Genomic DNA, 99,474 nt, shown 5'->3' on the forward strand with positions numbered 1-99,474 from the left:
CGCGCACCCGTTCGATTCGGACAAGGTGCTGCGCCTCGCGATCGCGCTGCGCGCCGATATCGCGACGGTGCTGGAAATGTTCCGCTTCATCTGGCGCGAAGGCAACGATCCGTCGACGCCGGAAGGCTTCGCGGCGCTGTGCGAACGCGTCGGCGTCGGCCACGGCGACGAGCTGATCGAATTCGAGGAAACCGCCGCGCAACTGACCCGCAACACGGCCGACGCGATCGCGCTCGGCGTGTTCGGCGTGCCGACCTTCTGGATGAACCAGCAACTGTTCTGGGGCGAGGACGCGCTGCCGATGGTGCTGTACTGCGCGCGCACGCCGAACTGGCTCGAATCGGGCGAGGTCAAGCGGATCAGCACGCTGCCGAAGGGTCGTGCGTGATGGCGTGCGTGATGGCCGGTATCACGCACGGCAACGCGCGGCTGCGGTAAGGTAACGGGCTGTTTTCATATGAAAACGGCCCCTTGGCGTCCCCCGCATCCCCCACCAATGGAAGACGACGACCGTACCGCCTCGCTCGACATCTGGCTCGTGCGCGTGTTGCGCACGCTGCTGCTCGAGCGCAGCGTCACGCAGGCCGCGCTGCGGCTGAACCAGACCCAGCCCGCGATCAGCACCGCGCTGCGCAAGCTGCGCGAGACGCTGAACGATCCGATCCTCGTGCGCGGCAAATCCGGCATGGTGCCGACCGAATACGGCGCGTCGCTGCTCGAGGCTGCGTCGCGCGCGCTGCGCGAGGTCGATTTCATCGCGACGCCGCACGGCGAGTTCGATCCGTCGTCCGCGCGGCGCACGTTCCGCGTCGCCGCGCCCGACTACCTGAATGATTTCTTCATGCCGACGCTGATCGAGCGCTTTCGCGACGCGGCGCCGCATGCCCGTCTGGAAATCGATTCGCTGAACCCCCGCGCTCGACCACGCGGCCGCGCTCGAGTCGGGCGCGCTCGATCTCGTGATCGGCAACTGGCCGAAGCCCGACCCGCGGTTCGCGCGCCAGGACCTGTTCTCCGACACGATCGTGTGCCTGATGCGCGACGCGCATCCGCTCGCCCGCGAGCCGCTCACGCGCGAAGCGTATGCGTCGGCCGCGCACGTCGCGCCTACCCCGTACACCGGCGACAAGCGCAATGCGATCGAGATCGGCCTGGCACGCGCGCGCCTCGCGCGGCGCGTCGTGACGACGCTGCCGTACTTCGGGATCGTGCCGCAGGTGCTGCTGCAGTCGGACCTGATCTTCACGACGACGCGCCGCTTCGCGACGCACTATGCGCAACTGCTGCCGCTCGTCGTCGTCGCGCCGCCCGTGCCGTTCCCGCGCATCAAGAGCTACCTGCTCACGCACCCGCAGCCCGACCGGCCGACCGACATCGCGTGGCTGTGCGCGCTGATGCAGAGCGTGTCCGACGAGCTGACGGTCGCCCGCACGCGCAAGCGCTGACGCGCGGCCGAAGCGCAGCGCGACGGGTCAGGCAGCGCGGCCGCTCAAACGGTGCAGAAGGTTTCCTGCAGATGGGTCCAGCGTACGACGCCCGCCGCGTCGCGCGCGAACACGGCGGTCGCGCGGCGCGCGGGCAACTCGCCCGCCGCCGCGTGCTGCGCTTCGCGATAGGTGAGCACCGCGTGCGACGCGTCCGCCGCGAGCACGCGGATCTCCGACAGCGCGATGCGCAGCCCCGGCTTCGCGCCGGCCAGCTTCGCGAACAGCGCGCGCATGCCGACGTGGTCGACCATGCGGCCGTCGGTCAGGACCATCGTGAAGTCGGCGGAAAACGCCGCGAGCAGCGCATCGAGCGCCGCCGGCGCGGTATCGACGCCGGACAGCCAGCGCTCGATGGCGACGAGGCTCGCATCGAGCGCGTCGAGATAGACGGAGTGATCGGACATGGGCGCGTGCACGGTAAAGTGAGCGCGGCCCGCTGCCGCGCGTTGCCGTGCAGTGTAGGCAAAATCGCGCGGCCGTGCGCCGGCCGCGCGGCATGACCGTTTTACCGCTGTTTTACCGCTGTCTTACCGCGCGCAGGACACCTCGTCGCGTGCGCGCCCGGCCGCGGCTGCCTTCGCATCGGCCACCGGCATCCCCGAACGCACCTGCAGCAACTCCGCGCAGACGGCCACCGCGATCGCGCCCGGCGCCTTGTCGACGATGCCGGCGACGCCGATCGGGCACACCATCTCGACGAGCCGCGCCGGATCGACGCCGCGCGCGGCGAGCCGGCGCTCGAACTTCACGCGCTTGGTGCGCGAGCCGATCATCCCGAAGTATGCGTAGTCGCGCCGCCGCATGATCCGCGCGGCGAGCGAGAAGTCGAGCGCGTGGTTGTGCGTCATCACGAGGAAATACGCGCCGGGCGGCGCCGCGTCGACGACGGCCTCCGGCGTGTCGGTCGGCTCCGGCTGCACGTTCGGCGGGCACTCGTCCGGGAACAGCTCGTCGCGCGTGTCGACCCACTGCACGACGCACGGCAATGCGCCGAGCAGCGTGACGAGCGCCTGGCCGACGTGGCCCGCGCCGAACAGCACGACGTGCATCGGCGGCGGCGCACCGGTCGCGCGGTTGCGCTGGCCGGTGCCCGGCGCGAACGGCTGCAACGGCGAAGGCGCGCTGCCGCACGCGCCTTCGCACCCCGCGTCGGACGCGGCACGCGGCGAACGAGCGGGGCCGTTCATGCCGGCCTCCGACGGGTCGCCCGAACGAAGCCGATCGCCCCGTCGGAGCCGACGCACGAAGCGAGCGGGCAGACGCCGTTCACGTCAGCCTGCCCGCGCGGCGTTCGCCGCCCGCACCGCCTGCACCGCGCGCAGGATCGACTCGCCGGTGGCCGGCGCGTCGAGCGGCGGGTTCACGCGATAGTCGCCGACCGCGGCGATCGCATCGCGCACCGCGAAGAACACCGAGAACGGCAGCAGCAGCGGCGGCTCGCCGACGGCCTTCGAGCGGTGGATGCTGTCCTCGACGTTGCGGTTCTGGAACAGCCGCACGTTGAACTCGGGCGGCGTGTCGTTCACGGTCGGGATCTTGTAGGTGGACGGCGCGTGCGTCATCAGCTTGCCGCCCTTGTTCCACCACAGCTCCTCGGTCGTCAGCCAGCCCATCCCCTGGATGAACGCGCCTTCGACCTGGCCGATGTCGAGCGCCGGGTTCAGCGACGCGCCCACGTCGTGCAGCGCATCGACGCGCAGCGTGCGCATCTCGCCCGTCAGCGTGTCGATCACGACTTCCGACACCGCCGCGCCGTACGCGTAGTAGTAGAACGGCCGGCCCTGCAGCTTCGATTGATCCCAGTGCAGCTTCGGCGTCGCGTAGAAGCCGTCGGACCACAGCTGCACGCGCGCGAGGTATGCCTTCGCGACCACTTCGCCGAACGGCACGCCATGGCCGCCGACCCACACGACGTCGTTGCCGAACGTCACGTCGGCCGCCTCGACCTTGCCGTCGCCGAACTGCTTCGCCGCGAATGCCGCGAGCCGCTCGCGCAACTGGCGCGCCGCGTCCTGCGCGGCCCTGCCGTTCAGGTCCGAGCCCGTCGACGCGGCCGTCGCGGACGTGTTCGCGACCTTGCTCGTGTCGGTCGCCGTCACGCGGACCCGGCCGAAGCGGATGCCGAGCTCGTGCGCGACCACCTGCGCGACCTTCGTGTTGAGCCCCTGCCCCATCTCCGTGCCGCCGTGGTTCACGAGCACCGAGCCGTCGGTGTAGATGTGCACCAGCGCGCCGGCCTGGTTGAAGTGCGTGACGTTGAACGCGATGCCGAACTTCACCGGCGTGAGTGCGATACCCTTCTTCAGCACCGTGTTGCGTGCGTTGAATGCGCGCACGCCCGCGCGCCGCGCGCGGTAGTCGCTCGTCGCCTCGAGTTCGCCGAGCAGCTCCTGCAGCACGTTGTCCTCGATCGTCTGCCCGTACGGCGTCACGTTGCGTTCGGTCTTGCCGTACAGGTTCGCGTAGCGCACGTCGAGCGGATCGCGGCCGAGCGAACGCGCGATGTCGTCGAGGATGTATTCGATCGCGAACGCGCCCTGCGGGCCGCCGAAGCCGCGGAACGCGGTGTTCGACTGCGTGTTGGTCCTGCCGCAGTAGCCGGCGATGTCGACGTCGCCGAGCCAGTACGCGTTGTCGAAATGGCACACCGCGCGCGTCATCACCGGGCCGGACAGGTCGGCCGAGAAGCCGCAGCGCGACGTCATGTCGAGCGCGACGCCGTCGATGCGGCCGTCGTCGTAGCCGACGTCGAAGCGGTAATGGAAGTCGTGCCGCTTGCCGGTGATCATCATGTCGTCGTCGCGGTCCGGACGCAGTTTCACCGGGCACAGCAGCTTCCATGCGGCGAGCGCCGCGCAGCATGCGAACAGGCCCGACTGCGATTCCTTGCCGCCGAACCCGCCGCCCATCCGGCGGCATTCGACCAGCACGTTGTGCGACGCCACGCCGAGCACGTGCGCGACGAGGTGCTGCATCTCGCTCGGGTGCTGCGTCGAGCAGTACACGTGCATGCCGTCGTCGTCCTTCGGCACCGCGTATGCGATCTGTCCTTCGAGGTAGAACTGCTCCTGCCCGCCGAGCAGCATCTCGCCCGACTCGCGGTGCGGCGCGGCGGCGAGCCGCGCGGCCGCGTCGCCGCGCGCGAGCTTCAGCGGCGGGATCACGTAGGATTCGGCCGCGCGCGCTTCCTGCGCGGTCAGGATCGCGGGCAGCTCCTCGTACTCGACCTGCGCGCGGCGCGCGGCAAGCCGCGCGGTTTCATGCGACGTCGCGACGACGATGAACATCGGCTGGCCGACGAACTGCACGACGCCCTTCGCGAGCACCGGATCGTCGTGGATGATCGGGCCGCAATCGTTGACGCCCGGGATGTCGTCGGCCGTGAATACCGCGACCACGCCCGGCGTCGCACGCACCGCGTCGAAGTTCATCGACACGATCTTCGCGTGCGGCTTCGCCGACAACCCGAGCGCCGCGTGCAGCGTGCCCGCGACGACCGGAATGTCGTCGGTGTAGGTGGCGCGCCCGCTCACGTGCAGGTGGGCCGATTCGTGGGCGCGCGAGACGTGCACCTGCGCGGCGTCGGCCTGCGGGTCGAGGGTGCTCAGGAACGGTTCTGCTTGCTGGTTCATGTTCGGTGTTCTCCGTCGTCAGACGCGCGCCGCGTCGTCGGCCACTTCGGCGCCTGCTTCGGCGGCCACTTCGCGCACGTTCAGCGCCTGCGGCGGCAGCGGGTCGTGCGCACGCGTCTCCAGCCAGAAGCGATAGATCAGGTTCTTCGCGGTATCGAGGCGATACGCGCTCGTCGCGCGCATGTCGGACAGCGGCTGGTAGTCGCGCTCGAGCGCCTGCATCGCCGCCTGCGCGGTGGCTTCGTGCCACTGCGCGCCGTCGAGCACGGCTTCCGTGTGGGTCGCGCGCTTCGGCGTCGCGGCCATCCCGCCGAACGCGATGCGCGGCTCGCGGATCGTGTCGCCGTCCGCGATGAACGCGAACGCCGCGCACACGGCCGAGATGTCCGAGTCGAAGCGCTTCGACAGCTTGTACGTGCGGAACCGCAGCTTGTCGCGCGCGCCGGTGCGGGTCGGCACTTTCAGGCCGACGACGAATTCGTGCGGCGCCATGTCCTTCTGCTGGTAGCCCGTGTAGAGCGCCTCGAGCGGCAGCTCTCGCACCGTGTCGCCGCCGCGCAGCACGACGCGCGCGCCGAGCGCGATCAGGCCCGGCATCGAATCGCCGATCGGCGAGCCGTTCGCGACGTTGCCGCCCATCGTGCCCGCGTTGCGGATCGGCAGCGACGCGAAGCGCTTCCACATCTCGGTCAGCTCCGGATACGTGCCGGCCAGCGCCGCATAGGCCTTCTCGACCGTCACGCCCGCGCCGATCCCGATCCAGTCGTCGCCGTGAACGATCTGCTGCAGCTCGGCGATCTGGCCGACGTAGATCAGGTCGTCGAGGCGGCGCATCTGCTTGGTCACCCACAGGCCGATGTCGGTGCTGCCGGCGAGAATGCGCGCATCGGGACGCTCGGCCTTCAGCGCGGCCAGCGCGTCGAGCGTGCGCGGCGCCGCGAAGCGCGCACCGTCGATCGTCGTGTAGTCGAACGTGTCGTCGCGCTTCAGCGACGCAAGCGTGCGGGCAAGCGCGGCCGTGTCGACGGGCGCGGCGGGCGCCGGTGCGCCTTCGCCGGCCGCACCTTCGCCGGCCGCATCGAACATCCGCACGGCCGCATCGACGATCGGGCGATACCCGGTGCAGCGGCACAGGTTGCCGGTCAGCGCATCGGCGATCTCGGTGCGCGTCGGCACGTCCTTCGCCTTCGCGCATGCACTGCCGCAGCCTTCGTGGCCATGCTTCTCGTACAGCGCCCACATCGACATCACGAAGCCCGGCGTGCAGAACCCGCATTGCGAACCGTGGCAATCGACCATCGCCTGCTGCACCGGATGCAGCGTGCCGTCCGGCCGACGCAGGTCCTCGACCGTGAGCAGCGCCTTGCCGTCGAGCGTCGGCAGGAACTGGATGCATGCGTTGACGGCCTTGAACTCGATCGCGCCGGCGTCGGTCAGCTCGCCGACGACGACCGTGCACGCGCCGCAGTCGCCTTCCGCGCAGCCTTCCTTGGTACCGGTGCAATGCGCATCCTCGCGCAGATATTGCAGCACGGTGCGGGTCACGTCCGCGCCGCTGACTTCGCGGATCGCGTGACGATGGTAGAAGCGAATCGGCTCACTCATGTCTCGGTGTTTCTTCAAATTGGGGGCAAGGCGGCCTGCGCGGAGCGCTCGACCGACGTTTTTCCGACAGTTTGCACGCTATCACCGTCAAATTCCGCAACCCATAGCCCATCACGCATGCGGCTCATATAACTGCCGCGATATGCGCGCACGGCCGGCCGATGCCCTTGCCGCGCGGGGCGCTTCGCCCGCTCCCGGCCGCCGACCATCGCCCTCTTCCTGAATAGGGGCGCAGTTAACTAAACGGTACCTGCGGGAAAACCGGTTCCATGGGAAAATCCCGATTCCCTTTCCCGCCGTTTTCCGTTCGTTTCGCCATTCGTTCCGACCCCATGTCATCCGATTCCGCCACACCGCCGCGCAGCGGGTTCGCGCTCACGCTGCAAATCGTGTCCGTCGTCTGCTTCACGTTCATCTGCTATCTGACCATCGGCCTGCCGCTCGCGGTGCTGCCGGGCTTCGTCCACGACGAGCTCGGCTTTTCCGCGATCGTCGCGGGCGGCGCGATCAGCGTCCAGTACTTCGCGACGCTCGCATCGCGGCCGCTCGCCGGGCGCCTCGCCGATACGCTCGGGCCGAAGCAGACGGTGCTGCGCGGGCTGGTCGGCTGCGGCGTGTCGGGCGTGCTGCTGCTCGTCGCGCTGCTGCTCGCGCACTGGCCGGTCGCGAGCCTGGTGCTGCTGGTCGCGAGCCGGCTCGTGCTCGGCGTCGGCGAAAGCCTGTGCGGCACCGGCGCGATCCTGTGGGGCATCGGCCGGGTCGGCGTCGCGCACAACGCGAAGGTGATCTCGTGGAACGGCATCGCGACCTACGGCGCGCTCGCGCTCGGCGCGCCGGTGGGCGTCGCGATCGCGCATACGCTGAATCCGGCGCTGATCGGCGTGATCGTGATCGCGCTCGCCGCGCTCGGCTTCTACCTCGCCCGCCTGATCGCGCCGGTGCCGCTCGTGCACGGCGAACGGATGTCGTATGCGAGCGTGTTCACGCGCGTGCTGCCGCACGGCCTCGGCCTCGCGCTCGGCTCGGCCGGCTTCGGCTCGATCGCAACCTTCGTCACGCTGTACTACGCGGCGCGCCACTGGCCGAACGCCGCGCTGTCGCTGACCGTGTTCGGCACGCTGTTCATCGGCGCGCGCCTGCTGTTCGCGAACACGATCAAGACGTACGGCGGCTTCCGCGTCGCGATCGTGTCGTTTGCGTTCGAATGCGCGGGCCTCGTGCTGCTGTGGCTCGCGCCGGTGCCGCACGTCGCGCTGGTCGGCGCGGCGCTGACGGGCTTCGGCTTCGCACTGATCTTCCCGGCGCTCGGCGTCGAGGCCGTCGCGCTCGTGCCGGCCGCGAGCCGCGGCGCGGCGCTGTCCGCGTATTCGGTGTTCCTCGACCTGTCGCTCGGCATCACCGGTCCGCTCGCCGGCTATGTCGCGGGCGCGTTCGGCTATCCGCAGGTGTTCCTGTTCGCGGCGGTGGCCGCCGCGGCAGGCGTCGCGCTGTCGATGATGCTGTACCAGCGCCAGGCGCGGGTGGCGGGGAGCGGTGCGGCGGCGTGAGAAGCGGGAGGCGCGTTGCCGCGCCCGCGACGCACATCAACGCAGTAGTACGTTGAAGTCCCGCAATACGCGGGCCGCATCGGGATGACGCCTGAACGGGACGGCGCGCCCGAGCGAGAGCTTCGGTTCGGCACGATCGAAGAGCACGAGCGCTTCCGACGTGTTGAGATGGCGCGACATGTACAAAAACCCGTCGACGCGGCGGGGATGCCGGTGGAGGGCAAGCGACCACCGTTGCGGAACGTCGTACGGTGCGATGGTCGACAACGCACCATCGCCGCCCAGGTTTTTTAACGGCAACCCATGCAGGACGGCCACGGTCAGCGGCGCGCCATCGAACGACAGGACATAGCGGTCAAGTTCGGTCGTCACGAGTGGAAAGCCACCCAGCACCAGATCGGCGACTTCGTCGTGCAGCACCGTCTCGGCGAACGCGCAATGCAGATCGAAACCGAAGTAGCTGGTGCCGTACCGCCGCCGTTTGCGCGGATCGTCGAAGCGGTTGCCGCCCGACTTGCCGAAATACGGCTCGCCCGTCGCGAATCGCGAGATGCGCACGAGCGCCGTCGGCGCCACCTCGCGCGTCACCAGTGTCGCGCTCGCGAAATGTTCCCCCGGCGCCGTCAGCAAACGGGCCGCCTAGCGCTCGGCGAACGCCGTGGCGGCGCGCTCGACTTCGTCCACCTTCCCGCGCGACAGCGCGACGAGCGGCGTAACGTTGCCCAGCGACGCCTTCGGCGTCGTGAAGAACTGCCATTTGCTCCATCCCGGCAAACCGCCCAGACATTGCGTCACCCTGCCCAACGTCTTCCGATCGATATCTCCCGTCAGGTAGAAGGCCGGATAGTACTGTGCGGCGCCGACATCGACCGTGAAGATCCGGCCGGACGCCACGGCCTTGCTGAGCGCCTGCCGCGTCATGCCCAGGCCGGCCCATGTCTGCGCGGCAGGCAGCAGCTTGCCGTCGGCGACCAGCATGCGCCGTTCCGCCTGCACCTGCCGCTCCGGATCGGCGGCGACGCCCGCCGCCCGCTTCTTCCCGCCGGTCGGCTTCCTGTCGCGCGTCGCGGCAGCAGCGATGCCGAACGTGATCGTGCCGGCCAGATCGATGACCTGCGCGATGCCGGCCTTGAACAGATGCCCCAATTGCTCGTCGGACAAGCTGAGCAGCGCCCGCGCGCGATCGGGGCCGAGCATGGTCGCGGCGCCGACAGCGCTGCGCAGCGCTTCCTCCGCCTCGACATCAAGAACGACGGCCGTCCCTTCCAGCGTATGCGCTCGCGCAATCATCATCACCTCCCGTCACGTCCGGAATGATCGAGCGTAGCCCCGAATCGAAACCAAGTCAACCGCGTCAACCAAGTCGACCGTTCGCCGGTTTCCTCGAACGCGGGTTCACGCAGCGGCGAACTTCATCAGGCCGTCCGCAGAAACAACCGCCGCGTGAGGTCGAACGCGACGAGATTGCCGGCCACCACGAGCAGCAGCCCGATCACCGCGAGCAGCGACCACTGGTAGCCCTCGAACACCGTCGACACGGCCAGCGCGACGATCGGGAACAGCACCGTGCAGTACGCGGCCCGCTCCGGCCCGATGCGGCCGACGAGCGTGAGGTATGCGGTGAAGCCGATCACCGAGCCCGGCACGGCCAGGTACACGAGGGCGCCGAGATAGCGCGGGCTCATGTCGAGCGTGAACGGCATTCCGGCCGCGGCGCTGCCGACGGTCAGGATCGCCGCGCCGATCAGCATCGCCCAGCCGTTGGTCGCGAGCGGGTGCAGCCCCATCGACTGCATCCGGCTCGACAGCAGGTTGCCCGCCGAGAAGCACATCGTGCCGGCGAACGCGATCGCGAGCCCCGCCCAGGTCGCGTGGTCGTCGAGATGGCCGGCCATCTGCTGCCAGAACAGGCACGCGATGCCGGTCAGCCCGAGCAGCGCGCCGGCGATCGCCGACGGCCGCAGCGGGCGGCCCATGAACAGCCGGCCGTTGATCGAGTTCAGCAGCGGCGCGGTCGAGAAGATCACCGCGACGAGCCCGCTCGGCACGACCTGCTCCGCGTAGTAGAAGCACAGGAAATTCAGGCAGAACAGCGCGAAGCCCTGCGCGACGAGAAAGCGCCACGCTTCGCGCGGCGGACGCACCGGGCGGCGCATCACGCGCAGCAGCGCGAACAGCACGGCGGCCGCGAGCCAGAAGCGCCACGCGATCGACACGGGCGGCGGCACCGAGCCGAGCTGCCATTTGATCGCGATCCAGGTGGTGCCCCAGATCAGCACGGTGACGAAATAAAGCGACAGGTTCATGGCGGCAATCCGGACAATCGGGTGAATCGGGATTCCGACTATGCCGCCGCACGACGCGTGCCGATTGTCCGGAATTGCGGTCTTTTTCGGCGCGCCGCACGCGGCGCCGCGCGCCCGCTTATACTCGGCGCATCATGAGTCTCTCCCTCTGCGCCCCGCCCATCGACCGCGCCGCCGCCCTGGCCGGCGGCGATCTGCCGTTCGGCCTGCAGTCGGTGTGCCGCACGCTCGCCGACGCGAACGCGACGCTCGAGCGCTTCGCGTGGCTCGGCGACCATCTCGCGATCGCCGAATGGACGCGAATCACCGACGAAAGCGAGACGGTCTACGAGCAGCCCGGCCACCACACGCTGTCGTGCTACCTCGACGGCGGCTACCGGACCGAGCGCCAGCGCGTGCCGCGCTACGGCGCGCCGAGCCTGCTGTGTGCGTTGCCGGGCGATCACGAATCACGCTGGTGGGTGCGCGGCGAAATGCATTTCATCCACTTGTATTTCCTGCCCGAGCACTTCACGCAACGCGCGATCCGCGAGCTCGATCGCGAGCCACGCGAGCTGAAGCTCGCCGATCGCACCTATTTCGAGGATGCGCGCGTCGCCGCGCTGCTGCGCTCGCTCGCGCTGGACGGCTGGGACGATGCCGACGAGCGGCTGCGCGTGAACGAGACCGCGCACGAAGTACTGAGCCTGCTGCTGCGCGGGCAGAGCACGATGCGCACCGACACGTCGTTCCGCGGCGGGCTCGCGCCGGCCGTGCGCCGCCGCGTGCGCGACTACATCGACACGTACCTGACGCAGCCGCTGACGCTCGGCGAACTCGCGGAGGTCGCCGCGCTGTCCGAATATCACTTCTCGCGGATGTTCCGGCTGTCGTTCGGCCGCGCGCCGCACGCGTGGGTGGCCGAGCAACGGCTCGCCCGGGCCCGCGAGCTGCTGCGCACGACCGCGCTGCCGCTCGCGCAGATCGCGGCCGACTGCGGCTACGCAAATGCCGGCCACTTCAGCCATCGCTTTCGCGACGCGCACGGCACGACGCCGAATACGTACCGGCGCGCGATGCAGCGCCGCTGAGCGCGGCCCGTGCCGCGCCTCCCGGCTTACGCGCCGCGCCGCGACAGTTCCTGTTCGAGCGCCGCGACGCCGGCCGGCAGGTCGACCGGCACCTTCAGGTCGACCATCGTGCGGCCGAACGCATGCAGCGTGCGGAACAGGTTGTGTTCGCGGCACTGCTCGCCCATCTGGCCGATCCGCACGATCGGCAACCCGAACGAACCCGAGATCTCGACCTGGTACTGCTTCGAGATATGGCCGCACACCATCCCGGGCGTGAGCCCTTCCGGCGTCTCGATCCCGACCACCGAATTGAGCCGGCAGTCCTTCGGCGCATACAGCTTGAGCCCCATCGATTCGACGCCCGCCTGCAGCGCCAGCGAGCAGCGCAGGTGGCGCGCGAAGCGGCTCTCGAGCGTCTCCGCGCACACGAGCCGCAGCGCCTCGTGCAGCGCGAGCACGCCCGACACGGGCGCCGTGTAGTGATAGCCGGCGTTGTGCCAGAAGTTCTCCGCGAGCGCCATGTCGAGGCACCAGTGCGCATTCGGCTCGGAACGGTGTTTCATGCGTTCCCACGCGGCGTCGGAGAACGCGATCAGCGACACGCCCGGGATCGACGACAGCCCTTTCTGGCCGCCGGTGATCACCGCGTCGATGCCCCACGCGTCCATCTCGAGCGGCATCGTCGACAGCGTGCATACCGCATCGACGACGACCAGCGCGCCGGCCGCCTTCGCGAGCGCGGCGATGTCGCGCAGGTCGCGATTCCACACGGTGTTCGACGTCTCGCCCTGCACGATCGTGACGATCTCGGGCCGCTCGCGCGCGATCGCGTCGGCGATCTCGTCGATGCTCGCGACCGCGCGGTCGGCCACTTCGAGCGTCGCGACGTCGGCGCCGACGCGCGTGGCCATCTCGGCCATCCGCGCGCTGAAGAACCCGTTGCGGATCGACAGCACGCGCGTGCCGCGCCACGCGAGGTTCGAGATCGCCATTTCCATCGCGGCCGAGCCGGGGCCCGCGACGCCGAGCACCCATTTCGTGCGGGTCTGGAACACGTAGCGCGCCATCTCCTTCACCTGCTCGATGATCTTCGCCATCGTCGCGCCGAGGTGATTGATCACGATCGTGTTCGCCTTGGCGACGGCGGCCGGGATCGGGACCGGGCCGGCCCCCATCATCAGCAGCGGTTCTTCGGGCAGGATCGCGTCGAGCGGCACGACGACGGGACAGGGAATCGGTGAATGATCGATGGACATGGCTGGAAAAGTGAGGAAAGGAAGCGCGCGAACGCCCGCGGGACGGCGCACGTATGCACGGCGCCCGTTGCACGCGCAGCGAACTGAACGATCATTCCGTGTTCCGCCGCCTTGCGCAAGAGGCACCCCCGTTCGGACAGCACGACGGTGGCCCGGTCGCCGGACCGGGCCAGCCGGCCGCGCACCACGCGCGCGACGGCCGTCCGGATTGAAAAGGGCGGGCCGCCGGTTGCGAAACGGTTCCATTCGCGTTCCGCAGGCGCGATTTTCTCCGCCAATATCGAGACTATTCGTCGAAACCGACAGTTCAGCCCCATTGGCGGGATCGGAACGAATAGACCGGTACCTGATACAAATCGCGGAACGAATTCGATACACAAAATCCGAACGTGGAAAAAACATCTATTATTGTGGCATGTATTGGGGAGCGACTCCGAAAGGCGCTGTCCCGGCGCGCAAGAATTTCATACAAGTAATTGATTTATTTTGAAATATTCGCCAACCCGACGAATCCACCAATACCGCTCTGGTTTTACGCCGCACCTCCTTGCTGCACCGCAGCGTTAAACCGTTACTCGCGATTTCGATTTTACGCAACCCGCCCGTTTTCGCAGGTTGACGGATATCGGTTCTTTATTGAACAATCGTCTGCGGAATCGAAATTCCATTTTCGATACGAGGGAGCGCTAGGGGCCGCGCGATGCGCTTTCGGCGTTGCGCGGCGATAAATCACAACCAAAATCAATCAACCGGGCCAGAAATACGCAAGCCATGAACCAGATTCAGACCATGCGTGTATTCGTCTGCGTCGCCGAGCAGCAAAGCTTCCGGCGCGCGGCGCACCATCTCGGCGTGTCCAATGCGCTCGTCACGCGTTCCATCGCGATGCTCGAGGGCCACCTGAACACCCGGCTGATCCATCGCACCACGCGCAACCTGTCGCTCACCGAGGCCGGCGTGCGCTACCTCGACGGTTGCCGCGCGCTGCTCGAGGAATTCGACCACCTCGAATCGTCCGTCGCGCATGCCGTGCGCGAACCGGCCGGCACGCTGCGCGTCGTCGCGTCGGGGCTGCTGTCGCCGCTCGCGCTGACGCCGCTCGTCAGCAGCTTCCGGCACCGCTATCCCGAGCTGCGGGTGCAGCTGACCGTCGCCGAAGGGCCGCTCGACGTGCTCGATTCAGGCTACGACGTCGGCATCGTCACGGGCACCCGGCTCGACGGCAACCCGTCGCTGATCGGCCACACCCTCGCGCCGAACCCGTTCGTCGCGTGCGCGGCGCCCGCCTATCTCGACCGCCGCGGCGAGCCGCGCGTGCCCGACGACCTGCCGGGCCACGACTGGGTCACGCTCGCGCCGCACCAGCACGCGCCGACGTGGCAACTGATCGGCCACGACGGCGTCGTCCATTCGGTCACGGTACGCCCGGCCTGCACGGTCAACCAGCTCGCGCTCGTCCAGGCGGCGGCGGTGGCCGGCGCCGGCATCGCGGTGCTGCCCGAGCCGTGCGTGGCCGACGCGCTCAACCACGGCACGCTCGTGCGGCTGATGGCCGGCTACCGGATCGACGATCCCGACGCGCAGTTGTCGCTCGTCTATCCGAACCGCCAGTACGTGCCGGCCCGCACGCGCAGCTTCGTCGAGCACGCGCTCGAGCACTTCGGCGCGCCGTCCGGTCGCGAGCGGACGGACTACGGCTTCCTGCGGCCGGTGCGCGGCCCCGACCGCTCCGACATCGTCACGGGCCTGCAGTAAACTGCGCGCGTCAGCCCTCGGAGGTGCAGCGTGCGCGTGATCCTGTTCAGCAGCCGGCAGTACGACGACGATTCGTTTACCGCCGCCAACCGGCAGTTCGGCTATCGGCTGCACTTCCAGCCGTCGCACCTCGACGCGGAAACCGCGATCCTCGCGCACGGCTATGACGTCGTCTGCCCGTTCGTCAACGACACCGTCGACGCGGCCGTGCTCGAACGGCTCGCCGACGGCGGCACGCGGCTGATCGCGCTGCGCTCGGCAGGCTTCAACCATGTCGACCTGGCCGCCGCCGAACGGCTCGGCGTCACGGTCGTGCGCGTGCCCGCGTATTCGCCGCACGCGGTCGCCGAGCATGCGGTCGCGCTGATCCTCGCGCTCAACCGCCGCCTGCCGCGCGCCGTCGCCCGCACCCGCGAAGGCGACTTCTCGCTGAACGGGCTGCTCGGCTTCGACCTGCACGGCAAGACCGTCGGCGTGATCGGCACCGGCATCATCGGCAGCGTGTTCGCGAAGATCATGATGGGCTTCGGGATGCACGTGCTCGCGCACTCCGTGCCGCCGTACAACGACGAACTGATCGCGTTCGGCGCGCGCTACGTCGAGCTCGACGAGCTGCTGCATCGCGCCGACATCGTCAGCCTGCATTGCCCGCTGCTGCCGTCGACCCACCACCTGATCAACGAACGGACGCTCGCGCGGATGAAGCATGGCGCGATGCTGATCAACACCGGGCGCGGCGGGCTCGTCGACGCGCAGGCGCTGGTCGACGCGCTCAAGAGCGGCCAGCTCGGTCATCTCGGGCTCGACGTGTACGAGGAGGAAAGCGGGCTCTTCTTCGAGGATCACTCCGACCTGCCGCTGCAGGACGACGTGCTCGCGCGCCTGCTGACGTTCCCGAACGTGATCGTCACGTCGCACCAGGCGTTCTTCACGCGCGAGGCGCTGGCCGAGATCGCGCACACGACGCTGCTGAACATCGAGGCGTGGCGTGCGGGCGCGCCGCGGAACGTCGTGACGGCAAACCGCTGAGAAACCACGAAAAACGGCCCGTTTGACGGCCGGCAGCGCATTCGCAATCGTTTGCTTGCGCCGGTTGCCGCACACCGCACTCGCCATCATCCACAATTCCGCGCATTGTTTCAGGTGACGTAACGATTCCCGCGCGCGCCGTCTGCTATCGTTGCGTCGACGTCATCCCTGCCTTTGCCGCTCATGCGTTTCGACGATTCCGACATCGCCGCCGTCTACCGCGCCATCTTCGAACGGCGCGACATGCGCCATTTCACGCCGGCGCCCGTCGATCCGGCCGTGCTCGCGCGCCTGCTGCGCGCGGCGCACCACGCACCCAGCGTCGGCTTCATGCAGCCGTGGCGCTTCATCCGCATCACCGATCCCGCATTGCGCACGTCGATCCACGCACTGGTCGAGGCCGAGCGCCGCGCGACCGCCGACGCGCTCGGCGAACGCCAGGACGAATTCATGCGGCTGAAGGTCGAAGGCGTGCGCGAATGCGGCGAGTTGCTGATCGTCGCGCTCGCCGACGGCCGCGAGCGCCACGTGTTCGGCCGCCGCACGCTGCCGGAGATGGACCTGGCGTCCGCCGCGTGCGCGATCCAGAACATGTGGCTCGCGGCGCGCGCGGAAGGGCTCGGGATGGGCTGGGTGTCGTTGTTCGACGTCGATGCGCTGCGCACGCTGCTGCGGATGCCCGACGGCGCGAAGCCGATCGCCGTGCTGTGCATCGGGCACGTCGATGCGTTCTATGCGAAGCCGATGCTGGAACAAGAACGCTGGGCCGCGCGGATGCCGATCGAAGCCTGCCTGTTCGAGAACGGCTGGGACGATCCGGCGGCGACCGACGGGGCCGGATCGGCTGCGTCGTCAATAGAGACCGAAATGGAAGAAACGTCGGCCACGATGCCCGGTGGATTGTCCGAACCCATCGCCTGATCCACGGTCCGGCAACCGCCATCGCCTCGCGACCGAATCGCCGAAAATCCCACAGTATGAACTTCCCGCTTGCCGCCCCGTCGCACGCCGGCAACACCCGTTTTGACCCCAAACATAAGGGTTTTCACTGAAGTAGAATCGCGGCTGACGTTCGCCTCACCGACCGCCCGCCCCGCGTCTCCCGCGCTTGGGCTCGAGCGGCCTCTTTTCCCGAGCCTACCGCGATGCCCCTGCCTCTTTTCGCCCTTGCCGTCGCCGCATTTGGAATCGGTACCACCGAATTCGTGATCATGGGGCTGCTGCCCAATGTCGCGCGCGATCTCGGCGTGTCGATCCCGGCCGCCGGGATGCTCGTGTCCGGCTACGCGCTCGGCGTGACGATCGGCGCGCCGATCCTCGCGATCGTCACCGCGAAGATGCCGCGCAAGCGCGCGCTGATGGGCCTGATCGGCCTGTTCATCGCCGGCAACCTGTTTTGCGCGATCGCGCCCGGCTATGCGGTGCTGATGGCCGCGCGCGTCGTCACCGCGTTCTGCCACGGTGCATTCTTCGGCATCGGCTCGGTGGTCGCGAGCAACCTCGTCGCGCCGAACCGCCGCGCGCAGGCGATCGCGCTGATGTTCACCGGCCTCACGCTCGCGAACGTGCTCGGCGTGCCGCTCGGCACCGCGCTCGGCCAGGCGTTCGGCTGGCGCGCGACGTTCTGGGCCGTCACCGGCATTGGCATCGCCGCGGCCGCCGCGCTCGCGGTGTGTCTGCCGAAGCACCTCGCGATGCCCGACACCAGCATCACGCGCGAATTCAGCGTGCTGAAGCACCCGCAGGTGCTGATGGTGCTCGGCATCAGCGTGCTCGCGTCCGCGAGCCTGTTCAGCGTGTTCACGTACATCACGCCGATCCTCGAGGACGTGACGGGCTTCTCGCCGCATCAGGTGACCTACGTGCTGCTGCTGTTCGGCCTCGGCCTGACGGTCGGCGGCACGCTCGGCGGCAAGCTCGCCGACTGGCGCCGGATGCCGTCGCTGATCGCGACGCTCGCGCTGATCGGCATCGTTCTCGCGCTGTTCGCAGGCACGATGCATCTGCCGTTCGCCGCGCTCACGACGATCTTCGTGTGGGGCATCCTCGCGTTCGCGATCGTGCCGCCGCTGCAGATCATGATCGTCGATCGCGCGAGCGACGCGCCGAACCTCGCGTCGACGCTGAACCAGGGCGCGTTCAACCTCGGCAACGCGACCGGCGCGTGGCTCGGCGGGATGGCGATCGGCTCGGGCGTATCGCTCGTGAACCTGCCGTGGGTCGGCGTCGCGATGGCCGTCGCGGCGCTCGCGCTCACGCTGTGGTCGGCGGCGCTCGAACGCCGGCCCGTGGTCGTGCCGACCGAGTACGTATGACGCAACCCTGCGGTAATCGTTGCGTGCGCAACGCCATTCAAACGTGACGGCCTTCATGGACCTTTGAAGGGCCGCGGTGTAGCATCCCGGCCGATGAAAGCCATTCTCAATCGCGATTTCCTCGCGCTGATCCTGAGCGTCGCGGTCGTCGGCCTCGGCACCGGCGCCACGCTTCCCCTCACCGCGCTCGCGCTGACCGAAGCCGGACACGGCACCAACGTCGTCGGCATGCTGACGGCCGCGCAGGCCCTCGGCGGCCTCGCGATCGTGCCGTTCGTCACCGCGCTCGCGCGGCACATCGGTGCGCGCCGCGCGATCGTCGTGTCGGTCGTGCTGCTCGCGGCTGCCACCGCGCTGATGCAGTTCACGTCGAACCTGATCCTGTGGGGCGTGCTGCGCGTGCTGTGCGGCGCCGCGCTGATGCTGCTGTTCACGATCGGCGAAGCATGGGTCAACCAGCTCGCCGACGATTCGACGCGCGGCCGCGTCGTCGCGATCTATGCGACCAATTTCACGCTGTTCCAGATGGCCGGCCCCGTGCTGGTCAGCCAGATCGCCGGCGCGACGAGCATTCGCTTCGCGCTGTGCGGCGCGCTGTTCCTGCTCGCGCTGCCGACGCTCGCGACGATCCGCCGCGCGCCGCTCGCCGGCGACGACGCGCATCACGAAGCGCACGGCCGCTGGCTCGACGTGCTGCCGCGCATGCCCGCGCTGATCATCGGCACCGGCTTCTTCGCGCTGTTCGACACGCTCGCGCTGTCGCTGCTGCCGCTCTACGCGATGGATCACGGCGTCGCGAGCGCGACCGCCGTGCTGCTCGCGTCGATCATGCTGTTCGGCGATACCGCGATGCAGTTCCCGATCGGCTGGCTCGCGGACAAGCTCGGCCGCGAACGCGTACACCTCGGCGCGGGCTGGATCGTGCTGGGCGGCCTGCCGCTGCTGCCGTTCGTCATCGCCAATCCGTGGCTGTGCTGGCCGCTGCTGTTCGTGCTCGGCGCGGCGGCCGGCAGCATCTATACGCTGTCGCTCGTCGCGTGCGGCGAACGTTTCCGCGGCGCCGCGCTCGTCACCGCGAGCTCGCTCGTGTCGGCGTCGTGGAGCGCCGCGAGCTTCGGCGGGCCGCTGGTTGCCGGCGCGTTGATGGAGCAGTTGGGCAGCCATGCGCTGGTCGGCGTGCTGGTCGCCTGTGTCGCCGCGTTCGTCGGGGCCGCGTTGTGGGAACGACGCGCCGCGGTGCAACGCGCGATCTGATGCAGATTGGCGTTGGCGTTGGCGTTGGCGCGCAGCATCATGCACCGGTACGCATCGGCCCGCTCGCGCCCACTCTCCGGTAAACGGAAACGGCCCGCGCAATGCGGGCCGCCCTGTCCTTCCTGACTACGCGTGATCTACACGTGACCTACGCGTGACGTTCCGCGCTGCGATCCGTCACGCGCTCCGCGCCGGCAAGATCTTGCCCGCACACGTGCCGAAGCCGACGCGATAGCCGTCGCCCTGGCACCAGCCGGCGAGCGTCAGCTCGTCGCCGTCCTCGATGAACGTACGGCTGCCGCCGCCGTTCAGCGCGAGCGGCTCCTTGCCGTTCCACGTCAGTTCGAGCAGGCTGCCGAACGAATCCTTCGTCGGCCCGCTGATCGTGCCCGAGCCCATCAGGTCGCCCACGCGCGTGTTGCAGCCGGCAACCGTGTGATGCGCGAGCTGCTGCGCCATCGTCCAGTACATGTGCCTGAAGTTCGTGCGGCAGATCGACGTGGCCTCGGCCGCACCTTCGGCGCGCAGCGTCACTTCCAGCGCGATGTCGAACGCGTGCTTGCCCGCATGCCGCAGATACGCGAGCGGCTGCGGCGACTGCTCGGGCTGCGCGACGCGAAACGGTTCAAGCGCGTCGAGCGTGACGATCCACGGCGAGATCGTCGTCGCGAAGCCCTTCGAATTGAACGGGCCGAGCGGCACGTACTCCCACTGCTGGATGTCGCGCGCGCTCCAGTCGTTCAGCAGCACCATCCCGAAGATATGCGCTTCCGCGTCCTCGCACGCGATCGGCTCGCCGAGCGCGTTGCCGCGGCCGACGATGAAGCCCGTCTCCAGTTCGATATCGAGCTTGCGGCACGCGCCGAACACCGGACGCTCCTGGTCGGGCAGCTTCAGCTGTCCGTTCGGGCGCCGCACCGGCGTCCCGCTCACGACCACCGACGACGCGCGGCCGTTGTAGCCGATCGGCATTTCCGACCAGTTCGGCAGCAGCGCGTTCTTCGGATCGCGAAACATCGAGCCGACGTTGGTCGCGTGCTCCTTCGACGAATAGAAATCGGTGTAGCCGGGAATCTCGACCGGCAGATGCAGCGTCGCGTCGCGCCGCGGCACCAGCACCTTCGCGCGCAGCGCCGCGTCGTCGCGCAGCCGTGCGTTGTCGCGCGAGAACAGGTCGGACAGTTGCACGCGCACGCTGCGCCATGCATCGCGGCCAAGCGCGATGAAATCGTTCAGCGTCGGCTGCTCGAACGCGCGATCGCGCATCTCGAAAAAATCCTCGGGGCTCGGCAGCGGCAACGTCAGCAGCCCGGCCCGCTTCAATTCGGCCAGGTCGACGATCTGGTCGCCAAGCGCGACGCCCGCGCGGCGCGCCGTCTGCTTCGCATCGCTGAAGATTCCGAACGGCAGGTTCTGGATCGGGAAATCGCAGGCGGGATCGTTCGCGGTATCGACCCAGCTCTTGCGAGCCGGGTCGAGCGTCGCGCGCCAGTCTTGGGTATCGCTCACTTTTGCTCCGGATTGAAGTGTTTCTTGATGCCTTGCCAGCATTCGAAGTAATCGGCCTGCAGCTGTGCGGTATCGAGCGCGTAGCGCGTCGGCCGGATCAGCGTGCGGGTTTCGAACATGAACGCCATCGTCGCGTCGACCTTGTGCGGCTTCGTCGTGTCGCTCGCGGACGCCTTCTCGAACGTGTCCGCGTCGGGCCCGTGGCCCGACATGCAGTTGTGCAGGCTCGCGCCGCCCGGCACGAAGCCTTCGGCCTTCGCGTCGTACGCGCCGTGCACGAGCCCCATGAACTCGCTCGCGACGTTGCGGTGGAACCACGGCGGGCGGAACGTATCCTCGGCCGCGAGCCAGCGCGGCGGGAAGATCACGAAGTCGATCGTATCGACGCCCGGCGTGTCGCTCTGCGCCTGCAGCACGAGGAAGATCGACGGATCGGGATGGTCGAAGCTGATCGAGCCGATCGTGTTGAACAGACGCAGATCGTATTTGTACGGCGCGTAGTTGCCGTGCCACGCGACGACGTCGAGCGGCGAATGGCCGATGTCCGCGCGCCACAGGCGCCCGTTCAGTTTCGCGATCAGCTCGAACGCGCCTTCGCGGTCTTCGTATGCGGCCTGCGGCGTCAGGAAGTCGCGCGGGTTCGCGAGCCCGTTCGAGCCGATCGGGCCGAGATCCGGCAGCCGCAGCAGCGCGCCGAAGTTTTCGCAGATGTAGCCGCGCGCGTCGCCGTCCGGCAGCGCGACCGAAAAACGCACGCCGCGCGGGATCACCGCGATCTCGAACGGCTCGACGTCGAGCCGGCCCAATTCCGTCGCGATGAACAGGCGCCCCTGCTGCGGCACGATCAGCAGTTCACCGTCCGCGCTGTAGAAGAAGCGGTCCTGCATCGACCGGTTCGCCGCATACAGATGGATCGCGCAGCCGTTCATCGCGGCGGCCGAACCGTTGCCGGCCATCGTCACGAGGCCGTCGACGAAATCGGTCGGCTCGACCGGCATCGGCAGCGGATCCCAGCGCAACTGGTTCGGCGGCGTCGGCGGCACGTCGGCCGAATCGCCGAACTCCGACACGAGCCGCTGCGCGCCCGCATACGGCTCGAACGGCCGGTGCACGGCGGCGGGGCGAATCCGGTACAGCCACGAGCGGCGGTTGTGGCCGCGCGGTGCGGTAAACGCGGTGCCCGACAACTGCTCCGCGTACAGCCCGTACGGCGCACGCTGCGGCGAGTTGCGGCCGTGCGGCAGCGCGCCGGGCAGCGCCTCGGTCGCGAACTCGTTCGCGAAACCGCTCAGGTAGCCGGCGCTCGCCGGTTTCGACAGGTCAAGCGTCATCGTTTCCTTTCTCCATCAATTCAAGGCGGCGTTCGGCGCCTGCGCGCCGCCGCGCCGCGTCACACCGGCCAGGCCCAGCACGAATAGCGCCGAGCAGAGCACGGGCACCGCGGCCGCGTGGAACAGCGCGCCGTTCGACCAGTTCAGCGCAATCAGTTGCCCGCCGACGAGCGGCCCGAGCACCGAGCCGATCCGGCCGATGCCGAGGCTCCAGCCGATGCCCGTCGAGCGCAGCGACGTCGGGTAATACTGGCCCGCGAGCGCGTTCACGGCCGGCTGTCCGCCGACCACGCAGAACCCGCCCGCGAACACGACGACCAGCAGCCACGGCAGCGCATGCGCGACCGAGCCGATCAGTCCCACCGACACGGCCGCGCACGCGAAACACGCGAACAGCACGCGCACGAAGCCGTAACGCTCGATGAACCAGCCGAGCGACAGCGTGCCGATCACGCCGCCCGTCTGCAGCACCGTGCCGACGATCACCGCCGTGCCCGGCGAATAGCCGGCATCGCGCATCACGGTCGGCAGCCAGTTCGACAGGAAGTACAGGTCGATCAGGTTCATGAAGCTGATGGCCCACAGCAGCAGCGTGACCGGCAGGCGGCCATGGCGGAACAACTCGGCGACCGGCGCGCCGCTCGCCGCGCGTTCGCGCACGACGAGCCGCGTGTTCGCATCGATGCCGGCGGCCGGCGCGAAGCGCGCGAGCCAGTCGCGCGCCTGCGCGACACGCCCTTTCAGCACCAGGAACTGCAGCGACTCCGGCAGCCGCGCGACCATCGCGATCGTCAGCACGAGCGGCACCGCGCCGCCGACGAAGAACACCGAGCGCCAGCCGAGCGCCGGAATCAGCGCCGCGCTGATGAAGCCGCCGAGCGCCGCGCCGAGCGTGAAGCCGCACGACACGATCATCATCCGCTTCACGCGATGCGCGGCCGGGCTGAATTCGCCGACCAGCGCCATCGCGTTCGGCATGATGCAGCCGAGGCCCAGGCCCGTGACGAAGCGCAGCGCCATCAGCACGGGGATCGAACTCGCGAACGGCGTCGCGAGCATCGTCACCGAGAAGAACAGCGTCGAGCCGATCAGCACCGGACGCCGGCCGATCCGGTCGGCCAGCACCGACAGCCCGAGCGCGCCGAGCAGCATCCCGAACAGGCTCGCGCTGAACACCGGCCCGAGCGCCTGCTTCGGCACGCCCCATTCGGCGATCACGCTCGGCGCGACGTAGCCCATCGCCTGCGCATCGAAACCGTCGATCACGAGGCACAGCCCGCACAGCGCGAGCAGCATCCAGTGAAAACCCGGGCGATGGGTCTCGTCGATCACGCGCTCGACTTCGAGCACGCGCGTATCGGCCGGCGCCGCGCTCATCGCGCCACCTCGGCGGACGGATGCACGGGCGGCGTCACGCCCTGGCGCGCGAGCGCCATCGCTTCGCGCAGTACGTCGGCGTCGCCGACCTGGTTCGCGAGCAGCAGGATCAGCTTCGCGTTGACGAGCTGGCTGTCGGCGTCCGACAGGTCGCGATGCATGTCGATCAGCGCTTCGTAGAACGCGTCGGGGTCGGCCAGGCGCGGGCGGGTATCGAGTGAGGGCATGACGGTGTCTCCGGTGTCTTTATCGTAGTCAGCGTGCGCAGGTCGCGCGCGCCAGTGCGTCGGCGATCGCCTGACGCTCGAGCGTGCGCGTGCGTGCGCACACGCGCTGGTCGGGACGCAGCAGGTAGAACGTGCCGGGCTGCGCGTCGTAGCGCTGCGCCGCGAGGCCGTCGACGTCCTCCACGACGTCGACGCCGGCTGCCGGCCGCGCGTGCCCGGCCGGCACGACGAGCACCGGCCGCACCGTCGGCGCGAGACCACTGACGGCCTGCGCGAGCGCTGCCGCGTCGCCCGGCAATCCGAACAGCACGCCGGTGAAGCCGCCACGCAGATGCTGCAGCAGCCAGCCCGACGCACCATGCGCACGTACCGGCGCATCGGCCGCCGCCGCGCCTGGGCGCATCGCGCATGCGAATGCGTCGCCGCCGCGGTCCGGTGTGTTCAGCGGCGAATCGGCCAGCACGGCCGGCACCGACAGGCGCCCGCTGTTCACCAGCCTGCGCGCGAATTCGCAGTCGCGCGCGAGCTTCAGCGTCGCATCGCGGAACACGCGCGACACCGCGCTCTTCGGCGTGATGAAATCGGTCGAGCGCGTCGAGTGGCGGATGTTCTCGTCGGCCGCGAACTCGCGCTCGCTCGCATAGGTGTCGAGCAGGCGGTCGTGCGCGTGGCCGTCGAGCACCAGCTTCAGCTTCCACGCGAGATTGTCCGCGTCCTGCACGCCGCTGTTCGCGCCGCGCGCGCCGAACGGCGACACGCCGTGCGCGGAATCGCCAGCGAACAGCACGCGGCCGTGCCGGAACGTGTCCATCCGCTGGCAGCGGAACGTATAGACGCTCACCCACTCGAGCTCGAACTCGACGTCCGGCCCGAGCAGTGCGCGCACGCGCGGGATCACGCGCTCCGGCTGCTTCTCGGCGACGGGATCGGCATCCCAGCCGAGCTGGAAGTCGATGCGCCACACGTTGTCGGGCTGGCGGTGCAGCAGCACCGACTGGTTGCGATGAAACGGCGGATCGAACCAGAACCAGCGCTCGGTCGGAAACTCCGCCTTCATCTTCACATCGGCGATCAGGAAGCGATCCTTGAACGTGCGGCCGCGGCTCTCCAGGCCCATCATCGTGCGCATCGAGCTGCGCGAGCCGTCGGCCGCGATCACGTACTGCGCGCGCAGCGTCGCGACGCCGTCCGGCGTCTCGATCGTCAGCACCGCGTGTTCGGCCGACTGCGCGACGCCCGTCACCTTGTGCTTCCAGCGGATGTCGATGTTCGGCAGCTCGAACGCGCGATCGGCCAGATAGCCTTCGACGTAGTACTGCTGCAGGTTGATGAACGCGGGGCGCGCATGCCCTTCCTCGGGCAGCAGGTCGAACGCGTACAGTTGCTCGTCCTGCAGGAACACCTTGCCGACGTGCCAGCTCACGCCCTTGTCGACGAAGCGCTCGCCGCAGCCGAGCCGGTCGAAGATCTCGAGCGTGCGCTTCGCGAAGCAGATCGCGCGCGAGCCGGTCGACAGCGTGTCGTCGTCGTCGAGCAGCACGACCGGCACGCCCTGCTGCGCGAGGTCGATCGCGGCCGCGAGGCCCACCGGCCCGGCGCCGACGACGATCACCGGGTGGACGGCCGCGTCGTGCGCGCGGGCGCGGTACTCGAACTTCAGCGTCTGGTAATCGATGCTCATGGTCGCCATCCGCTCCTCAATCCCGCCGCGCGCGCACCGCCGCGCCCGTCGTCGCGTCCGTCTCCTGCCGGCGCGTGTGCCCGCCTGTCCTGTCAACCGCCACGTCTCGCTCCTTGCTTCCTGTTGATTCGTGAACGGCGCCGTTTCGCGACGCCTGCCTGCCGCATTTCTTGATCGGCGACAAATCTTTGGATTTACGAATAGTAAAACCAATTACGAATAGTGAAAACAACGTAAACCCTAATCGTTCGCTCGGAGACGGGATAACCATATGAGCGAAACGCCGAGCCGAGCGCGGCGCGCGCTGCTAATATCAAGACAACGAGGCGGCCCTTTCGGCCGCCATTTTTCCTTTTCACGCCGATGATTCCGCCTACCATCCCCGAGCTGGTCGCCCGTGCCGGGCAACTGCCGTATTTGCGGGAACACCTCGCGCTTGCCGAAGGCGGCACCGCGTGCGCGAATCTGCCCGAGCGCACGCTCGCCAGTGCGTACGAGCCGATCTACGACGTGACGATGCCCGGCGCGCCGCAATCGACGTCGTTCGCCGACGCGATCGAGCGCTACGGCGACGAGCTCGGCTTCCAGGCCGTCACGCTGGTCACGGGCGCGCAGCACGATCCGGTCGACGCGGCCGTCGACGACCAGACGCTCGTCGCGATCGACCGCCTGTCGCGCGCGCTGCACGCGATCAATTTCTTCGGTGCGCAGCGTCACGGGCTGCTGTTCCTGCGCGTGCACGAGCGGCTGCTCAAGAGCGTGAAGTACGACCACGGCAAGCATTTCTCGTCGGTGCTGCAGCGCTTCGGGCTGCCGCCCGAGCGGATCGTGATCGAGCTGCCGGCGGTCGCGGTCGCCCACAAGACGTTCCTCGGCTACCTGACGCGCAGCTACCAGCATCACGGCTTCAAGGTCGCGGACAAGCTGCCCGACCCGGGCCGCATCCTCGCGGTCGAATCGGACATGGCGCGCCCCGACTACATCAAGATGGATGCGGGCATCGCGCTGCGCGACGGGATGGTCAAGGCGCTCGTCGCCTATGCGCAGCGCGTGCGGATTCCGCTGATCTTCGACGGTGTGGTCGACGAGACGCAGTGCGAGCTGCTGCGCCAGCACGACGTGCGGTTCATGCAGGGGCCGGTGTTCGCGAAGGTCGTGACGGCCTGAGCGGCGCGGCGGAAGGTGCGCGCCGCGCGCGGGGCGTCGCACGCCGAATGACGGCGTGTCGTGCCGCTTCGGGTTTCAGGTTTCAGGTTTCAGCACGCGGCGTCGCTCGACGCCGGCCGGTTTCTCGTTCGTTACGCGCAAAGGTCGGACCTGCTTGCGCGCGAGATCCACACCGGCGCGTCGGCGTGAACCAGCCGCCTATTCTTATTCTCTTCCACCGTCGTCGTACTTCGGCAGATCGTCGTCGATCTCGATGCCCGGGAAACGATCTCCGTACCAGACATGCCACGCCGGACGCAGCCGCGACGGCTCGTCGAGCGTCGCGTAATTGATCTCGACCGTCCGCGGCGCCACGGAGCGCCGGTATTCGAGCTGCGCGCCGCAGCGGCCGCAGAAACGCCGCTCGCCCCACGCGCTCGACGCATAGACGGTCGGTTCGCCCTGCAGGTATTCGAATGCGTCGATCGGCACCGATGCCGATGCGACGACCGCCGCGCCCGTCGTACGCTGGCAGAGCCGGCAGTGGCAGAAGCCGGCATCGGCCGGCAGGCCGGCGATCCGGTAGCGAATCGCGCCGCATGCGCATCCGCCTTCCATCGTTTCGGGGTGCGGCATCGCGAACCTCGTGATCGTCAGGACACAGGCGAACGATGATGAGCGCGGTTCGCCCGTCGCACAATACGCAACCGCGCCGCCCCTTCCGCTTCCGCCCCCGCGACCAACGAACCCGTTGCCGGGCGACGGCGACCTGCGCGCGCGCTCGTTGCTCAGACCGTCTGCCCGAGCCGTTGCGCGAGCGCCTTCAGCTTCGGCCCGACTTGCGTGCGGAACACGCCCTCGTCCATCGACGATGCGGGGCCGCTGCAGCTCAGGATCAGCCAGCGCCCCTCGCGCGGCTCGCGAAACGGCACGGCTGCCGCATTCACGTCCGTGTGCCACGCGCGGAACGAATAGCAGCAACCGCTCGCCGAGAACTCGGCCACCGCGTGCTGCGCGGCGGTGACGAGCGCATCGGCATCGGCCGCGCCGCCGGCCGCGCGGTGCAGCTCGGCATAGAGCGCGCCGCGCACGTCCTCCGGCTGCACGGCCAGGTACGCGCGCCCCATCGAGCTCGTCAGCATCGACAGCCGCGAACCGGGCGCGAGCCCGAGCGTCAGCGCCGTCTCGCTGCGGATCGTCTCCAGATAGATCATGTCGAGCCCGTCGCGGCAGCCGAGCGACACGGCCGCGCCAATCTCGCGCGCGAGCGCCTGCATGTGCGGCCGCGCGAGATCGATCGTCCCCGAGCCCGACAGCAACGCGTAGCCGAGCGACAGCACGCCGGCGTCCAGCGCATACTTGCCGAGCGTCTCGTCGTAGCGCAGATAGCCGAGCACGGTCAGCGTATAGGCGAGCCGGTTCACCGTCGCCTTAGGCAGGCCGGTGCGTTCAGCGAAATCGCGATTGCCGAGCATCGTCTCGCCGGGCCGAAAGGCGCGCAGCAGGTCGAGCCCGCGTGCGAGCGCGACGACGAACTTGCGCTCGTCGATCGTGGTGTCGTCGATGGTTGAAAGCGTCATCCGGTGCTACACTGAGTTCAATTTGCAAAACATTGTTCCGCACAGCGGAACCATAGTCAAGCGAACTTTGGCATGGGGCCGGCTGGAAGACCGGACCAACAGGAGATGAGACGATGAGTGCTGCAACTTTTCATTGGGACGATCCGCTGCTGCTCGATCAGCAACTGACCGAGGACGAGCGGATGGTGCGCGACGCCGCGCAGGCCTACGCACAGGACAAGCTCGCGCCGCGCGTCACCGAAGCGTTCCGCCACGAACGCACCGACGCGGCCATCTTTCGCGAGATGGGCGAACTCGGCCTGCTCGGCCCGACGATTCCCGAGGAATATGGCGGCCCCGGCCTCAACTACGTGAGCTACGGGCTGATCGCGCGCGAAGTCGAGCGCGTCGATTCGGGCTACCGGTCGATGATGTCCGTGCAGTCGTCGCTCGTGATGGTGCCGATCTTCGAATTCGGCTCCGACGCGCAGAAGCGGAAATACCTGCCGAAGCTCGCGACCGGCGAATGGATCGGCTGCTTCGGGCTGACCGAGCCGAACCACGGCTCCGACCCGGGCAGCATGGTCACGCGCGCGAAGAAGGTGCCGGGCGGCTACGCGCTGTCCGGCGCGAAGATGTGGATCACCAACTCGCCGATCGCCGACGTGTTCGTCGTGTGGGCGAAACTGGAAGAAAACGGCAAGGACGCGATCCGCGGCTTCATCCTCGAGAAGGGCTGGAAGGGCCTGTCGGCGCCGGCGATCCACGGCAAGGTCGGGCTGCGCGCGTCGATCACCGGCGAGATCGTGCTCGACGAGGTGTTCGTGCCCGAAGAGAACCTGATGCCGAACGTGAGCGGCCTGCGCGGCCCGTTCACCTGCCTGAACTCGGCGCGCTACGGGATCGCGTGGGGCGCGCTCGGCGCCGCCGAGTCGTGCTGGCACACCGCACGCCAGTACGTGCTCGACCGCCAGCAGTTCGGCCGGCCGCTCGCCGCGAACCAGTTGATCCAGAAGAAGCTCGCCGACATGCAGACCGAAATCACGCTCGGCCTGCAAGGCGTGCTGCGCCTCGGCCGGATGAAGGACGAAGGCACGGCCGCCGTCGAGATCACGTCGATCATGAAGCGCAACTCGTGCGGCAAGGCGCTCGACATCGCGCGCCTCGCGCGCGACATGCTCGGCGGCAACGGCATCTCCGACGAATTCGGCGTCGCGCGCCATCTCGTGAATCTCGAAGTGGTCAACACGTACGAAGGCACGCACGACATCCACGCGCTGATCCTCGGCCGTGCGCAGACGGGCATCCAGGCGTTCTTCTGATGATTCGGCCATGACGCACGCGGCGGCGGCGATGCCGCGCCTGCGAGCGCCGCCACGTAAAAGGCCCGCCCGGCATCGCTGCCGGACGGGCCTTCGTCATCGCAGCCGCGGGCAGGAGCTGCGTCGATGCTTACTTGTTCGGCTGCGGCGTCAGGCGCAGATACGGACGCACCGCGTTGAAGCCCTTCGGGAAGCGCTTTTTCAGTTCTTCCGGATCCTGCAGCGACGGCACGATCACGACGTCGTCGCCGTCCTTCCAGTTGCCGGGCGTCGCGACCTTGTAATTGTCGGTCAACTGCAGCGAATCGATCACGCGCAGCACTTCGTCGAAATTGCGCCCCGTGCTGGCCGGATAGGTGATCGTGAGCCGCACCTTCTTGTTCGGGTCGATCACGAACAGCGAACGCACCGTCAGCGTTTCGTTCGCGTTCGGATGAATCATGTCGTACAGCTGCGACACCTTGCGGTCCGCGTCGGCGATGATCGGGAAGCCCACGACCGTCGACTGCGTCTCGTTGATGTCGTTGATCCAGCCCTTGTGCGATTCGACGCCGTCGACCGACAGCGCGATCACCTTCACGTTGCGTTTCTCGAATTCGCCCTTCAGCTTCGAGGTCAGCCCGAGTTCGGTCGTGCACACCGGCGTGTAGTCGGCCGGATGCGAGAACAGGACACCCCAGCTGTTGCCGAGCCACTCGTGAAACTTGATGGTGCCCAGGCTCGATTCCTGCTCGAAATCCGGTGCGATGTCGCCAAGACGCAGACTCATGATGTTCCCTCCTCGAACGATGCTGGTTGAAACCGCGCGCCGGACAGCGCGGGGCAGTCCATCAGCTTACGGGAAGCAATGGGCCGTGCGAACGATTATTCCGTTTGATATTCATACTTTTTTGTCATTTTTACCCGGCGTCGTGGGAGAACGGACGGCAGCGGGGAAACTTTTCAATCCGTTTGCCGCTCTGTTCATCATTACAAGTCGTTTACCATGCAGTCTTGCGCTGCCGCCGTGCGTCTTCCCGGCTCGCCAGCAGGCACGGGTTTCGCTACGATGTGAACCTGCAGCATGACAGCACGAAGGGAGTTGCAATGTCGGAAATCAACAAGGAGAAACTGATGTCGGATATCAAAACCGTTCTCTCGGACGCCGAAGACCTGCTCAAGCAAGCTGCGAGCAGCACGGGCGACCGTGCGGCCGAGTTGCGCGAGAAAGCCATGTCGCGCCTGAAGCAGGCCAAGGAAAAGGCAGCCGACGTCCAGGTCGTGGTGGTCGAGAAAGGCAAGAAGGCCGCGCGCGCGACCGACGACTACGTGCATGAGCATCCGTGGACGTCGATCGGCGTGGCTGCCGGCGTTGGCGTGCTGATCGGCCTGCTGATCAACCGCAAGTAACGCGCTTTGCGCCGGTTCGTCCCGCGGGCCGCATGATGACGCGGCGCGCGGGCGTCGAAGCCGGCCGGCCTGCGCCGGCGGCTTTGTCCTAGCTGCTCACTGTACGCGCAAGCACCGCATCCATGACGACAGACACCCCCTCGCAGCCGTCCGGTCAAGGACCGCTGCGCCGCCTCGTCGGCTCGGCCATCGGCCTCCTGCAAACGCGCCTCGAACTGGCGGGCATCGAGCTTGCCGAGGAGAAGGAGCGCCTGATGGGCGTGCTGTTCCTCGGCCTCGCCGCGATGATGCTCGCGACGATGGCACTCATCAGCCTGACCGTGCTGATCGCGATCGCGTTCTGGGATACCTACCGCTGGCAGTCGCTCGCCGCGATCACCGCGCTGTATGCCGTTGGCGGCATCGTATGCGGGCTGAAGGCGCGCTCGGGCCTGCGGGGCGCGCCAACCGTGTTCGAGGCGACGCTCGCCGAACTCGAGAAAGACCGCGACCTGTTCCGCGGCAAGCCGTGAACGCCCTCGCGCTCATCCCTTCCACCTACTTCGCCGACGCGCCATGAGCCAGAACATCACGGGCAATCCATCCCGCTCCCATTCGTCGCGATCGAACTGGAGCGCGTCGCAGCACCGCGCGCTGCGCAAGGAACTGCTGATCCTGCGATCCGAAGTCGAGCGGCTCGAACTCGCGGAAGCCGCCGCCGAAATGCGCCAGGCCGTCACGCGCTTCAGCTGGCTCAAGGTGTTCATCCCCGGGCTGTCGACCGGCAAGTTCGGCCAGTCGGCCAGGAACCTGAACGCAAGCCTCGGCCACCTCGTCAACCAGTATCCGATGCTGAGTTCGCTCGCATCGCTCGTGCTGGCGAAACCCGTTCGCTCGCTGCTGCGCGCAAGCGCGGGCCCCGCGTTGAAGTGGGGCACGCTCGGCTTCGCCGCATGGGAGGTCTACCGGATCTGGAAGCAGTCCCGCGACGAGCGCGGGCTCGACGCACGCGACGACTGACTGCGGGCCTCCTGCGCGCACGGCCATGCGCGGCCGCGCGCGTTCGTTGCGCGCGTTCGTTGCGAACTCAGCGCACGCCCCAGCAGGCAGCGCCTGGTTCGTCGGCGCCCCCACTTCCCGCATTGCCTTTCGTCCCGTCCGAGCGCAGCGTGAACATGCCGCATGCATCGTCGCGCATCGGCCCCGTGTCGAGCGGCGTCGCTACCAGTTCATAGCTCACCGGCGACTCGTCGCCGTCCGGCCGCCCGAGCGTCAATCGATACACGGCCGGCCCGTCCGGCGGCGCCTGCGCGAGCGCGTCCGGCAATGCCGCCGGCGGTGCACCGTCGAGCGTTTCGAGATACTGGGCCGCACGGTACAGCGCGGACACCGCCGACGCGCGGTGAACCCGCACGACATGCTCGCGATACGACGGGATACCCCACCCGGCCAGCACCGCGACGATCGCGAGCACGATCATCAGTTCGATCAGCGTGAACCCCGCCGCTCGAACCCTGAACAGGCGGCCGTTCATCGAAGCACCGCCGCGACACGACGCCAGCGCAGCACGACGATATGGCCGTCCCGCATCGCAACCTGGTGCTGCAACCATACGGCACTCGACGCGTGCGCGCCGACACCGCGCGCGGTCACAAGATAAGCGCGGTCGCGTGCCTGCCCTGCCGGACGCCGCCACGCCTCGATCAGGCATCGCGGCGGCTGCTCGGCCATCGGCCATTCGGCGAATGGCGTGAACGCTTCGGCAGCCGCCAGCGGCGGCATGCGTCGCCATGCGTCGGGCTCCGCATGCGATTCGCTTTCGTACACATACGGCGCCGAGCCGCGCAGCAATCGCGCGGTACACGCAGCAAGCGCGGCATCGGCCGCGTGGAATGCAATCAGCCGATCGGACAATGCGCGTGTGCGGCGCGACTCCGTCAGCGCGGCGTCGAACCATGTACCGGTCAGTGCCGCGACCGCTGCGCCGATGGCGATCACCGCAGGCAACGCAAGGCCCGCATCGCGCCGCCACGCACGGCGACCGGGCCAGAAACGCATGTTCGGCTCGCGCGGAGTCGCCGCTGGAACGCGAGCACGTACGGCGTGCTGCCGATCGCCGCCGCTCGCGACGCCGCGCTCGTGCGCGTGGCCAGCCTCGCCGCGTCGCAAGATGCCATCCCGCGCGTATCGCGATGCTCCGCTCATCGCGCCACCTCGCTTGCTCGAATGGCATCATGCGACGCAGCGTCGGCGGCGAGCGCGACGTTGCGCAACGCGACGATGCGATCGAGCGTCAAACGGGCGCGGCCGTCCGACGCCACGGCAACGCGGCCGTGGCAGTCGACCTGACGCGCCGGTTCGCGTATCGGCTCGCCGCGCGCCCTGACGCAGACATGCACGGCCACGACCTCGCGCCAGTCGTCGGCACGCATCGCGTCGGCGTCGACGAACCGCATGGCGCCGCGACGCAAATAACGGATGCGCAACTGATCGATCCCCGCCACGACGGGCTGCGGCGTGCCCGGACGGCCGCTTCCTTCGCAATACAGTTCGGGCTCGCCCGTCGACGGGCTGACATGCGCATCGAAGCGATTCTCCACCGGCGCCGGCTCGCCCGGCTCGCCGACACCCTGCCCGAGGCAATCCGACGCCTGGCCGCTCACCGTCGTCCACGTGGACACGGCATCGCCGACATACCGGACCAGCAACGCGTCCGACGCCGAACGCGCGGGCTCGCAGCGCACCTGTGCGCCGCTACCGCGCACGCGTGCCGTCGAACAGCCGAACACCGGCGGCAACGGCGATGCCGCTTCGGCATCGAGCGGCCGGAAACCCGCCATCTGGATCTGCTGACCGATCAGCATCAGCGCGGCCGCCGCCGCGTCGCGCATCCTGAACCCGTCTTCCGCGCGACGCTGCGCAATGCGCTGCGCGTGGTACAGCGCACCGGCCGCCGCGAGCACGAGCAGCCCGACGGTCATCGCAATCAGCACTTCGAGCAGCGTATGGCCACACGTACGGCGATCAGCGCTCATCGCGTGCCCTCTCCCGAAACGGTATCCGGACACACGATCGCGGCTGCGCTGACGACGCCCCTGCCGCATCGCAGCGCGGCGACGCGCCCCCGTTGCCGCGCCGCCAGCCGACGACCGCGTAGCGGACGCCGCCCGGCCCGCCGTCGAGCGCCATCGCGCCACCGGGCAACGACGTCGCCGCCGACGCCTCGAGGCCGTCGTCGACCGCCGCGGCGGCATGCAGCCGCTCGATACGTGCATCGGCCAGCCACAGCGCGCGTTCGCGCCAGATCGTCGCGCGCTGCGCACGCGCCATCGCGAGCTGGCTGCCGGCGACCGCCAACATCACGGTGGCGAGCAGCGCGATGGCGAGCGTCGCCTCGAGCAACGACGTACCGCGCATGGCATGGCGCATGGCGATCATGCCGCGTCGCAGCGACCGGCGACCATCCGCGCGCGGCCGCCGGCCGCGATGCGCACGCAACGCGATGCGCGCGCGTCGTCGGCATCGGACACGCCGCGCCTCGGACGCAACTCGAAACGCCGAATCCCGCCGATCGACTGGCCGGCCGGCGGCGCAAACGCGAGCTCATGTGCCGCGCCCACGACGGCCACTTCCGCATCGCGCGGGTAGCGTCGCAGCACACGCGAGTGCCCGTCGACCTGCCCGCTGACGATCCAGTCGCACGACCATTCGGCCGGATCGCACCGCTCTCCGGCACGCAGGCAGGCGCCGTCGCGCCCGGCGCGGCACAGCGTGACGCGCGTACCGAGGCGCGTTGCCTCGGTACGCGCAAACGACAGCGCACCGAGCAGCGCGCGCGAGCGGGCATCCACGCGTTCACGCATGCGCCACTGGTCGAACGTGGGCACCGCATAGAGCGCGAGCCCCGCCGCCAGCGACAGGGCGACCATCAGCTCGACGAGCGTGAATCCGCCCGATCGTTGCACCACATTCTTCAAGGATTGAGCGCCCGGTTCCATCGCAATCGTCCTCCGCCACGGTGATGCGACGACTGTAGCGGCGCGTGCGGACGCACGCCATTGGCCGAACGGCCGACTGGCGACATGCGATCGCGACCGACACAATCGGCGCGAATCGAACCAACGGAGCAGACGATGAACGAACGCAGCGCGTCAGCGCTTACGCGGGGTCTTGGCGGGAGAGGCGCGACGGAACTCTTCGATCACGTCGGCAAATTCGGAGACATCCTCGAACTGGCGATACACCGATGCGAAGCGCACATAGGCAATCGTATCGAGGCCGCGCAACTCGTTCATCACGAGCTCGCCCAGCTTCTCGCTACGCACTTCACGCTCGCCAGTCGCGAGCAGTTGATATTCGATGCGGGCGACCGCCGCATCGATCGCGTCGGCGGCAACCGGCCGCTTGCGCAGCGCGAGTTGCATGCTGGCGACGATCTTGCGACGGTCGAATTCCGTGCGGCTGCCGTCCTTCTTCACGACGAACGGCAGCGACAACTCGACCCGCTCGTACGTCGTGAAGCGCTTGTCGCAAGCCGAGCAGCGGCGGCGCCGCCGAATCGCGGCGCCATCTTCGGACACGCGCGAGTCGACGACCTGCGTGTCGTCATGCCGGCAGAACGGGCAGCGCATCGGCGATCAGCGATAGACCGGGAAACGCTTGGTCAGCTCGGCGACCTGCGCGCGCACGCGCTCGATCGTCGCCGCATCTTCCGGGTTCTCCAGCACGTCGGCGATCAGGTTGCCGACCTGCTCGGCTTCCGCCGGCCCGAAGCCGCGCGTCGTCATCGCCGGCGAGCCGAGACGGATGCCGCTCGTCACGAACGGCTTTTCCGGGTCGTTCGGGATCGCGTTCTTGTTCACCGTGATGTGCGCCGCGCCGAGTGCCGCTTCCGCTGCCTTGCCGGTGATGTTCTTCGCACGCAGGTCCACCAGCATCACGTGGCTTTCCGTGCGGCCCGACACGATCCGCAGCCCGCGCTTGACCAGCGTTTCGGCCAGCACGCGCGCGTTCTCGACCACCTTCTGCTGATATGCCTTGAACTCCGGCGACAGCGCTTCCTTGAACGCCACGGCCTTCGCCGCGATCACGTGCATCAGCGGGCCGCCCTGGATCCCCGGGAAGATCGCCGAGTTGATCGGCTTCTCGTACTCGGCCTTCATCAGGATCACGCCGCCGCGCGGGCCGCGCAGGCTCTTGTGCGTCGTGGTCGTGACGAAATCCGCGTGCGGCACCGGGTTCGGGTACACGCCCGCGGCGATGAGGCCCGCGTAGTGCGCCATGTCGACCATCAGGTACGCGCCGACCGACTTCGCGATCTTCGCCAGACGCTCGAAATCGATCTTCAGCGCGAACGCCGACGCACCCGCGACGATCAGCTTCGGCTTGTGTTCGTTCGCCAGCTTCTCGGCCGCGTCGTAGTCGATGTCTTCGTTTTCGTTCAGGCCGTAGCTCACCACGTTGAACCACTTGCCCGACATGTTCACCGGCGAGCCGTGCGTCAGGTGGCCGCCATGCGCGAGGCTCATGCCCATGATCGTGTCGCCCGGCTTGAGCATCGCGAAGAACACGCCCTGGTTCGCCTGCGAACCCGAGTTAGGCTGCACGTTCGCGGCTTCCGCGCCGAACAGCTGCTTCACACGGTCGATCGCCAGCTGCTCGACCACGTCGACGTACTCGCAACCGCCGTAGTAGCGCTTGCCCGGGTACCCTTCCGCGTACTTGTTCGTGAGCTGCGAGCCCTGCGCGGCCATCACGGCCGGGCTCGTGTAGTTTTCCGACGCGATCAGCTCGATGTGATCTTCCTGGCGGCGGTTTTCCTGCTCGATCGCTGCGAAGATTTCGGGATCGACGTTCGCGATGGTGCTTTGGGCTCTGTCAAACATACGGTTTCCGTTAAGTGTGTACAGGTTGACCGGAGTGGCCGAGTACGGTGCGCTGCTGGCGAGACCAGCTCGACGTGGCGGAAGAATCCGTATGACGCGAGGCAGGACAGCCACCGGCGATGCACGCGACGGCGCACAACGGCTGCCCAGGCGAACGGCAAAAACGGCGCCCCGCGCTTCACGGTGGGATGCTCCACCTTGAACCCGAAGGGTTCTATCGCCAGTCACGCAGGGGTGATGAGCGCATTAGTGTATTGGATGCGTCATGAATAGGCAACCGCGCGGCAGGGCGCCCGAATCAATTGGGGCCGGACTCTACGCGCCCGTGCCGACACGCTTTGCCGCCTTGCCGCGGTGCGGCATTCTCAGTAGGCTTGCGGGATTCCACCCGCTATTCCGTTACCGACCAGGAGCAGCAATGATCGTGTTCGTCACAGGCGCGTCCGCCGGCTTCGGCGCCGCCATCTCCCGTGCCTTCGTCAAGGGCGGCCATCGCGTCGTCGCGACCGCACGCCGCAAGGACCGTCTCGACGCGCTCGCCGCCGAACTCGGCGACGCCCTGCTGCCGCTCGAGCTCGACGTGCGCGACCGCGCCGCCGTCGAGGCCGTGCCGGCCGCCCTTCCCGCCGAATTCGCGGCGCTCGACGTACTCGTCAACAATGCCGGCCTCGCACTCGGCGTCGAGCCGGCCCAGAAGGCGAGCCTCGACGAGTGGCAGACCATGATCGACACGAATTGCTCGGGTCTCGTGACCGTCACGCACGCATTGCTGCCCGGCATGATCGCGCGCGGTCGCGGCCATATCTTCAACCTGGGCTCGGTGGCCGGCACCTATCCGTATCCGGGCGGGAACGTGTATGGCGCGACCAAGGCGTTCGTCAGACAATTCAGCCTGAACCTGCGCACCGACCTGATCGGCACGCCGTTGCGCGTCACCGACATCGAGCCGGGCCTGTGCGGCGGCACGGAGTTCTCGAACGTCCGCTTCCGCGGCGACGATGCAAAGGCGGCGAACGTCTACCAGAACGTCCAGCCGCTCACCGCCGAGGACATCGCCGACACGATCTACTGGATTGCGACGCGCCCCGCGCACGTCAACATCAACACGATCGAAATGATGCCGGTCGCGCAAGCCCCGGCCGGCCTCACCGTCCATCGCGGCTGACACGTCGCCCGCAGCCGCGGGCCCGCCTCCGGCCGGCCCGCGGTGTGCCATGACGGTGTGCCACGACGCACTACATTCCGTTACGAATCGGTTACGAATCCGGTCTTTGCCTTCCGGTAGAATGCGCGCCATGACTCAGCCCACCCGCTCCCCGGAAGCGCCGTCCGGCTTTACCTGGCCGGTGCGCGTGTACTACGAGGATACCGACGCAGGCGGCATCGTCTTCTATGCCAACTACCTGAAGTTCTTCGAACGCGCCCGAACCGAGTGGCTTCGCGCCTGCGGCGTCGACCAGCGTCGGCTCGCCGACGATACCGGTGCGATCTTCATCGTGCGCAACACGTCGCTCGACTACCGCGCGCCGGCGCGACTCGACGACACGTTGACGATCACGAGCCGGCCCGGACGCATCGGCCGCGCGTCGGTGGAATTCACGCAGGAAGCCTGGTGTGGCGACACGCTGCTCGTGGTCGGGCACATCCGCCTCGGCTGCGTCGACCGTCACGGCATCCGGCCCGCGGCCATCCCGCCGGCCGTGCTCGACGCGCTGCAACGCGGGCCCGTCATCGACGCCGGGCAGACTGGTTTGTCAACGAAGCTCGCATGAGCGCCGTTTAGACACAGCCTATGAACTTGCCGTTCTGATTCGATACTAAGCAAGGTTCGGCGTCAGGCATGGCCGGCGCGCCGCGCCGCACGCACGCCGGACGCCCTTGCCGGGCACCCCCGAAGGGACGTTACTCAAACCTCTATGAATACTGTTCAAGACCTGTCGATCATTTCCCTCGTCCTCAACGCGAGCGTGCTGGCCCAGGCCGTGATGGGGCTGCTGCTGCTGCTGTCGCTGATGTCGTGGACCTTCATCTTCCGCAAATGGTTTGCCATCCGCCGCGCGCGCGCGCAGACCGAACGCTTCGAAAAGGACTTCTGGTCGGGCGGCGACCTGCAGGCGCTGTATCAGAGCGCAGCCAACAACCGCCATACGATCGGCGCACTCGAGCGGATCTTCGAATCGGGGATGCGCGAATTCCTGAAGGGAAAGGAAAAGCGCCTGAGCGACCCGGGCCTCGTGCTCGACGGTGCGCGCCGCGCGATGCGCGCGTCGTTCCAGCGTGAAATGGACGTGCTCGAGGCGAACCTCGCGTTCCTCGCGTCGGTCGGCTCGGTCAGCCCGTACATCGGTCTGTTCGGCACGGTCTGGGGGATCATGAACTCGTTCCGCGGCCTCGCGAACGTGCAGCAGGCCACGCTCGCGAACGTCGCGCCGGGCATCGCCGAGGCGCTCGTCGCCACCGCGATCGGCCTGTTCGCCGCGATTCCGGCGGTGGTCGCGTACAACCGCTACGCGCACGACATCGATCGCCTCGCGATCCGCTTCGAGACCTTCATCGAAGAGTTCTCGAACATCCTGCAGCGTCAGGCCCAGTAAGGAGCGCGCCATGGCAGGAAGCCCCATCCGATCCAGCATGCGCGGCGGCCGCTCGCGCCGCGCAATGGCCGACATCAACGTCGTGCCGTACATCGACGTGATGCTGGTGCTGCTCGTGATCTTCATGGTCACCGCACCGCTCGTCGCCCCGTCGATCATCAACCTGCCCACCGTCGGCAATGCCGCGCCGCAAGAGCAGACGCCGCCCGTCGTCGTCAACATCAAGGCCGACCGCACGATGAGCGTCAAGTACAAGGGCGACTCGGGCGCGACCCAGGAAGACACGATGACGAAGGCCGAGCTCGACAGCTTCATCTCGGCCCGGCAGGCCGATCACCCCGACCAGCCGGTCGTGATCGCAGCCGACAAGACCGTGCAGTACGATGCCGTCATGACCGTGATGTCCGATCTGAAGGCGCGCGGCGTCAAGCGCGTCGGCCTCCTCGTCAAATCGCAATGAACCGGCAGCAATCCACGCGCAGATCCGCGTACCCGCTCCAGCCTCCCCGCGAGCGCGGGACATGGCGCGCGTTCGCGCTCGCCGCGCTGATGCACGTGCTGCTCGCGCTGTTCCTCTATCACGGCGTGCAGTGGCAGAACAGCACGCCGGCCGGCGCCGAGGCCGAGCTGTGGACCGAAGTGCCCGACGTCCCCGCGCCGCGGCCGGTGGTCACGCCCGCGCCGCCCGCGAAGGTCGCGCCGCCCCCTGCCCCGGTGCGCGACGAACAGGCCGACATCGCGCTGCAGCAGAAGAAGCGTCAGCAGGAAGCGGCCGCGCGCGAAGCGCAACTCGAGCAGCAGCGCCGCGCCCAGCAACTGAAGGCCCAGCAGGAAGAGGAAGCCCGGCGTGCGCAGCTCGCCGCGCAGCAGGCGGCCGCCCTCGCCGCCCAGAAGGCCGCGGAACGCGACAAACAGAAGCAGGCCGAGAAGCTCAGGCAACAGCAGCTCGCCGAGCAGCAGAAACTCGAACAACAGAAGCTCCAGCAGCAAAAGCAGGCGCAACTCGAAGCGCAGCAGGCGGCGAAGGCGAAGGCCGACGCAGCCGCGAAGGCCAAGGCGGAAGCCCAGGCCAAGGCGAAGGCCGAAGCCGCGGCGCGCGCGAAGGCCAATGCGGCGGCGAACGCGAAGCTCGACCGCGAGCGCAGCGCGCGACTCGCGCAACTGCAAGGCCTGTCCGGCGCCGGCGAAGGCGGCGGCGACGGCCTGGCGAAAGGCGGCACCGGCACGGGCTCCGGCGGCAATGCCGCGACGCCCGGCTATGCCGACAAGGTGCGCCGCCGCGTCAAGCCGAACATCGTTTGGGGCGGCGAGCGGGCAGGCCTGACCACCGTCGTCAAGATTCGGTGCACGCCGTCCGGTGACGTATTGAACGCATCGGTCTCCCGCTCGAGCGGGAATTCGGGGTGGGATCAAGCCGTGGTGAATGCGATCCACGCGTCGGTCCCGTTGCCGCCCGATTCCAACGGCCGTACCCCGTCCGACATTACGATTACCTTCAAGGCGGCGGAGTGAAGCGAAATGCGCTTACACTCCGGGCGTCGCTGTCGGATGGGAACGAATCGGGTATTTTTACTGTCTCTGCGGTTGCGCAGCGATCCAAGCCATACGGGAAGCAAGAAGCATGAGTTTGATGACAAAGCTAGGTTTCAGGGCACTCGTGGCCTCGTGTCTGATTACGGCGGGCAGCGCCGCTAACGCCCAGGTCAACGTGCTGATCACCGGTGTCGGGTCGACCCAGTTCCCCATCGCCACCGCGAATTTCACGAACGAGGCGAACCTGCCGCAGCAGGTTACGTCGATCGTGCGCGCCGACCTCGCCCGCAGCGGCAAGTTCACCAACATCGACGCAGGCAGCACGCCCGTGCCCGAGACCGCCTCGGTCGATCTCGGCGCATGGAAGGCCAAGGGCGCGAACGCGTTCGTCGCCGGCAGCGTGAACCGCGACGCGAACGGCCAGTACAAGGTCAATTTCATCCTGTACGACACCGTGAAGCAGCAAAGCCTTGGCGGCCTGTCGCTGACGGCCACCGACACCACGCTGCGCACGGCCGGCCACAAGATCGCCGACTACATCTACCAGAAGCTGCTCGGCGTGCGCGGCGTGTTCGCCACGCGCCTGTCGTACGTGATCAAGACGGGCAATCGCTACCAGCTGCAGATTTCGGATTCGGACGGCCAGAACGCGCGCATCGCGCTGTCGAGCACCGAACCGATCATCTCGCCGGCGTGGTCGCCGAGCGGCACGAAGGTCGCGTACGTATCGTTCGAGCGCAAGAAGCCGATCGTCTACATCCACGACCTGCCCACCGGCCGCCGCTACATGGTGTCCGACCAGAAGGGCAACAACAGCGCGCCGGCGTGGTCGCCGGACAGCAACACGCTCGCCGTCGCGCTGTCGCTGACGGGCAATACGCAAATCTATACGGTCAACGCGAACGGGGGCGGCCTGCGCCGTCTCACGCAGAGCAGTTCGATCGATACCGAGCCGTTCTACTCGCCGGACGGCCGCTGGATCTACTTTACGAGCGATCGGGGCGGTGCGCCGCAGATCTACCGGATGCCCGCACAGGGTGAAAGCGCCGGTGCCGCGCAGCGCGTGACCTTCACCGGCAGCTACAACACGAGCCCGCGCGTGAGCCCGGACGGCAAGCTGCTCGCTTACATCTCCCGCACGGGTGGGGGCTTCAAGCTGTACGTTCAGGATCTGCAGACTGGCGCGGCGAACGCCATCACGAATACCAATCGCGACGAATCGCCGAGCTTCGCGGCAAACGGCCAGTACCTTCTGTACGCTACCCAGTCGGGTGGCCGCAACGTTCTGGCCGCCGTGCCTTCCGACGGCAGCGCGCCGCCGCAGATCCTGTCCGTCCAGGGCGGCTCCGTTCGCGAGCCGTCGTGGGGGCCCTTCATGCAATGACCACAAGGAGAGTAACCATGATGTCGAATAAAGCTCGTCTGGCCCTGGCCGTGATGATGATCAGCGCGCTCGCCGCGTGCAAGTCGGGCGTGAAGCTCGACGACAAGGCAAACAACGCGGGCGCAGTCAGCACGCAGCCGAGCGCCGACAACGTCGCGCAAGTGAACGTCGACCCGCTGAACGATCCGAACAGCCCGCTCGCGAAGCGCAGCATCTACTTCGACTTCGACAGCTATTCGGTGAAGGACGAGTACCAGCCGCTGATGCAGCAGCACGCGCAGTACCTGAAGAGCCATCCGCAGCGTCACGTGCTGATCCAGGGCAACACCGACGAACGCGGCACGAGCGAGTACAACCTCGCGCTGGGCCAGAAGCGTGCGGAAGCCGTCCGCCGTGCGATGGCGCTGCTCGGCGTGAACGACTCGCAAATGGAAGCCGTGAGCCTCGGCAAGGAAAAGCCGCAGGCAACGGGCCACGACGAAGCATCGTGGGCGCAGAACCGTCGCGCCGACCTCGTCTACCAACAGTAAGTAACGGAAGAATCGCCGTATGACGCACCGTTCAACCTGGCTGCGCGTTGCCGCAGCATTCTGCGTCGCGGGCGCGGCGTGGTCGGCCGCGCCGGCGCACGCCGGCATGTTCGACGACAACGAGGCGCGCCGCGCCGTGCTCGATCTGCGCAGCAAGAGCGACAATCTGTCGAGCCAGTTGTCGGCCGCCCAGCGTACGATCCTCGATCAATCCGGCCGTATCGACCAGCTGAACCAGCAGGTCGCGACGCTGCGCGGCGAGAACGAGGATCTGACGAACCGGCTGACGACGCTCGAGCGGCAGCAGAAGGAGTACTACCAGGATCTCGACACGCGGCTCAAGAAGTTCGAGCCGCAGCAGGCGACGATCGATGGTGTCGAAGGCACCGTGCAGCCGGGTGAAACGGATGCGCTCAGCGCGGCGCAGCAGCAGTTCCGCAACGGCAACTTCAAGGCGGCGGCGGCTTCGTTCCGCGCGTTCATCGCGAAGTATCCGCAGAGCCCCTATCAGCCGACCGCGCAGTACTGGTACGGCAACGCGCAATACGCGCTGCGCGACTACCGTGGTTCGACCGCGACGTGGCAAGGGATCGTCAGCAAGTTCCCGCAACATCCGCGCGCGGCCGACGCTCTCGTGGCGATCGGCACGAACCAGCTCGAACAAGGCCAGAAGGCGGCCGCGAAGAAGACGTTCGAGCAGGTCGTGTCGCAGTACGCCGGGTCGAACGCGGCGCAGACGGCGCAGGGCAAGCTCGAAACGATCAAATAATTATCGTGGCGCGTTGTTGACAGTCCATCAACCCGTCGCTATAATCTTTTGCTCTTTAGGTCGCTGCCCAAGTTGTCGAGGCAACGAACCAGCAGGTTTCAAGAACGTGGGGTGGTAACTCAGTTGGTTAGAGTATCTGACTTTTAATCAGAGAGTCGAGGGTTCGAGTCCCTCCCACCCTACCAACTATCTTCGATAGTGCAAAAAAGCCTCCCTCGCGGAGGCTTTTTTGCGTCTGTCGCCTTTGCCGCGTTGGACGCCCTTCGCTGAGACCCGCGAGCGCGCCGATGAAGCCCCCCCGCAAACCTCGATCGCGCTGCCCCTCACGGCTGCCGCAAGTTTGCCTCCACGGCCCCTTCGGACGTCGCCGCCGCAACCGGCACCTGCGCCACGGCGCGCCCGACGCGCGCCATCGCACGATTCCGTCGTCACCGACTTCGACCAGCAGATCGCCGTTCGGCGCGACGGCCATCCCCGCCGGACGATTCAGCGCATCCCGCAACGCGCCCGGCCGATTGCCGCGTGAATCGAGCCGTCCAGCGACCACCGCCGCATCGCCCCGGGCGTCGCTCCACAACACGGTATGGTTGCCGCGGTCGATCGCGTACACGTTGGGTGCATGGCCGGTCTGCCCCGCCACCGCGACAGGGTGATCGCGTCGCGCGCGAACGGCGCGAGCAGGTGCTCGAGCCAGTCGCGGGCCGGCCGGCAATCGGCATCGCAGAATCCGACGATGTCGCAACGCGACGCGTCGACGCGATCGAAGCCGTCGTTCCTCGCTTCGTCGTAGCCGGTGTTCGCGCCGATCTCGACGAAGTCGATCCGGCGCCCGCCGCGCGCGCCGTTATTCCTGAATCGACGGCGCGGAATCCGCGTCGGTATAGCGCGGCTTCGCGTTCTGCAAGTCGCGCGTGTTCTTCTGCACGGCCACCGAGCCGAACAGCGCGAGCACGAACGACATCGCGTAGAAGCCCTTCTCGCTCAATTGCAGCGTCGCGTTGAAGAGGCCGACGATCAGCAGCGCGATCGACAGCAGCAGCGCGATCCAGCTGAGGCCGTAGTAGATGCCGGTGACGGGAATGCCTTCCGCGCGGTCGCGCACGCTCTTCTGCAGCGAGATCGCCGCATAGAGGCCGAACACCAGCACGGTGAAGTAGTAGCCCTTCTCGTTGAGCTGCATGCCGGCGTTCCAGAGCCCGATCAGGAATGCCGCGAAACCGGCGAGCAGCGCGGCCCACGACGCGGCCACGAATGCGAACGACGGTTGCTGGATGGTGGTCTGGTTCATTGCTTTGCCCTCTCTTTCTTGTTGTTCGAAATCGTTGTCGTTGAACTGCGTTTTGCGCATGGTAGCAGCTTCGGCGCGCGACATCGCGGCCGCGGCGCCGAGCGATTCGACCGTCCACGGTTGCGCCGGCGCCTGCAGCACGGCCTGGCCCGGCGGGCCGAGCCGCGCATCGGCACGCGAGCATGAACACGTCGTCCGCGCCGGGAAACAGCACGAAATCGCCGTCAGAGCGTTGCAGCGTGCGTGCGTCGGCGACACGCAGCCGGCAGGTTCCAGCCGGCGCCAGGTGGAACGCCGCCTCGCCGGGCGGCAGCGGGCCGTGCGGCATCGCGAACCAGGCCGTCGAGCAGGCAGCGCATGTCGAGCTCGACATGGCTGCGACCCAGCGACAGCAGTTGACTCAATGCATCCATGAGACGATTGCGCTAAAAATCGACACTCCCGCCTATCGAAACCCTCATCGAGAGCGATCAGAATAGCCTTGCATCGCCCGAGATCGCGGCAGCCGCCGCGCTCGTCACTCTTCTCGAAAAAGGACGCATCATGCTGAACTGGAACGAATACCGGAAGGAGCTCTCGACGCGTATCGGCGACATCGCCAAGCTGTCGCCCGACACGCTGGCCGGCTACCAGGCGCTGTCCGGCGCCGGGGCCAAAACCGGCCATCTCGACGCGAAAACGCGCGAGCTGATCGCGCTCGCGGTGGCCGTCACGACGCGCTGCGACGGCTGCATCGCCGTGCACACGGCCGAAGCGGCCAAGCATGGCGCGACCCGGGAGGAAGTGGCGGAAGCGCTCGGCGTCGCGATTGCGTTGAATGCCGGCGCGGCGCTCGTCTATTCGGCGCGTGTGATGGACGCGCTCGGCGACTGAGCCGACGCGGTGCGGCACTGCCGTCGTGCCGCACCGCAGCGTCGAACGGCTGCGTTGCGTCACGCCGGCAGTGCGGCCGCACGGTGGTCCATCGCGCGTATGCGGCCGCCATGTATGACGATTGCCGGTGACGCGCCTCGATGCGGCATCGCCGCTCAGTCGGCTACCATGCGCGAACGATACATCGTGAAGGAGCGTTCCATGTGCCGCTGGCTCGCCTATACGGGTAATCCGATCCATCTGGAAACCGTGTTGTTCCGCGCGAAGCATTCGCTGATCGACCAGAGCCTGCATTCGGAGCTGGGCGCCACGACCACCAACGGCGACGGCTTCGGCATCGGCTGGTACGGGCATCCCGACGAACTCCCGTTCCGCTATCGCTCCGTGCATCCCGCATGGAACGATCGCAACCTGCGCGAAGCCGCGCGTGCGATCCGCTCGCGGATGTTCATCGCGCACATTCGCGCGGCGACCGATACGCCCGTGCAGGAAACCAACTGCCATCCGTTCCGTCACGGCCGCTGGCTGTTCGCGCACAACGGGCTGATCCGCGACTTCCACAAGTTGCGCCGCGACCTGACGATGAAGGTCGATCCCGCGCTGTTCCCGACGCTCGAAGGCTCGACCGACTCCGAGCTGATGTTCCGCCTCGCGCTCACGTACGGTCTCGAGCAGGCGCCGCTGCCGGCGCTCGAACGGATGGTCGGCGTGGTCGAGGAAACCGCCGCGCGGCATCGCGTCACCGACCCGCTGAACATGACGATCTGCGCGACCGACGGCGAACGGATCGTCGCGGTGCGCTATTCGAGCGAACGGCAATCGCGCTCGCTGTTCCACAGCACGTCGTTCAAGCATCTGCACGAGCTGTATCCACATAACCCGCGCATCGCCGAAGCCGGCGACGACGCGTTCATGGTCGTGTCGGAACCGCTCGTCGACCTGCGCGGCGCGTGGGAGGAAGTGCCGGAGGGGATGGCGATCGTCGCGCACGGCGCCGACGTGCAGCAGCGGCCGTTCGGGCCGCGGCACAAGTGACATGCCGCAGTTCTGACGAATCGAGCGCGTCCAGGTGGCGAGTACTTCGGTGCGATACGGCCGTTTCGCCGATCCGGTTGCGCCGGGCCGACGCCCGGTACTGCCAGATCAATCGAAAGCGATACGAATCGTCGCTCGACGAATACGATCGGGCAAACGCCTCGGATAATTCCCCAATTCGATAATGAGCGACGGAGTCGCATGGCGAAAGCGGATGCTGCGCACTAGCACAGTTTTCGCTGAATAAAAAAATCGATACCCTTGCAATTCATCCCGACCGGGAACCACGGCAATAATCGACACACGGTCGAGAACCCTGTCAGCGACACGCATTCATTTCGAATTATTACGGCGGATCGGCAATCATTACCGTGCGGGCGATGCTCGCACGCCGTCACGCCGACTGAAGGCGAACGTTTATTCCTGATTAAAATATTCAAGTTACCAATTTTGAAAAGCACCGCTACAATTCGCCGACGGATGAATCCGCTTCACAATTAAAGTACGAGGCCGTTACCGGCACATCGAATCCGAGATGGCTCAAGATCTCCCCCGTTCTCCCCCTGTCACGCTCACGCGCGATCCATCCGTGCTTTCCAGCATGAAGCAGGACCATGCCTTCGTGGTATGGCTCACCGGTATCTCCGGCGCCGGCAAATCGACCCTCTCGAACCTGCTGAAGCAGCAACTCGATGCGCGCGGTCTGCGGACTTTTCTGCTGGACGGCGATCGGCTTCGCGAAGGATTGAATCAGGACCTCGGATTCAGCGACGCAGACCGCCACGAGAACATTCGTCGGACAGCCGAGGTCGCGCGCCTGATGGTGGATGCCGGGCTCGTCGTCATCGTTGCCCAGATCTCGCCGTTTCGCGAGGCACGCGCCAAAGCGCGCGCACGTTTTCCGCAGGGCATGTTCTTCGAAGTCTTCGTCGACGTCGCGCTGGACGTGGCGGAAGCGCGCGACCCCAAAGGGCTCTACGCGCGGGCAAGGCAAGGGACCCTTCGGCAGTTCACCGGCATCGAATCGATCTACGAGCAGCCGGTATCGCCCGACGTGCATGTGCGCACGGGCGAGGCAGGTCCGCTGGAATGCGTGCACGCGATCATGCGGAAATTGCCGTTGAACGGCTGATGCCCATCGTCGAACGTCGTCCGCCGCCCGTCGTGCATCGCCCTCACCGCGAGCACCGTGCCATCGTCGGCCACCGCGGCGCGATCTGACTGAAAACCAGCCGACCGACATCCCGCTCGGCACGACGCACCGTCCGGCGAACCCCGGCAAGATTCGGCTCGAACCGATCGAAGTGCAGTCGGGCACGCATCTCGGCGAGGACGACACCGCCCGCCTCGACGGCACCTACGGCCGCGCGGCGCAGCAAGCGACTCGACGCCCGCCGCGCGCCGCGCGCCACGACAGGCCGTCCTCAAACGGGCCGCACGCATCCACGTCCCGCCCGTTTTTCACTACGTCAAGCAATGTCAGCCCGGTTGCCGGCCGCTCGCCGGTCAGGTTATAAAAGCGCACCCATTCCGGTGCATGCGCCGCCCTTTTACCCTTGACTTCGGAGAACGCATGATCGATCTCGCCACCGCCCAGCAATTCCTGATGACCCGTGGCCTCGACTTCGGCCTCAACCTCCTCGCCGCGATCGTCCTATGGTTCGTCGGCCGCTGGGCCATCCGCATCGGCACGCGCGTGCTCGGCAAGGTCGTGCGCCGCAGCGGCAAGGTCGACCCGACGCTCACCGACTACCTGACCTCCGTCGTCGGCGTGTTGCTGACGATCCTGCTGATCCTCGCGATCCTGCAGATCTTCGGCGTGCAGACGACCTCGTTCGCCGCGCTGCTCGCCGGCCTCGGCCTCGCGATCGGCACGGCCTGGGGCGGCCTGCTCGCGCATTTCGCCGCCGGCGTGTTCATGCAGGTGCTGCGCCCGTTCAAGATCGGCGACGTGATCAGCGCGGGCGGCGTCACGGGCACGGTGAAGGAGCTCGGCCTGTTCGGCACGACGATCATCACCGCCGACAACATCGTGACGATCGTCGGCAACAACAAGATCTTCTCGGACAACATCGCGAACTACAGCGCGACGCCGCACCGCCGCGTCGACCTGACCGCGAAGATCGCGAACAGCGTCGATGCGGCCGATGCGATCAACCGCCTGAAGACGCAGATCCAGCTGGTGCCGAACGTGCTGAAAGTGCCGGCGCCGGATGTCGGCGTGCTGCAGTTCACGCCGGAAGGCCCGCTGCTGTTCGTGCGCCCGTCGACTCAACCGGAGAACTACTGGCAGGTGTACTGCGACACCAACCGCGTGATCCTCGAGACGTTCCGCGAAGCCGGCTATCCGACGCCCGAAACGCCGGTCTCGCAACGCAACGCGTGACGGCAGCAGCCGAACCGCACGGCGAACCGCGCGGACGAAAAAAAGCGTGGCCGCCGCCACGCTTTTTTATTGCGTCGAAGCGCGTCGCGTCAGCGCCCGCCCGCCTTCGGCGCCCCGTTCGAGCGCCGCCCGCGCACGAGCTTCCACACCGCGCCGAGCGCGACCGGCACGATCGCCGCGCCGATCCCGACCAGCACGATCACGTTCAGGTACTGGCGGACGAACGGGATGTTGCCGAAGAAATAGCCGAGCAGCACGAGCAGCAGCACCCACACCAGCGCGCCGATCACGTTGAACAACTGAAAGCGCGCGACGCTCATCGACGACGCCCCCGCGACGAACGGCGCGAACGTGCGCACGACCGGAATGAAGCGCGCGAGCACGATCGTCTTGCCGCCGTGCTTGTCGTAGAACGAGTGGGTCTTCTGCAGCGCGGCGCGATCGAGGAAGCGCTCGAGCACCGGGATATGCGTATTGAACACCTTCGGGCCGACCCAGCGGCCGATCAGGTAGTTCACGGTGTTGCCGGTAATCGCCGCGACGAGCAGCAGCACGATCAGCAGGCCGACGTTCATTTCACCCGTCGCCGCGAACGCGCCGCCGATGAACAGCAGCGAATCGCCGGGCAGGAACGGGAAGACGACGAGCCCCGTCTCGCAGAACACGATCAGGAACAGGACGAGATAGACCCACGCGCCGTATTGCCGAATGAAATCGCCGAGGAAAGCGTCGATATGCAGGACAAGGTTGACGAAATGAAGCAGCGTATCCAAATGCGATTCCTCGAAGGCGATGGGGCCGGAACGGCCGGGACAGGCCAGAGATGGCCGACGCGCCTGCCGGCCAGGGCGGCGCGTGCAACGGGGTGATGATACCGAAACTCCCTTGAGGCTCCGTGAAAAAACGTAACGGCCGCTCGCGCCGGCACGCGTTCGCCGCCTCGCTATAATTCGGCCATGTCCGATATCACCGAAACGGCCGCGGGCGCCGCGCCCGCCCCCGCCGCGCGCCCGCTGCGCGCGATCCAGCCCCTGCCCGACCAGCTGATCAGCCAGATCGCCGCCGGCGAGGTCGTCGAACGCCCGGCGTCGGTCGTCAAGGAGCTGCTCGAGAACGCGATGGACGCCGGCGCGACGACGCTGCGCATCGTGCTGGAGGAAGGCGGCGTCAAGCGCATCTCGATCACCGACGACGGCTGCGGCATTCCGCCGGACGAACTGGCGCTCGCGTTGATGCGTCACGCGACCAGCAAGATCCGCTCGCTCGAGGAGCTCGAGGCGGTCGCGACGCTGGGTTTTCGCGGCGAAGCGCTCGCATCGATCGCATCGGTCGCCGAGATGTCGATCACGAGCCGCACGGCCGATGCCGCGCACGCGATGAAGATCGATGCGCAGACGGGCGTGCTGTCGCCCGCCGCCGGCTCGATCGGCACGACGATCGAGGTGCGCGAGCTGTACTTCAACACGCCCGCGCGGCGCAAGTTCCTGAAGAGCGAGCAGACCGAATTCGGCCACTGCCTCGAAATGATCCGCCGCGCGGCGCTCGCGCGGCCGGACGTCGCGATCTCGGTGCTGCACAACGGCAAGGCCGTCGAACACTGGAACGCGACCGAGCCCGCGCAGCGCGTCGCGAAGATCCTCGGCGACGGCTTCGCGACCGCGCACCTGCCGCTCGACGAGCGGGCGGGCCCGCTCGCCGTGTACGGTTGCGCCGGCCTGCCGACCGCGAGCCGCGGGCGCGCCGACCAGCAGTATTTCTTCGTGAACGGCCGTTTCGTGCGCGACAAGCTGCTGACGCACGCGGTGCGGGCGGCCTACGAGGACGTGCTGCACGGCGACCGCTACCCGTCGTACGTGCTGTTCCTCGACCTGCCGCCCGAAGCCGTCGACGTGAACGTGCATCCGTCGAAGATCGAGGTGCGGTTCCGCGATTCGCGCTCGATCCACCAGTACGTGTTCCATGCGGTGCAGCGTGCGCTTGCCCGCCATGCGGGCGCGTCGCCGGAAACCACCGCGGGCGGCCATGCCGCGCAACTCTCCCCGGCGCCGCGCGGGCCGGCGTCGTTCGTCGACACGCCGCTCGGCCAAAGCCAGGGCCACGCGGCAGGCGGCAGCGGCTTCTCGTCGCCGTCGTCTTCATCGTCGGCGGGCAATACCTGGATGCGCCAGGCGCGGATGACGCAGGGCACGCTGCCCGTCGCGCAGCCGCTCGCGCTCTACGATGCGCTGTTCGGCCGCAAGGACAGCGGCGCGGGCACGCCGGACGGCACGACGAGCAGCCGCTCGGCTTCGCGCTCGGCCAGATCCACGGCATCTACGTGCTCGCGCAGAATGCGTACGGCCTCGTGATCGTCGACATGCACGCGGCGCACGAGCGAATCCTGTACGAGCAGTTCAAGAACGCGCTCGCCGATCGCTCGGTCGCCGTGCAGTCGCTGCTGCTGCCGATCTCGATGACGGCCACGCCGGTCGAAATCGGCACGGTCGAGGAAGAGCGCGACACGCTCGAATCGCTCGGCTTCGACCTCGCGGTGCTGTCGCCGACGACGCTCGCGATCCGGGCGGTGCCGGCGCTGCTGAAGGATGCCGACCTGCAATCGCTCGCGCGCGCGGTGCTCGCCGACCTGCACGCGTTCGGCGGCTCCCGTGTGCTCACCGAGCGCCAGCACGAGCTGCTCGGCACGCTCGCGTGCCATCACGCGGTGCGCGCGAACCGGCGCCTGACGCTCGACGAGATGAACGCGCTGCTGCGCCAGATGGAGGCGACCGAGCGCGCGGACCAGTGCAATCACGGCCGGCCGACCTGGTACCAGCTCACGCTGAACGATCTCGACCGTCTCTTCATGCGCGGGCAATGAGCGCTTCCTCGCAGCCCACTCCGACGACGATCGCCTGCCTGCTCGGCCCCACCGCCTCGGGCAAGACCGCCGCGGCGCTGGCGCTCGCCGCGCGCCGCCCGATCGAGATCGTCAGCGTCGATTCGGCGCTCGTCTACCGCGACATGGATATCGGCACCGCGAAACCGTCGCGCGACGAGCGCGCGAGCGTGCCGCATCACCTGATCGACATCATCGACCCGGCCGATGCGTATTCGGCCGCGGAATTCCGCACGGACACGCTGCGGCTGATCGGCGAGATCGTCGCGCGCGGCCGCACGCCGTTGCTTGCCGGCGGCACGATGCTGTACTACAAGGCGTTGACGCAAGGGCTCAACGACCTGCCGGGAGCCGACCCGGAGATCCGCGCGACACTCGACGCCGACGCCGCGCGCGACGGCTGGCCCGCGCTGCACGCGCGGCTCGCGCAGGTCGATCCCGACACGGCCGCGCGGCTCGCGCCGAACGATTCGCAGCGGATCCAGCGGGCGCTCGAAGTCTTCATGCTGAGCGGGCAGCCGATGTCGGCGCTGCTCGCCGCGCCGCGCCGCACGGATGATGCGGCCGCCGCGTACCGCTTCGTGCCGGTCGCGCTCGAGCCGTCGGATCGCGCGGTGCTGCACGCACGGATCGCGCAGCGCTTCGACGCGATGCTCGATGCGGGTTTCATCGACGAAGTCGAGCGGCTGCGGCGCCGCGACGATCTCCATCCCGATCTGCCGTCGATGCGTTGCGTCGGCTATCGGCAGGCGTGGGAATTCCTCGACGGCGATACCGACTACCGGACGATGCGCGACAAGGGCATCTTCGCGACACGTCAGCTGTGCAAGCGCCAGATCACGTGGCTGCGCGCGATGCCGGAACGGATCGTCGTCGACTGCATCGCGCCGGATTCGACGGCTCGCGCGCTCGACGCGCTCGAACGCGTGCTCGACGGCCGCACGCCGCGCTGACCGCTCAATCCGCCCGACGCGCCGCCAGGCGCGCGCGGGCGCCGTCGACGATCCATGCGATGCCGCGCTCGAACGCTTCGTCGCCGCCGCGCTCGCGCAGCACGGCCCAGCCTTTCGCGAACAACGGATAGTCGGCCGCGTCCGGCAGCGACGCATCGGCGTCCGCGTCCGGCGCCGCCTGCTCTTCCAGCACCCATCCGACCACGAAGCGGCCGATCGCGACCATCACGTCGACCGCTTCGTCCGGCGTGAACCCCGCGTCGCCGAGCAGCGCGATCTTGCGTTCGATCGAGCTGAAATGCAGCGCGCGCGGCCGCGTGCCGGCGTGCAGGCGCGCCCCGTCGCGATAAGCCAGCAGCGCACGGCGGAAACTGCGCGCATTCTCCGCGAGCCACGCATCCCACACGTCGCCGGGTTTCGGCAGCGACGCGCCGTGGCGCTCGAGCATGATCGCCTCGGCCATCGCGTCGAGCAGCTCGGCCTTGTTCCTGAAATGCCAGTACAGCGTCGGCGATTGCACGCCGAGCCGTTCGGCGAGCCGCCGCGTCGACAGCGCGTCGATGCCCACTTCGTTCAGCAGTTCGAGCGCCGCGCGCAATACCGTATCGCGCGTCAGCCGCGCGCCTGTGTCCTTCATCTCTATCACCGATAGGGAAACTATGGAATAATCCTCACTCTATCATCGATAGAGTAATGCCCTTGAATCCGTCCCTGATTGCCATTCTTGCCACGGTCCTGCTCGACGCGATCGGCGTCGGGATCGTGATGCCGATCCTGCCGGGGCTACTGCGCGCGCTCGCCACTGCGGGCAGCACCGACACCCACTACGGCATCCTGCTCGCGCTGTACGCGTTCGCGCAGTTCCTCTGCGCGCCGCTGCTCGGCGCGCTGAGCGACCGTCTCGGCCGCCGGCCGGTGCTGCTCGCGTCGCTCGCGGGCGCCGCGCTCGACTATCTGCTGATGGCGCTCACGCCCACGCTCACGTGGCTTTACGTCGGGCGGCTGATCGCCGGCATCACCGGCGCGAACGTCGCGGTCGCGACCGCGTACGTGACCGACGTGACGGCCGAACCCGACCGTGCGCGGCGCTTCGGCCAGCTCGGCGCGATGATGGGCATCGGCTTCATCGCCGGCCCGCTGATCGGCGGGCTGCTCGGTGTGCTGCACCTGCGTGCGCCGTTCGTCGCGGCCGCGTTGCTCAACGCGCTGAATCTCGTGCTCGTGTGGCGTGCGTTGCCGGAATCGCGGCCGTGCGCGGCCCGGGAAGGCCGGACGGCCGGCACGCTCAACCCGTTCGCGAGCCTGCGCCGGCTGAGCGGCGCGCCCGCGCTCGCGCCGCTGGTCGGCATCTACGTGATCGTGGCACTCGTGTCGCAGGCGCCCGCGACGCTGTGGATCCTGTACGGCCAGGAGCATTTCGGCTGGTCGACGCCGGTTGCCGGACTGTCGCTCGCCGGCTACGGCGCATGCCACGCGCTCGCGCAGGCGTTCGCGATCGGGCCGCTGATCGCGCGGCTCGGCGAGCGGCGCGCGCTCGCACTGGGGCTGGCAGGCGATGCGCTCGGGCTTGTGGTCATCGCGTTCGCCACGGCCTCATGGGTGCCGTTTGCACTGCTGCCGCTGTTCGCGGCCGGCGGCATGACGCTGCCGGCGTTGCAGGCGATGCTCGCGCGGCAGGTGGACGATACGCGCCAGGGCGAACTGCAAGGCACGCTGGCGAGCGTGGCGAGCCTGATCGGCGTCGCGGGGCCGCTGGTCGTTACCGCAACCTACGCGGCGACGCGCACGACGTGGCCGGGGCTCGTGTGGGCTGGCGCCGCGCTGCTGTACCTGCTCGTGCCGCCGCTGCTGGCCGGCGCGCGCCCGGCGAACGCACCGCGAGCGTCCGCTTGAGCGTCGGCGTGCGCCGGCCATACTGAGCGCTCGAGCGGCCGAAAAAAAAGCCGCCCGGATCCATCCCGGGCGGCTTTCCTTGCTGCATCTGCTGCGGCAATGCGTCAGACCACGACCGTCTGCGCCTCGCCTTCGCGGGTCGCACGCACGGTGCCGATCTTCCACACCTGTTCGCCGGCGGCGGTCAGGTCGGCGAGCGCTGCGTCGGCATCGGCCGCCGAGACGATCACGGCCATGCCGATCCCGCAGTTGAACACGCGGTGCATTTCCGCATCGGCGACGCCGCCGTGCTCCTGCAGCCACTTGAACAGCGGCGGCAGCGGCCATGCCTTCTGGTCGAGCTCCGCGGTGAGACCTTCGCGCAGCACGCGCGGAATATTCTCGACGAGGCCGCCGCCGGTGATGTGCGCCATGCCCTTCACCGTCAGCTTCTGCATCAGCGCGAGCAGCGGCTTCACGTAGATGCGCGTCGGCGCCATCAGCGCGTCGGCGAGCGAGCGGCCGTGGAAATCGGCGGACAGATCCGGGTTCGCGCGCTCGATGATCTTGCGCACGAGCGAGAAGCCGTTCGAGTGAATGCCGCTCGATGCGAGGCCGAGCACGACGTCGCCTTCGGCGATCGTGCTGCCGTCGATGATCTTGCTCTTCTCGACCGCGCCGACCGCGAAGCCGGCCAGGTCGTATTCGCCGTCCGGGTACATGCCCGGCATTTCGGCCGTTTCACCGCCGATCAGCGCGCAGCCCGACAGTTCGCAGCCCTGCGCGATGCCCTTGACGACGGTGGCGGCCGTGTCGACGTCGAGCTTGCCGCACGCGAAGTAGTCGAGGAAGAACAGCGGCTCGGCGCCCTGCACGAGGATGTCGTTCACGCTCATCGCGACGAGGTCCTGGCCGACGGTGTCGTGCTTGTTCAGATGAAAGGCCAGCTTGAGCTTGGTGCCCACCCCGTCGGTGCCCGACACGAGCACGGGCTCCTTGTACTTCTTCGGCACTTCGAACAGCGCGCCGAACCCGCCGATGCCGCCGAGCACGCCGTCGCGCAGGGTTTTCTTCGCAAAAGGCTTGATCTTGTCGATGAGCGCGTCGCCGGCGTCGATGTCGACACCTGCGTCGCGATAGGACAGACCCTGAGCGTCGGGAGCGGATTTCGGAGGATTCATGGGGGAATGCGAGAAGGTCGGTAAAATGCGATTTTACCCGAAGCCGGCCCGTTGGCCGGAATTCCGAGCACCGAATCGTCAGGGATTGCATCTTGGTCAACACGTCCCCGTTTTCATCGCCGGGCGAAGCGCGCCGAAGCCCGCGCCGCGCCGCCGTGCGTACGGTCGCGCGTGAAGCCGGCCGAGGCGCCTTCCCGCGCGCGCGCCCGGCGTACGGCACGCGTTTTTTCAACCGATCCGCACTGTGACTGCTGTGTCCCGTCAACTGACGCTCGATCTCGGCACGCCGCCGCCCGCCACGTTCGACAACTTCATCATGAGCGACGAGAACGACGAGCTCGTCACGCGCCTGCAGAAGCTCGATCTCGCGCTCGCGGCCGGCCCCGTGCCGGACCGGTCGTTCTATATCTGGGGCGAGCCCGGCAGCGGCCGCACCCACCTGCTGCAGGCGCTCGTGAGCGATGCGTCGTACGGCTATGCGCGCTACCTGAGCCCGCAGAGCCCGCTCGGCGCGTTCACGTTCGACCCGCGCATCGGCATCTACGCGATCGACGACTGCGACCGGATGAGCGACACGCAGCAGGTCGCGCTGTTCAACCTGTTCAACGAAGTGCGCGCGCACCCGTCGAGCGCGTTCGTCGCGGCGGGCCCGGCGGCGCCGCTCGCGCTCGACGTGCGCGAGGATCTGCGCACGCGCCTCGGCTGGGGGCTCGTGTTCCACCTGTCGCCGCCGTCCGACGCCGGCAAGATCGCCGTGCTCAAGCTCGCGGCGAAGGAGCGCGGGATCGCGCTCACCGACGACATCGCCGCGTACCTGCTGACCCATTTCCGCCGCGACATGCCGAGCCTGATGGCCTTGCTCGACGCGCTCGACCGCTTCTCGCTCGAGCAGAAACGCGCGGTCACGCTGCCGCTGCTACGCCGGATGCTCGCGCGTCCCGGCGACGACATCACACCACCGGGCACGGGCCCGAACCGCTTCGAGTAAAATGCGCTTCCATGACTAATCTGGCACTCTTTGACCTCGATCACACGCTGATCCCCACCGATAGCGACCACGAATGGGGTCGCTTCATGGTGAAGCTCGGCATCGTCGACGCGGAAAGCTTCTCGCGTCAGAACGACCAGTTCTTCGCCGACTACAAGGCCGGCAAGCTCGACATCCACGCGTACCTGTGCGCGATGCTCACGCCGCTCGCGAAGTATTCGCGCGCGCAACTGGCCGAATGGCACGAGCAGTACATGCACGAGGTGATCCGCCCCGCGATGACGCCCGCCGCGCTCGAACTCGTGCGCAAGCACGTCGATGCCGGCGACCTGTGCTGCGTCGTGACGGCCACCAACGAATTCATCACGCGTCCGATCGCGACCGCGTTCGGCGTCGACACGCTGATCGCGTGCGAGGTCGAAACGACCGACGGGCATCCCGACTCGCCGTACACGGGCCGGCCGACCGGCACGCCGAGCTATCGCGAAGGCAAGATCGTGCGCACCGAAGCATGGCTCGCATCGCTCGGCAAGCAGTGGGACGACTTCGAACATAGCTACTTCTACAGCGACTCGCACAACGACATCCCGCTGCTCGAGAAAGTCACCGACCCGATCGCGACCAACCCTGACGACACGCTGCGCGCGCATGCAAGCAACCGCGGCTGGCGTATCCTCGATCTCTTCTGAACGTCGTGATCAAAAAATTCATCCGCAAGCTGCTCGGCCAGGACGAAACCGAGCAAACGCCTCCCGCCGCGGCCCCGGCCGACGAAGCGGCCCCAGCCGCCCCGCGCGCCCCGAAGGGCGCCCGCGGCAGCGCGAAGAAACCGCGCAGCAACCATGAGCCGACCGTCGTGCCGGCCAGCGTGCACGGCATCAACCCGGCGCTGATCTCGAAGAACGCGGTGCGCGTGACCGACACGCTGCAGCAGGCGGGCTTTCGTGCATTCATCGTCGGCGGCGCGGTGCGCGACCTGCTGCTCGGCATCGCGCCGAAGGACTTCGACGTCGCGACCGACGCGACGCCGACCGAGGTGCAGCGCCTGTTCCGCCGCGCGCGCCTGATCGGCCGCCGCTTCCAGATCGTGCACGTGCAGTTCGGCCAGGAGCTGATCGAGGTGTCGACGTTCCGCGCGCTGGTCGACGCGCCGCCCGAGGCGGCCGCGGCTGCGGCCGAGCCGCCGAGGCGCCTGAAGCGCGACGAACTCGATCGCCGCACGCACGCGGTCGACGCGAGCGGCCGCGTACTGCGCGACAACGTGTGGGGCGAGCAGCACGAGGACGCCGCGCGCCGCGACTTCACGATCAACGCGATGTACTACGACCCGTCGACGCAGACGGTGCTCGACTACCACGACGGGATGGCCGACGTACGCGCCCGCCTGCTGCGGATGATCGGCGATCCGGCCACGCGCTTTCGCGAGGATCCGGTGCGAATGCTGCGCGTCGTGCGCTTCGCGGCGAAGCTCGATTTCGAGATCGAGCCGCATACGCGCGAGCCGATCCACGCGCTCGCCGACCTGATCAACAACGTGCCGGCCGCACGCCTGTTCGACGAAATGCTGAAGCTGCTGCTGTCGGGCCACGCACTCGCGTGCCTGAAGAAGCTGCGCAAGGAAGGCCTGCATCACGGGCTGCTGCCGCTGCTCGACGTCGTGCTCGAACAGCCGCAGGGCGAGAAGTTCATCACGCTCGCGCTGAACAACACCGACGCGCGCGTGCGCGCCGGCAAGCCGGTGTCGCCGGGCTTCCTGTTCGCGACGCTGCTGTGGCACGACATGCGCCAGCGCTTCGAGCAATACACGGCCGACGGCGAAATCCCGGTGCCGGCGCTGCATCGCGCGATGGACGACGTGCTCGACATGCAGACCGAGAAACTCGCGATCCACAAGCGCTACTCGGCCGACATGCGCGAGATCTGGGGCCTGCAACTGCGCCTCGAGAAACGCTCGGGCCGCAGCGCGATGCGGCTGCTGGAACACCAAAGGTTTAGAGCGGGGTATGATTTCCTCCTGTTACGCTGCGAATCCGGCGAGCTCGATGCGGAAGTCGGACAGTGGTGGACGGATTTCATCGAAGGCGACGCGGCCGCTCGCGAGGCATTGCTCACGCAGGGCGGCTCGAAGGAAAAATCGCCCCGCAAGCGGCGCCGCCGCGGCGGTGCGCGAAACCGCAAGCCGGGTGAAGGTGCCGCCGAGCAGGCGCCGGATACCGCGGGCGGGTCCGACGACTGACGCGCCCGCCGGCGAACGACGTAGGAAGTGATGCCATGACGGTTGCATATATCGGACTGGGGGCGAATCTCGGCGATGCGCGCCAGACCTTGAAGGACGCGGTGGTGTGCCTCGCGCAGCAGCGCACCATCTCGATCCTCGGCAAATCGAGCCTGTATCGCACGGCGCCGTTCGAAGCGGGCGGCGACGACTACTACAACTGCGTCGTCAAGCTCGACACGACGCTGTCGGCCCGCGAGCTGCTCGCGCTTTGCCAGAAGATCGAACATCACTTCGGCCGCGAGCGTCCGTATCGCAATGCGCCGCGCACGCTCGACCTCGACATCCTGCTGTTCGGCGCCGATTCGATCGACGAACCCGACCTGATCGTCCCCCACCCGCGCCTTACCGACCGCGCGTTCGCGCTCGTGCCGCTCGTCGAGATCGAGCCGGCGCTCGACATCCCCGCGCGCGGCCGTGCCGATGCCTTTCTCGCCGCCGTCGCCGATCAGCGCGTCGAAAAGGTGCAGACCTGCCAGTGCCCGATGCAGAAGGCGCTCGCGGCCGACGCAGACGCCGACAAGACCCGCTGCCGATGAACTCGACTCCGCTGACCGTCACCGCGCCCGACCTGCGCGCCCCGCACCGCTATCTCGTGATCGAAGGCCCGATCGGCGTCGGCAAGACGACGCTCGCGCGCCTGCTCGGCGAGCGCTGGTCGATGCAGGCGCTGCTCGAGCGCCCGCAGGACAACCCGTTCCTCGAACGCTTCTACCGCGACACCGCGCGCTACGCGCTGCCCGTCCAGTTGTCGTTCGCGCTGCAGCGCGCGCAGCAGGCGCGCGAGCTGATCGGCGCGCTCGACACGGGCCGCCCGGTCATCGCCGATTTCATGCCGCAGAAGAACGACATCTTCGCGCGGCTGAACCTGCCGGAAGACGAATGGCAACTGTATCGCTCGGTCGCCACGCACGTCGACGTGCCGCAGGCGCCGTCGCCCGACCTCGTCGTCTATCTGCAGGCCAGCCCCGAAGTGCTGTTCTCGCGCATCCAGAAGCGCGGGCTGCCGATGGAGCTGCAGATCAGCGATGCGTACCTGCGCTCGCTCGTCGACGCGTACAACGAATTCTTCTACCACTACGACCGCACGCCGGTGCTGACGGTCGCAGCCGAGCACCTGAACCCGCTGGATTCCCCCGAAGACCTTGCCCTGCTGGTCGAGCGCATCGAGACGATGCGCGGCCGCAAGGAATTCTTCGTCAAGGGCGAGACGACGCGCTGACGCGTCCCCGCCTGTCGTTCTTCCCCACCGACCCGGATTTCCCATGACCTATCTCCAGGAATCGAGCCGGCCTGCCGTGACCGTACCCAAGCTGCAGGCAATGCGCGACGCCGGCGAGAAGATCGCGATGCTGACCTGCTACGACGCGAGCTTTTCCGCGTTGCTCGATCGCGCCGGCACCGACGTGCTGCTGATCGGCGATTCGCTCGGCAACGTGCTGCAGGGCCACACGACCACGCTGCCCGTGTCGCCCGACGACATCGCGTACCACACCGCCTGTGTCGCGCGGGCTCAACCGCGCGCGCTGGTCGTCGCCGATCTGCCGTTCGGCACGTACGGAACGCCGGCCGACGCGTTCGCGAACGCGGTCAAGCTGATGCGCGCGGGCGCGCAGATGGTGAAGCTCGAAGGCGGCGAATGGCTCGCCGATACGATCCGCTTCCTCGTCGAACGCTCGGTGCCCGTGTGCGCGCACCTCGGCCTCACGCCGCAATCGGTGCATGCGTTCGGCGGCTTCAAGGTCCAGGGCAAGACGGAAGCCGGCGCCGCGCAACTGCTGCGCGACGCGCGCGCGATCGAGGATGCCGGCGCGCAGCTCGTCGTGCTCGAAGCCGTGCCGACGCTCGTCGCGGCCGAAGTCACGCACATGCTGAAGATTCCGACGATCGGCATCGGCGCGGGCGTCGACTGCTCGGGGCAGGTGCTCGTGCTGCACGACATGCTCGGCGTGTTCCCCGGCAAGCGGCCGCGTTTCGTGAAGGATTTCATGCAGGGGCAGCCGAACATTCAGGCGGCCGTCGAAGCGTACGTGCACGCCGTGAAGGACGGCACGTTCCCGGGCCCGGAGCATTCGTTCTGATTTCGGACGAGATGGCGGCTCGATGCGAAGGCAAAGGCCGCCACCTGCTCGACGACACCCGTCGTTCGATTTGGCAGCACTGCATTTTCAAACACGTCCTATATCCGTAGGCCTTCGTTGCGGAGACCATTGCGCTTCCATCATTCCACGGAGGCGAAATGTCCCACGTATACGAACGCGCAGCCGAATTGGCCGGCGAACCACTACAAGGCGATGGTGAGTGCGTTGCGCTCGTGAAGGTCCATACCAAAGTGGGCGCGACCTCGGGCTGGCGACCGGAAAAGACGGTAAAGGGCGATTCGACCATTCGTCCGGGCACGGTCATCGCGACCTTCGAAAGCGAACAATATCGAAACAGGTCGTACGGCAACCATGCGGCGTTTTATCTGAGTCAGGATTCGAAAGGCATCTACGTCATCGAACAATGGCGCAGTCTGTCGAAAATCCGGAAACGGCACATCCGGTTCCAGGGCAAGGACAGAAACGGTCGCTATATCGATCCGAGCAACAACGCCGATGCGTTCTCGGTGGTGCGATGACGATGGCACTCGCCTGTTTTCCAGCCAATGCGGCGCTCGCCGCGTTGCTGACAGCTAGTTGCATCTCGTCGGCGTACGCCACTTCGGCGCCTGTTCAGTGTCCGGCCCGCCTGGCGGTTTCACAGACGGTCACAGGTCCCGCGCCCGACGGCTGGCGCCCTTACGACTCACAGAAGGCACATCCGCTGATCGGTGTGTCGTTTTGGTCCGGGCCGCCCGATCAACTCGCCATGCTCGCCCCATCGAGCGGCGTCAAACGGCGCGATATGCTCGTCAACACGTGGCCACTCGCGGCAGCCGAAACCGATTACTGGGTGAGTTGCGAGTATTTCGACACGGCCGCGATCATTGCCCGTCCGCTGGGCACTGCCGCGCGAACCTGCACGGTCCGCTACGACGCGAAGCGGACGCCGCCGAAGATGATCGACTGGCACTGCGTGTGAGGGTGCAGCGGAAGGTGAAGACAATGTCGACGCCCGCTCGAGAACATCTATCACGCGTCGTACACATCGCAATTCCATACGCGTCCCATATTCGCACGGCAATCAAGAGACGATGTATTCCATTCAAGGGCAAGGACAAAAATGGCCGTTACATCGATCCGAGCAACAATGCCGATGCATTTTCGGTGGTGAAATGATGACGTTCATCCGCCAAACGCCGTACCGGCTGCTCACCATTACCGCGTTCGCATTCAGTTCGCTCACTGCCTTACCGGTGTCCGCTGCCACGTCAGATTGCCCCGCACGCATTGCCGTCACCCAGCAGCTCGACGGTCAACCACCCGATGGCTGGAAAAACTTCGACACGCAACGCACCTATCCGCTTGCCGGTGTCACCTTCTGGTCGGGGCCGCCGGACCGGATAATGTCATTGCTGCCCAATCGCTCGCGCACCGAGCCCAAAAGCGATGTGTACACCTGGTCGCTGGCCGAAGCCCGTGAAGACTACTGGGTCTCGTGTGACTACGGCAATACGAGCGTCGTGATCGCACGGCCACTCGGCAAACATGCGCAAACTTGCGTCGCGCGCTATAAACGAGGGCACGCCATCGTACAAACCTGGCAATGTACGCCACGAAAGTAATCCGTTCAGGCCGATGCGCAGTCGCGAATCAGCCGCGCCGTCATCGGCCCGCGCAACGCATTGCAGATCATCAACGCGTCTGCGTTCAGCACATCGTCGAGCGTCAGCGCGCGCTCCGTTGCGTTTAGCGCCGGATCGTCCAGCAGCACGCCGCGCATCACGCCCGGCAGCACGCCGCTCGCGAGCGGCGGCGTCACCCATTGCCCGTCGAGCTTCACGAACAGGTTCGAGCGCCCGCCTTCCGTCACCTCGCCGCGCTCGTTGACGAACAGCATGTCGAATCCGCCGAGTGCTTCGGCCGCCTGCCACGCGCGGTCGTATTCGGCACGGCGCGTGGTCTTGTGCAGCAGCAGCGCGTCGCTCGCGCAGGTCGGCGCAAAGCCGTGCTCGGACGCGAGCATCACGCTAACCGGCCCGGTGGGCAGCGCCTTCAGCGGTGCGGCCGTGATGTCGAACGCGCCGTCCTTCGCGAGCGCGAGCTTCATCCGGTATGGACTGTCACCGTCGAGCGCCGCGCAGCGTGCATCGATCTCGCGATGCAACGTGTCGGCGTCGAAGCGGAAGCCGAACGCATCGGCACTGCGCTGCAGCCGCGCGAGATGGCGCTCCAGATGCCGGATGCCGCCCGCGCGCGTCGCGGCGGTCGTTTCGAACAACTGGAAGCCGGGGTCGGCATCGGTCAGGAATCGCGCTTTCAATTCGCACTCCGCATATTCGTCGGCCGCGACGCTGTCGAGCACGATACCCGCGCCCACGCCCATCGTGCCGCGCCGCCGGCCGGCCGCGGCGATGCCCGTGCCGTCCGCGTCATTATCGACGCCAGCCGCATCGAGCGTCAGCGTCCGGATCGCGACCGACAGGCAGAAATCGCCGCAGGACGCCGCACGGCCCGGCGACGCACCGGCCCCGTCAACCTGTCGCGCGGCGCCGTGGCTCGCCGACGGAACGTCTTGCGCGACGTCCTCCACGGCGCCGTCCCGCGGCGCATCGAGCCACCCGATCGCGCCCGTATAGAGCCCGCGCGGCGTCGACTCGATCGCGTCGATCAATTCCATCGTCTTGTACTTCGGCGCACCGGTGATCGACCCGCACGGAAACAGCGCGCGCAGCATCTGCGCGAACGTCGTTCCATCACGCCAGCCGGCTTCGACCGTCGACGTCATCTGCCACACCGACGCATACGGCTCGACGGAGAACAGTGCCGGCACCTTGACGCTGCCCGTGCGCGCGATCCGCGACACGTCATTGCGCAGCAGGTCGACGATCATCACGTTTTCCGCGCGGTTCTTCGGATCGCTCGCGAGGAACGCGGCGGCCGCCGCATCGTCGCGCGGATCGGCCGAACGCGGCGCGGTGCCCTTCATCGGCCGCGCGCGCAGCACGTCGCCCTGCTTCTGGACGAACAACTCGGGCGAGCACGATACGACCCACGCGCCGCCGGGCAGCGCGATCAGCGCGCCGTACCGCACGGGCTGGCGCGCGCGCAGCCGCCGGTACAGCGCGAGCGGCGTGCCGAACACGTCGAAATTCAGCCGGTACGTGTAGTTGACCTGATACGAATCGCCTGCGCGCAGCGCGTCCTGCACCGCGCCGATCGCCGCGTCGAACGCGTCGCGCGACACGCTCTTCGCGACGTGCGCGACACCGGCGATCGACGGCGGGCCGCCGCCATCATGCTGTGCGAGCCACGCGTCGACTTCGTCGCGCGACAGCCGCTCGCAGCGCGCATATAGCAAAAAGCGCAGCGGGGCATCGCCCGGCTGCGCCTTTTGCAGGTTGCGTCCGAATTCGTAATCGCCGACGACGACCGCATGCAGCCCGTCGCGCAGATCCCGCGCGAGCGCCGCATCGATGGCGTCGAGCTGCGCCGGGTCCGTGCACACGCGTTCGCGCACGAAGCCCGAATACAAACGACTCGACCGCGCGGACGCGGTCGAGTCGCAATCGTCCAAGAGCGCGAACGACGCGCTCTCGTTGCCTTCAGTCATGCCCGTTACTCGAAGAAGCTCTTCACCCGATCGAACCAGCTCTTGCTCTGCGGGCTGTGACGCGCGCCGCCTTCGGCCAGCGACTTCTCGAACTGCTTGAGCAGGTCGCGCTGCTGGTCGGTCAGCTTCACGGGCGTCTCGACCTGCACGTGCACGTACAGATCGCCCGCGATGCTCGAACGCAGCCCCTTGATGCCCTTGCCGCGCAGGCGGAACGTCTTGCCCGACTGCGTGCCTTCCGGCACCGGGAACGATGCACGGCCGGCCAGCGTCGGCACCTCGATCTCGCCGCCGAGTGCGGCGGTCGTGAACGGAATCGGCATCTGGCAGTGGAGATCGTCGCCGTCGCGCTCGAACACCGAGTGCGGCTTGATGTGGATCTCGACGTACAGGTCGCCCGGCGGCCCGCCGTTGATGCCCGGCTCGCCGTTGCCGGCCGAGCGGATCCGCATCCCGTCGTCGATCCCGGCCGGAATCTTCACTTCGAGCGTCTTGGTTTCCTTCACCTTGCCCGACCCGTGGCAATGCGCGCACGGCTCGGGGATGTAGGTGCCGGTGCCATGACACTTCGGGCAGGTCTGCTGGATGCTGAAGAAGCCCTGCGACATGCGCACCGTGCCCTGGCCGTGACAGGTCGGGCAGGTTTCCGGCTTCGTGCCGGGCTTCGCACCCGAGCCGTGGCAGACTTCGCACGACACCCAGCTCGGCACGCGGATCTGCGTGTCGTAGCCGTGCGCGGCCTGCTCGAGCGTGATTTCCATGCTGTAGCGCAGGTCGGCGCCGCGATACACCTGCGGGCCGCCGCGGCCGCCGCGCGCGGCGCCGCCCGCGGCCTGGCCGAAGATGTCGCCGAAGATGTCGCCGAACGCATCCGCGAAGCCGCCGAAGCCCTGCGCGCCCGCACCGCCCATGTTCGGATCGACGCCCGCGTGGCCGTACTGGTCGTACGCGGCCCGCTTCTGGCCGTCCGACAGCATTTCATAGGCCTCCTTCGCCTCCTTGAAATGCTCTTCCGCATCCTTGCTGTCCGGATTGCGGTCAGGGTGATACTTCATCGCAAGCTTGCGATATGCCTTCTTGATTTCGTCGTCGCTCGCATTCTTCGCGACGCCCAGAACCTCGTAGTAATCCCGTTTCGCCATATCGATTCACTGTGCCGCCACGCATCGCGCACGCGGCGGCTCCTTTCGCCCGCAGTAAAGTCTCTCGACTCGTCTGGCGCTGCACCGTCCGCGGACGGCTCGCGCAGCACCCGCCAAAAAACAAATGTGCCCGGAGGGCCGCAAGGCCCGCCAGGCGTGGAGTCGATCCGGCCATCCGGAAGGAAAGACAGACCGCTTTTCAGCCGCTGGTCAGTCGCGCCGCGCGCGTTTTTGCGCGCGCGGCATGCGGTGCCATTGCAACCTGGCTTAGTCCTTCTTCACTTCCTTGAACTCGGCGTCGACGACGTCGTCGGCAGCCTGTTGCGCACCGCCTGCGTGGGCCGCGCCTTCCGCCGCACCGGCCGCGCCGGCCGCACCAGCCTGCTGGGCCTGCATGTCGGCGTACATCTTCTCGCCGAGCTTCTGCGAGACCTTGCCGAGCTCCTCGACCTTCGCGTCGATCGCGGCCTTGTCGGCCGACGTGTCCTTCAGCACGTCCTCGAGCGACTTCAGCGCCGCTTCGATCGCTTCCTTCTCGCCCGCGTCCAGCTTGTCGCCGTACTCGGTCAGCGCCTTCTTCGTGCTGTGAACCAGCGCGTCGCCCTGGTTGCGCGAATCGGCCAGCTCGCGCAGCTTGTGGTCTTCCGCTGCGTTCGCTTCCGCGTCCTTGATCATCTGATCGATTTCAGCCTCGGACAGGCCCGAGTTCGCCTTGATCGTGATCTTGTTTTCCTTGCCGGTCGCCTTGTCCTTCGCGCCGACGTGCAGGATGCCGTTCGCGTCGATGTCGAAGGTCACTTCGATCTGCGGCACGCCGCGCGGGGCCGGCGGAATGCCTTCGAGGTTGAACTCGCCGAGCAGCTTGTTGCCCGCCGCCATTTCGCGTTCGCCCTGGAACACCTTGATCGTCACGGCCGACTGGTTGTCGTCCGCCGTCGAATACACCTGTGCGTGCTTCGTCGGGATCGTCGTGTTCTTGTTGATCATCTTCGTCATCACGCCGCCGAGCGTCTCGATACCGAGCGACAGCGGGGTCACGTCGAGCAGCAGCACGTCCTTGCGGTCGCCCGACAGCACCTGGCCCTGGATCGCCGCGCCAACCGCGACGGCTTCGTCCGGGTTCACGTCACGGCGCGGGTCCTTGCCGAAGAACTCCTTCACCTTCTCCTGCACCTTCGGCATGCGGGTCTGGCCGCCGACCAGGATCACGTCGTCGATGTCCGACACCTTGACGCCTGCGTCCTTGATCGCGATGCGGCACGGTTCGATCGTGCGCTCGACGAGGTCTTCCACCAGCGCTTCCAGCTTCGCGCGGGTGATCTTCAGGTTCAAGTGCTTCGGGCCCGACGCGTCCGCCGTGATGTACGGCAGGTTGATTTCGGTCTGCTGGCTCGACGACAGCTCGATCTTCGCCTTTTCGGCGGCTTCCTTCAGGCGCTGCAGCGCGAGCACGTCCTTCGACAGGTCGACGCCCTGCTCCTTCTTGAACTCGCCGATGATGTAATCAATGATGCGCTGGTCGAAGTCTTCGCCGCCGAGGAACGTGTCGCCGTTGGTCGACAGCACTTCGAACTGCATTTCGCCGTCGACGTCCGCGATCTCGATGATCGACACGTCGAACGTGCCGCCGCCGAGGTCATACACGGCGATCTTGCGGTCGCCCTTCTCGGCCTTGTCGAGGCCGAACGCGAGCGCGGCCGCGGTCGGCTCGTTGATGATCCGCTTGACTTCGAGGCCCGCGATGCGGCCGGCGTCCTTGGTCGCCTGGCGCTGGCTGTCGTTGAAGTATGCCGGCACCGTGATCACGGCTTCCGTGACCGGCTCGCCGAGGTAGTCTTCGGCCGTCTTCTTCATCTTGCGCAGCACTTCGGCCGACACCTGCGGCGGCGCGAGCTTTTCGCCGTGCGCTTCGACCCATGCGTCGCCGTTGTCGGCCTTGATGATCGCATACGGCATCAGGCCGATGTCCTTCTGGACTTCCTTCTCTTCGAAGCGGCGGCCGATCAGGCGCTTCACCGCGAACAGCGTGTTCTTCGGGTTGGTCACCGACTGGCGCTTGGCCGGCGCGCCGACGAGCACTTCGTTGTCGTCCATGTACGCGATGATCGACGGCGTGGTGCGAGCGCCTTCCGAGTTCTCGATGACCTTGACCTGGTTGCCTTCCATGATGGCGACGCACGAGTTCGTGGTGCCGAGGTCAATACCGATGATCTTTCCCATTTTTTCCTAATCTCCAGAAATGCTTGTTTGCTGCGCGAAACGCCACGTTTTTGGGCGGTTTCGCACGCCAGAATTCAACTCTGTTCCCGAAATGCGTCCGCCCGATCCGTTTTCAAGACCCGACGAGCGATGCGGATATTAAATTTTTTCAATCGCCGCCAGCCAGCGGATCGTGTGGGCCGGTGCCCTCGCGGGACGGGGCACCGGCCGCCGCGGCACCGGCCGCCGCGCCGATCTTCGCGCGTGCCGCCGCAATCGCTGCCTGGAACTGCGCGAGACCATGCCAGCCCGTCGCGCGGCCCAGCCGCTTGCCGCGGTGGAAGAAGAACCACGTCGGCACGCCGTGCAGCCCGAAGCGGCGCCCCAGCTGATGGTGCTCGTACACGTTGCAATGGAACCACTTCAGGCCCAGCGCGCGGATCGCGTCGGGCTGGGCGAGCATCGCCTTCTTCGCGATCTCGCAGTTGAAGCAGTCGACGCCCCAGAAGAACACCACGGCCAGCGCATCGCCCGCGCCGTCGATGGCCGCGTCGAACGTGCCGGCGTCGAGCGCCTGCATGTCGAACGCGTCGAACGCGGCCGGATCGACGCCGGCGGGCACCATGTCGGCCGCCTTACTTCGGCTGCGCGACGGTGACGAGCGCCGGGCGCAGCACGCGGTCGGCGATCATGTAGCCCTTTTGCAGCACCGCGACGACGGTGTTCGGCTCCTGCTCGGCCGGCACCATCGAAATGGCCTGGTGCTGGTGCGGATCGAACTTCTCGCCGACCGGATTGATCGCGACGACGCGGCCCTTCTCGAGCGCGCTCGTCAACTGGCGCAGCGTGAGCTCGACGCCCTCGCGCACCTTCGCGATGTCGCCGGAGGTATCGTTGACGGCCGCTTCCAGGCTGTCCAGCACGGGCAGCAGGTGCTCCGCGAAGCTCTCGATCGCGAACTTGTGCGCCTTCGACACGTCGTCCTGCGCGCGGCGGCGCACGTTCTCGGTTTCGGCCTTCGCCCGCAGGAAGCTTTCCTGGAGCTCGGCGACCTTGGCTTGAGCCTCCGCGAGCGCCGCGTCGGCGGCTTCGGCGGCGGGTGCGGCGCCTTGCTCCGCCTGCTTCTCGCTGCCGATGTCTTCGGCCGATTGGGTAGCCGGGTTCTCTTGCGTGTTTTCCATGTCGCTGAAAGTCGATTAGAGGTTGAAGCCAAATCGGCAACCGCCGGACGTATACCCGGCGGCACCGCACATTACTGGTGCAAATAAGGGCGAAAACTGCGGTTTCAAGAGGGTTATTCGCCGGCATTCTCCAATGCCGCGAAACAACCGCGCGTCTGCCGGGGCAGGCGCCGCATCGTCCGCCGCCTCGGGCGAAACGGCCTGTAACAACGCTTACCCGGCAAGTACTAGCTGCACACAGGCCGGCTGCACTACACTCCACTCAAGCGTCGGAAAAGCGTGTTTACCCTAGCTGACCGCCGCGTGACCTTCCACCTGGCGCCGTTTTCACCCTTGTTCTCGAGGGGAGTACCGTGAAACTGACCTTTGCGATATCGGTGGTCGCGCTGGTACTCATTGCCGGCACCACCACCATCTGCCTGTCGGGGGCAGTCACCGACCGCACGACCGAATACGGCAGCGCGCGGGCGACGTTCGACCAGATGTTCAGCTCCCACCAGAAAATCTGTCGATAATGCGCCGGTCGCGCTTCGTCGGCCGGCCGTGCAATTCGGCCGCCGGCTCGCGATACGTCCGGCGCCGCTCCAGTTCGGCGAGCCGCGCGGCTCGCCCCGCAGCCGTTTCCTCGTAGAGCGTCTGCGCGACGCTCGCGGGCCCGCGCACGTCGCACACGCCCAGCACGGCAATGTGCCAGACGATGCCGTCGATCGCAATCTCGACCTCGTCGCCCACCCGTACGTCCTTCGCCGGCTTGACCGCCGCGCCGCCGATCTTCACGTGCCCCTTGTCGACCGCATCGGTCGCGAGCGAGCGCGTCTTGAAGAATCGGGCTGCCCACAGCCATTTGTCGATGCGCAGCTTCGCGCCCGGCTCCGTGGAAATCCTGTAGTTCATGCAAGCCTCCGCCGGGCCGCCGTGTGAAGGCTGACCGCCGCCCCGGGGAACGGCGAACAACGCGCGCGTGGGAATCGTTTCATCTCAATTGACCGGTTCAGGCTGCGCGGCCTTGACGGGCCAGCCCTGCAGATTTTCCGCGACGATCTCGCCGAGCGCGCCGATCCATGCGGAGGCACCGTTCAGGCACGGAATGCGGTGAAAGGTCTTGCCGCCGCCGGCGAGAAACTCGTCGCGCACTTCCATGCCGATTTCCTCGATCGTCTCGAGGCAATCGGCCGTGAAGCCGGGACAGAACACGTCGGCCCGCCGCACGCCGGCCTCGCCGAATTCGCGCAGGGTCGGCGCGGTATACGGCTGGAGCCATTCGGCCTTGCCGAAGCGCGACTGGAACGTGACGCGGCATTCGGTGGCCGACAGCCCGAGCGCGGCCATCAGCAACGCGCCCGTCTGCTGGCACTGGTCGTGATAGGGATCGCCGAGGTCGAGCGTGCGCTTCGGCACGCCGTGGAAACTCAGCACGAGCTTGTCGCCGGCCGCGAAATCGGGCCGGCCGTGCTGCGCCCAGTACTGGCGCACCTGCTCGGCCAGCGCGTGGATATAGGCCGGATGGTCGGCGTAGTGCCGCACCGTGCGCACTTCCGGCTGATTGCGCATGCGCGCGAGCGCGCCGAACGCGGCATCGAACGCGGTGGCGGTGGTCGACGCCGAGTATTGCGGATACATCGGCATCAGCAGCACGCGCTCGACGCCCGCGCGCTTGAACTGCGCGAGCGCGTGCGCAATGTTCGGACTGCCGTAGCGCATCGCGTAGTCGACCATCACGTGATAGCCGTTCGACGCGAGCAGGTGCCGCACGCTGTCGGTCTGGCGCTCGGTGTAGACACGCAGCGGCGAGCCCTCGGGCATCCAGACGGCCGCGTATTTCTTCGCGGACGCGCGGCCGCGCAGCGGCAGGATCAGCGTGCGCAGCAGCACCTGCCAGACGGCCTGCGGAATTTCGACGACCCGCGGATCCGACAGGAATTCGGCCAGGTAGCGCCGCACCGCGCGCGGGGTGGGCGCGTCGGGCGTGCCGAGATTGATCAGCAGCACACCGATGCGATGGGCAGCCGCGACGCTCGATGGCGGCTCAAGATCGAAACGCATGGGCAGGAACGTGCTCGGGGCACGCAGTCGGACGGCCCTCAATTATAGCGGGCCGCAGCGCTCGGGTCGGCTGGCCGTTCGGCCGACTGGCGGCGCACGCGACGCCGCGGCACGATGGCGGGACGGCGTCGGGGGCGGCTGCTACTGCTGGCTCAGCGTGAGCGACAGCAGGCGCGCGGTGATGTCGACGATCGGTATCACGCGGTTGTACGCCATGCGGGTCGGGCCGATCACGCCGAGCGTGCCGACGATCTTGCCGTTCACCTCGTAAGGCGCGGTCACGACGCTCATTTCCTCGATCGGCACGAGCGTCGATTCGCCGCCGATGAAGATCTGCACGCCCTGGGCGTGGCTCGACACGTCGAGCAGTTGCAGGAGGCCCGTCTTTTGGTCGAATACGTCGAACAGCTTGCGCAGCCGCGCCATGTCGGACGACAGGTCCGCCACCTCGAGCAGGTTGCGCTCGCCGGAAATCAGCACGGTGTCCTCGGTGTCGGGCACCTCGGTGCTGGCCGTCACGGCCGCGTGCATCAGCGTCGTCATGTCGCCGCGCAACTGGTCGATCTCGTCGCGCAGGCGGCGGCGAACCTCGTCGAACGACAGGCCGGCGAAATGCGCGTTGATGTAGTTGGACGCCTCCGTCAGCTGCGACGGCGAATAGTCGCGCGGCGTCGCGAGCATGCGGTTCTGCACGTCGCCCTCGGGCGTGACGATGATCAGCAGGATGCGCTTGTCGGACAGGCGCATGAATTCGATCTGCTTGAACACGTGGCTGCGACGCGGCGTCAGCACGACGCCCGCGAACTGCGACAGGTTCGACAGCACGCTCGCGGCGGCCGCCACCACCCGCTGCTGCGGCTCGCCGGCCTGCAGCGTGTTCTGCACCTGACGCGCGACGGCCTCCGCGTCGATCGGCGCCTCGACCGTCAGCATCGTGTCGACGAACAGCCGGTAGCCGCGCGGCGTCGGCACGCGGCCGGCCGACGTGTGCGGGCTCGACACGAGGCCGAGCTCCTCCAGGTCGGACATCACGTTGCGGATCGTCGCCGGGCTCAGCTCGAGCCCGGAGTAACGGGACAACGTGCGCGATCCGACTGGCTGACCGTCGGCGATATACCGTTCGATCAGGGTTTTCAGGAGGGTTCGTGCGCGAGGATCTAGCATGGTGGAAAATTTTAGCGCAACCGCGCAAGCACGGCGAGTGGCGTCGACCACCATTGCGCGGGCCGGCCCGATCCGGCCCCGTCGGCGCACGGGCGGTTCTTTTCGTCAACGAGCTATGGTGTAATGCCGGCATGAAAACCGGTAATCAGTTCAACACTGTCGCGCTCGTCGGCCGGAGCAACACGCCCGGCATCGCCGAGCCGCTCGCCACGCTGGCGGACAGCATTGCCACGCTCGGCTTCGAGGTCGTGTTCGAAGGCGATACCGCGCGGGAAATCGGCATCGCCGGCTACCCGGCGCTCACTCCGGCCGAAATCGGGGCACGAGCGGACGTGGCAATCGTGCTCGGCGGCGACGGCACGATGCTCGGCATCGGCCGCCAGCTTGCGCCGTACCGGACACCGCTGATCGGGATCAACCACGGGCGGCTCGGCTTCATCACCGACATCGCGGCCTCCGACATGCAGGCGCTCGTGCCCGTGATGCTGGCCGGCAAGTTCGAGCGCGAGGAGCGCTCGCTGCTCGAGGCGCGGATCGTACGCGACGGCGAACCGATCTACCACGCGCTCGCGTTCAACGACGTCGTCGTGAACCGCAGCGGCTTCTCCGGGATGGTCGAGCTGCGTGCGTCGGTCGACGGCCGCTACATGTACAACCAGCGCTCGGACGGCCTGATCGTCGCGACGCCCACCGGCTCGACCGCGTATGCGCTGTCGTCGGCCGGCCCGATCCTCCATCCGCAGCTGGCGGGCATCGTGCTCGTGCCGATCGCGCCGCACGCGCTGTCGAACCGGCCGATCGTGCTGCCCGACGATTCGAAGATCGCGATCCAGATCGTCGGCGGCCGCGACGTCAACGTGAACTTCGACATGCAGTCGTTCACGTCGCTCGAGCTGAACGACACGATCGAGGTGCGCCGCTCGAAGCACACGGTGCCGTTCCTGCACCCGATCGGCTACAGCTACTACACGACGCTGCGCAAGAAGCTGCACTGGAACGAACACGCATCGAACGAAGACGACAAGGCGTCCTGACGCCGCTCCGCCCGACACCATGCTCCGCCACCTCTCGATCCGCGACTTCGTCATCGTCGCCGCGCTCGATCTCGAATTCGACAGCGGCTTTTCCGTCTTTTCAGGCGAAACCGGGGCCGGCAAGTCGATCCTGATCGACGCCCTCGCCCTCGCGCTCGGCGAACGCGCCGACGCGAGCGTCGTGCGCACCGGCTGCGGCCGCGCCGACATCACGGCCGAGTTCACGCCGCACGACCGTGTCGCGCGCTGGCTCGACGACCACGCGTTCGACGCCGAGGACACCGTGATGCTGCGCCGCGTGATCGACGCGAACGGCCGGTCGCGTGCGTTCATCAACGGCACCAGCGCGACGCTCGCCCAACTGCGCGAACTCGGCGAGATGCTCGTCGACATCCACGGCCAGCACGCGCACCAGTTGCTGATGCGGCCCGACGCGCAGCGCGAGCTGTTCGACACGCACGCGGGGCTCGTCGCCGATGCCGCGAACGTCGCGCGCGCGTGGCGCGTGTGGCGCGACGCGACGCAGGCGATCGACGCCGCGAAGGCGCACGAGCGCGAATTGCAACTCGAGCGCGAAAAGCTCGCGTGGCAGCTCGCCGAACTCGACAAGCTCGCGCCGCAAGCCGGCGAATGGGACGAAGTCAGCAACGAACACAAGCGCCTGTCGCATTCGGCGAACCTGATCGAAGGCGTGCGCGGCGCGCTCAACGCGCTGTCCGAGTCCGACGACGCGATGCTCGCACAGCTCGGCGCGATCGTGTCGAAGCTGCGCAGCCTGGCCGACTACGACACCGCGCTCGGCGATGCGCTGGCATCGCTGGAGCCGGCCGAGATCCAGTTGCAGGAAGCCGTGTATTCGCTGTCGCACTATGCCCAGCGCGTCGATCTCGACCCGGAGCGGCTCGCGCAGGTCGAAACGCGGCTCGACGCGCTGCACTCGACCGCCCGCAAGTTCCGGCTGCCGCCCGACACGCTGCACGAGGAGCATGCGGCGCGCCGCGCGCAACTCGCCGCGCTCGACGCCGCCGCCGATCTCGGCGCGCTCGAAGCTGCGCAGGCCAAGGCGCGGGAAGCCTATCTCGCCGATGCGAAACGCCTGTCGAAGGCGCGCGCGCAGGCCGCGAAGGCGCTCGGCACGGCCGTCACGGCCGGCATGCAGGAACTGTCGATGGCAGGCGGCAGCTTCGAAGTCGCGCTCGTGCCGCTCGCCGACGGCGGCCCGCACGGGCTGGAACAGGTCGAATTCCGCGTGGCCGGGCACCCGGGCGTGCCGCTGCGGCCGCTCGCGAAGGTTGCGTCGGGCGGCGAGCTCGCACGGATCAGCCTCGCGCTCGCGGTCATCGCCAGCGCCGCGAGCCCGACGCCGACGCTGATCTTCGACGAAGTCGATACGGGAATCGGCGGCGGCGTCGCCGAAGTGGTCGGCCGCCTGCTGCACCAGCTCGGGCGCGACCGCCAGGTGCTGTGCGTGACCCACCTGCCGCAGGTCGCCGCGCGCGGCGACCATCATTTCCAGGTGGCGAAGGGCGCCGACGAGCGCGGTGGCACGGTATCGACCGTTGTCGCGCTCGACCGCGCCAGCCGGATCGAGGAAGTCGCGCGGATGCTCGGCGGGCTCGAAATCACCGCGACCACACGCAAGCACGCGAAGGAAATGCTGGCGGCCTGACGCCGGCTCCACGTTGGTCCGGATGCGGAAAGACCGGCGCATGCGCCGGTCTTTTTTGTTACGGCAGGCCAGCCGCTCGATCGCGGCCGGCCTGCGCCGCCGATTCGTACGCCGGATTCGAACGGGCGACTCAAACGCCCGTTTCGACCGCCCCGAACACGCGCGCCCACAGCGCCGTCACGGCCGCCCGCTCGTCGGCCACGAGGGCCGGATCGACGCGCGCCTTCTCCATCCCGTCGAGCCGCAGCTTGTGCTGCAGCTTGCGGTACTTGCGATACGCCGCGCCGACGCGCTCGGCCTCGTCCGCGCCCATCAGCCCGAAGCGCGCGACCTCGCGCAGCAGCGCGATATTGCCGGTATTGCGGATCAGCTCGGCGTCGCTCGACGCGTGCAGCAGCACCCAGTACTGGACGATGAACTCGATGTCGACCATCCCGCCGCGATCGTGCTTCAGGTCGAACAGCCCGGTCTGGTTCGGGTGGCCGGCAAACACCTTCCCGCGCATGTCGACGATCTCCTTCGCGAGGATCGCCCCGTCGCGCGGCGTCGTCAGCACCTGCTGGCGGATCGCCTCGAAAGCCGCGCCGATCCGCGCGTCGCCCGCGCTGTAGCGGGCGCGCGTCAGCGCCTGGTGCTCCCACACCCACGCGGTGTTCGCGGCGTCGCCCTCGCGCAGTTGATAGCGGCGGAATGCGTCGAGATCGGTGACGAGCAACCCGGCCTCGCCGTTCGGCCGCAGCCGCAGGTCGATGTCGAACAGCGCGCCCGCGCCGGTCGCCGTCGTGAGCCACGTGATCAGGCGCCGCGTGAAGGTCGTGTAGACGTCCGCCGAACGCTCGTCCGGATCGTCGTACAGGAAGATCAGGTCGAGATCGGACGCATAGCCGAGCTCCTTGCCGCCCAGCTTGCCGTACGCGATCACCGCGAACATCGGCACGTCGCGATGGCGCTTCGCGAGCTGCGACCAGACGACTTCGATCGTCACGTCGAGCACCGCGTCGGCCAGCTCGGACAGCCGGTCGCTCACGTGCTCGACCGACAGTTGCCCGGCCAGGTCGATCAGCAGGATCCGGAACACCTCCGCGTGCTGCGCATGGCGCAGCAGGTCCATCTGCTGCTCGGGGCCGTCGGCCGCGGCGAGCCGCGCGCGCAGCGCCTCCTTGAACGCGGGCCAGTCGAACGGGCTCGCGATCGCCTCGTCGTCGAGCAGCTCGTCGAGCAGCTGCGGGTGGCGGATCAGGTAGCCGCCACCCCAGCGCGTCGCGCCGAGCACCGACAGCACGCGGTCGAGCGCGGCCGGGTATTCGGTCAGCAGCGCGAGATAGACGCCGCGCCGGCTGACCGTCTCGAGCAGGTCGAACAGGCGCACGATCGTCTCGTCGCGGCGCGCGGCGTCGATCGTCGGCGCGGCGTCGAGCGCGCGCTGCGCGACGCTGTCGAAGCGCTGCCGGCTCTTTTCCGGCAGCCCGGTATAGCGCGACGATTGCCAGATCGCGCGCAGCCGCGCGAGCACGGCGGCCGGATCGGCGAAGCCCAGGCCGTCGAGGCGCGCGACCAGCGCGTCGTCCTCGCCGTCGTCGGCCAGCGCGCCGCTCCAGATCCACGCGGCGGCCGTATCGTCGCCGGCCGTGCAAGGGCCGCCGCCCTTCACCTTGTCCGCGAAGATCTGGTCGAACTGCGCCTCGACGAAGTTCCGGTGCTCGTCCAGCACCGTCATCAGCGCCGCGTAGTCGGCAAACCCGAGCGACGCGGCCAGCGCCGCGCGCTCGTCGGGCTCGACCGGCATCGCGTGCGTCTGCGCGTCGTTGCGGTATTGCAGCCGGTGCTCGAGCGTGCGCAGGAAACGGTAGGCGTCGGTCAGGCGCGCGCATACGTCGTCGCCGATCAGCCCGCGCGCCTGCGCATGCCGCAGCACCGCGAGCGTCGGCCGCACGCGGAACTCCGCATCCTGGCCGCCGCGGATCAACTGGAACACCTGCGCGCTGAACTCGATCTCGCGGATCCCGCCGCGCCCGAGCTTGATGTCGTCGGCCTTGTCGGGCCGCATCGACGCCCGCCGCGCGGCTTCTTGCCGGATCTGCTGGTGCAGCGAACGGATCGCGCCGATCACGCCGAAATCGAGATAGCGACGGTACACGAACGGCTTGACGATCGACTCGAGCTGCGCCGCGAGCCGCCGCGCCGCGTCGCTGTCGCCTTCCGACACGAGCCGCCCCTTGATCCACGCATAGCGCTCCCACTCGCGCCCCTGCACGTAGAAATATTCCTCGAGCATGCCGATGCTGCAGACGAGCGGCCCCGAATCGCCGTTCGGGCGCAGCCGCATGTCGACGCGAAACACGTAGCCGTCGGCCGTGACCTCGGACAGCACGCCGATCAGGCGCCGGCCGAGCCGCGTGAAGTATTCCTGCGTGGACAGCGGCGAACGCGTGCCGCCCGTCGTCTCGCCGTCGTCCTCGTAGACGAAGATCAGGTCGATGTCCGACGACACGTTCAGCTCGCGGCCGCCGAGCTTGCCCATCCCGACCACGCCGAGCACGACGCGCTGGCCGTCGGCGCCGCGCGGCTCGCCGTACAGCGCCTCGAGTTCGGCCGACAGCAGCGCGAGCGAACGCTGCACGGCCACTTCGGCGAGATCGGTCATCGCGCCCGTCACTTCGGCGACGTCCGCCAGCCCGCGCAGGTCGCGCTCCGCGACCGCGCCGAACGCCTCGGCCCGCAGTTGCCGCAGCGCGCGCTTCAGTTGCTCCTCGTCCGGCGCGGACGTGCCGGCCGGCGTCGCGAGCAGCTCGGTGAGGCGCGCGTCGAGCCGCGCGCGGCCGAGCGGCGCGGCCGCCCACGCGGCGATCTGCGCGGCCAGCGCGGGCCGGGCGGCCGCCGCGCGGGCAAGGTAGCGGGAATAGGACGTGCTGAGCAGGGCGGAAGCGTCGGTCATCGAGAAGCGGGCCTGGCGGAAAGACCGGCGGGCAGCGGGCCGGCACGTGCGCGCCCCGCTGCCGACCGGCCCGAATGGACTCGGCGCGGCCGCGCCGGACGCGCGTGCGCCCGTCGCGACGCCGCGCGCCGGAAAGCCCGTGCCGTACGGCCCCCAACGGCCGCCGACACGAACCCGTGTGATACATTTCAACGTCAGCCTGCAAAACTACCATATCGCCGCCCGTCCGCCGCATGTCCGACCGTCAGGAATCCGCCGTAGCAGCGCCCGAAGCGGGACCTCCGAAGCACGATCATCCGGTCCTGCGTCGCGTGTTCAGGGTGACGCTGGCAGTCGGGATCGGCACCTACTTCGTCGCGTCCGGCGCGTTCCTCGGGCTGCGCTACGTGCTGCTGCCGCGCATCGACGAATACCGCCCGCGCATCGAGCGCGCCGTGTCCGACAAGCTCCACGCGCAGCTTTCGATCGGCAAGCTTTCCCCGAACTGGTCCGGCATGCAGCCGGGCGTCGAACTCACGAACCTGACGATCCGCGGCCGCGACGGCAAGGTTGCGCTGTCGGTGCCGCACGCGACGGCCGCGCTGTCGTGGATGTCGCTGCTGCGGCTGTCGCCCGCGCTGTCGAGCCTGATCGTCGACCAGCCCGACCTCGTCGTCGCGCGTGCGGCCGACGGCTCGCTGAGCGTCGCGGGCGTCGGCGTGGCCACCACCCACGGCGGCAACGACACGTTCGGCACGTGGCTGCTGAAACAGGAGGCGATCGTGCTGCGCGGCGGCACGCTGCGCTGGCGCGACGCGCAGCACGATGCACCGGAGCTCGTGCTGTCGGGCATCCGGCTCGCGGTGCTCAACGACGGCCGCGTGCACAAGGCCGCGCTGCAGGCGCCCGCGAACGGCACGCTGCTGCTCGGCCCGCTCGATTTCCGCGCGCGCTTCAAGCACAAGCCGCTCGCGCCGATCGGCAAGCCGTCGAACTGGACCGGCGACGCGTACCTGTCGACCGGCCCGGTCGACCTGCAGACGCTCGCGCGCTACCTCGACATGCCGCTCACGATCCACGCGGGCCGGATCGACAACGCGATCTGGGCGACCTTCGGCGACGGCCACCTGCGCTCGGCGGGCGGCGATCTGCAAGGCGCCGACGTCGCGCTGCGCGTGCGCCCGACGCAGCCGCGGCTCGACGTGCCGACGGTCCGCTTCGGCTGGGACATGGCGCTCGATGCGGGCCAGGACTACACGCTGCACCTGACGCGCTTCAATGCGGAGCTCGGCCAGCCGCCGCTGCCGGACGGCACGCCGCTCGCCCGCTCGCTCGCGCTGTCGACGCTGACGGCACGCTACCGCGTGCCGACCGCGACCCAGGGACAACTGCTCAGCGTGGTCGGCGACCGCGTCGATCTCGGCATCCTCAGCGAATTCATCCGCGGGCTGCCGCTGCCGGCGCGCCTGCGCAACGAGCTGATCAAGATCGACCCGCGCGGGATGGTGTCGAACTATCACATCGAGGTCGAGCGCGCGAAACCCGCGCACGCCGATCTCGCCGACGAGGACGGGCGCATGGGCGCCGCGCCGATCGTCCGCTACCGCTTCCTCGGCGATCTGCAAGGCATCAGCTTCGCGGCGCAGGAGCCGCCGCCCGGGCTCTCGCCGCGCGGCCACCCGCGCGCCGGCTGGCCGGGCGTCGAGAATCTGTGGGGCCGCGTCGATGCGAACGAGACCGGCGGCTCCGCGCATATCGACACGGTCAACGCGGCGGTCACCGTGCCCGGCGAATTCGACGAGCCGCGCCTGACGCTCGACCGGCTGCGCGGCAACGCCAAATGGACGATCACGCCCGCGCCCGGCGACAAGCACGCGCGCGTCGACGTGTCGCTGCCCGATCTGCTCGTGTCGAACCCCGATGCCGAAATCGCGGTGTCCGGCTCGTACACGAACCCCGGCCACGGCCGCGGCTCGCTCGACCTGCGCGCCGATTTCGCGCGCGCGTCGGTCGCGCGCATTCCGCGCTACCTGCCGACCGGGATGTCCGAGCACCTGCGCGACTATCTCGGCCATGCGCTGCAGGACGGCAAGGTGACCAAGGGCGCGTCGATCGTCGCACGCGGCCCGCTCGAGAAATTCCCGTTCGAACACGAGCCGGACGCCGGCGTGTTCCACATCGTCGCGCCGTTCACCGGCGGCCGCTTCGAGCCGACACCGTACCCGCCGCGCAAGCTCGCGAACGGCACGCCGAGCGTCTGGCCGGCGCTCGACGGGATCGACGGCGTGTTCGAACTCGCGCAGAACAAGCTGCGGTTCGACATCGAGCGCGCGCGCTACAAGCGCGTCACGCTGACGAAGGTCGCGGGCCGCATCGACGATCTCGGCAATCCGTCGCACTCGCCGCTGATCATCGACGGCCATGCGCAGGGCCCGCTCGCCGACCTGATCGACTACGCGGACAACAGCTCGCTCGGCACGATGAGCGGCCACATCGGCCAGCGGATCGATGCGCAGGGCCCCGCGTCGCTCGCGCTCAAGATCACGATTCCGCAGCACGTCCCCCATCCGCACACGCACGTCGAAGGCGCGCTCGCGTTCGGCGGCAACACGCTGTCGACGAGCGGCGTGCCGCCGCTGTCGGCCCTGCGCGGCAGCGTCCGCTTCACCGAGGCCGGCGCGTCGCTGCACGGCCTGTCGGGGCGCTTCCTCGGCGGCCCGGTGCGCGCGAACGGCACGTTCCGGTCGCACGGCCCGTACGCGGTGGACGTCGACGGCCGGCTCGCGCTCGACGCCGCGCGCGGCCTGAACCTGCACGGCGCGGCCGCTGCGCTGCTCGAACACGTGGTCGGCGACGCACCGTACCAGGTCGCCGTGCGCGGCGCGCCGGGCCGCCTGCCCGACGTCAGCGCGCAATCCGACCTGACGGGCGTCGCGCTGAACTTCCCGGCGCCGTTCGCGAAACCGGCCGGCACGCCGATGCCGTTCCGCTTCACGCTCCAGCCGGCGCCGCAGGCGGACGGCAAACGCCTCGAACACGCCGACCTGACGCTCGGCCCGGTGTCCGCGACCTACCTGCTCGACGCGACGCGCGGCCAGCCGCTGCGCGCGGTACGCGGCGCGATGGGCATCCACCGGATGCCCGACATGCCGCAGGACGGCGTGAGCGCGGCCGTCGACGTCGCCGAGCTGGACGCCGACGCGTGGCTCGCGCTCGCCCACACGCTGCGGCCCGACACGCCGCGCGCGCCCGCGCCGCCGGCCGCGCCGCGCGTCGATTTCGCGAGCTTCGCGCCGAAGCGCTTCGCGTTCCATTTCGGCACGCTGAAGCTGCTCAAGCGCAACTGGGAGAACGTGATCGTCGGCGCGTCGCACGTCGACGATCTCTGGCAGGCGAACATCGCGTCGAACCAGGTATCGGGCTACCTGTCGTGGGCGCCGGGCGGCGGCCACAACGGCGCGGGCGTGCTCAACGCGCGGCTCGCGAAGCTCGTCGTGCCGCAGAGTGCGCAGCACGATCTCGTCGGCCGCGCGATGAACCTGCCAACGCCGACCGACCGCCCGATGCCGTCGATCGACCTGATCGTCGACCAGGTCGTCGCGCGCGATCACGACATCGGCCGGCTCGTCGTGAACGCGCGCAACATCGACGAAGACGGCACGCCCGTGTGGCAGCTCGACAAGCTCGAACTGTCGAACCCGGCCGCGAAGCTCACGGCCACCGGCAACTGGCGCACGTCGCGCCGCGCGCTGGCCCGCGGCGCCGACGAAAACGACGCGCCGCGCCGCACCGTGTTCGACTTCAAGCTCGACATCGACAACGCGGGCGCGCTGCTCGACCGCGTCGGCCTGCCGCGCACGCTCGCGGACGGTCACGGCTCGGTCACGGGCAAGGTCGGCTGGCGCGGCGGCCCGACCGCGCTGGACTTCCCGTCGCTCGGCGGCCAGGTCGCGGTCGACCTCGAACACGGGAAGATCCTGAAGGTCGACCCGGGCGCGGCGAAACTGCTCGGCGTGCTGAGCCTGCAGAGCCTCGCGCGCTTCCTGACGCTGAACTTCCGCGACGTGGTCGGCAAGGGGCTGCCGTTCGACAAGATCACCGGCACCGGCCGGATTTCGAACGGGATCGCGCGCACCGACGACTTCTCGATGATGACGGGCCCCGCGAACGTCACCGTGCGCGGCGCGGTCGACCTCGGCACCGAGACGCAGGACCTGCATGCGCACGTCGCGCCGAAGATCAGCGCGGGCGCGGCCGCGATCGGGGCAGCCATCATCAACCCGCTGCTCGGCGTCGGCGTGCTGGCCGCGAACTACGCGCTGTCCGAAACGCTGTCGCACGCGTTCGCGCTCGACTACGCGATCACCGGCTCGTGGGCGCACCCGCACATCGAGCGGGTGCGGAGCGATCAGGGTAAGATGAATCACGGTCCGGCCGATGCATCGAGCCATTGAGCGCATATCGCGCCGCAGGGTGCCGGGCCGCACCCCATTTATGACGCAAGCGATTCCGCGATGACCGACCACGCCCGTTCCGCCACGCCCTTCCAGGTCGCCGCGCTGCAGATGGTGAGCGCGCCGGACGTCACCCGCAATCTCGCCGAAGCGCGGCGCCTGATCGCGGAGGCCGCCGGCGAAGGCGCGCAGCTCGTGCTGCTGCCCGAGTATTTCTGCTTCATGGGCCACCGCGACACCGACAAGCTCGCGCTCGCCGAACCGTACCGGGACGGCCCGATCCAGCAATTCCTCGCCGACGCCGCGCGCGACCACGGCATCTGGGTGATCGGCGGCACGCTGCCGCTGAAGGCGCCGCAGCCCGACCGCGTGCTGAACACGACGCTCGTGTTCGATCCGTCCGGCAACGAGGCCGCGCGCTACGACAAGATCCACCTGTTCAACTTCGAGAAAGGCGACGAATCGTTCGACGAGGCGCGCACGATCCGCGCGGGCGACACGGTCGTCGCGTTCGACGCGCCGTTCGGGCGGGTCGGCCTGTCGGTCTGTTACGATCTGCGCTTTCCGGAGCTGTATCGCCGCATGGGCGACTGCGCGCTGATGGTCGTGCCGTCGGCGTTTACGTATACGACGGGCCGCGCGCACTGGGAAACGCTGCTGCGCGCGCGGGCCGTCGAGAATCAGTGCTACGTGCTCGCGGCCGCGCAGGGCGGCAAGCACGAGAACGGCCGGCGCACGTGGGGCCACAGCATGCTGATCGACCCGTGGGGCGAGATCGTCGCGGTGCGCGACGAGGGTGCGAGCGTCGTGCTCGGCACGCTCGATCCGCAACGCATCGCCGACGTACGCCAGAGCCTGCCCGCGTGGCGGCACCGCGTGCTGACCTGAATCCGCCGCACCGCTTGAAACGCCGCGCGGCCCACCCATCTGCCCGGCAGCACCCGACAACTTTTTTGAGAACTCCCGATATCCGCATGAACATCATCGAACCCGGCATCCGCAACCTCGCGCTGGCGAAGGACATCCTGCTCACGCCGTACGGCCTCGACGAAAGCCTGCTCACGCGCACGATCGCCGACATCTTCACGCATCGCGTCGATTACGCGGACCTGTATTTCCAGGCGACCCGCAGCGAGGCATGGAGCCTCGAGGAAGGCATCGTCAAATCGGGCAGCTTCAGCATCGACCAGGGCGTCGGCGTACGCGCGGTCGCGGGCGACCGCACCGCGTTCGCGTACTCGGACGACCTGTCGCCCGAAGCGATCGCGCAAGCCGCCGCCGCCACCAAGGCGATCGCGGCGGCCGGCGGCGGCCGCCAGAAGATCAAGGCAGCCACGTCGCTGACGGGCATCTCGGGCCGCGACCTGTACCTGCCGTCCGACCCGCTCGCGTCGCTCGACGCGACGGCCAAGGTCAAGCTGCTCGAACGCATCGAACAGATGGCGCGCGGGCGCGACCCGCGCGTCACGCAGGTGATGGCCGGCCTCGCCGGCGAATACGACGTCGTGCTCGTCGCGCGCAGCGACGGCGCGCTCGCGGCCGACATCCGCCCGCTCGTGCGCGTGTCGGTCACGGTGATCGCCGAGCAGAACGGCCGCCGCGAGATCGGCTCGGGCGGCGGCGGCGGCCGCTTCGACTACGGCTACTTCACCGACGAAGTCCTGTCGCGCTACGTCGACGACGCCGTGCACGCGGCGCTCGTCAACCTCGACGCCCGCCCCGCGCCGGCCGGCGCGATGACGGTCGTGCTCGGCCCGGGCTGGCCGGGCGTGCTGCTGCACGAGGCGATCGGCCATGGCCTCGAGGGCGACTTCAACCGCAAGGGCTCGTCCGCGTTCGCGGGACGGATCGGCGAACAGGTGGCCGCGAAGGGTGTGACGGTGGTCGACGACGGCACGCTGCCGAACCGCCGCGGCTCGCTGAACATCGACGACGAAGGCAATCCGACGCAGTGCACGACGCTGATCGAGGACGGCATCCTGAAGGGCTACATCCAGGACACGCTGAACGCGCGCCTGATGAAGATGCCGGTCACGGGCAACGCGCGGCGCGAGTCGTACGCGGCGCTGCCGATGCCGCGCATGACGAACACGTACATGCTCAACGGCGACAAGGATCCGCAGGAAATCATCGCGTCGGTGAAGAACGGCCTGTACGCGGTGAACTTCGGCGGCGGCCAGGTCGACATCACGAACGGCAAGTTCGTGTTCTCGGCGTCCGAGGCGTACATGATCGAGAACGGCAAGGTCACCTACCCGGTGAAGGGCGCGACGCTGATCGGCAGCGGCCCGGAATCGCTGAAGTACGTGAGCATGATCGGCAACGACATGTCGCTCGACACGGGCGTCGGCGTGTGCGGCAAGGAAGGCCAGAGCGTGCCGGTCGGCGTCGGCCAGCCGACCCTGCGGATCGACAAGATGACGGTCGGCGGTACGGCATAACCGCATCGCGGCGCAGACAACCCGCGCATTTCGATGAAAACGCGCGGATTGTCCGCATTTTCGAGCACCCCCGGTTGCCAGCCGCGCGCTGACCGGGTATAAATTCCGAATCAACTTTTTTGACGAGCCGAATTTCCGTCATGTCCGCCAAGTTTTACTTTTACTTTTTTTGGTATCTCAGACCGCTGGCGGATCGAGAGGGTTGATGGCGCGTGAAGCGCAACCGAAATTCCCGAAAAAACCGCCGGCGAACCCGGCGGTTTTTTTTCGCCCTTCGCCAGCCGGTCGCCGCCGCAGCGGCCCGCAGCCCCGACCGGCACCACTGAATTGCCTGAATTGATGAATCTGCCGCACGCGCACTGACCGAACGGCGCCCGGAACCAAGGAGAAACAGCATGCCCCCGCACAACACCGACGACGTCCGCATTCGCGAACTCAAGGAACTGACGCCGCCCGCCCACCTGATCCGCGAATTCGCGTGCTCCGAAGCCGCGTCCGAGCTGATCTACCACGCGCGCCAGTCGATGCACCGCATCCTGCACGGAATGGACGACCGGCTGATCGTCGTGATCGGGCCGTGCTCGATCCACGACACGAAGGCGGCGATCGAATACGCGGGCCGGCTCGTGAAGGAGCGCGAGCGCTTCAAGGGCGAACTGGAAATCGTGATGCGCGTGTACTTCGAGAAGCCGCGTACGACGGTCGGCTGGAAGGGGCTCATCAACGATCCGCATCTGGACAACAGCTTCAAGATCAACGAAGGGCTGCGTACCGCGCGCGAGCTGCTGCTGCAGATCAACGAAATGGGGCTGCCGGCCGCGACCGAATACCTCGACATGATCAGCCCGCAGTACATCGCCGACCTGATCTCGTGGGGCGCGATCGGCGCGCGCACGACCGAGTCGCAGGTGCACCGCGAGCTCGCGTCGGGGCTGTCGTGCCCGGTCGGCTTCAAGAACGGCACCGACGGCAACGTGAAGATCGCGGTGGACGCGATCAAGGCCGCGTCGCAGCCGCACCATTTCCTGTCGGTGACGAAGGGCGGCCATTCGGCGATCGTGTCGACGGCCGGCAACGAGGACTGCCACGTGATCCTGCGCGGCGGCAAGACGCCGAACTACGACGCGGACAGCGTGAACGCCGCGTGCGCGGACATCGGCAAGGCCGGCCTCGCCGCGCGCCTGATGATCGACGCGAGCCACGCGAACAGCTCGAAGAAGCACGAGAATCAGATTCCCGTGTGCGCGGACATCGGCCGCCAGATCGCGGCCGGCGACGAGCGCATCGTCGGCGTGATGATCGAGTCGCACCTCGTCGAGGGGCGCCAGGACCTGAAGGAAGGCTGCGTGCTGACCTACGGCCAGAGCATCACCGACGCGTGCATCGCGTGGGACGACAGCGTGAAGGTGCTCGAAGGCCTCGCGGAATCGGTGAAGGCGCGGCGCGTCGCGCGCGGCAGCGGGAACTGAAGAAACGCCGCCAGGCTGACCGTATGGCCCCCGCCTGGCGGCGAATTGGCCATACGGCCGGCCTGCGGCCGACGTGTTGCTCTGCTAGACTAGCTAACATCATCTAGCTAACCAGAGGATCGATCATGTCGACCGTCAACATGCACGATGCCAAGTCGCGGCTTTCCAGCCTCGTGGAAGCGCTTGAATCGGGGCGCGAAGCCGAAGTCGTGATCGCCCGCAATGGTCGTCCGGTCGCCCGGCTCGTTCCGTACACCGCGCCGAAGCGGATCGGCGCAGCCCGTCAGTTGCTTGCCGGACTGAACATTCCGACAAGCGTCGAGGCATTCAATGCCGGCGATGAATCGATCGCCGCCGACTTCGATGCCAGCTCGGACCAAGGGCTTGCACCGTGAAGCTGCTGCTCGATACGCACATCGCGCTCTGGGCGGCTGAAGGCGCACCGCAACTTTCGGCAACCGCGGCCGCATTGATCGAACATCCCCAAAACACGCTGTACGTCAGCGCCGCGTCGATTTGGGAAATCGCGATCAAGTACCGCAAAGGCAATCTGCCCGTCCATCCGAGAGATGCGCGTTCGGCATTTCGGCTGGCAGGTTTTGCGGAGTTGCCGATCAGCAGCGATCACGCCGAGGCAGTCGCCGCGTTGCCGGATTTCCCGGACCATGCCGATCCGTTCGACCGCGTGATGGTCGCGCAGGCGCTCCATGAAGGCATGCCGCTCGTCAGTGCCGATCCGAAGATGTGGCGCTACCACGCAACGCTGATGTTGCGCGCCTGAAGTCGCCCCAAGGCGCCGCAAGTAAAAAGCCCGGCTCGCGCCGGGCTTCGTCATTGCATCGTTGCATTGGCCGAAACCGGCCGCCGGACCCTCACTCGAGCGCGCCCGACCCGAAGATTTCCGTGTTCACGCGTTCCGGCGCGACTCCGAGGGCGAACAGCGCGTCGCGTTGCGCCTTCATGAACGCGATCGGGCCGCAGATGTAGTAATCGGCATCCGGCACCAGCGCGTACTGCTTCACACGCTCCTGCGTGAGGCGGCCTTCGAGGTCGTGATCGACACCCGCGCGATCGTTCGGGCCGACCAGCTCGTACAGCACCGTGCGCTTGACGTTCGCATGCTCGCGCACCGCGTCGTTCAGCCAGTCGCGGAATGCGTGCACCGCGCCCGAACGGCATGCGTGGATGAAGCGCACGTCGCGCTTGCTGCCTTCGGCGATCAGCGTCGACGCCATCGACATCATCGGCGTGATGCCGACGCCGCCGGAAATCAGCACGACCGGCGTATCGGCCTCGCGCTTCAGCGAGAAGTCCCCCATCGGCGCGGTCGCCTCGACGATCGCGCCCTCTTCCACGCCGTCGTGCATCAGCGTCGACACCTTGCCGGCCGGGATCGCTTCCGGCTTGCCGGCCTCGCGCTTCACCGAGATGCGCAGCCACTTGCCATGCGGCGCGTCGGACAGGCTGTACTGGCGCGGCTGGTCGACGCCGAGATCGCCGACGAAGCGCTTCACCGTGATGTACTGGCCCGGCTCGAACGTCGGCGCTTCGCCGCCGTCGGCGGGCGTCAGATAGAACGACGTGATCTCGTCGCTTTCACGCACCTTGCGCGCGACCTTGAACGGGCGGAAGCCGCTCCACGCGGCATTCGCGTACAGGTCGGCCTCGGCGCCGATCAGGATCTGCGCGAGCTGGCCGTATGCGACGCGCCACGCTTCGAGCGTGCCGGCATCGACCGCGTCGCCGAGCACTTCGACGATCGCCGCGAGCAGGTTCTCGCCGACGATCGGGTAATGCTCGGGACGGATGTTCAGGCTCGCATGCTTGTGCGAGATGCGCGACACCGCGCCGCCCAGCGCGCCCAGATTGTCGATGTTCGCCGCATACGCGTAGACGGCCTTCGCGAGCGTCTCGGGCTGGCTGCCGGTCTTCTGGTGCGTCTGGTTGAACAGGTTCTTCAGTTCCGGATGACGCGCGAACATGCGCTGGTAGAAGTGCTTCGTGATCGTCGCGCCGTGCTCGGCGAGGACGGGGGCGGTGGCCTTCACACGGGCCATCTGGTCGGCGGTGAGGTGGGTCATGTTCGTTCTCCGTTAAACATGCATATACGATACTTGTTTAAAAACGAACGCCCCTCGGGCAAATTGTCGCAGCGCGCAACAAGCGTGACGGTTGGCTAGCGGACGCGCCCGCGCTCCCACAGCACGTCGGCGCCACCGTCGACGCGGTTCAGCACGCGCGCCAGCACGAACAGCAGGTCGGACAGCCGGTTCACGTACCGCCGCGGCGCATCATTGAGCGTGTCGCCGCGCCCGAGGGCGACGATCGAGCGCTCCGCGCGGCGGCACACGGTTCGGCAGACGTGCGCGAGCGACGCCGCGCGCGAGCCGGCCGGCAGGATGAATTCCTTCAGCGGCGGCAGCGTCGCGTTGTAGTCGGCGAGCCACTGGTCGAGGCGCGCGAGATGCGTATCGTCGAGCACTGCGTGGCCGGGGATGCACAGCTCGCCACCGAGATCGAACAGGTCGTGCTGGATCGTGACGAGGGCGGTGCGCACGTCGTCCGGCAGCGCCTCGGCCAGCAGCACGCCGAGATTTGAGTTCAGTTCGTCGACGTCGCCGATCGCGGCGATCCGCGCGTCGTCCTTGCCGATGCGCCGTCCGTCGCCGAGGCCGGTGGTGCCGTCGTCGCCCGTGCGCGTCGCGATCTTGCTCAAGCGGTTGCCCATGCGAATGTCCTCTCGTGCGCGGCCGCCACGCGGCCCGGTTGGCTGGAACGCGATTATCGCAGCCCGCGGCGCGAGGCGCGAGGCGCGAGGCGCGAGGCGCAGCGGACGTTACGGCGTAGAATGAGCCGACAGTACGACAAGCAGTCAGGAGACATTCGTGAATCACCCTGCCCCGCCGGCCGCCACGCGCCGCCCGCTGCCCCCCGCCATGCTCGATGCGCTGCGCGCCGCCTTCGGCGAGCGCGTGTCGACCGCCGACGCGGTCCGCGCCCATCACGGCCGCGACGAATCCCCGTTCGACCCGCAACTGCCCGACGCCGTCGTGTTCGCGCGCAGCACCGACGACGTGCGCGAAGTCGTGTCGCTGTGCTCGCTCTACGGCGTGCCGCTGATCCCGTACGGCGCCGGCTCGTCGCTCGAAGGCCACCTGCTCGCGGTACGCGGCGGCGTGTCGCTCGACATGTCGGAAATGAACCGCGTACTGTCGATCAACGCCGAAGACCTGACCGTGACCGTCGAGCCGGGCATCACGCGCAAGGCGCTCAACGACGCGCTGCGCGACACCGGCCTGTTCTTCCCGATCGATCCGGGCGCCGACGCCAGCATCGGCGGGATGACCGCGACCCGCGCCTCCGGCACCAACGCCGTGCGCTACGGCACGATGCGCGAGAACGTGCTCGGCCTCACCGCGGTGCTCGCTGACGGCCGCGTGGTGAAAACCGGCTCGCGCGCGCGCAAGTCGTCGGCCGGCTACGACCTCACGCGCCTGTTCGTCGGGTCCGAAGGCACGCTCGGCGTGATCACCGAGATCACGCTGCGCCTGCACCCGCTGCCCGAGGCCGTGTCGGCCGCGATCTGCACGTTCCCGACCATGGGCGACGCGGTGCGCACGGTGATCGAGACGATCCAGATCGGCGTGCCGATCGCGCGCGTCGAATTCGTCGATGCACTCGCGGTGCGCTCGATCAACCGTCACTCGAACCTGACGCTCGCCGAAGCGCCGACGCTGTTCTTCGAATTCCACGGCACCGAGGCCGGCGTGAAGGAACAGGCCGAACTCGTGCAGGCGCTCGCCGGCCAGAACGCCGGCCAGGGCTTCGAATGGGCGACGCGCCCCGAGGATCGCACGCGGCTCTGGTCCGCGCGCCACAACGCGTATTTCGCGATGCTTCAGCTGAAGCCCGGCTGCCGCGCGGTGACGACCGACGTATGCGTGCCGATCTCGCAGCTCGCCGCGTGCGTCGAGGAAACCGAGGTCGACCTGCGTGCGTCGTCGCTGCCCTGCCCGATCGTCGGCCACGTCGGCGACGGCAATTTCCACGTCGCGATCCTGATCGATCCCGACAAGCCCGAGGAGCTCGCCGAAGCCGAACACATCAACGACCGGATCGTCGAGCGTGCGCTGCGCCTGGGCGGCACCTGCACCGGCGAGCACGGCGTCGGGCTGCACAAGATGCGCTTCCTGCCGAAGGAGCACGGCGACAACGCGATCGACACGATGCGCGCGATCAAGCTCGCGCTCGATCCGCGCAACCTGATGAATCCGGGCAAGATTTTCACGTGCTGACACGGCGGCGCGACGTCGCGCCCCACGCAGGAGACCCCATGAACGCTCCCGTCGAACTGTCGAGCGCCGCCCGCGCGCAGCGCCAGCGCGAAATCGTGCAGGCGCTGATGGCCGTGCTGCCGACTCACTGCCTGCTGTACCGCGACGAGGATACGGCGCCGTACGAATGCGACGGCCTGTCCGCCTACCGCCGGCTGCCGCTCGCGGTCGCGCTGCCGGAGACGGAGTCGCAGGTGCAGCGGATCGTGCAGATCTGCCGCCGCATGGAAGTGCCGATCGTGCCGCGCGGCGCCGGCACGAGCCTGTCGGGCGGCGCGCTGCCGATCGCGCTCGGCGTCGTGCTGTCGCTCGCGCGCTTCACGCGTATCGTCGAAGTCGACCCGTACGCGCGCACGGCGATCGTGCAGCCGGGCGTGCGCAATCTCGCGATCTCGGAAGCGGCCGCGCCGTACGGCCTGTATTACGCGCCCGATCCGTCGTCGCAGATCGCCTGCACGATCGGCGGCAACGTCGCGGAAAATTCCGGCGGCGTCCATTGCCTGAAATACGGGCTGACCGTGCACAACGTGATGCGCGTGCGCGCCGTGACGATCGACGGCGAGATCGTCGAATTCGGTTCGCTCGCGCTCGACATGCCGGGCCTCGATCTGCTCGCGGTGATGATCGGCAGCGAAGGGATGTTCGCGATCGTCACCGAGGTGACGGTGCGGCTGATCCCGAAGCCGCAGACCGCGCAGCTCGTGATGGCGAGCTTCGACGACGTGGTGAAAGGCGGCGAGGCAGTGGCTGCGATCATCGCGTCGGGCATCATCCCGGCCGGGCTCGAGATGATGGACAAGCCGGCCACGCAGGCCGTCGAGGCGTTCACGCACGCGGGCTACGACCTCGACGCGAAGGCGATCCTGCTGTGCGAATCGGACGGCACGCCGGAAGAAGTCGCCGAGGAAATCGTGCGGATGACGGCCGTGCTGCGCGAGCACGGCGCGACGCGCATCCAGGTGTCGCGCAACGAACACGAGCGGCTGCGCTTCTGGTCCGGCCGCAAGAACGCGTTCCCGGCCGCCGGCCGCATTTCCCCCGATTACTACTGCATGGACGGCACCGTGCCGCGCCGCGCGATCGGCCCGCTGCTCGCGCGCATCGAGCAGCTCGAGACGCGCTACGGGCTGCGCTGCATCAACGTGTTCCATGCCGGCGACGGCAACATGCATCCGCTGATCCTGTACAACGCGAACGATCCGGACGAACTGCACCGCGCCGAGCAGTTCGGCGCGGAAATCCTCGAATGCTGCGTGGAATTCGGCGGCAGCGTGACGGGCGAGCACGGTGTCGGCATCGAAAAACTCAATTCGATGTGCGTGCAGTTCTCGCCGCAGGAGCGCGACGCGTTCTTCGCGATCAAGCGCGCGTTCGATCCGGCCGGGCTGCTGAACCCGGACAAGGGCATCCCCACCCGCGCGCGCTGCGCCGAATATGGCCGCCAGCACGTGCGCGGCGGGCTGCTGCCGCACCCCGACCTGCCGCGCTTCTGAGCGGCAGGCGCGGGTCGCGCCCCCGCACCGGCGGCCGCGGTACGGGGCTCTGCCGTACCCGCTCGGCGCGTTCGCGCGCCGGCGCCGGCGTGCCGCAACCGCGATCGGGCTTAGGGATAGTCGCGATGTGCAATCGCGCCACCCCGGTACAATCGACCGGACAACGAGACGAGAAAGCAACGGAACATGGAAGAGGACGACATCGTCGCCGGATGGGCCGAGCGCATCCGCGCCGCCAGTGCCGACGGCCGGCCGCTGCGGATTCGCGGCGGCGGCACCAAGGACTGGTACGGCCAGGCGCTCGAGGGCGAAATACTCGACACGCGTGCGTTTCAGGGCATCGTGTCGTACGACCCGGCCGAACTCGTCGTCACGGTCCGCGCCGGCACGCCGCTCGCGCAGCTTGAAACCGTCCTCGCCGAGTGCGGCCAGATGCTGCCGTTCGAGCCGCCGCATTTCGGCCGCGCGGCCACCGTCGGCGGCTGCGTCGCCGCCGGGCTCGCGGGCCCGCGCCGCGCCACCTGCGGCGCCCCGCGCGATTTCGTGCTCGGCGTCACGCTGATGAACGGCCGCGGCGACATGCTGCGCTTCGGCGGGCAGGTCGTGAAGAACGTCGCCGGCTACGACGTGTCGCGGCTGATGGCCGGCGCGCTCGGCACACTCGGGCTGATGCTCGACCTGTCGATCAAGGTGCTGCCGATGCCCGTCGCCGAAGTCACGCTGAAGTTCGAGATGACCGCGACCGACGCGGTGCGCAAGCTCAACGAATGGGGCGGCCATCCGCTGCCCGTGAGCGCGAGCGCGTGGCGCAACGGCACGCTCGTGCTGCGCCTGTCGGGCGCGGAAGCCGCGGTGAAATCCGCGAAAACGCTGCTCGGCGGCGAGGTCGTCGACGCGGTCGAGGCCGAGCGCTTCTGGTCCGGCGTGCGCGAACACACCGATCCGTTCTTCAACGGCATCCCGCCCGGCTATGCGCTGTGGCGCCTGTCGCTGCCGTCGATCACCGAACCGATGCACCTGCCCGGCACCCAGTTGATGGAATGGGGCGGCGCGCAGCGCTGGTGGATCACCGACGCCGACGCGCAAACCGTGCGCATGAGCGCGAAGCAGGCCGGCGGCCATGCGACGCTGTTCCGCGCGGGCGACACCTACGACCGCAGCGCGGGCGTGTTCACGCCGCTGCCCGCGCCGATGATGAAGATCCACCGCGGGCTGAAGAGCGCGTTCGATCCCGCGCGCATCTTCAATCGCGGCCGGCTTTACCCTGAACTCTGAGGGCTGGATGCAAACGAACCTCGCCGATTTCATCCGCAACACGCCCGACGGCGACGAGGCCGACGCGATCCTGCGCAAGTGCGTGCACTGCGGGTTCTGCACCGCGACCTGCCCGACCTATCAACTGCTCGGCGACGAACTCGACGGCCCGCGGGGCCGCATCTACCTGATCAAGCAGATGGTCGAGGGCGCGGCCGTCACGCGCAGCACGCAACAGCATCTCGACCGCTGCCTCACGTGCCGCAGTTGCGAGACGACCTGCCCGTCCGGCGTTCAGTACGGCCGGCTCGTCGAGATCGGGCGCAAGCACGTCGAGGCGCAGGTGCAGCGCCCCGCGCAGCAGCGACTGATGCGCCGCGTGCTCGCGAGCGTCGTGCCGAACGCGGCGCTGTTCTCGCCGGTGATGCGGCTCGGCCAGCACGTGCGGCCGCTGCTGCCGAAGCGGCTGCGCGACAAGGTGCCGCCGCGCACGCGGCTGCTCGAATGGCCGCACCGCACGCATACGCGCAAGATGCTGATGCTCGGCGGCTGCGTGCAGCCGTCGATGCTGCCGAACATCAACATCGCGACCGCACGCGTGCTCGACGCGCTCGGCATCGAGACGGTCGTCGCGCCCGACGCGGGCTGCTGCGGCGCGATTCGCCTGCACCTGAACTATCACGACGAGGCGCTCGACGATGCGCGCCGCAACATCGACGCGTGGTGGCCGCACGTCGAACAGGGCGTCGAGGCGATCGTGATGAACGCGTCGGGCTGCGGCGCGACGGTGCTCGAATACGCGCACCTGCTGCGCGACGATCCGGCCTACGCGGAGAAGGCCCGGCGCATCGTGTCGCTGACCCGCGACATCTCCGACGTGCTGCTCGCGTTCGAGGCCGAGCTCGCGACGATCGCGCGGCGCCGCGCGATCCATACGGTCGCCTACCACCCGCCATGCACGCTGCAGCACGGCCAGCAGTCGCGCGGCAAGGTCGAGCGCCTGCTGGAGACGCTCGGCATCGACGTGCGGCTGCCGGCCGACAGCCACCTGTGCTGCGGCTCGGCCGGCACCTACTCGCTGACGCAGCCGACGCTGTCGTACCGGTTGCGCAAGCAGAAGCTGCTGAAGCTGCAAGCGCTCGAGCCGCAGATGATCGTGTCCGGCAACATCGGCTGCATCGCGCATCTGCAAAGCGGCACGCAGGTGCCGGTCGCCCACTGGGTCCAGCTCGTCGAGCATCTGCTGTACGGTTAGGGCCTGTTCACGCGCGCGACGTGCCGGCGCGCGCCGTCCGTATAATGAGCGGATCGATGCGCGGCGCGTCGCCGCGCATCGGCTTCATACCCGCTTCCGTGCTGCCTCCGTGCCCGCTTTCGTGCCCGTCATGTCCGATCTCGCCGCCCGTCTCGACTCCGTTCACCGCCGCATCGCCGACGCCGCCCGCGCGGCCGCCCGCGACCCCGCCACCGTCTCGCTGCTCGCCGTGTCGAAGACGTTTCCGGCCGACGACGTGCGCGCCGCGCATGCGGCCGGGCAACGCGCGTTCGGCGAAAACTACGTGCAGGAGTCGATCGACAAGATCGACGCGCTCGCCGACCTGCGCGCGAGCCTCGAATGGCATTTCATCGGGCCGCTGCAATCGAACAAGACGCGCCCCGTCGCCGAGCGCTTCGACTGGGTCCATTCGGTCGACCGGCTGAAGATCGCCCAGCGCCTGTCGGAACAGCGCCCCGCCCACCTGCCGCCGCTCAACGTGTGCGTGCAGGTGAACATCAGCGGCGAGGCGTCGAAAAGCGGCGTCGCGCCGGCCGACGTGGCCGAGGTCGCGCGGGCGGTCGCCGCGCTGCCGTCGCTGCGGCTGCGCGGGCTGATGGCGATTCCCGAACCGGCCGGCGACACCGACGCGCAACGCGCGCCGCATCGCGCGCTGCGTGCGCTGTTCGACGCGTTGCGCGCCGACGGCCTGCCGCTCGACACGCTGTCGATGGGCATGTCCGCCGATATCGAGGCGGCTGTGCTCGAGGGCGCGACGATCGTGCGCATCGGCACCGCGATCTTTGGCGCGCGCGATTACGCGCACTGAACGCCGCGCCCTTTTCCGCCTTTCCGTTCATTCACTCGCTCATTCCCGACATCATGAAAATCGCATTCATCGGCGGCGGCAACATGGCCGCGGCCCTGATCGGCGGCCTGATCAAGCGCGGCGTCGCCGCGGACGGCCTGTATGCCATCGACGTCAACGAAGAAGTCCGTGCGCGCGCGGCGCAGCAATTCGGCGTGCGCACCGGCGCGACCGTCGACGCGACGCTCGCCGATTACGACGCGATCGTGCTCGCGGTGAAGCCGCAGGTGCTGCACGACGTCGCGCAGGCGCTCGCGCCGCACCTGAAATCGCAGCTCGTGATCAGCATCGCGGCCGGCATCCGCGGCACGGATCTCGCCCGCTGGCTCGGCGGCTACGCGCGCGTCGTGCGCACGATGCCGAACACGCCCGCGCTGGTCGGCATGGGCGTGACGGGCCTGGCCGCGCTGCCGGGCGTCGACGCCGCGGGCCGCGAACTCGCGTCGAGCGTGCTCGGCGCGGTCGGCGAGATCGTATGGTTCGACGACGAATCGCAGCTCGACGCGGTCACCGCGATTTCGGGCAGCGGCCCCGCGTACGTGTTCTATTTCATCGAAGCGCTGCAGGAAGCCGCGCGCCGCCTCGGCATGAACGACGAGCAGGGCCGCGCGCTCGCGGTCGCGACGTTCACCGGCGCCGCGCAACTCGCCGCGCAGTCGGGCGAACCGGCGAGCGTGCTGCGCGAACGCGTGACGTCGAAAGGCGGCACGACGGCCGCCGCGCTCGCGGCGTTCGACGCGCAGGGCGTGAAGGAAGCGATCGTGCGCGGCGCGCTCGCGGCCGAAGCGCGCGCGAAGGAAATGGGCGACGAGCTCGGTCGCGCGTAGCCGTAGCCGATTGCAATCGGCGGACACGCCCCAACCGTCGCCACCCAATACGTGGTTCTCAACGGATCAAACAAAAGCGGCCTTGTTGGGCCGCTTCTCTTCATCGTCGAGATGTATCGCTAGACCGCCGCCAGCGCGTACTGCACGGCAATGCCCGCGAACAACACGCCGCCGAGCCAGTTGTTGTGGCGGAACGCCGCGAAGCACGGCATCCGTTCGCGATCCTTGATCAGCGTGTAGTGATACAGCGCGCAGCCGACCGCCGCCGCCCAGCCCGCCCAGTACGCGAGGCCGAAACCCAGCGTCACGCCGATCCACACGTAGATGCCGAGCGTCACCGCGTAACACAGCATGACTGCCGCGACGTCGAAGCGGCCGAACGTCAGCGCCGACGTGCGGATGCCGATCTTGATGTCGTCGTCGCGATCGACCATCGCATATTCGGTGTCGTACGCGACCGACCAGAAGATGTTCGCGACCAGCATCACCCAGGCCAGTACCGGCACCGTGTCCTGCACGGCCGCGAACGCCATCGGGATGCCGAAGCCGAACGCGATGCCCAGATACGCCTGCGGAATCGCGAAGAAGCGTTTCATGAACGGATAGGAACCGGCGACGAACAGCGCGACGACCGACAGTTCCTTCGTCAGCGTATTGAGCGGCTGGATCAGCAGGAACGCGATGAACGACAGCCCGACCGCGATCGCGACGGCTTCCCACGCCCGGATCTTGCCCGACGTCAGCGGCCGGTCGGCCGTGCGCTTCACGTGGCGGTCGAAATCGCGGTCGGCGTAGTCATTCATCGCGCAGCCGGCGGAGCGCATCAGCAGCGTGCCGAGCACGAAGATCACGAGCAGCGGCCAGCGCGGGTGGCCGTCCGATGCGATCCACAGCGCGTTGAGCGTCGGCCACAGCAGCAGCAGGCTGCCGATCGGCTTGTCCATCCGGACGAGCCGCAGATACAGGGGGAAGCGGGCAAGCATGGTCAAGCACCGGGAAGGGAATCCCGGCATTTTAGAGCCGAGCGGAGCTCCGCGTCATGTCGGCGCGACGCGCGGCCGGCGGCCGAGGCGGGCCGGCTGGCCGCCGCGGCCCGCTAAGCGTGGCCGCACGGTCGCACGCATCGATCCGGGGACAGATTCGAGACCGGCCGGCATCGGGCCGGCCTGAAGTCCGCGGCAGCGCGAAGCTTACGCGAGCAGCGACCGCAGCATCCATGCGGTCTTTTCATGCGTCTGCAGACGCTGGGTCAGCAGGTCGGCGGTCGGCTCGTCGCTCGCCGCGTCGGCGATCGGGAAGATCTCGCGCGCGGTGCGCACGACCGCCTCGTGCCCTTCGACGAGCTGGCGGATCATGTCCTCGGCGGCCGGCACGCCCTTCGCTTCGGGCACCGACGACAGTTTCGCGAAATCGGCGAACGTGCCGGGCGCGACGACGCCCAGCGTGCGAATGCGCTCGGCAACGGAATCGACCGCGAGCCACAGTTCGTTGTACTGCTCCTCGAACATCAGGTGCAGCGTGTTGAACATCGGTCCGGTCACGTTCCAGTGGAAATTGTGGGTCTTCAGGTACAGCGTAAACGTATCGGCAAGCAGGCGCGACAGGCCGTCCGCGATGTTCTTGCGGTCCTTGTCGCTGATACCGATGTTGATTTGCGTGGCGTTGCCTTTCTTGGCCATCTTCGAGACTCCTCATTCGAAATGTTGAACCGGCGAAAATGCGTCGAGCAAGCCGCATGCCGCGTCGCGCGGCATCCGTTCGCGACTCGCCAGTTTAACGTCGCGAAGGCGTCGCCGCACTCAACCGCCGGCGATCGACATGAACGGCCCGAGCACGTGCAGCGCCTGCGAGACCAGTTCCGCCGCCCCGCCGACGACGATCGCGAAGCCAACGGTGTAACGCGCCAGCTCGACCGGCGATCGCAGAATGGGCGACGCCGCGGCGCGCACGTTGAGCATCATCTGGGTCATGGTCGTCACTCCTTCGACAAGACATCGTTCAGAGAAGAAACGGCCGGTCGTTCGACCGGCCGCGTCACGTTACTGCGTGACTGCATCACCGCATCAGGATGCGGTCGGGTTCACGCGAGATCGAAGCGGTCGAGGTTCATCACCTTGTTCCAGGCGGCCACGAAGTCGCGCACGAACTTCTCCTTCGCATCCGCGCTGCCGTACACCTCGGCCAGCGCGCGCAACTGCGAGTGCGAGCCGAAGATCAGGTCGACGCGCGTGCCCGTCCACTTGACCGCGCCCGTCGCGCGGTCGCGCCCCTCGAACACGTCGTTCGCGCCCGACACCGGCTTCCACTCCGTACCCATGTCGAGCAGGTTCGCGAAGAAGTCGTTCGTCAGCGTGCCCGGACGATCGGTGAACACGCCGTGCTTCGAGTCGCCGACGTTCGCGCCGAGCACGCGCAGGCCGCCGACCAGCACGGTCATCTCCGGCGCCGTCAACGTCAGCAGCTGCGCCTTGTCGACCAGCAGCGCCTCGGCCGGCGTCTTGTACGCGTGCTTCAGGTAGTTGCGGAACCCGTCCGCCACCGGCTCGAGCACCGCCATCGCGTCGACGTCGGTTTCTTCCTGCGACGCATCCATCCGGCCCGGCGCGAACGGCACCGTGATCGCGACACCCGCGTTCTTCGCCGCCTGCTCGACGCCGGCCGCGCCGGCCAGCACGATCAGGTCGGCCAGCGACACCTTCTTGCCGTCCGTCTGCGCATCGTTGAACGCCTTCCGCACGCCTTCGAGCGTTTCGAGCACCGCCGCGAGCGCCGCCGGCTGGTTCACTTCCCAGTCCTTCTGCGGCGCGAGACGAATGCGCGCGCCGTTCGCGCCGCCGCGCTTGTCCGAGCCGCGGAACGT

General features: G+C 68.0%; 95 protein-coding genes, 1 tRNA gene, 4 pseudogenes and 1 riboswitch (1 of these 101 only partly in view). Of the genes and pseudogenes, 56 read left to right on the top strand and 44 right to left on the bottom strand.

Annotated elements, in window-relative coordinates; genetic code table 11:
• Positions 1 to 388: the 3' portion of a 2-hydroxychromene-2-carboxylate isomerase gene (locus tag LGN10_RS15520; RefSeq protein WP_059574337.1), read on the top strand. It extends 251 nt beyond the left edge of the window; the window shows 388 of its 639 coding nt (coding positions 252-639); the start codon falls outside the window, past its left edge; its stop codon occupies positions 386 to 388.
• A 108-nt stretch (positions 389 to 496) separates the two neighbouring features.
• A pseudogene (locus LGN10_RS15525) lies at positions 497 to 1,445 on the top strand (LysR family transcriptional regulator).
• Between the two features lie 44 nt (positions 1,446 to 1,489).
• On the opposite strand, the gene LGN10_RS15530 reads toward LGN10_RS15525, so the two are convergent.
• From LGN10_RS15530 to xdhA, 4 genes are all read right to left on the bottom strand, one after another.
• Positions 1,490 to 1,891: a polyketide cyclase gene (locus tag LGN10_RS15530; RefSeq protein WP_226224161.1), complete on the bottom strand. Its 402-nt coding sequence runs from the start codon at positions 1,889 to 1,891 to the stop codon at positions 1,490 to 1,492.
• Between the two features lie 123 nt (positions 1,892 to 2,014).
• Positions 2,015 to 2,674, bottom strand: coding sequence for a xanthine dehydrogenase accessory protein XdhC (gene xdhC, locus LGN10_RS15535; RefSeq protein ID WP_226224163.1), 660 nt, complete (start codon positions 2,672 to 2,674; stop codon positions 2,015 to 2,017).
• An 84-nt stretch (positions 2,675 to 2,758) separates the two neighbouring features.
• Entirely contained in the window at positions 2,759 to 5,119 is a 2,361-nt protein-coding gene (xdhB, locus tag LGN10_RS15540; RefSeq protein WP_226224165.1) for a xanthine dehydrogenase molybdopterin binding subunit, read from the bottom strand.
• Positions 5,120 to 5,137: 18 nt separating this feature from the next.
• Positions 5,138 to 6,724 (bottom strand): xanthine dehydrogenase small subunit, encoded by a 1,587-nt coding sequence (xdhA, locus tag LGN10_RS15545; RefSeq protein WP_226224166.1) that lies wholly within the window; start codon positions 6,722 to 6,724, stop codon positions 5,138 to 5,140.
• A 332-nt stretch (positions 6,725 to 7,056) separates the two neighbouring features.
• Here xdhA and LGN10_RS15550 point away from each other — a divergent pair, with 332 nt between their 5' ends.
• Positions 7,057 to 8,271, top strand: coding sequence for an MFS transporter (locus LGN10_RS15550; RefSeq protein WP_059574233.1), 1,215 nt, complete (start codon positions 7,057 to 7,059; stop codon positions 8,269 to 8,271).
• 36 nt (positions 8,272 to 8,307) lie between these two features.
• Here LGN10_RS15550 and LGN10_RS15555 read toward each other — a convergent pair whose 3' ends face one another.
• From LGN10_RS15555 to LGN10_RS15565, 3 genes are all read right to left on the bottom strand, one after another.
• Positions 8,308 to 8,901 (bottom strand): RES family NAD+ phosphorylase, encoded by a 594-nt coding sequence (locus LGN10_RS15555; protein ID WP_059574234.1) that lies wholly within the window; start codon positions 8,899 to 8,901, stop codon positions 8,308 to 8,310.
• Positions 8,902 to 8,910: 9 nt separating this feature from the next.
• Positions 8,911 to 9,564: a hypothetical protein gene (locus LGN10_RS15560; protein ID WP_226224168.1), complete on the bottom strand. Its 654-nt coding sequence runs from the start codon at positions 9,562 to 9,564 to the stop codon at positions 8,911 to 8,913.
• A gap of 122 nt (positions 9,565 to 9,686) precedes the next feature.
• Entirely contained in the window at positions 9,687 to 10,577 is an 891-nt protein-coding gene (locus tag LGN10_RS15565; protein ID WP_060312770.1) for a DMT family transporter, read from the bottom strand.
• A gap of 134 nt (positions 10,578 to 10,711) precedes the next feature.
• On the opposite strand from LGN10_RS15565, the gene LGN10_RS15570 reads away from it, so the two are divergent.
• Positions 10,712 to 11,647: an AraC family transcriptional regulator gene (locus LGN10_RS15570; RefSeq protein ID WP_060965628.1), complete on the top strand. Its 936-nt coding sequence runs from the start codon at positions 10,712 to 10,714 to the stop codon at positions 11,645 to 11,647.
• A gap of 26 nt (positions 11,648 to 11,673) precedes the next feature.
• Here LGN10_RS15570 and LGN10_RS15575 read toward each other — a convergent pair whose 3' ends face one another.
• Positions 11,674 to 12,885: a pyridoxal-phosphate-dependent aminotransferase family protein gene (locus LGN10_RS15575; RefSeq protein ID WP_226224169.1), complete on the bottom strand. Its 1,212-nt coding sequence runs from the start codon at positions 12,883 to 12,885 to the stop codon at positions 11,674 to 11,676.
• 771 nt (positions 12,886 to 13,656) lie between these two features.
• On the opposite strand from LGN10_RS15575, the gene LGN10_RS15580 reads away from it, so the two are divergent.
• From LGN10_RS15580 to LGN10_RS15600, 5 genes are all read left to right on the top strand, one after another.
• Positions 13,657 to 14,640 (top strand): LysR family transcriptional regulator, encoded by a 984-nt coding sequence (locus LGN10_RS15580; protein ID WP_226224171.1) that lies wholly within the window; start codon positions 13,657 to 13,659, stop codon positions 14,638 to 14,640.
• 30 nt (positions 14,641 to 14,670) lie between these two features.
• Positions 14,671 to 15,669 (top strand): 2-hydroxyacid dehydrogenase, encoded by a 999-nt coding sequence (locus LGN10_RS15585; protein ID WP_226224173.1) that lies wholly within the window; start codon positions 14,671 to 14,673, stop codon positions 15,667 to 15,669.
• Positions 15,670 to 15,852: 183 nt separating this feature from the next.
• A complete protein-coding gene (gene bluB / locus LGN10_RS15590; protein ID WP_226224175.1) occupies positions 15,853 to 16,590 on the top strand; it encodes a 5,6-dimethylbenzimidazole synthase in 738 nt (245 codons plus the stop codon).
• 224 nt (positions 16,591 to 16,814) lie between these two features.
• The gene (locus tag LGN10_RS15595; RefSeq protein ID WP_226224176.1) at positions 16,815 to 17,984 is read left to right on the top strand and encodes an MFS transporter; all 1,170 of its coding nucleotides are present in this window, start codon (positions 16,815 to 16,817) and stop codon (positions 17,982 to 17,984) included.
• 93 nt (positions 17,985 to 18,077) lie between these two features.
• Positions 18,078 to 19,238, top strand: a complete 1,161-nt coding sequence (locus LGN10_RS15600; protein WP_226224178.1) for an MFS transporter — start codon at positions 18,078 to 18,080, stop codon at positions 19,236 to 19,238.
• A 177-nt stretch (positions 19,239 to 19,415) separates the two neighbouring features.
• On the opposite strand, the gene fahA is transcribed toward LGN10_RS15600, so the two are convergent.
• Genes fahA through LGN10_RS15625 form a run of 5 tightly spaced genes read right to left on the bottom strand, consistent with a single transcriptional unit; the run spans position 19,416 to position 25,372 of the window.
• The gene (fahA, locus tag LGN10_RS15605; protein WP_226224179.1) at positions 19,416 to 20,747 is read right to left on the bottom strand and encodes a fumarylacetoacetase; all 1,332 of its coding nucleotides are present in this window, start codon (positions 20,745 to 20,747) and stop codon (positions 19,416 to 19,418) included.
• Positions 20,744 to 22,078 (bottom strand): homogentisate 1,2-dioxygenase, encoded by a 1,335-nt coding sequence (gene hmgA / locus LGN10_RS15610; protein ID WP_059642069.1) that lies wholly within the window; start codon positions 22,076 to 22,078, stop codon positions 20,744 to 20,746. The genes fahA and hmgA overlap by 4 nt, the downstream gene beginning before the upstream one ends.
• 15 nt (positions 22,079 to 22,093) lie before the next feature.
• Positions 22,094 to 23,455, bottom strand: a complete 1,362-nt coding sequence (locus tag LGN10_RS15615; RefSeq protein WP_226224181.1) for an MFS transporter — start codon at positions 23,453 to 23,455, stop codon at positions 22,094 to 22,096.
• Entirely contained in the window at positions 23,452 to 23,682 is a 231-nt protein-coding gene (locus LGN10_RS15620) for a DUF2783 domain-containing protein (RefSeq protein ID WP_059642074.1), read from the bottom strand. Before LGN10_RS15620 ends, LGN10_RS15615 begins: the two co-directional genes overlap by 4 nt.
• A 28-nt stretch (positions 23,683 to 23,710) precedes the next feature.
• Positions 23,711 to 25,372, bottom strand: a complete 1,662-nt coding sequence (locus LGN10_RS15625) for an FAD-dependent oxidoreductase (protein WP_226224182.1) — start codon at positions 25,370 to 25,372, stop codon at positions 23,711 to 23,713.
• Positions 25,373 to 25,726: 354 nt separating this feature from the next.
• Between LGN10_RS15625 and LGN10_RS15630 the strand changes: the two genes are divergently transcribed.
• A complete protein-coding gene (locus tag LGN10_RS15630; RefSeq protein ID WP_059574247.1) occupies positions 25,727 to 26,530 on the top strand; it encodes an EAL domain-containing protein in 804 nt (267 codons plus the stop codon).
• A 204-nt stretch (positions 26,531 to 26,734) separates the two neighbouring features.
• Here the strand turns inward: LGN10_RS15630 and LGN10_RS15635 are convergent, their stop codons facing one another.
• Complete coding sequence (locus LGN10_RS15635; RefSeq protein WP_059574248.1) at positions 26,735 to 27,145, bottom strand: GFA family protein; 411 nt, start codon at positions 27,143 to 27,145, stop codon at positions 26,735 to 26,737.
• 152 nt (positions 27,146 to 27,297) lie between these two features.
• A complete protein-coding gene (locus LGN10_RS15640) occupies positions 27,298 to 28,089 on the bottom strand; it encodes an IclR family transcriptional regulator (protein WP_060312746.1) in 792 nt (263 codons plus the stop codon).
• 113 nt (positions 28,090 to 28,202) lie between these two features.
• Here LGN10_RS15640 and LGN10_RS15645 point away from each other — a divergent pair, with 113 nt between their 5' ends.
• Positions 28,203 to 29,390 (top strand): acyl-CoA dehydrogenase, encoded by a 1,188-nt coding sequence (locus tag LGN10_RS15645; protein WP_060011435.1) that lies wholly within the window; start codon positions 28,203 to 28,205, stop codon positions 29,388 to 29,390.
• Positions 29,391 to 29,520: 130 nt separating this feature from the next.
• On the opposite strand, the gene LGN10_RS15650 is transcribed toward LGN10_RS15645, so the two are convergent.
• Complete coding sequence (locus tag LGN10_RS15650; RefSeq protein WP_006476788.1) at positions 29,521 to 30,159, bottom strand: peroxiredoxin; 639 nt, start codon at positions 30,157 to 30,159, stop codon at positions 29,521 to 29,523.
• Positions 30,160 to 30,476: 317 nt separating this feature from the next.
• Between LGN10_RS15650 and LGN10_RS15655 the strand changes: the two genes are divergently transcribed.
• The 3 genes from LGN10_RS15655 to LGN10_RS15665 all read left to right on the top strand — a co-directional run bounded on the left by LGN10_RS15655 (position 30,477) and on the right by LGN10_RS15665 (position 31,778).
• Positions 30,477 to 30,779, top strand: coding sequence for a DUF883 family protein (locus LGN10_RS15655; protein WP_006494044.1), 303 nt, complete (start codon positions 30,477 to 30,479; stop codon positions 30,777 to 30,779).
• Positions 30,780 to 30,901: 122 nt separating this feature from the next.
• Positions 30,902 to 31,291 carry a phage holin family protein gene (locus tag LGN10_RS15660; RefSeq protein WP_226224184.1) on the top strand — a complete coding sequence of 130 codons (390 nt, stop codon included), beginning with the start codon at positions 30,902 to 30,904 and terminating at the stop codon, positions 31,289 to 31,291.
• A 43-nt stretch (positions 31,292 to 31,334) separates the two neighbouring features.
• Positions 31,335 to 31,778: a DUF3318 domain-containing protein gene (locus LGN10_RS15665; RefSeq protein ID WP_059574252.1), complete on the top strand. Its 444-nt coding sequence runs from the start codon at positions 31,335 to 31,337 to the stop codon at positions 31,776 to 31,778.
• Positions 31,779 to 31,845: 67 nt separating this feature from the next.
• Here LGN10_RS15665 and LGN10_RS15670 read toward each other — a convergent pair whose 3' ends face one another.
• The 7 genes from LGN10_RS15670 to glyA form a co-directional block, all read right to left on the bottom strand.
• Positions 31,846 to 32,292, bottom strand: coding sequence for a type IV pilin protein (locus tag LGN10_RS15670; protein WP_059574253.1), 447 nt, complete (start codon positions 32,290 to 32,292; stop codon positions 31,846 to 31,848).
• Entirely contained in the window at positions 32,289 to 32,816 is a 528-nt protein-coding gene (locus LGN10_RS15675) for a hypothetical protein (RefSeq protein WP_179231713.1), read from the bottom strand. The genes LGN10_RS15670 and LGN10_RS15675 overlap by 4 nt, the downstream gene beginning before the upstream one ends.
• 143 nt (positions 32,817 to 32,959) lie before the next feature.
• A complete protein-coding gene (locus tag LGN10_RS15680) occupies positions 32,960 to 33,793 on the bottom strand; it encodes a type IV pilus assembly protein (RefSeq protein ID WP_059574254.1) in 834 nt (277 codons plus the stop codon).
• A complete protein-coding gene (locus LGN10_RS15685) occupies positions 33,783 to 34,196 on the bottom strand; it encodes a hypothetical protein (protein ID WP_226224185.1) in 414 nt (137 codons plus the stop codon). Before LGN10_RS15685 ends, LGN10_RS15680 begins: the two co-directional genes overlap by 11 nt.
• Positions 34,193 to 34,756, bottom strand: a complete 564-nt coding sequence (locus LGN10_RS15690) for a GspH/FimT family pseudopilin (RefSeq protein ID WP_226224186.1) — start codon at positions 34,754 to 34,756, stop codon at positions 34,193 to 34,195. The genes LGN10_RS15685 and LGN10_RS15690 overlap by 4 nt, the downstream gene beginning before the upstream one ends.
• Positions 34,757 to 34,909: 153 nt before the next feature.
• On the bottom strand, positions 34,910 to 35,389 hold the full coding sequence (gene nrdR / locus LGN10_RS15695; protein ID WP_050011738.1) for a transcriptional regulator NrdR: 480 nt from the start codon (positions 35,387 to 35,389) through the stop codon (positions 34,910 to 34,912).
• A 6-nt stretch (positions 35,390 to 35,395) separates the two neighbouring features.
• A complete protein-coding gene (gene glyA / locus LGN10_RS15700; RefSeq protein WP_059574256.1) occupies positions 35,396 to 36,643 on the bottom strand; it encodes a serine hydroxymethyltransferase in 1,248 nt (415 codons plus the stop codon).
• A 137-nt stretch (positions 36,644 to 36,780) separates the two neighbouring features.
• A riboswitch (ZMP/ZTP riboswitch) is annotated at positions 36,781 to 36,881 on the bottom strand.
• Between the two features lie 180 nt (positions 36,882 to 37,061).
• Between glyA and LGN10_RS15705 the strand changes: the two genes are divergently transcribed.
• The 9 genes from LGN10_RS15705 to LGN10_RS15745 all read left to right on the top strand — a co-directional run bounded on the left by LGN10_RS15705 (position 37,062) and on the right by LGN10_RS15745 (position 43,638).
• A complete protein-coding gene (locus LGN10_RS15705) occupies positions 37,062 to 37,808 on the top strand; it encodes an SDR family NAD(P)-dependent oxidoreductase (RefSeq protein WP_059574257.1) in 747 nt (248 codons plus the stop codon).
• 121 nt (positions 37,809 to 37,929) lie between these two features.
• Positions 37,930 to 38,415 (top strand): tol-pal system-associated acyl-CoA thioesterase, encoded by a 486-nt coding sequence (ybgC, locus tag LGN10_RS15710; protein WP_059574258.1) that lies wholly within the window; start codon positions 37,930 to 37,932, stop codon positions 38,413 to 38,415.
• Between the two features lie 144 nt (positions 38,416 to 38,559).
• Positions 38,560 to 39,237: a protein TolQ gene (tolQ, locus tag LGN10_RS15715; protein WP_059574259.1), complete on the top strand. Its 678-nt coding sequence runs from the start codon at positions 38,560 to 38,562 to the stop codon at positions 39,235 to 39,237.
• A gap of 10 nt (positions 39,238 to 39,247) precedes the next feature.
• Positions 39,248 to 39,697, top strand: coding sequence for a protein TolR (tolR, locus tag LGN10_RS15720; protein ID WP_006484943.1), 450 nt, complete (start codon positions 39,248 to 39,250; stop codon positions 39,695 to 39,697).
• Positions 39,694 to 40,749, top strand: coding sequence for a cell envelope integrity protein TolA (tolA, locus tag LGN10_RS15725; protein ID WP_226224187.1), 1,056 nt, complete (start codon positions 39,694 to 39,696; stop codon positions 40,747 to 40,749). Before tolR ends, tolA begins: the two co-directional genes overlap by 4 nt.
• Before the next feature lie 109 nt (positions 40,750 to 40,858).
• Positions 40,859 to 42,154: a Tol-Pal system beta propeller repeat protein TolB gene (gene tolB, locus LGN10_RS15730; RefSeq protein ID WP_059574261.1), complete on the top strand. Its 1,296-nt coding sequence runs from the start codon at positions 40,859 to 40,861 to the stop codon at positions 42,152 to 42,154.
• A gap of 17 nt (positions 42,155 to 42,171) precedes the next feature.
• Positions 42,172 to 42,684, top strand: coding sequence for a peptidoglycan-associated lipoprotein Pal (pal, locus tag LGN10_RS15735; RefSeq protein WP_006484980.1), 513 nt, complete (start codon positions 42,172 to 42,174; stop codon positions 42,682 to 42,684).
• A 19-nt stretch (positions 42,685 to 42,703) separates the two neighbouring features.
• Positions 42,704 to 43,453 (top strand): tol-pal system protein YbgF, encoded by a 750-nt coding sequence (gene ybgF, locus LGN10_RS15740; RefSeq protein ID WP_006484965.1) that lies wholly within the window; start codon positions 42,704 to 42,706, stop codon positions 43,451 to 43,453.
• A gap of 108 nt (positions 43,454 to 43,561) precedes the next feature.
• Positions 43,562 to 43,638 (top strand) — tRNA-Lys (locus LGN10_RS15745).
• A gap of 301 nt (positions 43,639 to 43,939) precedes the next feature.
• Here LGN10_RS15745 and LGN10_RS15750 read toward each other — a convergent pair.
• The 3 genes and pseudogenes from LGN10_RS15750 to LGN10_RS15760 all read right to left on the bottom strand — a co-directional run.
• Complete coding sequence (locus LGN10_RS15750; protein ID WP_319001238.1) at positions 43,940 to 44,335, bottom strand: glycosyltransferase family A protein; 396 nt, start codon at positions 44,333 to 44,335, stop codon at positions 43,940 to 43,942.
• Complete coding sequence (gene yiaA, locus LGN10_RS15755) at positions 44,298 to 44,741, bottom strand: inner membrane protein YiaA (RefSeq protein WP_059642197.1); 444 nt, start codon at positions 44,739 to 44,741, stop codon at positions 44,298 to 44,300. The genes LGN10_RS15750 and yiaA overlap by 38 nt, the downstream gene beginning before the upstream one ends.
• Before the next feature lie 124 nt (positions 44,742 to 44,865).
• Positions 44,866 to 45,154: pseudogene (locus LGN10_RS15760) on the bottom strand (cupin domain-containing protein); the annotation flags it as partial.
• A 130-nt stretch (positions 45,155 to 45,284) separates the two neighbouring features.
• Here LGN10_RS15760 and LGN10_RS15765 point away from each other — a divergent pair.
• From LGN10_RS15765 to LGN10_RS15785, 5 genes and pseudogenes are all read left to right on the top strand, one after another.
• A complete protein-coding gene (locus LGN10_RS15765) occupies positions 45,285 to 45,614 on the top strand; it encodes a carboxymuconolactone decarboxylase family protein (RefSeq protein ID WP_059574266.1) in 330 nt (109 codons plus the stop codon).
• 201 nt (positions 45,615 to 45,815) lie between these two features.
• Entirely contained in the window at positions 45,816 to 46,649 is an 834-nt protein-coding gene (locus LGN10_RS15770) for a class II glutamine amidotransferase (protein WP_060965615.1), read from the top strand.
• Positions 46,650 to 47,250: 601 nt separating this feature from the next.
• Positions 47,251 to 47,781, top strand: coding sequence for an adenylyl-sulfate kinase (gene cysC, locus LGN10_RS15775; RefSeq protein WP_060011431.1), 531 nt, complete (start codon positions 47,251 to 47,253; stop codon positions 47,779 to 47,781).
• A gap of 85 nt (positions 47,782 to 47,866) precedes the next feature.
• Positions 47,867 to 48,022 (top strand): annotated as a pseudogene (locus LGN10_RS15780) (mannose-1-phosphate guanylyltransferase/mannose-6-phosphate isomerase); the annotation flags it as partial.
• A gap of 200 nt (positions 48,023 to 48,222) precedes the next feature.
• A complete protein-coding gene (locus LGN10_RS15785; RefSeq protein ID WP_060011429.1) occupies positions 48,223 to 49,035 on the top strand; it encodes a mechanosensitive ion channel family protein in 813 nt (270 codons plus the stop codon).
• Between the two features lie 89 nt (positions 49,036 to 49,124).
• Here LGN10_RS15785 and LGN10_RS15790 read toward each other — a convergent pair whose 3' ends face one another.
• Positions 49,125 to 49,808, bottom strand: coding sequence for a DedA family protein (locus LGN10_RS15790; RefSeq protein WP_059574270.1), 684 nt, complete (start codon positions 49,806 to 49,808; stop codon positions 49,125 to 49,127).
• 183 nt (positions 49,809 to 49,991) lie between these two features.
• On the opposite strand from LGN10_RS15790, the pseudogene mutL reads away from it, so the two are divergent.
• Positions 49,992 to 51,892 (top strand): annotated as a pseudogene (gene mutL, locus LGN10_RS15795) (DNA mismatch repair endonuclease MutL).
• Positions 51,889 to 52,863 carry a tRNA (adenosine(37)-N6)-dimethylallyltransferase MiaA gene (gene miaA / locus LGN10_RS15800; protein ID WP_060312726.1) on the top strand — a complete coding sequence of 325 codons (975 nt, stop codon included), beginning with the start codon at positions 51,889 to 51,891 and terminating at the stop codon, positions 52,861 to 52,863. The pseudogene mutL and the gene miaA overlap by 4 nt, the downstream one beginning before the upstream one ends.
• A gap of 4 nt (positions 52,864 to 52,867) precedes the next feature.
• On the opposite strand, the gene tetR is transcribed toward miaA, so the two are convergent.
• Positions 52,868 to 53,500, bottom strand: a complete 633-nt coding sequence (gene tetR / locus LGN10_RS15805; protein ID WP_060011424.1) for a tetracycline resistance transcriptional repressor TetR — start codon at positions 53,498 to 53,500, stop codon at positions 52,868 to 52,870.
• Between the two features lie 56 nt (positions 53,501 to 53,556).
• Between tetR and tet the strand changes: the two genes are divergently transcribed.
• Positions 53,557 to 54,756, top strand: a complete 1,200-nt coding sequence (gene tet, locus LGN10_RS15810) for a Tet(A)/Tet(B)/Tet(C) family tetracycline efflux MFS transporter (protein ID WP_226224188.1) — start codon at positions 53,557 to 53,559, stop codon at positions 54,754 to 54,756.
• A 104-nt stretch (positions 54,757 to 54,860) separates the two neighbouring features.
• Here the strand turns inward: tet and purM are convergent, their stop codons facing one another.
• Positions 54,861 to 55,916, bottom strand: a complete 1,056-nt coding sequence (purM, locus tag LGN10_RS15815; protein WP_089464562.1) for a phosphoribosylformylglycinamidine cyclo-ligase — start codon at positions 55,914 to 55,916, stop codon at positions 54,861 to 54,863.
• A 253-nt stretch (positions 55,917 to 56,169) separates the two neighbouring features.
• Here purM and hda point away from each other — a divergent pair, with 253 nt between their 5' ends.
• From hda to LGN10_RS15865, 10 genes are all read left to right on the top strand, one after another.
• Positions 56,170 to 56,904 carry a DnaA regulatory inactivator Hda gene (gene hda / locus LGN10_RS15820; protein ID WP_221622686.1) on the top strand — a complete coding sequence of 245 codons (735 nt, stop codon included), beginning with the start codon at positions 56,170 to 56,172 and terminating at the stop codon, positions 56,902 to 56,904.
• 11 nt (positions 56,905 to 56,915) lie between these two features.
• Entirely contained in the window at positions 56,916 to 57,593 is a 678-nt protein-coding gene (locus LGN10_RS15825) for an HAD family hydrolase (protein WP_059574277.1), read from the top strand.
• Positions 57,594 to 57,598: 5 nt separating this feature from the next.
• On the top strand, positions 57,599 to 59,140 hold the full coding sequence (pcnB, locus tag LGN10_RS15830) for a polynucleotide adenylyltransferase PcnB (RefSeq protein ID WP_226224189.1): 1,542 nt from the start codon (positions 57,599 to 57,601) through the stop codon (positions 59,138 to 59,140).
• 35 nt (positions 59,141 to 59,175) lie between these two features.
• On the top strand, positions 59,176 to 59,718 hold the full coding sequence (folK, locus tag LGN10_RS15835; RefSeq protein ID WP_059574279.1) for a 2-amino-4-hydroxy-6-hydroxymethyldihydropteridine diphosphokinase: 543 nt from the start codon (positions 59,176 to 59,178) through the stop codon (positions 59,716 to 59,718).
• Positions 59,715 to 60,401, top strand: a complete 687-nt coding sequence (locus tag LGN10_RS15840) for a deoxynucleoside kinase (RefSeq protein ID WP_059642128.1) — start codon at positions 59,715 to 59,717, stop codon at positions 60,399 to 60,401. Before folK ends, LGN10_RS15840 begins: the two co-directional genes overlap by 4 nt.
• Before the next feature lie 43 nt (positions 60,402 to 60,444).
• Positions 60,445 to 61,260 carry a 3-methyl-2-oxobutanoate hydroxymethyltransferase gene (panB, locus tag LGN10_RS15845; protein WP_226224190.1) on the top strand — a complete coding sequence of 272 codons (816 nt, stop codon included), beginning with the start codon at positions 60,445 to 60,447 and terminating at the stop codon, positions 61,258 to 61,260.
• Between the two features lie 158 nt (positions 61,261 to 61,418).
• Complete coding sequence (locus LGN10_RS15850) at positions 61,419 to 61,799, top strand: BPSL0067 family protein (protein ID WP_059642133.1); 381 nt, start codon at positions 61,419 to 61,421, stop codon at positions 61,797 to 61,799.
• Positions 61,796 to 62,242, top strand: a complete 447-nt coding sequence (locus LGN10_RS15855; protein WP_226224191.1) for an STY0301 family protein — start codon at positions 61,796 to 61,798, stop codon at positions 62,240 to 62,242. Before LGN10_RS15850 ends, LGN10_RS15855 begins: the two co-directional genes overlap by 4 nt.
• Positions 62,243 to 62,265: 23 nt before the next feature.
• A complete protein-coding gene (locus LGN10_RS15860) occupies positions 62,266 to 62,439 on the top strand; it encodes a BPSL0067 family protein (protein ID WP_226224193.1) in 174 nt (57 codons plus the stop codon).
• Complete coding sequence (locus LGN10_RS15865; protein WP_319001239.1) at positions 62,364 to 62,885, top strand: STY0301 family protein; 522 nt, start codon at positions 62,364 to 62,366, stop codon at positions 62,883 to 62,885. The genes LGN10_RS15860 and LGN10_RS15865 overlap by 76 nt, the downstream gene beginning before the upstream one ends.
• A 5-nt stretch (positions 62,886 to 62,890) precedes the next feature.
• Here LGN10_RS15865 and LGN10_RS15870 read toward each other — a convergent pair whose 3' ends face one another.
• From LGN10_RS15870 to grpE, 5 genes are all read right to left on the bottom strand, one after another.
• On the bottom strand, positions 62,891 to 64,873 hold the full coding sequence (locus tag LGN10_RS15870) for a chorismate-binding protein (protein ID WP_226224194.1): 1,983 nt from the start codon (positions 64,871 to 64,873) through the stop codon (positions 62,891 to 62,893).
• 5 nt (positions 64,874 to 64,878) lie between these two features.
• The gene (dnaJ, locus tag LGN10_RS15875) at positions 64,879 to 66,015 is read right to left on the bottom strand and encodes a molecular chaperone DnaJ (protein ID WP_006476837.1); all 1,137 of its coding nucleotides are present in this window, start codon (positions 66,013 to 66,015) and stop codon (positions 64,879 to 64,881) included.
• A 267-nt stretch (positions 66,016 to 66,282) separates the two neighbouring features.
• Complete coding sequence (gene dnaK, locus LGN10_RS15880; RefSeq protein ID WP_059574284.1) at positions 66,283 to 68,235, bottom strand: molecular chaperone DnaK; 1,953 nt, start codon at positions 68,233 to 68,235, stop codon at positions 66,283 to 66,285.
• A 148-nt stretch (positions 68,236 to 68,383) separates the two neighbouring features.
• Positions 68,384 to 68,839 carry a thioredoxin family protein gene (locus LGN10_RS15885; protein ID WP_226224196.1) on the bottom strand — a complete coding sequence of 152 codons (456 nt, stop codon included), beginning with the start codon at positions 68,837 to 68,839 and terminating at the stop codon, positions 68,384 to 68,386.
• 10 nt (positions 68,840 to 68,849) lie between these two features.
• On the bottom strand, positions 68,850 to 69,395 hold the full coding sequence (gene grpE, locus LGN10_RS15890) for a nucleotide exchange factor GrpE (protein ID WP_060312711.1): 546 nt from the start codon (positions 69,393 to 69,395) through the stop codon (positions 68,850 to 68,852).
• A 353-nt stretch (positions 69,396 to 69,748) separates the two neighbouring features.
• Between grpE and LGN10_RS15895 the strand changes: the two genes are divergently transcribed.
• Entirely contained in the window at positions 69,749 to 69,910 is a 162-nt protein-coding gene (locus LGN10_RS15895; RefSeq protein ID WP_006476841.1) for a hypothetical protein, read from the top strand.
• Here LGN10_RS15895 and LGN10_RS15900 read toward each other — a convergent pair.
• From LGN10_RS15900 to hrcA, 3 genes are all read right to left on the bottom strand, one after another.
• Entirely contained in the window at positions 69,882 to 70,289 is a 408-nt protein-coding gene (locus LGN10_RS15900; RefSeq protein WP_059574287.1) for an RNA-binding S4 domain-containing protein, read from the bottom strand. The two genes, LGN10_RS15895 and LGN10_RS15900, sit on opposite strands and share 29 nt — an antisense overlap.
• Before the next feature lie 84 nt (positions 70,290 to 70,373).
• Positions 70,374 to 71,438 carry a ferrochelatase gene (hemH, locus tag LGN10_RS15905; protein WP_059574288.1) on the bottom strand — a complete coding sequence of 355 codons (1,065 nt, stop codon included), beginning with the start codon at positions 71,436 to 71,438 and terminating at the stop codon, positions 70,374 to 70,376.
• 141 nt (positions 71,439 to 71,579) lie between these two features.
• Complete coding sequence (gene hrcA, locus LGN10_RS15910) at positions 71,580 to 72,602, bottom strand: heat-inducible transcriptional repressor HrcA (RefSeq protein ID WP_059451324.1); 1,023 nt, start codon at positions 72,600 to 72,602, stop codon at positions 71,580 to 71,582.
• Between the two features lie 131 nt (positions 72,603 to 72,733).
• Between hrcA and LGN10_RS15915 the strand changes: the two genes are divergently transcribed.
• A complete protein-coding gene (locus LGN10_RS15915; RefSeq protein ID WP_006492558.1) occupies positions 72,734 to 73,636 on the top strand; it encodes an NAD kinase in 903 nt (300 codons plus the stop codon).
• Between the two features lie 19 nt (positions 73,637 to 73,655).
• Positions 73,656 to 75,305, top strand: a complete 1,650-nt coding sequence (gene recN, locus LGN10_RS15920; protein ID WP_059574289.1) for a DNA repair protein RecN — start codon at positions 73,656 to 73,658, stop codon at positions 75,303 to 75,305.
• Between the two features lie 130 nt (positions 75,306 to 75,435).
• On the opposite strand, the gene glnE is transcribed toward recN, so the two are convergent.
• On the bottom strand, positions 75,436 to 78,240 hold the full coding sequence (gene glnE / locus LGN10_RS15925; protein ID WP_059574290.1) for a bifunctional [glutamate--ammonia ligase]-adenylyl-L-tyrosine phosphorylase/[glutamate--ammonia-ligase] adenylyltransferase: 2,805 nt from the start codon (positions 78,238 to 78,240) through the stop codon (positions 75,436 to 75,438).
• Between the two features lie 233 nt (positions 78,241 to 78,473).
• On the opposite strand from glnE, the gene LGN10_RS15930 reads away from it, so the two are divergent.
• The 6 genes from LGN10_RS15930 (at position 78,474) to LGN10_RS15955 (ending at position 87,364) form a co-directional block, all read left to right on the top strand.
• Positions 78,474 to 82,673: a YhdP family protein gene (locus LGN10_RS15930; RefSeq protein WP_226224197.1), complete on the top strand. Its 4,200-nt coding sequence runs from the start codon at positions 78,474 to 78,476 to the stop codon at positions 82,671 to 82,673.
• Positions 82,674 to 82,733: 60 nt separating this feature from the next.
• Positions 82,734 to 83,561, top strand: coding sequence for a carbon-nitrogen hydrolase family protein (locus LGN10_RS15935; RefSeq protein WP_059642148.1), 828 nt, complete (start codon positions 82,734 to 82,736; stop codon positions 83,559 to 83,561).
• A gap of 86 nt (positions 83,562 to 83,647) precedes the next feature.
• Positions 83,648 to 85,114: a metalloprotease TldD gene (gene tldD, locus LGN10_RS15940; RefSeq protein WP_059574293.1), complete on the top strand. Its 1,467-nt coding sequence runs from the start codon at positions 83,648 to 83,650 to the stop codon at positions 85,112 to 85,114.
• A 395-nt stretch (positions 85,115 to 85,509) separates the two neighbouring features.
• Positions 85,510 to 86,583, top strand: coding sequence for a 3-deoxy-7-phosphoheptulonate synthase AroG (aroG, locus tag LGN10_RS15945; protein ID WP_226224199.1), 1,074 nt, complete (start codon positions 85,510 to 85,512; stop codon positions 86,581 to 86,583).
• 125 nt (positions 86,584 to 86,708) lie between these two features.
• Entirely contained in the window at positions 86,709 to 86,978 is a 270-nt protein-coding gene (locus LGN10_RS15950; protein ID WP_226224201.1) for a type II toxin-antitoxin system Phd/YefM family antitoxin, read from the top strand.
• Complete coding sequence (locus LGN10_RS15955) at positions 86,975 to 87,364, top strand: type II toxin-antitoxin system VapC family toxin (protein WP_226224203.1); 390 nt, start codon at positions 86,975 to 86,977, stop codon at positions 87,362 to 87,364. The genes LGN10_RS15950 and LGN10_RS15955 overlap by 4 nt, the downstream gene beginning before the upstream one ends.
• A 91-nt stretch (positions 87,365 to 87,455) precedes the next feature.
• On the opposite strand, the gene hmpA is transcribed toward LGN10_RS15955, so the two are convergent.
• Positions 87,456 to 88,664 carry an NO-inducible flavohemoprotein gene (gene hmpA, locus LGN10_RS15960; protein WP_226224205.1) on the bottom strand — a complete coding sequence of 403 codons (1,209 nt, stop codon included), beginning with the start codon at positions 88,662 to 88,664 and terminating at the stop codon, positions 87,456 to 87,458.
• Positions 88,665 to 88,759: 95 nt separating this feature from the next.
• Positions 88,760 to 89,311 carry a cob(I)yrinic acid a,c-diamide adenosyltransferase gene (locus LGN10_RS15965; RefSeq protein WP_059574298.1) on the bottom strand — a complete coding sequence of 184 codons (552 nt, stop codon included), beginning with the start codon at positions 89,309 to 89,311 and terminating at the stop codon, positions 88,760 to 88,762.
• Positions 89,312 to 89,468: 157 nt separating this feature from the next.
• Between LGN10_RS15965 and LGN10_RS15970 the strand changes: the two genes are divergently transcribed.
• The 6 genes from LGN10_RS15970 (at position 89,469) to proC (ending at position 96,614) form a co-directional block, all read left to right on the top strand.
• The gene (locus LGN10_RS15970; protein WP_124658248.1) at positions 89,469 to 90,878 is read left to right on the top strand and encodes an FAD-binding oxidoreductase; all 1,410 of its coding nucleotides are present in this window, start codon (positions 89,469 to 89,471) and stop codon (positions 90,876 to 90,878) included.
• Positions 90,879 to 90,916: 38 nt separating this feature from the next.
• Positions 90,917 to 92,410, top strand: a complete 1,494-nt coding sequence (locus LGN10_RS15975) for an FAD-linked oxidase C-terminal domain-containing protein (protein ID WP_226224206.1) — start codon at positions 90,917 to 90,919, stop codon at positions 92,408 to 92,410.
• Positions 92,411 to 92,596: 186 nt separating this feature from the next.
• Entirely contained in the window at positions 92,597 to 93,685 is a 1,089-nt protein-coding gene (glcE, locus tag LGN10_RS15980) for a glycolate oxidase subunit GlcE (protein WP_059574301.1), read from the top strand.
• Between the two features lie 7 nt (positions 93,686 to 93,692).
• Positions 93,693 to 94,919 carry a glycolate oxidase subunit GlcF gene (gene glcF, locus LGN10_RS15985; protein WP_226224208.1) on the top strand — a complete coding sequence of 409 codons (1,227 nt, stop codon included), beginning with the start codon at positions 93,693 to 93,695 and terminating at the stop codon, positions 94,917 to 94,919.
• A 130-nt stretch (positions 94,920 to 95,049) separates the two neighbouring features.
• Complete coding sequence (locus LGN10_RS15990) at positions 95,050 to 95,748, top strand: YggS family pyridoxal phosphate-dependent enzyme (protein ID WP_226224209.1); 699 nt, start codon at positions 95,050 to 95,052, stop codon at positions 95,746 to 95,748.
• 53 nt (positions 95,749 to 95,801) lie between these two features.
• Positions 95,802 to 96,614, top strand: a complete 813-nt coding sequence (proC, locus tag LGN10_RS15995) for a pyrroline-5-carboxylate reductase (protein ID WP_226224210.1) — start codon at positions 95,802 to 95,804, stop codon at positions 96,612 to 96,614.
• Between the two features lie 119 nt (positions 96,615 to 96,733).
• Here the strand turns inward: proC and ubiA are convergent, their stop codons facing one another.
• The 4 genes from ubiA to LGN10_RS16015 form a co-directional block, all read right to left on the bottom strand.
• Complete coding sequence (gene ubiA / locus LGN10_RS16000; RefSeq protein WP_226224211.1) at positions 96,734 to 97,597, bottom strand: 4-hydroxybenzoate octaprenyltransferase; 864 nt, start codon at positions 97,595 to 97,597, stop codon at positions 96,734 to 96,736.
• A gap of 207 nt (positions 97,598 to 97,804) precedes the next feature.
• Positions 97,805 to 98,293, bottom strand: a complete 489-nt coding sequence (dpsA, locus tag LGN10_RS16005) for a non-specific DNA-binding protein DpsA (RefSeq protein WP_059574306.1) — start codon at positions 98,291 to 98,293, stop codon at positions 97,805 to 97,807.
• Positions 98,294 to 98,413: 120 nt separating this feature from the next.
• Positions 98,414 to 98,584: a hypothetical protein gene (locus LGN10_RS16010; protein ID WP_185716491.1), complete on the bottom strand. Its 171-nt coding sequence runs from the start codon at positions 98,582 to 98,584 to the stop codon at positions 98,414 to 98,416.
• A gap of 110 nt (positions 98,585 to 98,694) precedes the next feature.
• Positions 98,695 to 99,474: peroxidase family protein (locus LGN10_RS16015; RefSeq protein ID WP_319001237.1), on the bottom strand; the 780-nt coding region annotated here is incomplete at its 5' end.

It is taken from the genome of Burkholderia sp. AU32262, from assembly GCF_020419985.1.
In the GTDB taxonomy this organism is placed as follows: Bacteria; Pseudomonadota; Gammaproteobacteria; order Burkholderiales; family Burkholderiaceae; genus Burkholderia; species Burkholderia semiarida.

Coding starts and splice junctions, on each gene's coding strand:
- LGN10_RS15870 (WP_226224194.1), bottom strand. CDS start 64,873: ATGACTGAAGGCAACGAGAGCGCGTCGTTCGCGCTCTTGGACGATTGC.
- hmgA (WP_059642069.1), bottom strand. CDS start 22,078: ATGACGCTTGACCTGTCGAAACCGGCGAGCGCCGGCTACCTGAGCGGT.
- LGN10_RS15900 (WP_059574287.1), bottom strand. CDS start 70,289: ATGAACTACAGGATTTCCACGGAGCCGGGCGCGAAGCTGCGCATCGAC.
- LGN10_RS15570 (WP_060965628.1), top strand. CDS start 10,712: ATGAGTCTCTCCCTCTGCGCCCCGCCCATCGACCGCGCCGCCGCCCTG.
- xdhC (WP_226224163.1), bottom strand. CDS start 2,674: ATGAACGGCCCCGCTCGTTCGCCGCGTGCCGCGTCCGACGCGGGGTGC.
- LGN10_RS15550 (WP_059574233.1), top strand. CDS start 7,057: ATGTCATCCGATTCCGCCACACCGCCGCGCAGCGGGTTCGCGCTCACG.
- LGN10_RS15850 (WP_059642133.1), top strand. CDS start 61,419: ATGTCCCACGTATACGAACGCGCAGCCGAATTGGCCGGCGAACCACTA.
- LGN10_RS15615 (WP_226224181.1), bottom strand. CDS start 23,455: ATGAGCGCGGCGCCGGCCGATACGCGCGTGCTCGAAGTCGAGCGCGTG.
- tolR (WP_006484943.1), top strand. CDS start 39,248: ATGGCAGGAAGCCCCATCCGATCCAGCATGCGCGGCGGCCGCTCGCGC.
- LGN10_RS15655 (WP_006494044.1), top strand. CDS start 30,477: ATGTCGGAAATCAACAAGGAGAAACTGATGTCGGATATCAAAACCGTT.
- LGN10_RS15765 (WP_059574266.1), top strand. CDS start 45,285: ATGCTGAACTGGAACGAATACCGGAAGGAGCTCTCGACGCGTATCGGC.
- LGN10_RS15640 (WP_060312746.1), bottom strand. CDS start 28,089: ATGACGCTTTCAACCATCGACGACACCACGATCGACGAGCGCAAGTTC.
- pal (WP_006484980.1), top strand. CDS start 42,172: ATGATGTCGAATAAAGCTCGTCTGGCCCTGGCCGTGATGATGATCAGC.
- LGN10_RS15950 (WP_226224201.1), top strand. CDS start 86,709: ATGTCGACCGTCAACATGCACGATGCCAAGTCGCGGCTTTCCAGCCTC.
- hmpA (WP_226224205.1), bottom strand. CDS start 88,664: ATGACCCACCTCACCGCCGACCAGATGGCCCGTGTGAAGGCCACCGCC.
- LGN10_RS15785 (WP_060011429.1), top strand. CDS start 48,223: ATGATCGATCTCGCCACCGCCCAGCAATTCCTGATGACCCGTGGCCTC.
- tolB (WP_059574261.1), top strand. CDS start 40,859: ATGAGTTTGATGACAAAGCTAGGTTTCAGGGCACTCGTGGCCTCGTGT.
- LGN10_RS15840 (WP_059642128.1), top strand. CDS start 59,715: ATGAACTCGACTCCGCTGACCGTCACCGCGCCCGACCTGCGCGCCCCG.
- LGN10_RS15965 (WP_059574298.1), bottom strand. CDS start 89,311: ATGGGCAACCGCTTGAGCAAGATCGCGACGCGCACGGGCGACGACGGC.
- dpsA (WP_059574306.1), bottom strand. CDS start 98,293: ATGGCCAAGAAAGGCAACGCCACGCAAATCAACATCGGTATCAGCGAC.
- dnaJ (WP_006476837.1), bottom strand. CDS start 66,015: ATGGCGAAACGGGATTACTACGAGGTTCTGGGCGTCGCGAAGAATGCG.
- purM (WP_089464562.1), bottom strand. CDS start 55,916: ATGAATCCTCCGAAATCCGCTCCCGACGCTCAGGGTCTGTCCTATCGC.
- xdhA (WP_226224166.1), bottom strand. CDS start 6,724: ATGAGTGAGCCGATTCGCTTCTACCATCGTCACGCGATCCGCGAAGTC.
- LGN10_RS15685 (WP_226224185.1), bottom strand. CDS start 34,196: ATGATCGCCATGCGCCATGCCATGCGCGGTACGTCGTTGCTCGAGGCG.
- aroG (WP_226224199.1), top strand. CDS start 85,510: ATGCCCCCGCACAACACCGACGACGTCCGCATTCGCGAACTCAAGGAA.
- LGN10_RS15575 (WP_226224169.1), bottom strand. CDS start 12,885: ATGTCCATCGATCATTCACCGATTCCCTGTCCCGTCGTCGTGCCGCTC.
- LGN10_RS15630 (WP_059574247.1), top strand. CDS start 25,727: ATGATTCCGCCTACCATCCCCGAGCTGGTCGCCCGTGCCGGGCAACTG.
- folK (WP_059574279.1), top strand. CDS start 59,176: ATGACGGTTGCATATATCGGACTGGGGGCGAATCTCGGCGATGCGCGC.
- miaA (WP_060312726.1), top strand. CDS start 51,889: ATGAGCGCTTCCTCGCAGCCCACTCCGACGACGATCGCCTGCCTGCTC.
- tldD (WP_059574293.1), top strand. CDS start 83,648: ATGAACATCATCGAACCCGGCATCCGCAACCTCGCGCTGGCGAAGGAC.
- LGN10_RS15665 (WP_059574252.1), top strand. CDS start 31,335: ATGAGCCAGAACATCACGGGCAATCCATCCCGCTCCCATTCGTCGCGA.
- glnE (WP_059574290.1), bottom strand. CDS start 78,240: ATGACCGACGCTTCCGCCCTGCTCAGCACGTCCTATTCCCGCTACCTT.
- LGN10_RS15600 (WP_226224178.1), top strand. CDS start 18,078: ATGAAAGCCATTCTCAATCGCGATTTCCTCGCGCTGATCCTGAGCGTC.
- cysC (WP_060011431.1), top strand. CDS start 47,251: ATGAAGCAGGACCATGCCTTCGTGGTATGGCTCACCGGTATCTCCGGC.
- LGN10_RS15990 (WP_226224209.1), top strand. CDS start 95,050: ATGTCCGATCTCGCCGCCCGTCTCGACTCCGTTCACCGCCGCATCGCC.
- proC (WP_226224210.1), top strand. CDS start 95,802: ATGAAAATCGCATTCATCGGCGGCGGCAACATGGCCGCGGCCCTGATC.
- LGN10_RS15825 (WP_059574277.1), top strand. CDS start 56,916: ATGACTAATCTGGCACTCTTTGACCTCGATCACACGCTGATCCCCACC.
- LGN10_RS15625 (WP_226224182.1), bottom strand. CDS start 25,372: ATGGCGACCATGAGCATCGATTACCAGACGCTGAAGTTCGAGTACCGC.
- tet (WP_226224188.1), top strand. CDS start 53,557: ATGCCCTTGAATCCGTCCCTGATTGCCATTCTTGCCACGGTCCTGCTC.
- LGN10_RS15670 (WP_059574253.1), bottom strand. CDS start 32,292: ATGAACGGCCGCCTGTTCAGGGTTCGAGCGGCGGGGTTCACGCTGATC.
- hrcA (WP_059451324.1), bottom strand. CDS start 72,602: ATGCTAGATCCTCGCGCACGAACCCTCCTGAAAACCCTGATCGAACGG.
- hemH (WP_059574288.1), bottom strand. CDS start 71,438: ATGCGTTTCGATCTTGAGCCGCCATCGAGCGTCGCGGCTGCCCATCGC.
- LGN10_RS15860 (WP_226224193.1), top strand. CDS start 62,266: ATGTCGACGCCCGCTCGAGAACATCTATCACGCGTCGTACACATCGCA.
- dnaK (WP_059574284.1), bottom strand. CDS start 68,235: ATGGGAAAGATCATCGGTATTGACCTCGGCACCACGAACTCGTGCGTC.
- recN (WP_059574289.1), top strand. CDS start 73,656: ATGCTCCGCCACCTCTCGATCCGCGACTTCGTCATCGTCGCCGCGCTC.
- ybgC (WP_059574258.1), top strand. CDS start 37,930: ATGCGCGCCATGACTCAGCCCACCCGCTCCCCGGAAGCGCCGTCCGGC.
- glyA (WP_059574256.1), bottom strand. CDS start 36,643: ATGTTTGACAGAGCCCAAAGCACCATCGCGAACGTCGATCCCGAAATC.
- yiaA (WP_059642197.1), bottom strand. CDS start 44,741: ATGAACCAGACCACCATCCAGCAACCGTCGTTCGCATTCGTGGCCGCG.
- bluB (WP_226224175.1), top strand. CDS start 15,853: ATGCGTTTCGACGATTCCGACATCGCCGCCGTCTACCGCGCCATCTTC.
- glcE (WP_059574301.1), top strand. CDS start 92,597: ATGGAAGAGGACGACATCGTCGCCGGATGGGCCGAGCGCATCCGCGCC.
- LGN10_RS15580 (WP_226224171.1), top strand. CDS start 13,657: ATGAACCAGATTCAGACCATGCGTGTATTCGTCTGCGTCGCCGAGCAG.
- LGN10_RS15675 (WP_179231713.1), bottom strand. CDS start 32,816: ATGCGTTTCTGGCCCGGTCGCCGTGCGTGGCGGCGCGATGCGGGCCTT.
- LGN10_RS15565 (WP_060312770.1), bottom strand. CDS start 10,577: ATGAACCTGTCGCTTTATTTCGTCACCGTGCTGATCTGGGGCACCACC.
- grpE (WP_060312711.1), bottom strand. CDS start 69,395: ATGGAAAACACGCAAGAGAACCCGGCTACCCAATCGGCCGAAGACATC.
- xdhB (WP_226224165.1), bottom strand. CDS start 5,119: ATGAACCAGCAAGCAGAACCGTTCCTGAGCACCCTCGACCCGCAGGCC.
- LGN10_RS15645 (WP_060011435.1), top strand. CDS start 28,203: ATGAGTGCTGCAACTTTTCATTGGGACGATCCGCTGCTGCTCGATCAG.
- LGN10_RS15595 (WP_226224176.1), top strand. CDS start 16,815: ATGCCCCTGCCTCTTTTCGCCCTTGCCGTCGCCGCATTTGGAATCGGT.
- LGN10_RS15935 (WP_059642148.1), top strand. CDS start 82,734: ATGACCGACCACGCCCGTTCCGCCACGCCCTTCCAGGTCGCCGCGCTG.
- LGN10_RS15560 (WP_226224168.1), bottom strand. CDS start 9,564: ATGATGATTGCGCGAGCGCATACGCTGGAAGGGACGGCCGTCGTTCTT.
- tolA (WP_226224187.1), top strand. CDS start 39,694: ATGAACCGGCAGCAATCCACGCGCAGATCCGCGTACCCGCTCCAGCCT.
- LGN10_RS15620 (WP_059642074.1), bottom strand. CDS start 23,682: ATGCCCTCACTCGATACCCGCCCGCGCCTGGCCGACCCCGACGCGTTC.
- LGN10_RS15885 (WP_226224196.1), bottom strand. CDS start 68,839: ATGGTGCCCGCCGGCGTCGATCCGGCCGCGTTCGACGCGTTCGACATG.
- LGN10_RS15680 (WP_059574254.1), bottom strand. CDS start 33,793: ATGAGCGCTGATCGCCGTACGTGTGGCCATACGCTGCTCGAAGTGCTG.
- tetR (WP_060011424.1), bottom strand. CDS start 53,500: ATGAAGGACACAGGCGCGCGGCTGACGCGCGATACGGTATTGCGCGCG.
- LGN10_RS15855 (WP_226224191.1), top strand. CDS start 61,796: ATGACGATGGCACTCGCCTGTTTTCCAGCCAATGCGGCGCTCGCCGCG.
- tolQ (WP_059574259.1), top strand. CDS start 38,560: ATGAATACTGTTCAAGACCTGTCGATCATTTCCCTCGTCCTCAACGCG.
- ybgF (WP_006484965.1), top strand. CDS start 42,704: ATGACGCACCGTTCAACCTGGCTGCGCGTTGCCGCAGCATTCTGCGTC.
- LGN10_RS15690 (WP_226224186.1), bottom strand. CDS start 34,756: ATGGAACCGGGCGCTCAATCCTTGAAGAATGTGGTGCAACGATCGGGC.
- LGN10_RS15530 (WP_226224161.1), bottom strand. CDS start 1,891: ATGTCCGATCACTCCGTCTATCTCGACGCGCTCGATGCGAGCCTCGTC.
- LGN10_RS15705 (WP_059574257.1), top strand. CDS start 37,062: ATGATCGTGTTCGTCACAGGCGCGTCCGCCGGCTTCGGCGCCGCCATC.
- LGN10_RS15635 (WP_059574248.1), bottom strand. CDS start 27,145: ATGCCGCACCCCGAAACGATGGAAGGCGGATGCGCATGCGGCGCGATT.
- LGN10_RS15770 (WP_060965615.1), top strand. CDS start 45,816: ATGTGCCGCTGGCTCGCCTATACGGGTAATCCGATCCATCTGGAAACC.
- nrdR (WP_050011738.1), bottom strand. CDS start 35,389: ATGCGCTGCCCGTTCTGCCGGCATGACGACACGCAGGTCGTCGACTCG.
- panB (WP_226224190.1), top strand. CDS start 60,445: ATGACCTATCTCCAGGAATCGAGCCGGCCTGCCGTGACCGTACCCAAG.
- glcF (WP_226224208.1), top strand. CDS start 93,693: ATGCAAACGAACCTCGCCGATTTCATCCGCAACACGCCCGACGGCGAC.
- LGN10_RS15975 (WP_226224206.1), top strand. CDS start 90,917: ATGAACGCTCCCGTCGAACTGTCGAGCGCCGCCCGCGCGCAGCGCCAG.
- LGN10_RS16010 (WP_185716491.1), bottom strand. CDS start 98,584: ATGACCCAGATGATGCTCAACGTGCGCGCCGCGGCGTCGCCCATTCTG.
- LGN10_RS15930 (WP_226224197.1), top strand. CDS start 78,474: ATGTCCGACCGTCAGGAATCCGCCGTAGCAGCGCCCGAAGCGGGACCT.
- LGN10_RS15915 (WP_006492558.1), top strand. CDS start 72,734: ATGAAAACCGGTAATCAGTTCAACACTGTCGCGCTCGTCGGCCGGAGC.
- ubiA (WP_226224211.1), bottom strand. CDS start 97,597: ATGCTTGCCCGCTTCCCCCTGTATCTGCGGCTCGTCCGGATGGACAAG.
- LGN10_RS15660 (WP_226224184.1), top strand. CDS start 30,902: ATGACGACAGACACCCCCTCGCAGCCGTCCGGTCAAGGACCGCTGCGC.
- LGN10_RS15650 (WP_006476788.1), bottom strand. CDS start 30,159: ATGAGTCTGCGTCTTGGCGACATCGCACCGGATTTCGAGCAGGAATCG.